At 69.8% G+C, this 115,343-nt stretch carries 98 protein-coding genes, 2 tRNA genes, 3 pseudogenes and 1 riboswitch (1 of these 104 running past the window's edge); of the genes and pseudogenes, 59 read left to right on the forward strand and 44 right to left on the reverse strand.

Annotated elements, in window-relative coordinates; translation table 11 throughout:
• Positions 1-475, forward strand: a pseudogene (locus ATK30_RS04500) (hypothetical protein); the annotation flags it as partial.
• A gap of 124 nt (positions 476-599) precedes the next feature.
• Here ATK30_RS04500 and ATK30_RS04505 read toward each other — a convergent pair.
• The gene (locus tag ATK30_RS04505; RefSeq protein WP_101434466.1) at positions 600-2,225 is read right to left on the reverse strand and encodes an acyl-CoA synthetase; all 1,626 of its coding nucleotides are present in this window, start codon (positions 2,223-2,225) and stop codon (positions 600-602) included.
• 196 nt (positions 2,226-2,421) lie between these two features.
• On the opposite strand from ATK30_RS04505, the gene ATK30_RS04510 reads away from it, so the two are divergent.
• Both ATK30_RS04510 and ATK30_RS04515 read left to right on the forward strand, forming a co-directional pair.
• Positions 2,422-4,116, forward strand: coding sequence for a bifunctional 3'-5' exonuclease/DNA polymerase (locus tag ATK30_RS04510; RefSeq protein ID WP_101434467.1), 1,695 nt, complete (start codon positions 2,422-2,424; stop codon positions 4,114-4,116).
• Positions 4,117-4,268: 152 nt separating this feature from the next.
• Positions 4,269-4,667 (forward strand): hypothetical protein, encoded by a 399-nt coding sequence (locus ATK30_RS04515; protein ID WP_244194513.1) that lies wholly within the window; start codon positions 4,269-4,271, stop codon positions 4,665-4,667.
• A 3-nt stretch (positions 4,668-4,670) separates the two neighbouring features.
• On the opposite strand, the gene hrpA is transcribed toward ATK30_RS04515, so the two are convergent.
• The 3 genes from hrpA to ATK30_RS04530 form a co-directional block, all read right to left on the reverse strand.
• Positions 4,671-8,495 carry an ATP-dependent RNA helicase HrpA gene (gene hrpA, locus ATK30_RS04520; RefSeq protein ID WP_463672415.1) on the reverse strand — a complete coding sequence of 1,275 codons (3,825 nt, stop codon included), beginning with the start codon at positions 8,493-8,495 and terminating at the stop codon, positions 4,671-4,673.
• 126 nt (positions 8,496-8,621) lie between these two features.
• Positions 8,622-9,815 carry a cation:proton antiporter gene (locus ATK30_RS04525; RefSeq protein ID WP_101434469.1) on the reverse strand — a complete coding sequence of 398 codons (1,194 nt, stop codon included), beginning with the start codon at positions 9,813-9,815 and terminating at the stop codon, positions 8,622-8,624.
• Positions 9,816-9,855: 40 nt separating this feature from the next.
• A complete protein-coding gene (locus ATK30_RS04530; protein WP_101434470.1) occupies positions 9,856-10,173 on the reverse strand; it encodes a hypothetical protein in 318 nt (105 codons plus the stop codon).
• Positions 10,174-10,463: 290 nt separating this feature from the next.
• On the opposite strand from ATK30_RS04530, the gene ATK30_RS04535 reads away from it, so the two are divergent.
• Together ATK30_RS04535 and ATK30_RS47385 are read left to right on the forward strand one after the other, a co-directional pair.
• Complete coding sequence (locus ATK30_RS04535) at positions 10,464-11,315, forward strand: chitosanase (protein ID WP_101434471.1); 852 nt, start codon at positions 10,464-10,466, stop codon at positions 11,313-11,315.
• A 220-nt stretch (positions 11,316-11,535) separates the two neighbouring features.
• Positions 11,536-11,862, forward strand: a complete 327-nt coding sequence (locus ATK30_RS47385; RefSeq protein ID WP_244194514.1) for a L,D-transpeptidase family protein — start codon at positions 11,536-11,538, stop codon at positions 11,860-11,862.
• Here ATK30_RS47385 and ATK30_RS04545 read toward each other — a convergent pair.
• From ATK30_RS04545 to ATK30_RS04555, 3 genes are read right to left on the reverse strand one after another with little or no spacing between them, the layout of a single operon-like run.
• Positions 11,828-12,811 (reverse strand): PHP domain-containing protein, encoded by a 984-nt coding sequence (locus tag ATK30_RS04545; protein WP_101434472.1) that lies wholly within the window; start codon positions 12,809-12,811, stop codon positions 11,828-11,830. The genes ATK30_RS47385 and ATK30_RS04545 overlap by 35 nt on opposite strands.
• An 18-nt stretch (positions 12,812-12,829) precedes the next feature.
• Positions 12,830-13,333 (reverse strand): metallophosphoesterase family protein, encoded by a 504-nt coding sequence (locus ATK30_RS04550; protein ID WP_101434473.1) that lies wholly within the window; start codon positions 13,331-13,333, stop codon positions 12,830-12,832.
• Positions 13,334-13,337: 4 nt separating this feature from the next.
• Positions 13,338-13,991 carry a GntR family transcriptional regulator gene (locus ATK30_RS04555; RefSeq protein ID WP_101434474.1) on the reverse strand — a complete coding sequence of 218 codons (654 nt, stop codon included), beginning with the start codon at positions 13,989-13,991 and terminating at the stop codon, positions 13,338-13,340.
• A gap of 119 nt (positions 13,992-14,110) precedes the next feature.
• Between ATK30_RS04555 and araD the strand changes: the two genes are divergently transcribed.
• A complete protein-coding gene (araD, locus tag ATK30_RS04560; protein WP_101434475.1) occupies positions 14,111-15,829 on the forward strand; it encodes an L-arabinonate dehydratase in 1,719 nt (572 codons plus the stop codon).
• A 91-nt stretch (positions 15,830-15,920) separates the two neighbouring features.
• Positions 15,921-17,696 (forward strand): VanW family protein, encoded by a 1,776-nt coding sequence (locus ATK30_RS04565; protein ID WP_101434476.1) that lies wholly within the window; start codon positions 15,921-15,923, stop codon positions 17,694-17,696.
• On the opposite strand, the gene ATK30_RS04570 is transcribed toward ATK30_RS04565, so the two are convergent.
• Positions 17,680-18,357 carry a TetR/AcrR family transcriptional regulator C-terminal domain-containing protein gene (locus ATK30_RS04570; protein ID WP_101434477.1) on the reverse strand — a complete coding sequence of 226 codons (678 nt, stop codon included), beginning with the start codon at positions 18,355-18,357 and terminating at the stop codon, positions 17,680-17,682. The genes ATK30_RS04565 and ATK30_RS04570 overlap by 17 nt on opposite strands.
• Before the next feature lie 79 nt (positions 18,358-18,436).
• Between ATK30_RS04570 and ATK30_RS04575 the strand changes: the two genes are divergently transcribed.
• The 5 genes from ATK30_RS04575 to ATK30_RS04595 all read left to right on the forward strand — a co-directional run bounded on the left by ATK30_RS04575 (position 18,437) and on the right by ATK30_RS04595 (position 23,000).
• Positions 18,437-18,994, forward strand: coding sequence for an ester cyclase (locus ATK30_RS04575; protein ID WP_101434478.1), 558 nt, complete (start codon positions 18,437-18,439; stop codon positions 18,992-18,994).
• 42 nt (positions 18,995-19,036) lie between these two features.
• Entirely contained in the window at positions 19,037-19,807 is a 771-nt protein-coding gene (locus ATK30_RS04580) for an ABC transporter ATP-binding protein (RefSeq protein ID WP_101434479.1), read from the forward strand.
• Positions 19,783-21,369, forward strand: coding sequence for a hypothetical protein (locus ATK30_RS04585; RefSeq protein WP_101434480.1), 1,587 nt, complete (start codon positions 19,783-19,785; stop codon positions 21,367-21,369). The genes ATK30_RS04580 and ATK30_RS04585 overlap by 25 nt, the downstream gene beginning before the upstream one ends.
• Before the next feature lie 81 nt (positions 21,370-21,450).
• Positions 21,451-21,810 carry a YciI family protein gene (locus ATK30_RS04590; RefSeq protein WP_101434481.1) on the forward strand — a complete coding sequence of 120 codons (360 nt, stop codon included), beginning with the start codon at positions 21,451-21,453 and terminating at the stop codon, positions 21,808-21,810.
• Positions 21,807-23,000: an RNA polymerase sigma factor gene (locus ATK30_RS04595; RefSeq protein WP_101434482.1), complete on the forward strand. Its 1,194-nt coding sequence runs from the start codon at positions 21,807-21,809 to the stop codon at positions 22,998-23,000. The genes ATK30_RS04590 and ATK30_RS04595 overlap by 4 nt, the downstream gene beginning before the upstream one ends.
• 605 nt (positions 23,001-23,605) lie before the next feature.
• Here the strand turns inward: ATK30_RS04595 and ATK30_RS04600 are convergent.
• A complete protein-coding gene (locus tag ATK30_RS04600; protein ID WP_101434483.1) occupies positions 23,606-24,958 on the reverse strand; it encodes a TrpB-like pyridoxal phosphate-dependent enzyme in 1,353 nt (450 codons plus the stop codon).
• Between the two features lie 205 nt (positions 24,959-25,163).
• Between ATK30_RS04600 and ATK30_RS04605 the strand changes: the two genes are divergently transcribed.
• Entirely contained in the window at positions 25,164-25,943 is a 780-nt protein-coding gene (locus ATK30_RS04605; protein ID WP_101434484.1) for a PIG-L family deacetylase, read from the forward strand.
• A 904-nt stretch (positions 25,944-26,847) separates the two neighbouring features.
• Here ATK30_RS04605 and ATK30_RS04610 read toward each other — a convergent pair.
• The 3 genes from ATK30_RS04610 to pucD are packed head-to-tail and all read right to left on the reverse strand — an operon-like array spanning position 26,848 to position 30,586.
• Positions 26,848-27,336: a (2Fe-2S)-binding protein gene (locus ATK30_RS04610; RefSeq protein WP_101434485.1), complete on the reverse strand. Its 489-nt coding sequence runs from the start codon at positions 27,334-27,336 to the stop codon at positions 26,848-26,850.
• A complete protein-coding gene (locus ATK30_RS04615; RefSeq protein ID WP_101434486.1) occupies positions 27,327-28,205 on the reverse strand; it encodes an FAD binding domain-containing protein in 879 nt (292 codons plus the stop codon). Before ATK30_RS04615 ends, ATK30_RS04610 begins: the two co-directional genes overlap by 10 nt.
• Positions 28,206-28,258: 53 nt before the next feature.
• On the reverse strand, positions 28,259-30,586 hold the full coding sequence (gene pucD, locus ATK30_RS04620; RefSeq protein ID WP_167441832.1) for a xanthine dehydrogenase subunit D: 2,328 nt from the start codon (positions 30,584-30,586) through the stop codon (positions 28,259-28,261).
• Between the two features lie 82 nt (positions 30,587-30,668).
• On the opposite strand from pucD, the gene ATK30_RS04625 reads away from it, so the two are divergent.
• Complete coding sequence (locus ATK30_RS04625) at positions 30,669-31,664, forward strand: LacI family DNA-binding transcriptional regulator (protein WP_101434488.1); 996 nt, start codon at positions 30,669-30,671, stop codon at positions 31,662-31,664.
• 24 nt (positions 31,665-31,688) lie between these two features.
• Here the strand turns inward: ATK30_RS04625 and ATK30_RS04630 are convergent, their stop codons facing one another.
• Entirely contained in the window at positions 31,689-32,672 is a 984-nt protein-coding gene (locus ATK30_RS04630; protein ID WP_101434489.1) for an amidohydrolase family protein, read from the reverse strand.
• Between the two features lie 340 nt (positions 32,673-33,012).
• Between ATK30_RS04630 and ATK30_RS04635 the strand changes: the two genes are divergently transcribed.
• The 6 genes from ATK30_RS04635 to ATK30_RS04660 all read left to right on the forward strand — a co-directional run bounded on the left by ATK30_RS04635 (position 33,013) and on the right by ATK30_RS04660 (position 40,350).
• Positions 33,013-34,413: an amidohydrolase gene (locus ATK30_RS04635; protein WP_101434490.1), complete on the forward strand. Its 1,401-nt coding sequence runs from the start codon at positions 33,013-33,015 to the stop codon at positions 34,411-34,413.
• Positions 34,414-34,448: 35 nt separating this feature from the next.
• Positions 34,449-35,810 (forward strand): nucleobase:cation symporter-2 family protein, encoded by a 1,362-nt coding sequence (locus tag ATK30_RS04640; RefSeq protein ID WP_208637277.1) that lies wholly within the window; start codon positions 34,449-34,451, stop codon positions 35,808-35,810.
• Positions 35,811-36,021: 211 nt separating this feature from the next.
• A complete protein-coding gene (locus ATK30_RS04645; RefSeq protein ID WP_158242451.1) occupies positions 36,022-37,383 on the forward strand; it encodes a nucleobase:cation symporter-2 family protein in 1,362 nt (453 codons plus the stop codon).
• 9 nt (positions 37,384-37,392) lie between these two features.
• Positions 37,393-37,998, forward strand: coding sequence for a UbiX family flavin prenyltransferase (locus tag ATK30_RS04650; protein WP_101434493.1), 606 nt, complete (start codon positions 37,393-37,395; stop codon positions 37,996-37,998).
• On the forward strand, positions 37,995-39,356 hold the full coding sequence (locus ATK30_RS04655; protein ID WP_167441833.1) for a UbiD family decarboxylase: 1,362 nt from the start codon (positions 37,995-37,997) through the stop codon (positions 39,354-39,356). The genes ATK30_RS04650 and ATK30_RS04655 overlap by 4 nt, the downstream gene beginning before the upstream one ends.
• A 13-nt stretch (positions 39,357-39,369) precedes the next feature.
• Entirely contained in the window at positions 39,370-40,350 is a 981-nt protein-coding gene (locus tag ATK30_RS04660) for a CobW family GTP-binding protein (protein ID WP_101434495.1), read from the forward strand.
• A gap of 1 nt (position 40,351) precedes the next feature.
• Here ATK30_RS04660 and ATK30_RS04665 read toward each other — a convergent pair whose 3' ends face one another.
• Positions 40,352-40,750: a RidA family protein gene (locus ATK30_RS04665; protein ID WP_101434496.1), complete on the reverse strand. Its 399-nt coding sequence runs from the start codon at positions 40,748-40,750 to the stop codon at positions 40,352-40,354.
• A 61-nt stretch (positions 40,751-40,811) separates the two neighbouring features.
• Here ATK30_RS04665 and mtnA point away from each other — a divergent pair, with 61 nt between their 5' ends.
• Positions 40,812-41,774 (forward strand): S-methyl-5-thioribose-1-phosphate isomerase, encoded by a 963-nt coding sequence (gene mtnA, locus ATK30_RS04670; protein ID WP_101434497.1) that lies wholly within the window; start codon positions 40,812-40,814, stop codon positions 41,772-41,774.
• A gap of 115 nt (positions 41,775-41,889) precedes the next feature.
• Here the strand turns inward: mtnA and ATK30_RS04675 are convergent, their stop codons facing one another.
• Both ATK30_RS04675 and ATK30_RS04680 read right to left on the reverse strand, forming a co-directional pair.
• Complete coding sequence (locus tag ATK30_RS04675) at positions 41,890-42,105, reverse strand: ferredoxin (RefSeq protein WP_183125053.1); 216 nt, start codon at positions 42,103-42,105, stop codon at positions 41,890-41,892.
• 2 nt (positions 42,106-42,107) lie between these two features.
• Positions 42,108-43,298 carry a cytochrome P450 gene (locus ATK30_RS04680; protein ID WP_101434499.1) on the reverse strand — a complete coding sequence of 397 codons (1,191 nt, stop codon included), beginning with the start codon at positions 43,296-43,298 and terminating at the stop codon, positions 42,108-42,110.
• Between the two features lie 93 nt (positions 43,299-43,391).
• Between ATK30_RS04680 and ATK30_RS04685 the strand changes: the two genes are divergently transcribed.
• Positions 43,392-43,745 carry a hypothetical protein gene (locus ATK30_RS04685; protein ID WP_244194515.1) on the forward strand — a complete coding sequence of 118 codons (354 nt, stop codon included), beginning with the start codon at positions 43,392-43,394 and terminating at the stop codon, positions 43,743-43,745.
• Here the strand turns inward: ATK30_RS04685 and ATK30_RS04690 are convergent.
• Positions 43,742-44,140, reverse strand: a complete 399-nt coding sequence (locus ATK30_RS04690) for a hypothetical protein (RefSeq protein WP_101434500.1) — start codon at positions 44,138-44,140, stop codon at positions 43,742-43,744. The two genes, ATK30_RS04685 and ATK30_RS04690, sit on opposite strands and share 4 nt — an antisense overlap.
• On the reverse strand, positions 44,137-44,649 hold the full coding sequence (locus ATK30_RS04695) for a MarR family winged helix-turn-helix transcriptional regulator (RefSeq protein WP_208637278.1): 513 nt from the start codon (positions 44,647-44,649) through the stop codon (positions 44,137-44,139). Before ATK30_RS04695 ends, ATK30_RS04690 begins: the two co-directional genes overlap by 4 nt.
• A 90-nt stretch (positions 44,650-44,739) precedes the next feature.
• Between ATK30_RS04695 and ATK30_RS04700 the strand changes: the two genes are divergently transcribed.
• The 7 genes and pseudogenes from ATK30_RS04700 to ATK30_RS04720 all read left to right on the forward strand — a co-directional run bounded on the left by ATK30_RS04700 (position 44,740) and on the right by ATK30_RS04720 (position 49,929).
• Positions 44,740-46,179 (forward strand): FAD-dependent monooxygenase, encoded by a 1,440-nt coding sequence (locus ATK30_RS04700; protein WP_101434502.1) that lies wholly within the window; start codon positions 44,740-44,742, stop codon positions 46,177-46,179.
• The gene (locus ATK30_RS04705) at positions 46,180-47,598 is read left to right on the forward strand and encodes an MFS transporter (RefSeq protein WP_101434503.1); all 1,419 of its coding nucleotides are present in this window, start codon (positions 46,180-46,182) and stop codon (positions 47,596-47,598) included.
• A 329-nt stretch (positions 47,599-47,927) separates the two neighbouring features.
• Complete coding sequence (locus tag ATK30_RS46000) at positions 47,928-48,551, forward strand: cytochrome P450 family protein (RefSeq protein WP_244194516.1); 624 nt, start codon at positions 47,928-47,930, stop codon at positions 48,549-48,551.
• A gap of 8 nt (positions 48,552-48,559) precedes the next feature.
• Positions 48,560-48,670: pseudogene (locus ATK30_RS46005) on the forward strand (hypothetical protein); the annotation flags it as partial.
• A gap of 27 nt (positions 48,671-48,697) precedes the next feature.
• Entirely contained in the window at positions 48,698-48,832 is a 135-nt protein-coding gene (locus ATK30_RS46820) for a hypothetical protein (protein WP_279630057.1), read from the forward strand.
• 69 nt (positions 48,833-48,901) lie between these two features.
• Entirely contained in the window at positions 48,902-49,468 is a 567-nt protein-coding gene (locus tag ATK30_RS04715; protein WP_101434504.1) for a TetR family transcriptional regulator, read from the forward strand.
• A gap of 206 nt (positions 49,469-49,674) precedes the next feature.
• Entirely contained in the window at positions 49,675-49,929 is a 255-nt protein-coding gene (locus ATK30_RS04720; RefSeq protein WP_101434505.1) for a hypothetical protein, read from the forward strand.
• A 25-nt stretch (positions 49,930-49,954) separates the two neighbouring features.
• On the opposite strand, the gene ATK30_RS04725 is transcribed toward ATK30_RS04720, so the two are convergent.
• Complete coding sequence (locus ATK30_RS04725) at positions 49,955-50,581, reverse strand: YigZ family protein (protein WP_101434506.1); 627 nt, start codon at positions 50,579-50,581, stop codon at positions 49,955-49,957.
• 555 nt (positions 50,582-51,136) lie between these two features.
• On the opposite strand from ATK30_RS04725, the gene gltB reads away from it, so the two are divergent.
• The 3 genes from gltB (at position 51,137) to ATK30_RS04740 (ending at position 58,599) form a co-directional block, all read left to right on the forward strand.
• Positions 51,137-55,669: a glutamate synthase large subunit gene (gltB, locus tag ATK30_RS04730; RefSeq protein ID WP_101434507.1), complete on the forward strand. Its 4,533-nt coding sequence runs from the start codon at positions 51,137-51,139 to the stop codon at positions 55,667-55,669.
• Positions 55,670-55,734: 65 nt separating this feature from the next.
• A complete protein-coding gene (locus tag ATK30_RS04735; RefSeq protein WP_101434508.1) occupies positions 55,735-57,186 on the forward strand; it encodes a glutamate synthase subunit beta in 1,452 nt (483 codons plus the stop codon).
• Between the two features lie 315 nt (positions 57,187-57,501).
• A complete protein-coding gene (locus ATK30_RS04740; protein ID WP_244194517.1) occupies positions 57,502-58,599 on the forward strand; it encodes a hypothetical protein in 1,098 nt (365 codons plus the stop codon).
• On the opposite strand, the gene ATK30_RS04745 is transcribed toward ATK30_RS04740, so the two are convergent.
• Positions 58,583-59,047 (reverse strand): phage tail protein, encoded by a 465-nt coding sequence (locus ATK30_RS04745; protein ID WP_101434509.1) that lies wholly within the window; start codon positions 59,045-59,047, stop codon positions 58,583-58,585. The genes ATK30_RS04740 and ATK30_RS04745 overlap by 17 nt on opposite strands.
• Before the next feature lie 315 nt (positions 59,048-59,362).
• On the opposite strand from ATK30_RS04745, the gene ATK30_RS04750 reads away from it, so the two are divergent.
• From ATK30_RS04750 to ATK30_RS04760, 3 genes are all read left to right on the forward strand, one after another.
• A complete protein-coding gene (locus ATK30_RS04750; RefSeq protein ID WP_101434510.1) occupies positions 59,363-60,457 on the forward strand; it encodes a sensor histidine kinase in 1,095 nt (364 codons plus the stop codon).
• Between the two features lie 2 nt (positions 60,458-60,459).
• Positions 60,460-61,092, forward strand: a complete 633-nt coding sequence (locus ATK30_RS04755; RefSeq protein ID WP_460431640.1) for a response regulator — start codon at positions 60,460-60,462, stop codon at positions 61,090-61,092.
• Positions 61,093-61,165: 73 nt separating this feature from the next.
• Positions 61,166-61,735 carry a DUF4190 domain-containing protein gene (locus tag ATK30_RS04760; protein ID WP_101434512.1) on the forward strand — a complete coding sequence of 190 codons (570 nt, stop codon included), beginning with the start codon at positions 61,166-61,168 and terminating at the stop codon, positions 61,733-61,735.
• 4 nt (positions 61,736-61,739) lie between these two features.
• Here ATK30_RS04760 and ATK30_RS04765 read toward each other — a convergent pair whose 3' ends face one another.
• A complete protein-coding gene (locus ATK30_RS04765) occupies positions 61,740-63,218 on the reverse strand; it encodes a cobyric acid synthase (protein ID WP_101434513.1) in 1,479 nt (492 codons plus the stop codon).
• 142 nt (positions 63,219-63,360) lie between these two features.
• A complete protein-coding gene (locus ATK30_RS04770; RefSeq protein WP_101434514.1) occupies positions 63,361-64,299 on the reverse strand; it encodes a cobalamin biosynthesis protein in 939 nt (312 codons plus the stop codon).
• Positions 64,300-64,335: 36 nt separating this feature from the next.
• Here ATK30_RS04770 and ATK30_RS04775 point away from each other — a divergent pair, with 36 nt between their 5' ends.
• The 4 genes from ATK30_RS04775 to ATK30_RS04790 all read left to right on the forward strand — a co-directional run bounded on the left by ATK30_RS04775 (position 64,336) and on the right by ATK30_RS04790 (position 68,389).
• On the forward strand, positions 64,336-64,941 hold the full coding sequence (locus ATK30_RS04775; protein ID WP_101434515.1) for a bifunctional adenosylcobinamide kinase/adenosylcobinamide-phosphate guanylyltransferase: 606 nt from the start codon (positions 64,336-64,338) through the stop codon (positions 64,939-64,941).
• 10 nt (positions 64,942-64,951) lie between these two features.
• Positions 64,952-65,965, forward strand: coding sequence for a nicotinate-nucleotide--dimethylbenzimidazole phosphoribosyltransferase (gene cobT, locus ATK30_RS04780; protein ID WP_167441834.1), 1,014 nt, complete (start codon positions 64,952-64,954; stop codon positions 65,963-65,965).
• A gap of 358 nt (positions 65,966-66,323) precedes the next feature.
• The gene (locus ATK30_RS04785; protein ID WP_312878580.1) at positions 66,324-67,079 is read left to right on the forward strand and encodes an adenosylcobinamide-GDP ribazoletransferase; all 756 of its coding nucleotides are present in this window, start codon (positions 66,324-66,326) and stop codon (positions 67,077-67,079) included.
• 164 nt (positions 67,080-67,243) lie between these two features.
• Positions 67,244-68,389, forward strand: a complete 1,146-nt coding sequence (locus ATK30_RS04790) for a hypothetical protein (RefSeq protein ID WP_244194518.1) — start codon at positions 67,244-67,246, stop codon at positions 68,387-68,389.
• On the opposite strand, the gene cobC is transcribed toward ATK30_RS04790, so the two are convergent.
• The 4 genes from cobC to ATK30_RS04810 are packed head-to-tail and all read right to left on the reverse strand — an operon-like array spanning position 68,386 to position 73,331.
• On the reverse strand, positions 68,386-69,393 hold the full coding sequence (cobC, locus tag ATK30_RS04795; protein ID WP_101434517.1) for an Rv2231c family pyridoxal phosphate-dependent protein CobC: 1,008 nt from the start codon (positions 69,391-69,393) through the stop codon (positions 68,386-68,388). The genes ATK30_RS04790 and cobC overlap by 4 nt on opposite strands.
• Positions 69,386-70,738 carry a cobyrinate a,c-diamide synthase gene (locus ATK30_RS04800; RefSeq protein WP_101434518.1) on the reverse strand — a complete coding sequence of 451 codons (1,353 nt, stop codon included), beginning with the start codon at positions 70,736-70,738 and terminating at the stop codon, positions 69,386-69,388. The genes cobC and ATK30_RS04800 overlap by 8 nt, the downstream gene beginning before the upstream one ends.
• Positions 70,732-71,346, reverse strand: a complete 615-nt coding sequence (gene cobO / locus ATK30_RS04805; RefSeq protein ID WP_101434519.1) for a cob(I)yrinic acid a,c-diamide adenosyltransferase — start codon at positions 71,344-71,346, stop codon at positions 70,732-70,734. The genes ATK30_RS04800 and cobO overlap by 7 nt, the downstream gene beginning before the upstream one ends.
• A complete protein-coding gene (locus tag ATK30_RS04810) occupies positions 71,346-73,331 on the reverse strand; it encodes a putative cobaltochelatase (RefSeq protein WP_101440636.1) in 1,986 nt (661 codons plus the stop codon). Before ATK30_RS04810 ends, cobO begins: the two co-directional genes overlap by 1 nt.
• Positions 73,332-73,401: 70 nt before the next feature.
• On the opposite strand from ATK30_RS04810, the gene cbiE reads away from it, so the two are divergent.
• From cbiE to ATK30_RS04840, 6 genes are read left to right on the forward strand one after another with little or no spacing between them, the layout of a single operon-like run.
• Positions 73,402-74,550 carry a precorrin-6y C5,15-methyltransferase (decarboxylating) subunit CbiE gene (gene cbiE / locus ATK30_RS04815; protein ID WP_101434520.1) on the forward strand — a complete coding sequence of 383 codons (1,149 nt, stop codon included), beginning with the start codon at positions 73,402-73,404 and terminating at the stop codon, positions 74,548-74,550.
• A complete protein-coding gene (gene cobM, locus ATK30_RS04820; RefSeq protein WP_101434521.1) occupies positions 74,547-75,308 on the forward strand; it encodes a precorrin-4 C(11)-methyltransferase in 762 nt (253 codons plus the stop codon). Before cbiE ends, cobM begins: the two co-directional genes overlap by 4 nt.
• Entirely contained in the window at positions 75,305-76,315 is a 1,011-nt protein-coding gene (locus tag ATK30_RS04825; RefSeq protein WP_101434522.1) for a Gfo/Idh/MocA family protein, read from the forward strand. The genes cobM and ATK30_RS04825 overlap by 4 nt, the downstream gene beginning before the upstream one ends.
• The gene (locus tag ATK30_RS04830) at positions 76,312-77,040 is read left to right on the forward strand and encodes a cobalt-precorrin-6A reductase (protein WP_101434523.1); all 729 of its coding nucleotides are present in this window, start codon (positions 76,312-76,314) and stop codon (positions 77,038-77,040) included. Before ATK30_RS04825 ends, ATK30_RS04830 begins: the two co-directional genes overlap by 4 nt.
• On the forward strand, positions 77,037-77,696 hold the full coding sequence (gene bluB, locus ATK30_RS04835) for a 5,6-dimethylbenzimidazole synthase (RefSeq protein WP_101434524.1): 660 nt from the start codon (positions 77,037-77,039) through the stop codon (positions 77,694-77,696). Before ATK30_RS04830 ends, bluB begins: the two co-directional genes overlap by 4 nt.
• A gap of 18 nt (positions 77,697-77,714) precedes the next feature.
• Complete coding sequence (locus ATK30_RS04840) at positions 77,715-80,810, forward strand: arabinosyltransferase domain-containing protein (RefSeq protein WP_101434525.1); 3,096 nt, start codon at positions 77,715-77,717, stop codon at positions 80,808-80,810.
• 44 nt (positions 80,811-80,854) lie between these two features.
• Here the strand turns inward: ATK30_RS04840 and ATK30_RS04845 are convergent, their stop codons facing one another.
• Complete coding sequence (locus ATK30_RS04845) at positions 80,855-82,009, reverse strand: MFS transporter (protein WP_341867339.1); 1,155 nt, start codon at positions 82,007-82,009, stop codon at positions 80,855-80,857.
• A 54-nt stretch (positions 82,010-82,063) separates the two neighbouring features.
• Here ATK30_RS04845 and ATK30_RS04850 point away from each other — a divergent pair, with 54 nt between their 5' ends.
• Complete coding sequence (locus ATK30_RS04850) at positions 82,064-82,852, forward strand: AraC family transcriptional regulator (RefSeq protein ID WP_208637279.1); 789 nt, start codon at positions 82,064-82,066, stop codon at positions 82,850-82,852.
• On the opposite strand, the gene ATK30_RS04855 is transcribed toward ATK30_RS04850, so the two are convergent.
• Positions 82,752-83,252: a hypothetical protein gene (locus ATK30_RS04855; protein WP_101434527.1), complete on the reverse strand. Its 501-nt coding sequence runs from the start codon at positions 83,250-83,252 to the stop codon at positions 82,752-82,754. The genes ATK30_RS04850 and ATK30_RS04855 overlap by 101 nt on opposite strands.
• A 47-nt stretch (positions 83,253-83,299) precedes the next feature.
• On the opposite strand from ATK30_RS04855, the gene ATK30_RS04860 reads away from it, so the two are divergent.
• On the forward strand, positions 83,300-83,728 hold the full coding sequence (locus ATK30_RS04860; protein WP_101434528.1) for a MarR family winged helix-turn-helix transcriptional regulator: 429 nt from the start codon (positions 83,300-83,302) through the stop codon (positions 83,726-83,728).
• Here the strand turns inward: ATK30_RS04860 and ATK30_RS04865 are convergent.
• From ATK30_RS04865 to ATK30_RS04875, 3 genes are read right to left on the reverse strand one after another with little or no spacing between them, the layout of a single operon-like run.
• Entirely contained in the window at positions 83,719-85,230 is a 1,512-nt protein-coding gene (locus ATK30_RS04865) for a precorrin-2 C(20)-methyltransferase (protein WP_101434529.1), read from the reverse strand. The two genes, ATK30_RS04860 and ATK30_RS04865, sit on opposite strands and share 10 nt — an antisense overlap.
• Positions 85,227-85,850: a precorrin-8X methylmutase gene (locus ATK30_RS04870; RefSeq protein ID WP_009081643.1), complete on the reverse strand. Its 624-nt coding sequence runs from the start codon at positions 85,848-85,850 to the stop codon at positions 85,227-85,229. Before ATK30_RS04870 ends, ATK30_RS04865 begins: the two co-directional genes overlap by 4 nt.
• Positions 85,847-86,965 carry a precorrin-3B synthase gene (locus tag ATK30_RS04875; RefSeq protein ID WP_101434530.1) on the reverse strand — a complete coding sequence of 373 codons (1,119 nt, stop codon included), beginning with the start codon at positions 86,963-86,965 and terminating at the stop codon, positions 85,847-85,849. Before ATK30_RS04875 ends, ATK30_RS04870 begins: the two co-directional genes overlap by 4 nt.
• Before the next feature lie 96 nt (positions 86,966-87,061).
• Here ATK30_RS04875 and ATK30_RS04880 point away from each other — a divergent pair, with 96 nt between their 5' ends.
• From ATK30_RS04880 to ATK30_RS04900, 5 genes are all read left to right on the forward strand, one after another.
• On the forward strand, positions 87,062-87,967 hold the full coding sequence (locus ATK30_RS04880) for an ABC transporter ATP-binding protein (protein ID WP_101434531.1): 906 nt from the start codon (positions 87,062-87,064) through the stop codon (positions 87,965-87,967).
• Positions 87,964-88,818 (forward strand): ABC transporter permease, encoded by an 855-nt coding sequence (locus ATK30_RS04885; protein WP_101434532.1) that lies wholly within the window; start codon positions 87,964-87,966, stop codon positions 88,816-88,818. The genes ATK30_RS04880 and ATK30_RS04885 overlap by 4 nt, the downstream gene beginning before the upstream one ends.
• A 6-nt stretch (positions 88,819-88,824) precedes the next feature.
• Entirely contained in the window at positions 88,825-89,064 is a 240-nt protein-coding gene (locus ATK30_RS04890; protein ID WP_037354504.1) for a helix-turn-helix transcriptional regulator, read from the forward strand.
• A gap of 67 nt (positions 89,065-89,131) precedes the next feature.
• Positions 89,132-89,207, forward strand: a riboswitch (cobalamin riboswitch).
• A 52-nt stretch (positions 89,208-89,259) separates the two neighbouring features.
• On the forward strand, positions 89,260-92,865 hold the full coding sequence (gene cobN / locus ATK30_RS04895; RefSeq protein ID WP_101434533.1) for a cobaltochelatase subunit CobN: 3,606 nt from the start codon (positions 89,260-89,262) through the stop codon (positions 92,863-92,865).
• A gap of 1,125 nt (positions 92,866-93,990) precedes the next feature.
• Positions 93,991-95,211 carry a chitinase gene (locus tag ATK30_RS04900; protein ID WP_101434534.1) on the forward strand — a complete coding sequence of 407 codons (1,221 nt, stop codon included), beginning with the start codon at positions 93,991-93,993 and terminating at the stop codon, positions 95,209-95,211.
• A 77-nt stretch (positions 95,212-95,288) separates the two neighbouring features.
• Here the strand turns inward: ATK30_RS04900 and ATK30_RS04905 are convergent, their stop codons facing one another.
• The 4 genes from ATK30_RS04905 to ATK30_RS04920 form a co-directional block, all read right to left on the reverse strand.
• Entirely contained in the window at positions 95,289-96,395 is a 1,107-nt protein-coding gene (locus ATK30_RS04905; protein ID WP_167442118.1) for a dihydrofolate reductase family protein, read from the reverse strand.
• 32 nt (positions 96,396-96,427) lie between these two features.
• On the reverse strand, positions 96,428-97,660 hold the full coding sequence (locus ATK30_RS04910; protein ID WP_101434536.1) for an aldehyde dehydrogenase family protein: 1,233 nt from the start codon (positions 97,658-97,660) through the stop codon (positions 96,428-96,430).
• A gap of 614 nt (positions 97,661-98,274) precedes the next feature.
• Positions 98,275-98,991, reverse strand: coding sequence for a M50 family metallopeptidase (locus ATK30_RS04915; protein ID WP_101434537.1), 717 nt, complete (start codon positions 98,989-98,991; stop codon positions 98,275-98,277).
• A gap of 210 nt (positions 98,992-99,201) precedes the next feature.
• On the reverse strand, positions 99,202-100,128 hold the full coding sequence (locus tag ATK30_RS04920) for a DNA-3-methyladenine glycosylase family protein (RefSeq protein WP_101434538.1): 927 nt from the start codon (positions 100,126-100,128) through the stop codon (positions 99,202-99,204).
• Between the two features lie 166 nt (positions 100,129-100,294).
• Here ATK30_RS04920 and ATK30_RS04925 point away from each other — a divergent pair, with 166 nt between their 5' ends.
• From ATK30_RS04925 to ATK30_RS04940, 3 genes are all read left to right on the forward strand, one after another.
• Positions 100,295-101,056, forward strand: coding sequence for a class I SAM-dependent methyltransferase (locus ATK30_RS04925; protein WP_244194519.1), 762 nt, complete (start codon positions 100,295-100,297; stop codon positions 101,054-101,056).
• A 37-nt stretch (positions 101,057-101,093) separates the two neighbouring features.
• On the forward strand, positions 101,094-102,416 hold the full coding sequence (locus ATK30_RS04930) for a M20 family metallopeptidase (protein ID WP_101434539.1): 1,323 nt from the start codon (positions 101,094-101,096) through the stop codon (positions 102,414-102,416).
• Between the two features lie 926 nt (positions 102,417-103,342).
• Positions 103,343-104,317, forward strand: a complete 975-nt coding sequence (locus ATK30_RS04940; protein WP_244194520.1) for a S1C family serine protease — start codon at positions 103,343-103,345, stop codon at positions 104,315-104,317.
• Positions 104,318-104,435: 118 nt separating this feature from the next.
• Here ATK30_RS04940 and ATK30_RS04945 read toward each other — a convergent pair whose 3' ends face one another.
• A complete protein-coding gene (locus ATK30_RS04945; protein WP_101434541.1) occupies positions 104,436-104,822 on the reverse strand; it encodes a DUF3224 domain-containing protein in 387 nt (128 codons plus the stop codon).
• Positions 104,823-104,895: 73 nt separating this feature from the next.
• Positions 104,896-106,434: a helicase HerA-like domain-containing protein gene (locus ATK30_RS04950; protein WP_101434542.1), complete on the reverse strand. Its 1,539-nt coding sequence runs from the start codon at positions 106,432-106,434 to the stop codon at positions 104,896-104,898.
• 118 nt (positions 106,435-106,552) lie between these two features.
• Here ATK30_RS04950 and orn point away from each other — a divergent pair, with 118 nt between their 5' ends.
• The 3 genes from orn to ATK30_RS04965 all read left to right on the forward strand — a co-directional run bounded on the left by orn (position 106,553) and on the right by ATK30_RS04965 (position 107,665).
• Entirely contained in the window at positions 106,553-107,161 is a 609-nt protein-coding gene (orn, locus tag ATK30_RS04955) for an oligoribonuclease (RefSeq protein WP_101440639.1), read from the forward strand.
• A 75-nt stretch (positions 107,162-107,236) separates the two neighbouring features.
• Positions 107,237-107,309, forward strand: a tRNA-His gene (locus ATK30_RS04960).
• A 283-nt stretch (positions 107,310-107,592) separates the two neighbouring features.
• A tRNA-Lys gene (locus ATK30_RS04965) sits at positions 107,593-107,665 on the forward strand.
• Positions 107,666-107,910: 245 nt separating this feature from the next.
• Here the strand turns inward: ATK30_RS04965 and ATK30_RS47235 are convergent.
• The 7 genes and pseudogenes from ATK30_RS47235 to ATK30_RS05000 form a co-directional block, all read right to left on the reverse strand.
• Positions 107,911-109,215: pseudogene (locus ATK30_RS47235) on the reverse strand (site-specific integrase); the annotation flags it as partial.
• Positions 109,216-109,341: 126 nt separating this feature from the next.
• A complete protein-coding gene (locus ATK30_RS04975; RefSeq protein ID WP_043839057.1) occupies positions 109,342-109,563 on the reverse strand; it encodes a helix-turn-helix domain-containing protein in 222 nt (73 codons plus the stop codon).
• Positions 109,560-110,372: a DNA-methyltransferase gene (locus ATK30_RS04980; protein ID WP_051173139.1), complete on the reverse strand. Its 813-nt coding sequence runs from the start codon at positions 110,370-110,372 to the stop codon at positions 109,560-109,562. The genes ATK30_RS04975 and ATK30_RS04980 overlap by 4 nt, the downstream gene beginning before the upstream one ends.
• A complete protein-coding gene (locus ATK30_RS04985; protein ID WP_043839060.1) occupies positions 110,369-111,406 on the reverse strand; it encodes a DNA-methyltransferase in 1,038 nt (345 codons plus the stop codon). The genes ATK30_RS04980 and ATK30_RS04985 overlap by 4 nt, the downstream gene beginning before the upstream one ends.
• The gene (locus tag ATK30_RS04990) at positions 111,403-112,638 is read right to left on the reverse strand and encodes a DNA-methyltransferase (RefSeq protein WP_051173141.1); all 1,236 of its coding nucleotides are present in this window, start codon (positions 112,636-112,638) and stop codon (positions 111,403-111,405) included. The genes ATK30_RS04985 and ATK30_RS04990 overlap by 4 nt, the downstream gene beginning before the upstream one ends.
• Before the next feature lie 113 nt (positions 112,639-112,751).
• Positions 112,752-113,666, reverse strand: a complete 915-nt coding sequence (locus tag ATK30_RS04995) for a DNA methyltransferase (protein WP_043839062.1) — start codon at positions 113,664-113,666, stop codon at positions 112,752-112,754.
• Entirely contained in the window at positions 113,659-114,474 is an 816-nt protein-coding gene (locus ATK30_RS05000) for a hypothetical protein (protein WP_051173143.1), read from the reverse strand. The genes ATK30_RS04995 and ATK30_RS05000 overlap by 8 nt, the downstream gene beginning before the upstream one ends.
• A 701-nt stretch (positions 114,475-115,175) precedes the next feature.
• Here ATK30_RS05000 and ATK30_RS05005 point away from each other — a divergent pair.
• Positions 115,176-115,343, forward strand: the 5' portion of a protein-coding gene (locus tag ATK30_RS05005; RefSeq protein WP_051173144.1) for a hypothetical protein. 855 nt of this gene lie beyond the right edge of the window; 168 of the gene's 1,023 nt are visible here — the first part of the coding sequence; it begins with the start codon at positions 115,176-115,178; its stop codon lies off the right edge, out of view.

Raw genomic sequence — 115,343 nt, forward strand, 5'->3', positions numbered from 1 at the left:
CGCGGTCACCTCGCGCGCGGTGTTCCAGTCCGGTGCGGACGGTCAGGACCGCTGGCTGCTGGTGTACGCACAGGGCGACGCGACCGCGGTGCCCGATCTGCAGCCGGTGCGCAACTGCCGCGTCGGCCGCGCCGAAGTCGACGACGACCACGGAATCCTGGTGGCCGAACTGCTCTTCGACCGCGCACTGGAACGCGGCGAGACGCACCTCATCGAGTACACCCTGCGCAACTCCGGGCCGCCGTACCCGCGATGCCGGTCGACGCACTACCGGGAATTCCGCCGCCCGGTCCGCGAATACCTGCTGGAGGTCCGCTTCGACCCGACCGCGGTGCCCGCGCGGTGCTGGCAGTACGCGAACGCCACCGACGAACCGCCCGCCCGCCGCCGGCTGCGGCTGGACAGCGGCAACGGCGTGCACGCGGTCGCGCTGGACTTCGGGCCGGGGATTTTCGGCATCGGCTGGGATTCGTGAGCCTGGCTGCTCGATCGCGGCCGGAGCGCGCCGAAGACGCCGGGAAGGCAGCGGCGGCACCGGTCCATCAGCCGAAATCCGTGCTCGCGCGGCTCCTTGCCTGCCGGGCTTTTCCTCACCCCGCTCAGCTCAGCTTGTTCCGCAACACTTTCCCGGTCGCGTTGCGCGGCAACTCGTCCAGGAACTCCACATCCCGCGGCACCTTGTAGCGCGCCAGGTTCGCCTTCACGTACTCGCGCACGCCGTCCTCGTCGAGCGTCGAGCCCTCGGTCCGCACCACGAACGCCTTGAGCCGCTCGCCGAAGTCCGCGTCCTCGACCCCGATCACCGCCGCCTCGAGGACGTCTTCGCGTTCCACCAAGAGGTTCTCCACCTCGATCGGGAACACGTTCTCGCCGCCGGAGACGATCATTTCGTCGTCGCGGCCGTCGATGAACAGCAGGCCGTCCTCGTCGAAGTGGCCGACGTCGCCGCTCGAGAGCAGGCCGTCGATGATCTCCTTGTTGCGGCCGTCGGTGTAGCCGCCGAAGCTGAGCCCGCTGCCGACGAACACCCGTCCGGTCACGTGCGGCTCGGTGATCTTATTGCCGTGTTCGTCGTACAGCGCGACGCGGCAGCCGACCGGCGCGCGGCCGACCGTGCCCGGCGCGCGCTTCCAGTCCTCCGGCGTGGCGACCGTCGCCACCGCTACTTCCGTGGAGCCGTACAGGTTGTGCACAACGTCGCCGAACTCCTCGTTCGCCCGGTTGCCGAGATCCGGCGACAGCGCGGACCCGGCGACGAAGATGATCCGCAGGCATGAGGTGTCGTAACGGTCGCGGACTTCCTTCGGCAGGTCGACGATCCGCTGCAGCATCGTCGGCACCAGCACGAGCGCGGTGCACCGGTGCGTCGCGACGCCCTTCAGCGTGGCCTCCGGGTCGAACTTCCGGCGCATCACCACCGTGCAGCCGAGCGCGAAGCTGAGGATGAACTGCGACAGCCCGGTGCCGTGGAACAGCGGCGCGCCCATGAAGGTCGCTTCGCCGGAGCGCAGCGGGATGCGGTCGAGGAACTGCGCCGAGGCCAGCGCGGACGTATGCGGTCGCGGCGCGCCCTTGGGGGTGCCGGTGGTGCCGCTGGTGAGCAGCACGAACCCGCCGGGCTTGGCGGGCGCGGGCAGCGGCCGGTCGTCGGTGCTGGCGATGATCTCGGCGAGCACGGGGATCTCGTGCCCGCCCGGCTCGTCCACCCACGCGAGGTAGCGGTCGACGTTCTCGTCGATCGCGTCGAGCAGGCCGGTGAACTCCTGGTCGTAGACGAGCGCGGTGACGCCCTCGCGCTTGGCGACGTCGGCGAACTGCGGTTTGGCGAAACCGGTGTTCATCAGCAGCAGCCGCGCGCCGAGCTTGCCCGAGGCGGCCATCGTGAGCACGAGACCGCGGTGGTCGCGGCACAGCGCGGCGATCACCGAACCGGGGCCGAGGCCGCGCTGCGACCAGGCGCGGGCGAGCGCGTTGGACTGGTCGTCGAGCTGCTTGAACGTGAGCGGGCCGAGGTCGTCGACGATCCCGACGGCCGCCGAATCGCGCCGGGCCGCGATGTGGTTCGCGCCGGCGAACGGGCCGTACTTGCGGATCGCGACGAGGGATCGCAAGCCCTCGTCGAGGCGGGGAAACGGCACCAGCCCGGCGCGGCGCATCACCTCGACGCTGCGCACGGTCTCGGTCAGCTTCCCGGACACCTGGCCGGCCAGCTCGGCCACACTCATCCGGGCACCTCCATTGCTGCGGCGGGAGCGCCCACGCCGACGGTCTCCGTACCGCCGGTATGGGAGTTACTCGACAGTAAAGCAAGGCCCGGCCGCGCACCAGTGCCCGGCCGGGGAGGAATCTCCCGCACCGGTCGCTGAGCCTCCGCGAGCCGGGCGGGCGAAAATTGTCGGTGGTGGTCCGCACAATGTGACAGTGCAGGTGATCACCGGCCGGGAGGAGGACTCCGGCTACACGATCGAGGGCCCCTCGAGGACTCTCCGCGGGCTTTCGCGCGCCGACTGGGTCGACGAGGTGCGCCGGCTGGAGGCGGCCGAGAGCCCGCGCTGGGTGCTGCCCTCGGCCGAGGAGATCTATCCCACGCTGATCAAGGCCGGGGTGCGGCTGGGCCGGTGCCACGACCTGTCGCTCGCCGAAGGGCTGCTGCTCGCCTACGAGGGCCGGGAGGGCGAATCGCGCAGTTTGCGCGCCGCGTGGGCCCGGGCGAACGGGGACGAACCGCCCGACGACGGCCCGGCCTTCGGCGAGGACGCGCAGCCCACGCTGTTCTCCCCGCGCGGCCCCGGCCTGCCGCCGGGAGTCACGGTCGCCGCGGCGGCCCGGCGAGTACTGGCCGAACAGGAGAAACGCGTCGCCGCCACCGAGGCTCCCGCCCGGATGCGGCTGCTGCTCGCGGCCGAATCGGCCAGCGCGCTGGCCGCCGCGGAAATCTCCGCCGCCGGGCTGCCCTGGCGCGCCGACCGGCACCTGCGGTTGCTGGAAGAACGGCTGGGGCCGCGCGTACCCGCTGGTCAGCGCCCGAAAGCACTCGTCGACCTCGCCGCGAAGATCTCGGACGCCCTGGGCGGACGGCCGGTCAACCCCGACTCCTCGGCCAGCGTCGTCCGCGCACTGGCCAGGGAGGGCATCGAAATCCCGGCGGCGCGGAAGTACCTGCTGCAGGAGATCGACCACCCCGCGGTCGCGCCGCTGCTGGAGTACAAGGAACTGTCGCGGCTGCACTCGGCCAACGGCTGGGCGTGGCTGGACGAATGGGTCACCGACGGACGCTTCCGCCCGCACTACGTGGTCGGCGGGGTGGTGTCCGGCCGCTGGGCCACCCGAGGCGGCGGGGCGCTGCAGATCCCGCGCGCGCTGCGCTCGTGCGCGTCCGCGGACCCCGGCTGGAAACTGGTCGTGGCCGACGGCGCGCAGCTGGAACCGCGCGTCCTCACCGCCCTGTCCGGCGACCGTCGCCTGGCCGAAGTCGCCGCGGCCACCGATTTGTACGCACGCTTGGCGGAAGCCCTGTTCTCCGGTACCCGCTACGTGCCGCTCCGCCCCGGAGACACGCGAGACGACCGCTCCCGCGCGAAGATCGCCATGCTGTCCGCGATGTACGGCGGCACCTCCGGCGAGGCCGGGCCGCTGCTTGCGTTGCTGCGCCAGCGTTTCCCGGATGCGGTGTCCTATGTGGAGCGTGCCGCCGCGGCGGGCGAGCGAGGCGAACGAGTCCGGTCCCGGCTGGGCCGCACCTCCCCGGCCCCGTCCGCCGCCTGGCGAGCGTTGACCGGCGGACTCACCGAGGACGAGGCAACGGAAACCCGCGCGCGACGAGCGTCCCGCAGCTGGGGCCGGTTCACGCGGAACTTCGTGGTGCAAGCCAGCGCGGCCGACCTGACGGCGGTCCTGCTGGCCACCCTGCGCGGCCGGCTGCCCGCACCGGCGCATCTGGTGTTCTTCCTGCACGACGAGGTGATCGTGCACTCGCCCGCGGAACTGGCGGACGAGGTCGCGGCGATCGTGGAGGCGTCGATCCAGGAAGCCGCCCGCCTGGTCTTCGGCGAGGCCTGCCCGGTGCGGTTCCCGATGCACGCGAAACCGGTGGACACGTATGCGGAGGCGAAGTGATCAGCTGACTCAGGGTTCCCAGCTACCACATGGCGGCATTCGGGAAATCCATTGGGGGGAACGCGCAGTTGCCGTCGGTCGCGCTTGCCGCGAGACGTTCCACCGCAAAGGCGCTATCCAGAAGCCGAGAATGATCAGTACCGTCGTCCGCCATGGTGGGGAGAAAAACAAAACGCGAGTTCGGCACCTTCTGGAGCTTTCTTGCCTTTGTCGCTGTCGTGGCCCTGTGGACAATCCCGGCGTTAGGGCCGGGCGTCATCGCCGTTCTATCCGCGTTCGTGGTGCTGTATTGCCTCTTCCAAGCACCGACCTGGTGTTGTGCCAGCACCCGGAAGAACGAGTTCTGCCGGAACAACGCGAATGGCATCCTGCTCGGTTGTCATATCCGGCAGCACAAGTGGCAAAAGTTGAAGATGGCGTTCAGAGAGCAGCGCGCGGCGGAGGCATTGCGCAAGATGCTCAGCAACATCAGCGGTGTGGCCGCCTCGCTTTCCGCGGTCGCGGGCACGATTTCAGCGAGCGCCGCCACGGTCACGCTCCTGGTGAAGTGATCCTCAGGCCAGTGCGTCGTCCAGCGCCTTGGTGATCCGCTTCAACGACACCGGATGCGCCGTCCCCAGCGTCTGTGCGAAGAAGCTCACCCGAAGCTCCTCGATCATCCACCGCACTTCCGCCAGCGCCGGCGAGGACGTGCCCGGCGGCAACGCGGCCACCGCGTCCTCGTACTCCTTCGTGATCCACGCGACGTCAGCCATGCGCTGCAGGTCCCGGGTCTGCTCCAGCGGCAGCTTCTCCAGCCGCCGCTCGATGCCGCGCAGATACCGGACCACGTTCGGCAGGCGGTCGGCACCGGTCTCGGTCACGAAGCCCGCGTGCACCAAACCGTCCAGCTGACGCCGGATGTCCGCCAGCGATTCGGCCGGGCCGCGAGTGTCCGCAAGGCGCGTTTCGACGTCGATGGCCGCGCGCAGGATCCGCTCGACCTCCGTCAGCACCTCCAGCACCTTCGGGTTCAACCCCGCCCGCACCTTCTCCAGCAGCGCGGCGAAACCCGCCTCGTCCCAGGCCGGGCCGCCCGCGGAGGCCATCAGCGCGTCCACGGCACAGTCGACGCAATCCTCCAGCAGGCTCGCGACGCTGCCGTGCGGGTTGCGGTTCAGCACGAGCTTCGAGGAGTTCGACAGCGACCGCGTAATGAACTTCATCGGCGAGTTCAGGTTCAGCCGCAGCATCCGCCGGGTCCCGGCCCACATCGCGTGTTGCTGTTCGGCGGGCGTGTCGAGCAGCCGCACGGCCACCGACTTGCCCTCGTCCACCAGCGCCGGGTACGCCTTCACGTCGTGGCCGCGCCGGGTCGAAGCGAACACCTTCGGCAGCTCGCCGAACGACGGCTGCACCAGGCCAGCCTTCTCAATGCTGTTGGCCGCCTTGGAAATCGTCTCCCGCACACGCGGCGCGAGCCGACGCTTCAGCTCGTCCAGATCCTTGCCCTCGGCCACTCGCTTACCGCGCTCGTCCACCACGCGGAAAGTGATCCGGAGGTGGTCCGGCACCGCCGAGAGGTCCCACGCCGAATGCGGAATGTCGATGCCGCGCATCGCGTGCAGCTCGTCGCCCAGGATGTCGAGCAGCGGACCGTCCGAAGGGGACATGCGCGTCAACGCGTCCGCGGCCGTGTCGGGAGCCGGGACGAAGTTGCGGCGCAACGCTTTCGGCAGCGACTTGATCAGCTGCGTCACCAGTTCGCCGCGCAGGCCGGGCACCTGCCAGTCGAAGCCGTCCGGCGTCACCTGGTTCAGCACCGGCAGCGGGATGTGCACGGTCACGCCGTCGGCGTCCGCGCCGGGCTCGAACTGGTAGGTCAGCTTGAAGACGTGCGTGCCCTGCGTCCACGAGTCCGGGTAGTCCGATTCGCGGACCGCGCCCGCGACCTCGTTGATCAGCATGGACTTCTCGAACGACAGCAGGTCCGGCTCGGTCCGCCGCGCCTTCTTCCACCAGCTGTCGAAATGCCGCACGGACACGACGTCCTCGGGCACGCGCGCGTCGTAGAACTCGTACAGCGTCTGGTCGTCCACCAGGATGTCGCGCCGCCGAGCGCGGTTCTCCAGGTCCTCGACCTCGTCCAGCAGCGCGCGGTTCTCGGCGAAGAACCGGTGGTTCGTCTGCCAGTCGCCCTCGACCAGCGCGTGCCGGATGAACATCGCGCGCGAGATCTCCGGGTCGATCCGCCCGTAGTTCACCCGCCGGTCGGCGACCAGCGGCACGCCGTACAGCGTCACCTTCTCGGTCGCTATCACCGCACCCTGCTTGCGCTCCCAGTGCGGCTCCGAATACGAGCGCTTCACCACGTGCTGCGCGAGCGGTTCGACCCAGTCCGGCTCGATCCGCGCGTTCACCCGGCCCCACAGCCGCGACGTCTCCACCAGTTCGGCCGACATCACCCAGCGCGGCTGCTTCTTGAACAGCGCCGAACCTGGGAACACCGAGAACCGGGCCCCGCGTGCGCCGAGGTAGTCGCCCTTCGCCGGGTCCTTGAGCCCGATGTGCGACAGCAGCCCGGAAATCAGCGCCGTGTGCACGTGCTGCGGTTCGGCGGGCGTGGTGTTCAGCGTGATGCCGAGCGGTTTGGCGAGCTGGCGCAGCTGGCCGAAGATGTCCTGCCACTCGCGGATCCGCAGGTAGTTCAGGTACTCGGTGCGGCACATCCGGCGGAACTGGTTGCCGGACAACGTCTTCTGCTGTTCGCTGACGTACTCCCACAGCTTGAGGTAGGAGAGGAAGTCCGACGTCGGATCGGCGAACCGGGCGTGCTGCGCGTCGGCGGCCTGCTGCTTTTCCGCCGGCCGTTCGCGCGGGTCCTGAATGGACAGCGCGGCGGCGATGATCATCACCTCGCGCACGCAGCCGTTCCGCGCGGCCTCCAGCACCATCCGGCCCATCCGCGGGTCCACCGGCAGCAGCGCGAGCTTGCGGCCGACCTCGGTGAGCTTCGAGGAATCGCCCGCCTCGAACGCGCCGAGTTCCTGCAGCAGCTGCACGCCGTCGGTGACCTGGCGGCGGTCCGGGGGCTCCACGAACGGGAACGCGTTCATGTCGCCCAGCCCGAGCGAGGTCATCTGCAGGATGACCGACGCCAGGTTCGTCCGGAGGATCTCCGGATCGGTGAACTCCGGCCGCGACTCGAAGTCTTCCTCGGAGTACAGCCGGATGCAGATGCCGTCCGAGGTTCGCCCGCACCGGCCCTTGCGCTGGTTCGCCGAGGCCTGCGAAATCGCCTCGATCGGCAGCCGCTGGACCTTGGTGCGGTGGCTGTAGCGCGAGATGCGCGCGGTGCCCGGGTCGATCACGTACTTGATCCCGGGCACGGTCAGCGACGTCTCGGCGACGTTCGTGGCCAGCACGATCCGCCGCCCGGTGTGCCGCTGGAACACGCGGTGCTGGTCGGCCGCGGACAGCCGCGCGTACAGCGGCAGCACCTCGGTGTTCCGCAGCTCCAGCCGGTTCAGCACGTCCGCGGTGTCGCGGATCTCGCGTTCGCCGGAGAGGAACACGAGGATGTCGCCGGGGCCCTCGCCGGACAGCTCCTGGACCGCCTCCGCGATCGCCTGCGTCTGGTCGCGGTCCGGGTCGCCCTCGGGGTCGTCCGGGTCCACGAGCGGGCGGTAGCGCACCTCGACCGGGTAGGTCCGGCCGGAGACCTCGACGATCGGCGCGTCGTCGAAATGCCGCGAGAACCGCTCCGGGTCGATCGTCGCCGAGGTGATGATCACCTTCAGGTCGGGGCGGCGCGGCAGCAGCTGCTTGAGGTAGCCGAGGATGAAGTCGATGTTGAGGCTGCGCTCGTGCGCCTCGTCGATGATCAGAGTGTCGTACTGGCGCAGCATCCGGTCGGTCTGGATCTCGGCCAGCAGGATGCCGTCGGTCATCAGCTTGACCAGGGTGTCCTGGCCGGACTGGTCGGTGAACCGGACCTTGTAGCCGACGGTGTCGCCCAGTTCGGTCTTCAGTTCGCTGGCGATCCGGTCGGCGACCGTGCGGGCGGCCAGCCGGCGCGGCTGGGTGTGCCCGATCTGCCCGCGTACGCCGCGGCCCAGCTCGAGGCAGATCTTCGGCAGCTGCGTGGTCTTGCCCGACCCGGTCTCCCCGGCGACGATCACGACCTGGTGGTCGCGGATCGCGTCGCCGATCTCGTCCTTCAGCCTGCTGACCGGCAGCTCGGCGGGGTACTCGATCTTCGGCACGCTTTCGCGGCGCTGCTGCACGCGCAGCAGCGCCGTTTCGACGTCGGCGGCGATGCGCTCAGCCGTCTGCTGCTTGTCGCGAGACCGGCGCGCGCCGTCGAGACGACGGCGGAGCCGGTGCTCGTCGCGCAGCATCAATTCGGGCAGCTGGGCGCGCAGCTCTGCGAGGGGAGATGGAGTGGACATACTTGGGCCAAGGATAGCCGTGCGTGACCGTCGTGGCTTCCGAATATGCCGCGAGTGACAGCCCGGCCGCCCGGCTCACGCCACCGGGGCCGGGCGCGGCCGCACGAGCTTCGCCGGGAGCAGCCAGGTCAGCCGGTCCGAGCGGAGCACGGCGAGCGGTCCGATCACGGCCAGGAGCAGCACATATCCGGCGACGAACGGGGCCACCCGCGCGTCCAGGCCGGCCGCGGTCGCCATCGTCGCCAGGACCAGCGAGAACTCGCCTCGGGTGAGCACGGTCAGGCCGATGTTCACTCCCTCCTGCCGGTCGAAGCCGTGCAACCGGGCGGCGAAGGCACCGGCGGCGAGGTTCAGCACCAGCGTGAGCACGACCGCGGCGAGCACCGGGAGGACAACCGTGCCGACCGCGCCCGGGTCGATCGACAGCCCGAAGATGAAGAAGAACAGCGCGCCGAACGCGTCCCGCAACGGCAGCACCAGTTTGTGCACCCGCGGCGCGACCTGGGAATTGCCGAGCATCATGCCGACCATGAACGCGCCGATCGCGTCGGACACGCCCACCTCCTCGGCCACCGCGGCGCCGAGCACGGCCACGCCGACGAAGCAGACAGTGAGCAGTTCGTCGTCCGCGGAACCGAACAGCCGCGACACCAGCCGTCCGCCCCAGCGGGCCAGCGCGGCGAGCACGAGCAGGAAGCCGAACGCCTTGCCGAAGTCGGCGAGCGCCGCGCCGAAGCCGTCGGCACCGCTCAGCACCGGCTGCAGCAGCGCGAGATACAGCGCGAGGAAAAGGTCTTCCAGCACGATGATGCCCATGATGAGCCGGGATTCCCGGTTGTTCATCCGCCGGGTTTCCAGCAGCAGTTTGGTGACGATGGCCGAGGACGAGATGCCGATCGCGCCGGCGATCACCAGCGCCTCGCGCGCGCCCCAGCCGAGCGCGAAGCCGAACGCGAGCCCGCCGCCGACATTCAGCACGAGGTAGGCCAGCCCCGCGCCGGCGAGTCTGGCGCCGCCGCGGGCGAGGTCGTCGAGCGAGAACTCCAGTCCGAGATAGAAGAGCAGGAACACGAGACCGAGCCCGGCCAGCACGCCGAACTCGGCTGGATCGTCCACAAGGGACAGTCCGGGGGTGTGCGGGCCGAAGACGAAACCGGCCAGCATGAACAGGGGAATCGTGGGCAGCCCGATCCGGGCGCCGACGCGGGCGAGGGCGCCGGCGGCGAGAAACGCGCCGCCGACGGCCAGCAAAGCATGACCGTTGCTCATGAAATCCTCCGAAAGCCAGGCACAGGCGGGGAACGAGTACTCAGCGATCAGGAGGGGCGCGCGCCGCGGCGGACGCGGGTGCGCGGTCCAGTTCGACCGGCGGTGCGGCGGCGAACGGAACGGTGCGCCGATCAGGCCGGGCGAGGCGGATCTCGCCCGGGGTGTCGGCGAGCGGCAACGGGTTCGCGGCGACGAGATGCGGGCCCTGTTCCTGGACCAGGGCCGGTTCGGGGTCGTGCGGTTTCGGGCCCGCCGATCCCGGACCGGGGACGGCCACGCCGAGCAGGAGCAGCGCGGCGAGCAGCAGGACGAAGATGGACCGGTGCCGCGGCGCGGGAGCGGCGGCAGCAGTCGTCATCTCGCGTCGAGTTTACCATGTCTTTAATGTGCGTCGAGCACTCTGCACGAGTCCACAATGGACACTGTATCGCCGGAACCTCCCGCCTCCGGCCGTTCTCCGGAAATCCACAGTGTCCACAATGGACCTACGATGTTCACATCCGTGAAATCTCAGCACATCCCTTGCCCCGCCGGTTCACGCTCGGTTATCGTGACGCTACGCCGCAGCATTACCCGGAACCGGTCCCTCGCGAGAGGATTCGCCGGTCCGGCCGCCTTGCCCACGTACCGCGGAAAGGGATTCCCTTCATGCGCAAGACGATGCGGCCCGCTCTGGTCGCCGGTCTCACGGCTGCCTCAGCCCTCGCCCTCGTGCTCGGCACTCCCGCTGTCTCGGCCGCCGCCGTGCCCGCCCCGCTCGCCGCTTCGGCGTCGTCCGTGCTCGGCTCGGGCGGTGACCTCGCGTCTCCGGAAAAGAAGGAGATCGCGATGGAGCTGGTGTCGAGCGCGGAGAACTCGTCGCTCGACTGGAAGAAGCAGTACTCCTACATCGAGGACATCGGCGACGGCCGCGGCTACACCGCGGGCATCATCGGGTTCTGCTCCGGAACCGGCGACATGCTCGAATTGGTGCAGGCCTACACCAAGTCGGTGCCGGACAACCCGCTGGCGAAGTTCCTGCCCGCGCTGGAAAAGGTCAACGGCTCCGCTTCGCACGAAGGTCTCGGCTCGGCCTTCGAAAGCGCGTGGAAAGAGGCCTCGGCCACGAAGGAATTCCAGGCCGCGCAGGACAGCGAACGCGACCGCGTTTACTTCGATCCGGCAGTGAACCAAGGAAAATCCGACGGTCTCGGCGCGCTCGGCCAGTTCATTTACTACGACGCCATCGTGATGCACGGCCCCGGCACGAGCACCGACAGCTTCGGCGGCATCCGCGACGCCGCGCTGGCGAAGGCCAAGCCGCCGGCCCAGGGCGGCGACGAAACCGCCTATCTCAAGGCGTTCCTCGACGCGCGCAAGGTGGTCATGAAGAAGGAAGAAGCACATGCGGACACGTCCCGCGTCGACACCGAACAGCTGGTGTTCCTCAACGACGGCAACCTCGATCTGCACACGCCGCTGAAGTGGAAGGTCTACGGCGACCCGTACGAGATCAGCTGAACCCGCAGCAGGTTCTCGCGGTCAGCGCACGCAGCGCGTCCGCGTGGGACCACGACGGCGACCGCTGGGTACGGGCACTCGGTCCGTACCCAGCGGAGGTCGGCGCGCAAGGAATCGGCGTCGCACGCGAAGGGCTTTCCGTTACCTCGGCCGGAATCTGGTCGCTCACCGAGGCCTTCGGCATCGCCCCGAACCCGGCACCCGGCTCCCCTACCGCCAAGTGACCACTTCGGACTGGTGGGTGTCCGATGTGCACTCTCCGCTGTACAACACGCATTACCGAGGCGAGTCAGGTCCGTTCGATGAAACCGCCGGAGAGAATCTCGGCGCCGCGGGACCGGCGTACGCGCATGCGGTGGTGATCGACTACAACCGCTCGCCAGTCGTGCCCGGTGCCGGTTCGGCGTTCTTCCTGCACGTGGCGACCGGCGGGCCGACCGCTGGCTGCGTCGCCCTGGCACCCGGCGAGCTGCTCGCCGTCCTGCGCTGGCTCGATCCCGCGCGGAATCCCGTCATCGCAATAACTGATCGGCCGTCCGCGTGTTGACGATCCGGTCCGGCCCGATGCCCGCCTTTTCCGCGCGCTCGCAGCCGTAGACCTGCCAGTCGAGCTGGCCGGGCGCGTGCGCGTCGCTGTCGATCGCGAACTCGCACCCCAGTTCGACCGCCTGGCGCAGCAGCCGCATCGGCGGATCGAGCCGGTCCGGCCGCGAGTTGATCTCCACCGCCACGCCGTTCTCGCGGCACGCGGTGAACACCTTCTCCGAGTTGAACTGCGACTCCGGCCTGCCGCGTCCGCCGACCAGTCGTCCGGTGCAGTGCCCCAGCACGCGGACGTGCGGGTTTTCGACCGCCGCCAGCATCCGCGGCGTCATCTCCCGCGCCGGCATCCGCAGCTTCGAGTGCACGCTCGCCACCACGAAGTCCAGCCTGTCCAGCAGCTTCTCCGTCTGGTCGAGCGCACCGTCGTCGAGGATGTCGACCTCGATGCCGTGCAGGAGGCGAAACGGCGCCAGCTGCTCGTTCACTCGCGCGACTTCGTCCATCTGCGCCCGCAGCCGCTCCGCCGACAGGCCGCGCGCGACAGTCAGCCGCGGCGAATGGTCGGTGAGCACGATCCACTCGTGCCCCAGCTCGCGCGCTGTCTCGGCCATCTCGGCGATCGGGCTGCCGCCGTCGGACCAGTCGGAGTGCGTGTGACAGTCGCCGCGAAGCGCCGTACGCAGCGCACCGCCGTCGGGCAACGTGCTCGCTGGCAGCTTCGTCGCGTACGCGGGCGTACGGTCGTGCCAGGCGTCCTCGATGACCCCGGCAGTGGCTTTGCCAATCCCTTTCAACGCCTGAAGCGACTTCGCACTGACGCGCGACGCTAACTCGTCTTCAGACAGCCGGTCGACCACTGCGGCAGCCTGGCGGAAAGCACGCACGCGGTACGTCGGTTCACCGGCGCGTTCGAGCTGGAAGGCGATGTCGCGCAGCGCGCGGGCCGGGTCCATGACTCCTGTTTTACCCGCTCAGCCACGCCGAGGCAGCTCGTGCAGCTCGACCTCGCCGAGACGGCCGTCGCGGATCTCCGCGGTTTGGTACGTGCAGAACGGCTGTCGCCGCCGGTCCGTGGGCGAACCGGGGTTGAGCAGCCGCAGCCCGCCGGGCGTCACGGTGTCCCACGGGATGTGGCTGTGGCCGAAGACCAGCACGTCGACGTCCGGGTACAACGCGTCGCATCGGGCTGCGCGCCCCTTCGCGTCGCCGGTTTCGTGGACTACCGCGAGCCGGACGCCGTCCAGCGTCTCGCGAGCCACCTCGGGCAGGCGTTTCCGCAGTTCGGGACCGTCGTTGTTGCCGTAAACGCCGATCAGGCGGGCGCTGCGGGCTTCAAGCGAGTCGAGAGTCTCCACGTCGACCCAATCGCCCGCGTGCACCACGACGTCGGCCCGCGCGACCTCGTCCCAGACCTGCGCGGGAAGTTCCTTCGCGCGCTTCGGCAGGTGGGTGTCCGCGACGAGCAGCAACCGCACGCCGTCACTCCTCCCCAATCGCCTCGAGCACGTGGTCGAGGAACGCCGCGATGTGCGCGCGCAGCAGCTCGGCCGCGCCGTCCTCGTCGCCCTTCCGCGCGGCGGCGAGCACCGCCTTGTGCTCGTTCCATTCCTTGCGCCAGCTGGGCTTCGCGTCCCAGCCGACCACGGTGATCAGCGCGGCGCGATCGCGCAGGTCGTCCAGCATCGACACCATCAGCGGGTTGCCGCAGCCCGCGTACAGCGCGCGGTGGAACCGCCGGTTCAGCAGGCTCAACGTGGTCTGGTCGGGGTCGCCGCCAGACGCTTCCTTGAGGATCTGCGCGGCCTCGTCGAACGACGCGTGGTCCGACGCCCGCACGGCGCGGCGCAGCGCTTCCGGCTCCAGCACCATCCGCACGTCGTAGACCGACCGCGCCAGCTCCGCGTCGACCACGCACACCGACGCGCCCTTGTACGGGCTGAACGTGACCAGCCCGGTGTTGGACAGCACCTTGAGCGCCTCGCGCACCGGCGTCTTGGACACCCCGAGCCGCGCGGCCAGCTCCGCCTCCACCAGCTGCTGACCGGGCAGCAGCTCGCGGGCGAGAATGCCGCGCCGGATCTCCTCCAGCACCACCTCGGTGCGGGAGGCGGGGAGGCTGAACGTGGACGGCATGCCGACCCTCCTGGCTTTCGCGCTCGTCCCCGCACATTCAACCAGGCGGGCGTCTCCGAACGTCGACACGTACGATCATATATCAGATGCCATCCGTCGACCGAGAGGACAGCGCCGCGATGAAGGCACCCGAGGACCTGCGCAGCCACCGGTGGTTCGGCGGCGACGACCTGCGGAACTTCAGCCACCGCACCCGCGCCCGGCAGCTCGGCTACGAGCCGGAGGAACACCTCGGCAAGCCGGTGATCGGCATCCTCAACACCTGGAGCGACATCAACCCGTGCCACCAGCACCTGCGCGAACGCGCGGAGCAGGTCAAGCGCGGCGTGTGGCAGGCGGGCGGATTCCCGCTGGAGTTCCCGGTGGCGACGCTGTCGGAGACCTACCAGAAGCCGACGCCGATGCTGTACCGGAACCTGCTGGCGATGGAGACCGAGGAACTGCTGCGGTCGTATCCGGTCGACGGCGCGGTGCTGATGGGCGGCTGCGACAAGACCACGCCGGCGCTGCTGATGGGCGCGGCGAGCGCCGGTCTGCCGTCGATTTTCGTGCCCGCCGGTCCGATGCTGCGCGGAAACTGGCGCGGCGAAGTGCTCGGCAGCGGCACCGACATGTGGAAGTACTGGGACGAACGGCGCGCGGGCACGATCGGCGACCGCGAACTGGCCGAACTGGAACGCGGTCTCGCCCGCTCCCCCGGCCACTGCATGACGATGGGGACCGCGTCGACGATGACGTCCGCCGCCGAGGTCCTGGGGCTGACGCTGCCCGGCGCGGCCTCGATCCCGGCGGTCGATTCCGCGCACCACCGGATGGCCGCGGCGAGCGGCGCGCGCATCGTGGGCATGGTGTGGGAAGACCTCACGATCGCGAAGATCCTCGACGAGCGCGCGTACGCCGACGCGATCACCACCGTGCTGGCGCTCGGCGGGTCGACCAACGCGGTGATCCACCTGATCGCGATGGCCGGGCGCAGCGGGATTTCCTTGTCGCTGCAGGATTTCGACGCGATCGCGCGCCGCGTCCCGGTGCTGGCGAACATCCGGCCGGGCGGCGATTGGCTGATGGAGGACTTCTACTACGCGGGCGGCCTGCCCGGGCTGCTGTCCCGCTTGACCGACCTGCTGCACCTCGACCGGATCACCGTCACCGGGCGTCCGCTCGCCGACTCTCTCGCCGACGCCCGCGTGCACAACGACGACGTGATCCGCCCGCGCGACAACCCGGTCGCCAGCGAAGGCGGCGTCGCCGTGCTGCGCGGCAACCTCGCTCCCGGCGGCGCGGTGATCAAGCACATCGCCGCGGATCCCGCGCTGCTCACGCACACCGGTCCGGCGGTGGTTTTCGACAACTACGCGGACCTGAAGAAGCGCATCGACGACCCGGCGCTGGGCATCACCGCGGATTCCGTCTTGGTGTTGCGCGGATCCGGTCCGCTCGGCGGTCCCGGGATGCCCGAGTACGGCATGCTGCCGATCCCGGCGCACCTGCTGGAACAAGGCGTGCGGGACATGGTGCGGATCTCCGACGCCCGGATGAGCGGCACCAGTTACGGTGCCTGCGTCCTGCACGTGGCACCGGAATCGCATGTCGGCGGGCCGCTCGCGCTCGTCCGCGACGGCGACCTGATCACCTTGGACGTGCCCGCGCGGACGTTGCAGTTGCAGGTGGACGACGCCGACCTGGAGCGTCGTCGCGCTGCGTGGTCCGCCCCCGCGCCGCGGTTCGAGCGGGGTTACGGTGCGCTGTACGCGGAGCACATCACGCAGGCCGACGAGGGCTGCGACTTCGACTTCCTCGCCCGCGCAGGCGCCAATCCGGAACCGGACGCGGGGTGACCGGTTTGTTCCGCTGGGGGCAGTAGTCCGGCATGTCCGGCTCGGCCCGTACGCTGTGCCCCTGACCGCAGCGAATCGAAGGGGTCGTGAGGTGCAGTACGAACCGCGCTGGCCGGAAACCGACAGCGACCAGACCGACGTCTTGCCGGTCGTGCCGCCGGAGGAACCTCCGTCCCCGCCCCGGCGGCGCGGCCTGCGCAAGGCGGGCTGGATCAGCGGCGGCGTGCTCGCCGTGCTGGTCGTCGCCTACCTCATCGACCTGCTGACCAGCCAGGGCCGGGTGCCGCGCGGCGTCGTCGTGGCCGGCGTGGACGTCGGCGGGCTGGAGCGGCCGGTCGCCGAGCGCGAACTGCGCGGGAAGATCGAGCCCCGGCTCACCCAGCCGCTCACCGTCACCGCGGGCGACGCGCACACCAAGCTCTCGCCGACCGAGGCCGGGCTGGGGCTCGACTGGAGCGGCACCCTCGACCAGGCGGGCGACCAGCCGGTTAACCCCTTCGCCCGGCTCGCGTCGTTCTTCAGCACCCGGGAGCTGGGCGTCGTTTCGCACGTCGAGGCCGCCAAACTCGACCCGGCGCTCGAGGACCTGCGCGGCCGCGTCGACCGGGAGCCGGTCGAGGGCACTGTCCGGTTCGACGGCACCACGCCGGTCGCGATCCCGCCGCAGGCCGGGCAGAAGCTGGACGTCGCGGCGGCGCGGGCGAAGGTGCTGAGCGGCTGGGCTTCGGGCAGCGAGCTGACGCTTCCGGTCACGCCGACGCCAGTGCGCACCACTGCGGAAGGCGTCCAGCGCGCGCTGACCGAGTTCGCCAAGCCCGCGGTCTCCGCGCCGATCGTCGTCAAGGGCGAAGGCGCGGACGCGACGCTGACGCAGGAGCAGATCGCCGGAGCGCTCACGTTCGTGCCCGGCGACGGCGGCGGCCTCGCCCCGCAGATCGACCCGAAGAAGGTCACCGACGCGCTCGCGCCGCAGCTGAAGTCCACCGAGCAGGAGGGCAAGGACGCGACCATCGCGTTCTCCGGCGGAAAACCGGTCGTCGAGCCGTCCGCGGACGGCAACACGGTCGACTGGGAGCAGAGCCTCAAACCCCTGCAGAACACACTGAAGCAGACCGACGGCCGCGAGCTGAAGGCGATCTACAAGAAGGCGCCCGCGAAGGTCACCACCGAGCAGGCGGACAAGCTGGGCGTCAAGGAAGTCATCGGCGAGTTCACCACCGGCGGGTTCGCCGCCGACTCCGGCACGAACATCCGCGTGGTCGCCGAGAAGGTGAACGGCGCGATCGTGAAGCCAGGAGAAACGTTCAGCCTCAACGGGTTCACCGGCCCGCGCGGGCGTCCGCAGGGCTACGTCGAGGCGGGCGTGATCGAGAACGGCGCGCCTGCCCGCGAGGTCGGCGGCGGCATTTCGCAGTTCGCCACCACGCTGTACAACGCGGCGTACTTCTCCGGGATGAAGGACGCCGGGCACAAGGAACACAGCTACTACATCAGCCGGTACCCGGCCGCGCGCGAGGCGACGGTGTTCCAGAACCCGAACGGCGCCAGCGTGATCGACCTGAAGTTCACCAACGACTCGGACACCGGCGTCGCGATCCAGACCGTCTGGACGCCGTCGTCGATCACCGTGAAACTGTGGGGCACCAAGCGGTACACGGTCGAATCGATCCCCGGCGAGCGGACGAATCCGACGCCGCCGCCGACGAAACCGGGTCCGGCGGAGAACTGCCACGCGTCCAACGGCGCGCCCGGCTTCACCGCGACCGACACCCGGGTCCTGCGCGATGCCTCGTCGGGCCGGGAAGTTTCGCGGCACACCCGATCGGTCCGCTACAACCCGCAGCCGCAGATCACCTGCGGGGAGTAGCGAGCCGCTGCATCGTGGCGGCCACCGCCAGTTCGACGGCGAAGGAGAACTCCGCTTCGTGATCGCACCGCGCCAGATACGGCGCGGATTCGACGACGGCGGGAAGTCCGGTCCGCTCCAATTCCGCGCGGCGGTGGGCGATTCCGGCTTCGTCCGTGACACCGAACGCCGGTCCCGCGCCGGCTTCGCGCAGGAGCGAACCGACCACGACGGCCAGGAGCGACCTCAGCAAGTGTACTGCCTCTTCGGGGGACGCGCCTGCCTTGCGCAGCACCGAAAGCACCGCCTCGACCGGGGCGAGTGCGGCGATCGACGGTAACTGTCTGGTGAGGACCAGAGCCGCGGCCTGCGGGTGCGCGCGCGTTGCTTTCCGGAAGGACTGGGCGATCGCGCGGAGGTCGTCTTCGGGCTGTCCGGTCAACTCAGGGAGGTCGATCCCGCCGAGGACGTGTCCGGCGACAGCGTCGAGCAAGGCTTCTTTGCCGTCGATGTGGTGATAGAGGCTCTTCGCGTCCACGCCGAGGCGCTGCGCGACGGTCCGCATGCTCACCGCTGCCGCTCCGTCGGCGTCGACCACTTCCAGCGCGGCCGTCAGGATCGCCTCCCGCGACAGCCTGGCGTCTCCCTTGCGCGGGCGTCCCCGGCGGGTCGTGGTGTTCACGGCTCCATCATGGCGCACTTGCGTTAAACCCACAGCGTGGATTAAATTGCGGCTCCGCTGTCCTGGCTTGGAGGAACCCGTGGACCCGTTGGCCATCCCCGCGCCCGAAGTGCTGCGTGCCCGGCAAAAGCTCGTCCTCGACCACTTCCGCGACGAGGTGCGCCAGGAGTGGGACGACGTGCTGGCGACGTTCCCGCATCCGCACTACGAGATCGTCCCGACGATGACCGTGCACGACGGCGATTCCGCGGTACGCGGCTACTACGACGAAACGCGACGCGCTTTTCCCGATCAGGACCACGAAATCATCGCTCTCCGGCACAGCGCGGACGCGGTAATCGTCGAGTTCTGGCTTCTCGGCACCCATCGCGGACCGCTCGGGAAGATTCCGCCGACCGGACAGCGGTTCCGGGTCCGGATGACCGCGTACTTCATCTTCGACGCCGAGGAACAGCTGGTGTGCGAACGCATTTACTTCGACACGCTCACCATGCTCCGCCAGCTGCTTCGCGGTTACGACGTCAGGAAGCCCACCTCTTGGCCGAAGCTCGTTCGCGCGGTGCGCGGGCTGCTGGCGATGTCCAGTACCCCGGATCCGCGGCTTTCCGACACCACTCCGCCCGCTTTTTGTCGGTGACCCCGCGTACAGTCGTGCGCACACCACGGGAAGGGGGAACCGGTGTCCGACGACGCGGCCATGGGGCTTTACGGACTCACCAAACGGTTCGGGACCACGCTGGCAGTAGACGATGTGCGGCTGGAAGTGCCGAAGGGGTCGTTCTTCGGCCTCGTCGGCCCTAACGGAGCCGGGAAAACGACGTCGCTGTCGATGGCGGTCGGGCTGCTCCGGCCCGACGCCGGCGAGGCGCGCGTGTTCGGAGTGGACGTCTGGCGGGAACCGGAACGGGCGAAAAGCCTGATCGGCGTTCTTCCGGACGGATTGTCCATTCCGGAGCGGCTCACCGGGCGGGAACTGCTCACGTACATGGGCCTGCTGCGCGGGCTCGCGCCGGACACGGTCGCCGAGCGCGCCCAGGAACTGCTCGGCGTGCTGGAGCTGACGGACGCCGAGCGCACCCTCGTCATCGACTATTCCGCGGGGATGCGCAAGAAGATCGGCCTCGCGATGGCATTGCTGCACGGCCCTCGGCTGCTGGTGCTGGACGAGCCGTTCGAGGCGGTGGACCCGGTTTCGGCGTCCACGATCCGCACGATCCTGCAGCGGTTCGTCGCGTCCGGCGGGGCAGTCGTGCTGTCGAGCCACGTGATGGCATTGGTCGAGCAGTTGTGCAGCCACGTCGCGGTGATCACGCGCGGACGCGTCGTCGCCGCGGGCGCGGTGGCTGATGTGCGCGGCGAAGGCACGCTGGAAGACGCGTTCGTGCACATCGTCGGCGGGCGGACCGGTGGAGCGGAGGGGCTGGCGTGGTTGGCGTCCTCGTCCGACTGAAGCTGCGGGTCCTGCGCAATTCGCTGCGCGGGCGGCAGATCGCCGCAATGATCGTCGGCGGCCTCTTCGGTCTCCTGGCCGCCTTGTTCACGATCGGCGTCGCGGTCGTCCCGGTGCCGGAAGCCCGGATCACGGTCGACCTGCTCACCTCGATCTACGCGGTGTGGATGCTTGGCTGGGTGCTTGCGCCGATCGCGACCGGCGGCGGAGACGACACCCTGCGGCCGGAACACTTCGCGCTGCTGCCGATCGGCCGGCGCAAGCTGGCGGTCGGTCTGCTCGCGGCGAGCTTCGCCGGCGTCACCGCGCTGGTGAGCCTGCTGGCGTTCCTCGGGCTGGTGTTCTACGGGCTGCGGTTCGGCGTCGGCGCGGCGTTCGTCGGGCTCGTGTTCACCGTGCTGCAGCTGGCCTTCGTGGTGCTGTTGTACCGCGTGGTGATGGCCGCGCTCGGCGCGCTGCTGACGTCGCGCAAGGGCAAGGAGCTCGGCATCATCCTGGTGGCGCTCACCGGGTTGTCCGGCGTAGCGGTGAACTACGCGATGAACAGCCTCGGCCCGGCGATCGTCAGCGGCCGGATGCCCGGCTTCGTCAGTGTCGTGCACGCGCTGCCGTCCGGCTGGGGCACGCTCGCGGTACACGCCGCCGGAGTCGGCGAATGGGGCACCGTCGGCGGACTCTTCGCCGCGTTGCTCGGTGTCGTGGTGGTTCTGGTCGTGCTCTGGGGCGCGCTACTGGCCCGCCAGGTCACCACGCCGTCTTTCCGCGGCGCCTCCCGCACCCGCGCGAAGAGCACCCGCACGCGGCGCAGCCTGCTGCCCGCCACTCCGGTCGGCGCCGTGGCCCGCAAGGAGCTGTACACCTGGTGGCGAGACGCGCGCCGACGCGTCGCCCTGCTGTCGACGCTGCTCGTCGGCTTCGTCATCACGGTCGTGCCAGCCCTGTCCGGCGGCGGTGGCCGGTCAGCCATGCTGCCGTATTTCGGTGTCGCCGTGGTGATTTTCGCGTCCATGCAGTCCGGGAACCTGTACGGAATGGACGGCAGCGCCCTGTGGCACACGCTGGTCGTTCCCGGTGCCGAACGCGCCGACATCCGTGGCCGCCAGCTGGCGTGGGCATTGATCGTCGCCCCGGTGGCCTTGGTGCTGGCGCTCGTCCTGCCCGGCGTCACCGGCGTACCGGGCGCGTACCCCTGGGTCCTCGGCCTAGTCCCGGCAACGCTGGGCGCCGGCGCCGGGATCCTGATGCTGCAGTCCGTCTTCCTGGCCTTCCCGCTGCCAGATCAACGCCGCAGCGGCAGTCCCTGGTCGTCCGGCGGACGTCCCGGGTGCGCCCGCGCGGCGATGATGCTGGCGACCACGCTGCTCATCGTGCTCGGCGCGTTGCCGGTCGTGGCGCTGGGCGTGGCCGGGAAGCTGGCGGACCTGCCGGTGCTGCAGTGGCTGGGCATTCCGGCCGGGATCGCGACCGGCATCGCACTGGCGTGGTGGTGGGGTTCGCTCGCCCAGCAACGGCTGGCGACGCGGGGCCCGGAACTGCTGGCGACCGTCTCCAAAGAACGGTGACGGATTTTTCTTGCCGAGGTGTCGAATGGCGTCGCGCGCGTTCGTAGCCAGGGTAAGAGACCCTGGTGTGAGGAGTTCGCCATGAAGCAGTACCTGCTGGCCGTCCAGGCAGACGAGACCAAGCTGGAGACCGGCGAGGAGCTGGCCGCCCAGATGGCCCGCACCGGCAAGGTCACCGACGACATGAAGGCCGCCGGTGCCTGGGTGTTCGTCGGCGGATTGCGTCGCTCGCACGCCACCACGGTGGTCCGCCCCGCGAACGGCACCGTCACCATGACCGACGGCCCGTTCGCCGAAACGAAGGAGCAGCTAGCCGGCTTCTGGGTGATCCAATGCGCGGACCTGGACGAAGCCTTGTCCTGGGCCGACAAATGCGCGCAGGCCTGTGGCCGCCCTATCGAGGTGCGCCCGTTCGCGAGCGACCCAGAGGACGCCGCGTGACGCTCGACGCGGTCTACCAAGCCGAGTACGGCCGCTGCGTCGCGACCTTGACCCGCCTCCTCGGTGACATCGGTTTAGCCGAGGAGGCGGTACAGGACGCCTTCGCCACTGCCGTCACCGCCTGGGCTGAGTCGTGGCCAGCCAACCCAGGAGCCTGGATCGTGACCACCGCCCGAAACCGCGCGATCGACCGCCTCCGCAGGGAGTCGACGCGGGAGTCCCGCCATGCGCAAGCCCTGCTCCTCCACCAGCCCGACGAACCCGCGGAGGTGGGCCCCGTGCGCGACGACCAGTTGCGGATGATCTTCACCTGCTGCCACCCCGCGCTCTCTCCCCTCGCGCAAACGGCCCTGACCCTGCGCCTTCTGGGCGGCTTGGAAACCGCCGAGATCGCGCGCGCGTACCTGGTCCCGGAACCCACGATCGCGCAGCGCATCGTCCGCGCCAAAAAGAAAATCCGCGACGCGGGCATCCCGTACCGAATCCCCGACGAGGCCGCGCTGCCGGACCGCCTGGCTTCCGTTCTCACCGTCCTGTACCTGGTTTTCAACGAGGGCTACACCTCCACCTCGGGCCCTCTGGTGCGGACGGACCTTTGTCTGGAAGCCGTCCGCCTGACCCGTGCCCTGGCCGAGCTGATGCCCGACGAACCGGAAGTCCAAGGCCTGCTAGCCCTGCTCCTGTTGACCGAAGCCCGCCGCCCAGCCCGTGTCAGTTCCTCCGGCGAGCTGGTAGTGCTGCCTGAGCAAGACCGCTCCCTCTGGAACCAGGACCTGATCGCCGAAGGCCACGCCCTGGTACGGCAATGCCTGCGCCGCGGACAACCCGGTCCGTATCAATTGCAGGCCGCGATCAACGCCGTCCACACGGATGGCCCCGCGACCGATTGGCCGCAGGTTCTCGCCCTCTACGACCAGCTCCTCGCCCACACCCCGACCGCCGTCGTAGCCCTGAACCGCGCCGTCGCCGTCGCCGAAGTGCACGGCCCGGAGCTGGCGCTGGCCCTGGTGGACGAGCTAGACCTGCCCGGCTACCACCTGCTGCCCGCGACCCGGGCGGATCTCCTGTCCCGCCTGGGCCGCAGCGCCGAAGCTCACGCCGCCTATGGCGAGGCGATCGCGTTGGCTACCAACGAGACTGAGCGAACCTTTCTGGAAAAGCGCCAGTCCCGCCTCGCCGAGGATGCCTGAGTCCGCTCCTGCCGGATCCCAACGCCGACCTGCCGAAGCATGTGCCGCAGTTCGAATCGTCAGGTTTCCGCCTCCCCGCCACCAGGCCCGGCCGACCCCGCCCACTCACCCACCTCGAACAGGCCAACCCTCGGGCGCACGCCGCGGGTCACCTCGCCGGAGCTTCCTCCACTGCGGCCCTCACCGAAGCCCGAGTCCATCCCGCTCGGCCGGCAGCATCCCGCTCAGACCGCCCGAAGGGACCCGCCGCCGTCCTGGTCATGGTCGGCCATCAGCGCAAAGCCACTCCATCAACGGCACCCTCCCAGCCAACCACCCCCACCAGGCACGCCAGCTCATCCATCCGCTTTCCACGGCCGCTCCGCTGTTCCTCCCTCCCACCATGACGTCCCCACTGCACCAGCCCACCCGCAAGGGCGGCCCGCCGAACCAGCCCAACCACCACGGCTGCCCCGCCGAACCAGCCCAACCACCACGGCTGCCCGGCCGAACCAGCCCGTCCGGTTCGAACCGCCAACCCCTCGCTTCTGGCCAGCCCGATCGCGCGGCATCGCCCCCTCGCTAGCTCCCTCAGTCACTCCTCTCCATCTCGCCAGCCGCGTCCCTCAGGGAAGCGCCGCCAGCGATTTCTCCAACGCCGCGTCCGGAAGTTCGTTGTCCACCATGTCCCCCGCCAAATACGCGCCGTATGCGGGAAGATCGAGGTGCGCGTGTCCGCAGAGCGCCGTCAGGATTACCTTCTCCTCGCCAGTCTCCTTGCAGCGCAATGCTTCTTGGATGCACGCTGCCAAGGCATGCGTCGGCTCGGGCGCGGGGATGATGCCTTCCGTGCGGGCGAACTGCACCCCCGCCGCGAAGCATTCCTGCTGACCGATCGCGAGTGCCTCGATGAGACCCAATTCGTAGATGTGCGAGATCAGCGGCGACATCCCGTGGTAGCGCAGGCCGCCGGCGTGAATCGGGTCCGGGATGAAATCGTGGCCGAGCGTGTGCATTTTCAGCAGGGGCGTGAGACCGGCGGTGTCGCCGAAGTCGTAGGCGTAGCGGCCGCGGGTGAGCGTCGGACAGGCCGCCGGTTCGACCGCGCGGATCACCGGGTTCATCCGGCCGGCCAGTTTTTCCCGCAGGAACGGGAAAGCGAGCCCACCGAAGTTGGAGCCGCCGCCGGTGCAGCCGACGAGCACGTCCGGGGTGTCGCCGGCCAGTTCGAACTGACGGAGGGCTTCCTCGCCGATCACCGTCTGGTGCAGCAGCACGTGATTGAGCACGCTGCCCAGCGCGTACCGCGCGCCCGGATCCGCCGCGGCCTGCTCGACGGCCTCGCTGATCGCGATGCCGAGACTCCCCGTCGACTGCGGGTTCTCCGCCAGGATCGCCCGGCCTGAGGCAGTGCGGTCTGATGGACTCGGGTACACCTGCGCGCCGAAGGTTTCCATCATCAGCTTGCGGTACGGCTTCTGGTCGTACGACGCCCGCACCTGCCAGACCTCGCACGACAGTCCGAACGTGGCGCACGCGAACGCCAGTGCGCTCCCCCATTGCCCGGCGCCGGTCTCGGTGGTGAGCCGCGTGACGCCCTCCGCCGCGTTGTAGAACGCCTGCGGCACAGCGGTGTTCGGCTTGTGCGAGCCGACCGGGCTGACGCCCTCGTACTTGTAGTAGATCCGGGCCGGGGTCCCGAGCGCCTTCTCCAGCCGGTGGGCGCGGTACAGCGGGGACGGACGCCAGAGCCGGTAGACGTCCCGGACTTCCTCGGGAATGTCGATGTAGCGCTCGGCGGTGACTTCCTGCTCGATGAGCGCCTGCGGGAACAGCGGAGCCAGGTCCGCGGGCCCGACGGGCTCGCGGGTTCCCGGGTGCAGCGGCGGAGGCGGCGGCTCGGGCAGGTCCGGCACCACGTTGTACCACTGCGCCGGGAGATCGGCCTCGTCCAGGATGTATTTCGTCCGTTCTGCCATGACGCCTCCTCGGTCGGCGGACCCCAACGTAAGCCGGGCGGCGGGAGAAGCCAAGCTGCGGAGCGCGCGAGGGACCCCTCGTGCGGATAAACCGGCGTCCACCCATGTGGGCGACCTGTCCACAATGGAGGGTGTGGCGGATTCTCCGGAAGCCGGATCCGGCGGACGCCGGTTTTTGTCGGTGGGCGCGGGTAGGTTCGGTGGCATGGCGACATTGGTGACGTTCCACGCTCATCCGGACGACGAGGCGATCATGACCGGCGGCGTGATGCGCAAGGCGGCCGACGAGGGACACCGGGTGGTGCTCGTCGTGGCCACGCGCGGGGAGAAAGGCGAGATCCCCGAGGGCCTGCTCGACGACGGCGAGCAGCTCGCGGACCGGCGGGTGCGGGAGACGCACGCGGCGGCCGAGGTGCTGGGCGTCTCGCGGGTGGAGTTCTTGGGATACCAGGACTCCGGGATGATGGGCGACCCGTCGAACGACGGCCCGGGCACCTTCTGGAGCGCGCCGGTCGAGGAAGCGGCGAAGCGGCTGGCGGCGATCCTGCGCGAGGAGTCGGCCGACGTACTGACGGTGTACGACGACTTCGGCGTCTACGGCCACCCGGACCACATCCAGGTCCACCGCGTCGGCATGCGCGCAGCCGAACTCGCAGGCACGCCGCGCGTCTACCAAGGCTCGGCGAACCGCGACCAGATCCGCCGAGCCGCCGAAGCCGCGAGGGCAGCGGGCGAAGAAGGCGGCCCGGACGAGGAGATGATCGTCGGCAAGCCGGAAGCCGAACTGACCGCCGAAGTGGACGTCACGGCATACCTGGAGGTGAAACGGGCGGCGATGCGCGCGCACCGGAGCCAGATCAGCGAGGAGTCGTTCTTCCTTGCCCTGCCGGACGACAGCTTCGGCCAAGCATTCGGGACGGAATGGTTCATCCGGGAAGGACAAGGACCGGGGGTGACGGAGACGGACCTGATGAAAGGCCTCTGACCGGCCCCGGACGAGCAGTGGGCGCGGGGCTCCGGCGGGGGTTGCGGGTGCGAGGCGGGCTCGGTGAACCGGCGGACGCGGGTTGCCGCCGCGAGCCACACACGCGGCGCGGGCCTGACCGCGCCGCGGGCGCGAGGGTTCCAGAGTTGGCCGAGGTCTGAGGCGACCTCGGACTGAGTCCTCAGACCCGGGCCGCCACCGCTGGCCACAGACCCAGGACGAGCCCGACCGAGCTGTTGCACGAGGGGCCAAGACGGGACGAGGTCTGAGGCGAGCTCGGACGTGGGTCGCCGCCGCGAGCCGCGGACAGGCTCGACCGGGCCGTGGGTGCGAAGGCCAGGGTGAGTCGCGAACCGAAGCCGGGGCTCGGCCGAATCGGCAGACGCGGGTTGCTGCAGCGCCAGGGAAGGCTCGGCCGAGCCGTGAGCGCAAGGGGCCAGGACGGGTCCGAGCCTCAAGCCGCTCGTGCGGGCCGTCGGAAGCTGGTCGCCGCCGCGAACCGTAGACTCGGGACCAGCCCGACCGAGACGCGGGCGCGAGCGGCCATGGCGGATCGCGAGTCTGTGGCGAGATCAGCCGAACAGCTGAGCGCGGGCGGCCTTCCGCGGACCACAGACTGCGGAAGGCTCGATCCAGCTAGGGCGCGGGACTCCGGCACGGATCGCAGACCCGGACTCGTTTGGGCAAGCCTGGCGGTGACCGGCGCGAGGTTTCGGCAGGCCCCTGGGCGAGGGGGTCTGCGGGGTCGCACCGGCGGGGTCGCGGATGGCTGGGCACAGTCGGGCACGGTTCTCTGGTTCCCCACGCAGGCAGGTCCCGTTCAGGAGGCTGACCAGGCCCGCACCGGCGGCCGTCCACAGGCGGGGTTGGAGGGCGGCTCGGCAAGCCAGCGGTCACGAGCGCATCATCCGGGCTTCGCGGGCGCTTCCTCCCCGACTCGGGACGAGGCCAGGCGGACTGCGTCCAAGATCTTCTCGTACCCCGTGCACCGGCAGAGATTCCCCGCCAGGGCTTCACGGATCTCCGGATCCGAAGGGGCGTTCACTCGGTGCACAAGCTCGTGCGCGGCGACGATCAACCCCGGTGTGCAGAAGCCGCACTGTACGGCGCCGGCGTCGATGAAGGCTTGCTGTACTGCGTCGAGCTGATCGCCGTCGGCCAAACCCTCTACAGTGCGGATGTTTCTGCCCTCGGCTTGGCCCGCCGCGACCAGGCACGAACATACTGGGGTACCGTCCAAATACACTGTGCACGAACCGCATTCGCCTTGTTCGCAGGCGTTCTTCGAGCCCGGCAGACCCAGTTGATCACGCAGCACGAAGAGCAGGCTCTGCCCCTCCCACGCCTCGTCGACGGTGCGCGGCTCGTCATTGACCACAAGATTCAGGCGCATTTCGGCTGCCCGCCTTTCCGATAGTCTTCCCAGGCCCAGCTCAACGTCCGGCGGGCCAGTACGGCGATCGCGTGGATGCGGTAGTCGGCGCTGCCCCGGACGTCGTCGATCGGGGACGCGGCGCTCGCGGCCAGTTCGCCGAAGCGGCGGACGATCGGGTCCGGCAGTGGGGACCGGGAGGTCCACCGATCGGAAAGGGCGTCGCGGAGGAAGTCTTCGGCGGCGGTCGCTCGGCGCGGGGTCGGGGCGGCCGAACCGACAGCCGCGCCTACCCAGCCGGTTTCTGGGGCCAGGTCGAGGGCGAACGAGCACACTGCGATGACCATCGCGTTGCGGGTGCCGACCTTCGCGAACTGTTGCGGACCGGTCGCGACAGGGAGGTGGATGGCGGCGATCAGCTCGTCCGGTGCGAGCGCGTTGCGTTTGACGCCTTGGTAGAACTCGGTCGCCGGGATCATCCTGGTGCCGCGCACCGACGCGACCTCGATGGTCGCGTCGCAGGCCAGGAGCGTCGGGTGCGTGTCGCCGGCGGGGGAAGCCGCGCCGAGGTTTCCGCCGACGGTGCCGCGGTTGCGGATTTGCGGAGAGCCGACGGTGCGGCTGGCCATCGCCAGCCCAGGCAGACGAGCGCCGAGTTCGGTGATGATCCGCGTGTAGGACACGCCTGCGCCCAGGCGGATCCGGCCGTCTTTCTCGGTCCACTCGGTCAGGTCGCCGATCCGGGTGAGGTCGAGCAGCGCGGGCGGCCGACGGTGGTCGAAGTTGAGTTCGACCAGGACGTCAGTGCCGCCCGCCAAGGGGACGGCGTCCGGGCGGTCGGACTTGACGGCCAGGGCTTCGGCCCAGGTCGTCGGGGTCAGGAAATCCATGGGTCACCTCCGGGAGGCGGTCCTCGGGCGGGAATGGGCAGGTCGGCGCGGCACTAGCGGCAGCGGGAAGCGGCCCGCGAACCCGCGAGGGCGATGTCGTCCGGGCGGATGGGAGCGTTCGGCAAAGGCAGGCCGGTCGCGGCGCGCAGGGCGTTCAGGATCGCCGGAGTCGAGGACAGCGTGGGCGGTTCCCCGACGCCGTTCAAGCCGTACGGCGAGTCCGGATGCGGGAATTCGAACAGGCTGATCGGCATCGGCGGGACGTCCAGCACCGTCGGGATCAGGTAGTCCGTGAAGGACGGGTTCCGCACCCGGCCTTCACGATCGACCAGGATTTCCTCCATCAAAGCCAAACCCAGGCCCTGGACGCTGCCGCCTTCGATTTGGCCCTCGACGGCCAGCGGGTTCATCGCCTTGCCGACATCCTGCGCGGTCGCCAGCTCGACCACCTTCACCAAACCCAGTTCGACATCCACGTCCACCACAGCCCGGTGGGCGGCGAATGCGAAAGCGATGTGCGCGTTGCCCTGGCCGGTTTCCGGATCGATGCCTTGCGTCGGCCGGTGGTGGTATTCGAAGGTGTGCGAGATGGTGTCCGAACCCACCAGCTCGGCGATAGAGCACACCGGGCGGCCGGCGCTGTCCAGGACCTGGTCGTCGCCCAACGAGAGCGCGGGGAGTCCGCTCGCCACGGACGCGCGGCGCAGCAGTTCACGCGCAATGTGGCGGCAGGCTCCTTGCACCGCGCCGGTGGACATCCATGTCATTCGAGAAGCCGATGCGGAACCGGCGTCGCCGATTTGGGTATCGGCGGGGAGGACGACGACCCGCGAGACGCCCAGTTCTGTGCTCGCCACCTGTGATTGCACCGTCGTGACGCCTTGTCCGCATTCCGCCGCGGCGGTGTGCACCGAGGCAACCGGGGCACCATTCACGACGGCCAGTGCGACGCGGGCGGTCGAGATGTCGTCGACGCCTCCTGAATAGCCGATCGCTTTCACCCCGACCGCGTAGCCGACTCCGCGACGCACCCCCTCGCCGTGCGTCGTGTTGGCGGCTCCGCCGGGCAGGGAAAGCAAGTCCGTCCCGCCGGCGGGAGGCAAGGGACGGTCGCGGAGCGCTTGCAACAGTTCCGCGACAGGGGCTGGACCGTCGACGGCTTGGCCGGTGGGCAGGACGGTGCCCGTGGTCATGGCGTTGCGGAGGCGCAATTCCATCGGATCCATGCCTAGTTCGTGCGCCAGCTTGTCCATATTGGACTCGCAGCCGTAGGCCGATTGGACGGCGCCGAAGCCGCGCATCGCACCGCACGGCGGGTTATTCGTGAAGACTGCCAAGCCGTCGATTTCGGCATTCGGTACATCGTAGGCACCGGTGACGAAATAGCAGGCGTTGGCGATGACTACCGGCGAAGTCGAAGTGTAAGCACCACCGTCCAAAACCAGGCGGGCTTTGACGTACACCAGGCGGCCGTCCTTGGTGGCTCCATGCTCGTAACGCATCTTCGCCGGGTGCCGGTGAACGTGACCGAAGAAGGATTCGTAGCGGTTGTAAGACATCTTCACCGGGCGGCCGAGGCGCAGAGCGAGCATACAAGCATGCACGTGGACGGAGAGATCTTCCCGGCCGCCGAAGGCGCCGCCGACGCCTGCCAAGGTCAGCCGCACTTTTTCCGGCGGCAATCCCAAGCAAGGAGCCAGCTGTTCCAGGTCTTTGTGCAGCCATTGCGAGGAAACGTAAAGCTCGACGCCACCGTCCTCGGAAGGAATCGCCAAGCCGGATTCCGGCCCCAGGAAAGCCTGGTCCTGCATGCCGACTTCGTACTCGCCGGTGACCACCACCTCCGCCTCGGCACGGGCGCGTGCCAGGTCGCCGTGCCGGATTTTCACGTGCCGTACCAGGTTTCCGCCCGGAGGAACAGGACGGACGCCCTCGTCCAGGACCGTCATCGGGTCCGTGACCGGAGTCAGCGGTTCGTAGTCCACCATGATCAGTTTGGCTGCCTGACGGGCGGTTTCCGGATCGTCGGCGGCGACCAGCGCCACCGGTTCGCCGTGGTAGCGGACCTCGTCCACCGCGAGAACCGGCTGGTCCGCGGATTTCATTCCGTACATTTTCGCGCCGGGCACGTCCTCGTGGGTGAGCACGGCGTGCACGCCTGGCTGGGCGAGCGCCTTGCTCGTGTCGATGGACCGGATCCGCGCGGCCGCGTACGGGCTGCGCAGCGTGGTAGCCCAGACCATGCCCTCGATCCACAAATCCGACGAATAGGCGAACCGGCCGGTCACCTTGGCGGCGCCGTCCGGCCGGAGGGCGCTTTCGCCCACCCCGGCGGCCTTGCCGGTTTCCGCGGCACGTACCAGCGAGTCCACACTGACCACCAGCTTTCCTGCTTTGCCGACTGCACGGATTCAACACGTGTAGACCGGGACTGTCAACGGCTCTTCGGGTATCGTCTGGCACATGCAGCGGGCCACCCGGGACGATGTCGCACGACTGGCGGGGACCTCGCCGGCCGTGGTCAGTTACGTGCTCAACAACGGCCCGCGTCCGGTCGCGCCCGCCACGCGAGCACGGGTCGAGCAAGCCATCGCCGAACTCGGCTACCGGCCCAACCTCGTCGCACGTGCGTTGCGGTCCACGCGCAGCAACGTGCTCGGGCTGGTCGTGCCGGACAGCAGCGAGGGCTACTTTACGCAGCTCACCCACGCGGTCGAGCGCGCCGCGTTCGCCCGCGGATCCCTGGTGCTGCTGGGAAATTCGGCGTTCTCCCGGGAACAGGAGCTGCGGTACGCCGAATCCCTGGCGAACATGCGCGTGGACGGTCTGCTGCTGGTCCGCGCCGAGATCGCCGGGGCGGCGGCGACGCACTCCACTTTGGACGTTCCGGTCGTCTACCTGCACCACCGCGCCCCGTCCGGCAGCGCCGCGCCGTCCGTGGTGCTGGACAACAAGGCGGGCGGACGGTTGACCACCGAACATCTGCTCGGGCACGGCTACCGAGAGATCGGCTGCCTTACCGGGACCGCACGGTCCGGCCCGGTCGCCGATCGGGCTCGCGGCTGGACAGAGGCAATGCGGGCGGCGAAGAGGAGTACCGGCAACGTCGTCCGCACCGGTCTGGATCGGCACGCGGCGCGGGCGGACATCCGGCGCTGGTTGCAGTCGCCGGAACGGCCGCGCGCGATCATGGCGACAGCGGACGGGCTGGCGCTCGACACGCTCACCGTCGCGGCGGAACTCGGCTTGAGTGTCCCGAAAGACCTTGCGGTGATTGGCTTCGGCGGCACCGACGCCGCCGCGCACAGCTGGCCCGCACTCTCCACTGCCGGACATTCCTTCGACGACTTCGCCGACGCCGCAGTGTCCACTCTGGACGAACTCCGGGAAAACACTCAGCCCGAAGACCGCGTCCTCGACGTCCACCTGACCGCGCGCGCCAGCTGCGGGTGCGAGTGATCCCGCAGCCGGCACGCCACCGGATCAGGAGTTAGCCGCCTCCGCCCACGCCGAAGGCGTGTAGCCGAGATAATGCGACGCGTGCGTATTCGCCGCGGAGGCCTGCGGAATATCCCCGCGCAAATACGCCTCGGCTTCCGCCTTGTCCTTCGGCGGCGGCGTCGGCGCGAGACCGAGCAGCTTGGCCATGTTGTTGCCGAGGTAGCCCTCCAGGTCGTCCTCGGACAGGTTCAGGCCCTGCGGCGGCTGGTGGCACAGCACTTCCAGCTCCCGTGCCCACATCCCGGGCTCGTTCGGCGGCGAATCGGTGCCGAAGACCAGGTCGCTCTTCTTCATCTCCTTGGCGAATTCGACGATCCGCGACTGCAGCAGCCATCCCGATTCGCCGATCACGTTCGGCGAGTCCTGGATCATCCAGAACGCCTCGAAACAGTAGACGCCGCCGGTCTGGATGCCGAAATGGCCGAGGATGAACGTGACGTTCGGGAACTCGCGGATGATCGGGTAGAACTGCGTCGGGATCGAGTACGGCCCGTCCCCGGTGTGGATCAGCACGATCACGCCGAGCTCGTCGCACACCCGCATCACCGGCCGCAGCCAGTCCAGCGCCCGGTCCGGCCGGTAGGAATGCATGTTGGCGTGCAGCTTCAGCATTTTGTAGCCGTATTCCTTCACGTGGAAGGCCAGCTCCGCGGCGCCGTTTTCCGGGCCGAACCGCGGGTTGTACATGAAGTTGCCGACGAACCGGTCCGGGTATTGCTGCACCAGCGAGGTCACGTACGCCTGGTATTCGCGGATGCCTTCGCGGCCGGTTTTGTTGCCCTCGCGCCAGGTCGTGTTCCCCGGCGGCGGCATGATGCAGCTGACGTCCACGCGCCGCGGTTTGCCGTTGATCCAGAATGGACCGTCCATCATATCCAGCGTGCGCTCGCCGGTGAACGGGGTTCCGGTGTGCCGCCAGGCTTCGTCGACGAGATTCGTCGGATGGACATGGGTATCGATAATCACCGGATGTCTCCTTACGCAAGACTTGAGTAAAGGACTCCCCGGCCGCGCTTCACCGCACCTACGGGACCCGGAAGCGCGATCAGCGCTCCGGCGCAACCGAGTGCAGCACCTTCGCCGCCCGCTGTCAACACATGATCGCCGAATGCCTTGCGCGGCAATACTTTTCCCGTCGGGGCTCTTGACACCGGCCCCGTGAGGGCTTTGCATTGAACGACCCGGCGGCGCTGCCGGGCGCCGGTGACCTCCCGTTTCGGGCCAACCGTTCGGCCAGCTGCCTCCAGCCGCGCGCTGGAGACGACCGCCGGGCCGGGTCCGTCCCCGCCCGGGGAAGGGCGGCCCGATGTCGGCTGCGGAACCCTGCGACCTCCTCCTCACCGGCGGCACCGTGGTGACCGTCGACGACCGGCGCACTGTCCATCAGAACGGCCACGTCGCGATCATCGGCGACCGGATCGCCGGTGTCGGCGAAGGGCCCGGGACTGAGCGCTGGCAAGCCGGCGAGGTCATCGACTGCCGCGGCAAAGCCGTGCTGCCCGGCCTGGTCGACGGGCACAATCACCTTTACCAAGCACTCGCTCGCGGGCTCGGCGAAGGCATGTCGATCGTGCCGTGGCTGTGCGAGTTCATGTGGCCGTATTCGATCGCGATCACCGGCCCCGAAGCAGTGGCCGGGGCGCGGCTCGGCGCGGTCGAAGCGTTGCGGGCCGGCATCACGACGGTGATCGACAACCATTACGCGCCAAGCGATCTCGAAACGACGCTCGCCGTCGCCGACGTCATCGAGGAGGCCGGGCTTCGCGGCGCGGTCGCCCGCGGCATGCTGGGCGAACGCACGGAAATCGCCGACCGCCGCGGCCAGCCGATCGAACTGTTCCGTTACTCGAGCGAAGACGAATTCGCGATCACCCGCGAGGCGATGGAACACCGGCCGCCGGGCTCGAAGGTCGCGGTGTGGCCGGCCGCGCTCAATCTCTGTTACGTGGAGCAGGAACTCGTCCGCCGGACAGTCGAACTCGCCCGGGAATTCGGCACTCGCTGGCACACCCATTGCTGCGAGAGCACCACCGATCCGGTCAGCTACCTCGAAACCCACGGGGTCCGGCCGGTGGAATGGCTCGCCAAGGAAGGCCTGCTCGACGAACGGGCCACTCTCGCTCACGCGATTTGGCTCGACGAAGCCGAAATCGAACAGGTCGCGGCCGCTGGCGCCGGGGTTTCGCACAACCCGGCGTCGAACGGCTACCTCGCCTCCGGCACGGCCCGGGTCGCGAGCATGCGCAAGCAGAACGTCCCGGTCGCGCTGGGCACCGACGGTCCCAGCTGCGGTCATCGGCAAGATCTTTTCGAGGCAATGAAACTCAGCGTCTTCGGCCAGCGAACGGCCACTTTGGACCCTACGGCACTGCGTGCCGAGGACGCGCTGGAAATGGCCACCCGCGAGGGGGCCCGTTACGCCGGAATCGACGCGGGTGTGGTGAGCGTGGGCAAACTCGCCGACGTCATCGTGACCGCGCTCGACCGTCCGCACCTCCGCCCGGTGCACCGGGCTGTCGCCGCCCTCGTCTACTCCGCCCGCGGGTCCGATGTGGAGCTGACGATCGTGGGCGGCGAGATCGTCTACCGCGACGGACAGTGCGTCCGCGTCGACGAGGCGGCCGCCGCCGACGAGGCGGAACGGCACGCGGCCCGGCTGCTGGAGCGCAGCGGCATGGGCGGACTGCTCACTCCCTGGGCGCGGTGATCCGCGCTCCCCCTTTCCCCGCTGTGGAGGAAACCATGCGATTCCGTCCGCGCACTACCCGAGCCGAAGCCACGACCCGCGACGCGGTCGACACCGTCCCGCGGTTCCGGCACATGCTCCCGCTCGGTGTCCAGCACCTGCTGGTCGCCTACTCCGGAATGGTCACCGTGCCGCTGCTGATCGGGCTCGGCGTCGGCCTCTCCACCGCGCAGATCGCGACGCTCGTCACGGCGAACGTGCTGGTCAGCGGGGTCGCGACGCTGCTGCAGACGCTCGGGATCGGCAATGTCGGCGCCCGGCTGCCGATCGTGATGGGCTCGACCTTCACCGGCATCACCCCGGCGATCATCGCCGGCAAGGAGGCGGGGCTGCCGGCGGTCTTCGGCGCGACCATCGTCGCCGGGCTGCTGACCTGGCTGGTCGCGCCGTGGTTCAGCAAGCTGATCCGGTTCTTCCCGCCGATCGTGACCGGGACGATCATCGCGATCATCGGGTTCTCGCTGCTGCCCTCCACCGCGACGCTGATCGCCGGGTCCAATCCGGGCGCCGCCGACCACGGCTCGGCCGGACGGCTGATCCTCGGGCTCGGCACCATTGTGCTGACTGTCTGCTTGGAACGCTTCGCTCCGCCGGCCGTGCGCCGCTTCGCGATCCTGATCGCACTGGCCGTCGGCACGCTCGTCGCGGTTCCGCTCGGCATGGCGGACTTCAGCTCGGTCGGGCAGGCGGACTGGGTCGGCGTCGTGAAGCCGTTCGAATTCGGCATGCCGACCTTCGCCTTGTCCGCATTGCTGCCGATGATCATCGTGCAGCTGGTGAACATGGTGGAATCGACCGGCGACACGCTCGCCATCGGGCAGATCGTCGGCCGCGACGTCGGGCCGCGCGAGATTTCCCGGGCGCTGCGCGCGGACGGGATCGGCACGGCGTTCGCGGGCGTGTTCGGCTCGTTCACCGTCGTCACTTTCGGCGAGAACGTCGGGCTGGTCAGCATCACCCGCGTGATGAGCCGGTTCGTGGTCGCCACCGCGGGCGCGGTGCTGGTGCTCATGAGCCTGGTGCCGAAACTCGGCGCGGCCGTCGCTTCGCTGCCCGGGCCGGTCCTCGGCGGTGTCGGCGTCGTCATGTTCGGCACCGTCGGAGCGGTCGGCCTGCGCATCATGAGCCAGGCGGACCTGAGCAACGGCCGCAATATCCTGATCGTCGCCATCTCGTTCGGCTTCGGGCTTTTGCCGGTCGGCGCGCCGGAGTTCTACCAGCATCTCCCCGTGGTGGTGCAGACGGTGCTGACGAGCGGCATCGCGGCCGGAGGCATCGCGGCGTTCCTGCTGAATCTGGTGCTCAACCGCCGCGAGCGGGCGCCGCGCACCGGACCGGAAGCCGCGCCCGGGTATTGACCGCGGGCGGCTTCCGATGCACCATAATCCAAACCCCTTGCAGGGAAGGAAAAATCTTCGAAGATCCCGTAACCCCGTAGGTGCGGCGGCACGATCCGCGCGCGGCCGGGGGTCCTCGCCGCCGGAAGCCCGTCCGGCTCCGGCGACGCCCCGCGATCCGCCCGGCCCGGCCGTTTCCCCGGCCCCGCCGGCCCAACGAGGTGAGGGAATCATGGCCAGTCACCCGTCTCCGGTGTCCCCCGTGGACGAACGTCCCCGATTCGGCCCGCTGGTGCTGCTCGGTTTGCAGCACGTGCTCGTGATGTACGCCGGTGTCGTCGTAGTGCCGATCGTGGTCGGCGCCGGGCTCGGGCTGCCGCAGTCGCAGATCGCCGATCTCGTCAGCGTCGACCTGGTGCTCGCCGGGATCGGCACCATGCTGCAGGCGTTCGGCGTCTGGAAGTTCGGCATCCGGATGCCGCTCGTGGTCGGGGCCGCGTCCAACGGAATCGTCCCGATGGTGCTGATCGGCAGCACGCAGGGGCTCTCCACCGTCTATGGCTCGCTGCTCGTCGTCGGCGTGGTCTGGGTGCTGATCGCGCCGTTGTTCAGCAAACTGCTCAAGCTGTTCCCGGAGGTCGTCACCGGCACGGTCATCACGTTGATCGGGCTGACGCTGATCCCGGTCGGGCTGAAACTCATCGCCGGTTCCGCTCCGTCCGCGCACAATTACGGTGCGCCAGCGAATCTCGCGCTCGCCGGATTCACTCTCGCGCTGATCGCGGTGTTCTACCGGGTGTTCCGCGGATTGCTCGGCCAGCTCGCGATGCTGATCGCGCTGACCGTCGGGGCGATCGTCGGCTGGCTGACCGGACTGGGCAGCCTCTCCGGAGTGGGCCACGGTCCGGTTTTCGGCCTGCTGCGACCACTGCATTACGGAGCGTTGCATTTCGACATTCCATCGATTCTGCTGTTCCTGGTGATCGTTTTCGTGCTGATGGTCGAGGCGTCCGGACAGGGGCTCGCCGTCGGACAGGTGGTCGGCAAGAAGGTCGGCCCGCGCGACATCGCCAATCTGCTCCGGGTGGACGGACTGCTCACCGCGCTCAGCGGCGTGTTCAACGGTTTCGCCTACACCACCTTCGGCCAGAACATCGGGCTCGTCGCGCTGACCAAGGTGCGCAGCCGGTATCCGGTCGCGGTCGGCGGCATGATCCTGATCGTTTTCGGGGTGGTGCAACCGGTCGGCCGGGTGATCGCGGCGATCCCGCAACCAGTGATCGGCGCGGCCGCCGTCGCCACGTTCGCGGCGCTGACCGTGTCCGGCATTCAGCTGCTGTCCCGAGTGGACTTCAACCAGACCGGCAATCTGGTGATCGTCATGCTGTCGCTCGGCGTCGGGTTGATCCCGGCCGGCGCACCGGATTTCTACCAGCAGTTTCCGTTCGCCGCACAGGTTTTCCTCAAGAGCGGCGTGGCGACCGGCACGGTCCTGGCGGTGCTGCTGAACCTGCTCTTCTTCGCCGCTCGGAAACGACGGCCGGAAGAGCCGCTCGCCCGACGGGAACCCGCCGCTGAGCTTTCCCAGTCCTGAAAGGACGTCATGGGCACCGAACCGCAGCGGCCCCGGCTGATCGTCGGCATCACCGGGGCCAGCGGCCCGCACCTCGCTGTCCACCTGCTGACCGCGCTGCGCAAGCTCGGCACGGTGGAAACGCATCTGGTCATGTCGCGAGCCGCGCACCGCACCATCGAACTGGAAACCGGAATGCCGCCCGCCGAGGTCGCCGAACTGGCCGACGTCCGCCATGCGCGCGGGGACATCGCCGCGTCGATCGCGTCCGGTTCCTTTCGCACCATGGGCATGGTCGTCGTGCCGTGCTCGATGAAAACCGTCGCCGGGATCGCGCACGGCTACAGCGACGACCTGCTCGTCCGGGCCGCCGACGTCACCCTGAAAGAACGCCGTCCGCTGGTGCTCGTCGCCCGGGAAACCCCGTTGAGCCTCGTGCACCTGCGCAATCTGGTGGCGGTGACCGAGGCGGGTGCGACGGTACTGCCGCCGGTGCCCGCCTTCTACCACCAACCCGAGTCCATTGAGGACATCCTCGCCCACCTGACCGGCAAGGTGCTCGACCAGTTCGGCATCGAACACGAACTGTTCGCGCGCTGGCAGGGGCCGCCCGCCTCGCAAGGAGTTTCGCGGTGAACCACCGGCAAGATCCCCACGCGTTCGTCGACCAGTACCGGCACGAGTTTCCCGGCGACGTGCTCGTCCTCGACGATCCCGTCCCGGCCGACGAGGGCGTCACCGGGGTGATTTACGAACTGGCCGCGGCCGGACGGCACGAGATGGTGCTGTTCCGGAAGGTGACCGGGCTTGACGTGCCGGTGGTCAGCAACATGTTCGCTTCCCGGCAGCGCATCGCCCGCATGCTCGAGACCGGACCGTCCGGTTTGCACAGTGCCTACCAACGGCGTGCACTCCGCGCGGTACCGCCGCGGGTCGTCGACAGCGGACCGGTACTGGACCGCGTCACAACCGATGTCGACTTGACGACCATCCCGATGCTGCGGCATTTCGCCAGCGACCGCTCCCCGTATGTCACCAGCGGAATCATCGTCGCGGAGGATCCGGATACCGGCGTCGGCAATCTCAGCTACCACCGGGCGATGCCGCATTCCCGCACTGAATTGGCGACCAGTCTGCATTCCCGCGGCGATCTGTGGCGAATGCTGCGGAAGTACGCCGAACGCGGCGTACCGATGCCGGTCGCGATGGTGCTCGGCGGGCATCCGCTGTTCATGCTTGCCGCCTCCGCGCGGGTCGGCTATGACGTGGACGAGCGGGCGGTGGCCGGCGGACTCTTCGGCGAGCCGCTGGAAGTCGTGCACACTCCACGGCATGGCATCGGGGTCCCGGCTTGGTCGGACTTCGTGCTGGAGGGCACGATCGACGCCTCCGAGCACGCGGACGAGGGCCCGTTCGGCGAATTCTCCGGCTATTCCTCGAATCGCTCGACCAACAACGTGCTCCGTGTGCAGACCGTCATGCGCCGTTCCGACGCGATGCTCATCGACGTCGTCGGCGGCAACACTGACGAGCACCTCAATCTCGCCCGCGTCCCACGGGAATCGGAAATGGCGGAGAAGCTCAAAGCGCGCTTCCCGGACGTCACCGCGGTGCACTATCCGACGTCCGGCACGCACTTCCACTGTTACGTCGCCCTTCGCCAGCGACGGCCCGGTCAAGCCCGGCAGGTGATGCTCGGACTGCTCGGCTGGGACCCGTACGTCAAGACGGTGATCGCGGTGGACGAGGACGTCGACATCACCCAGGACAGCGAGGTGCTTTGGGCCCTCGCCACGCATTTCCAGCCGCACCAGGACTTGTTCACCGTGGACGGTCTGCCGGGTTCGCCGCTCGACCCGTCCTCGGGCTCCGACGGCACGACGTCCCGGATGGGCTTGGACGCCACCCGGGGTCCGCAGTTCGACGGCAATCGCATTGTCGTTTCCGAAGAAGCACGACAGCACGCTCGCCGGATTCTCGGCGGGAACGTTTAAGGAGGGAATCGTCATGGCCAAAATCCCGGTGACCGTACTGACCGGCTTTCTCGGCTCGGGCAAAACCACGCTCGTCAACCACATCCTCACCGCGAACCACGGGCACCGGATCGCGGTGATCGAGAACGAGTTCGGCGAGATCCCGATCGACAACGCGCTCGTGCTCGGCGGCGACGAGAAGATCATCGAAATGAGCAACGGATGCTGCCTGTGCTGCACCGCGCGCACTGACCTGATCGAAATCCTGCAGTCGCTGCTGCGCCGCCGCGAGCGGTTCGACCGGATTCTCATCGAGACCAGCGGCATGGCCGACCCGAACCCGGTCGCGCAGACGTTTTTCGTGGACGACGAGGTGTCTTCGGCCTTCGCTCTGGACGCGATCGTGACGCTGGTCGACGCGCGGCACGTCGAGAGCCATCTCAAGGAGGGCGAGCACGACGGCGTCGGCGGCCAGGTGAGCAACCAGATCGCGTTCGCGGACCGGATCGTGCTCAACAAGATCGACCTGGTCACCGAGCCGGAAATCGAGGATCTGCGCAGGCAGCTCCGCTCGGTCAACGCGACCGCGGACATCCTCACGTCCAGCTACGGCAGCGTCGATCTGGACGACATCCTCGGCATCAACGCCTTCGACCTGAACCGCACCGTCGCCGCCGACCCGGACTGGCTCGAAGACGACGCGCACCACCACGACCCGACGCTGGAATCGGTCTCGATCGAACTCGGCTATCCCCTGGACCGCGCCGCGTTCGAACAGTGGCTCACCGCCCTGCTGGCCGAACGCGGCGACGATCTGTACCGCTTCAAGGGAATTCTCGCCTTCGACCGCAAGACGGTGCTGCAGGGCGTGCATCGAATCTACGAGTTGACCGACGCCGGCGAGTGGGGTGCGCAGCCGCCGGTCAGCAAACTGGTCCTCATCGGGCGGAATCTCGACCGCACGGAATTGACCGACACGGTGTCCCGGTGCAGCCTGGCCGCGGCCGGGCGGTGACTCAGGCGAGTGCGGCGGTCACGTCCAGTTCGACGAGCTGACCCGAAAAGCCCAGGCACGTCACGCCGACGAGCGTGCTCGCGGTGGTGAACGCCGCCGCGAGCGAGGACTCCGTGAACCGCTGCCACACCGCCGAGAGGGTCGGTTGGCCGGAGGTGGCCACGTAGATCACCGTGCGCACGACGTCCTCGGGGGTCGCACCGGCGTGGGCGAGCGCGACCTGGGTGTTGGCGACGACCTGGTCCACCTGCGCGAGGACGTCGCCGGGCACGACCTCTCCGTCGAGGCCCAGCGGGCACTGGCCGGCGAGGTGCACGCTGCGGCGCGCGTCGACGAAGGTCACGTGGTGGTAGCCGGGAGTCGGATGCAGGCCGGGCGGGTTCTGCCGTTCAATGGTCACGAGGCGGATCGTCGCTCACGCCAGCGGCGGTCCGCCACGGGATTTCCGGACGGGAGGGCATATGCGCAGGACAGTCGACTGGGCCGACGGGGCGATCGTGATCGTGGACCAGGTCGCGCTTCCGGGCGAGTACCGCACGCTCGTGCTGCGCACGGTGACCGAACTGGTCGACGCGATCCAACGGCTGGCAGTCCGGGGAGCACCGGCGTTGGGAGCGGCGGGTGCGCTGGGAGTCGCGCTGGCGGCTTACCAGGGCGGGGATGTGCGGGCCGAAGCGGACCGGATCGCACATGCCCGGCCGACGGCGGTCAATCTCGCGTGGGGTGTCCAGCGCGCCCTGGCCCAGTTGCCCCACGGGGCCGACGCGGTGCTGGCCGAGGCACGGGCGATGCTCGACGAGGACGAGCAACGCAACCGCACGGCGTCGGCGCACGCGGCGGAACTCGTGCTGGACGCGTGCCAGCGAAGGCCGTTGCGGTTGCTCAGCCACTGCAATACCGGGCATCTGGCGACCGTCGCGTGGGGCACGGCGCTCGGGGTCGTCTGGCACTTGCACGCACGAGGGCTGGTGGAGTCGGTGCTGGTGGACGAGACGCGGCCGTTGTTGCAGGGATCCCGGCTGACCGCTTGGGAACTTGAGCAGGCCGGGGTGCCGTACCGCGTGCAGCCGGACGGCGCGGCGGCCGCGGCGATGGCGCGCGGGCTCGTGGATTGCGTCCTCGTCGGCGCGGACCGGATCGCGGCGAACGGCGACGTGGCCAACAAAATCGGAACCTACGGGCTGGCCATCGCCGCCGCGCACCACGGGGTTCCGTTCGTGGTGGTCGCCCCAACGTCCACTGTGGACAAGACCATTGCCACCGGCTCAGACATCGCCATCGAAGAACGCGCAGCAGCCGAACTGACAGAATTCGGCGGGACCCAAATCGCACCGGACGGCGCGGCGGCCTTCAACCCAGCCTTCGACGTCACCCCCGCCAAGCTGATCACCGCAGTAGTCACCGAAAACGGCGTGTACCGCTAACCACCCGCAGGAGCATCACCGCCCAACCCCATCGAAGCACCCAGCCCTCCCCCGCACCCCGATACGAAGCCCCCACGTAGTCACCCTCCGGTTTCGGGGTGCCTCACCGCAACTTTTAGGGCCGAGGCCCCACCACCTCCGCCCCGTCCCGCACCGTGATCGCCATGGCAGGGCAGGAATCCGCCGCGTCCAGCACCGTTTCATCCGGCTCGACGGTCTCGTGCACCGCACGCGCGGTCGCACCGTCCAGCGCGAACGTCTCCGGCAGCAACGACGCGCACATCCCGCTGCCGATGCACGTTCCCCCGTCGACCTCGATTTTCCAGGGCATGGTCACCATCCGATCGGCATCGAACGCGGTCCGCGGACCAGCATCTGCGTCTTCCACTCGATGTCGCCGGCCAGTCGGAGGCCGGGCAACTCCCTCGTCAACGCGCGCAACGCCTCCTGAAGTTCCAGCCGTGCGAGCGGAGCCCCGAGGCAGTGGTGCACGCCGTGGCCGAAGCCGAGGTGGTGGTTGTCGTCGCGGTCCAGGACGAGCTGGTCGGCGGCGCCGAACTGCAGCCGGTCGCGGTTCGCCGCGCCGATCGCCACCAACACCGGCTCTCCCTTGCGCACCAAGACATCCCCGACTTCGACGTCTTCCGTCGCATAGCGGGCGAAACCGGCTCCGGCGCCGAGCGGCACGAAACGGAGGAGCTCCTCCACCGCGGTCGGAATCAAAGCCGGGTCCGCGCACAGCCGTTCCCAGTGTTCGTGCTGGTCCAGCAGCGCGTACACGAAGTTCGGGATCTGGCTGGCAGTCGTTTCGTGGCCGGCGATGAGAATCCCGACGCACAGATCCACCAACTCCAGCTCCGTGAGCCGGTCCCGGACGTCGCGGGCCTCGATGAGCGCGGTCATCAGGTCGTCCTGCGGCTGGGCGCGGTGCTCGGCGATCAGGCCGGCCATGTACGCGCGCAGCTCCTCGCGGCTGCGTTCCGACTCCTCCGGCGTGAGCCGCGTGGTCGACAACGCCGCGTCGCTCCATTCGCGGAACTGCGGCCGGTCGCCCACCGGCACGCCGAGCAGCTCGCAGATCACCGCGACCGGGATCGGCAGCGCGTACAGGTCGACCAGGTCGGCCGGTTGCCCGTGCTCGCGCATCTGGTCGATCAACTCGCTCGCCAGCCGCGCGACCCGCGGGCGCAGTTCCTCGACCCGCCGCGCGGTGAACGCCTTCGCGACGAGCGTGCGCAGCCGGGTGTGGTCCGGCGGGTCCATCGAGAGAATGCCGCCCGGACGGCGGTACTCCGACATCCGCGGTTCGTCGCTTTCCTGCGCCAGCGCGCGGGAAAACCGCCGGTCCCCGAGCACGAGACGGGCGTCGGCGTAGCGGGTGGCGAGCCAGGCGGGCTCGCCGTGCGGCATCTGGACGCGAATCATCCCGGCGTTCTCGCGAGCGGCGGTGTAGGCCTCGTTGAGCGCGAGGCCCGCCTCCTCGTTGAACGGGTAGGCGAGCGGTTCGGTGTGCGTGGTGGTCATGCCAACGACTCCCCGGATCCCTTTGTAAGCAGGTGCTTACAGCCTTGCACCCGGGGCCGGTAGGCGTCAATCCGCCACGAATACTTCAGCCGGATGCTCGCGGAAAGCGGGGTGCGGGCGGCCAGGCTGCCCGATCGGCCGCCAGATCGCGCATCTCGCGGCAGCCGACGCGAACGTCCTCCTCGCCATCCGGACCGGCTCAAGCACATCGCCGCACTGGGCGTGGCCGGTCGCGGACTGTCGTTCTACGCCGCCCAGCTGCCGCTGCCGACCGAGCCGATCCGGGTCGAACTGACGGGCCCCGACGACGCAGCTCAACGGATTCGGCGCAGCGCAAGGGATTTCTGCCTTCGCATCACCCAGCGCCGCGCCTTGGACGAAACCAGCCTGGCCGCGATCGGCGAGGACGCGCGAACGTGGCTGGAGAACGCCCGGGTTTTCCTCTAACGACGCCGGGGCCGCAGCAACGCGACGCCGGCCGTCAACATGCTCGTCGACGCCACGTGGATCGCCAGCGCTTTCCGGTTTGGTGCCCACACCCCGGTCGTCGGACCACCGGACCACATCGCCGCCGCGAAACCGCCCGCGGCACAAGCCATCGCCCGCCACAGCGCCGGCGAGCGATCCCGTCCGGCCGCCAGACCGGTGCCCACCGCACCGAAAGCGCCCGCCGTGATCAGGGCTTCGCGCGCCATGTGGTACTGCACGTGACCTTCGCCGTGGCGGACCTCCGGTGCGCGGTAGCTCGGATCGGTGATGTGGGTGACGGTCTGCCACACCGACGGCGCGGCGGCAGCCATGCCCGCGACGATGGCCGCCGTGCCAAGGGCTTCCCGCTTCATTGCTCGTCCTTTCCCTTGAGGTGGTGCGAAACCCGCCGCAGCGCGTCGTTCACCACGTCGATGGTTTCCGGGTCGAGAGCCTTCGCGATTTCGCGTTCGATCTCCGTCTTGAGCGCGAACGACGCGAGCGCCTGCCGTTTGCCCTCCGCGGTGAGGGACACGAACACCGAACGCCGGTCGCCCGGGTCCTTGTCGCGGCGGACCCAGCCGCGGGCCTCCAGCCGGGTGATCCGGTGGGTGACCGAACCCGAGGTCAGCTCGACCGCGGCCATCACCTGCCCGGGCGTCAGCCGGTGCTCGGGCGCGCGCTTGAGCGCGGCGAGCATTTCCAGCTCCCACAGCTCGATCCCGTGCGCGGACAGTTCGCGGCGCATCGCCAGTTCCAGCTGGTGCGCGACCCGCCGCAGCCGGTAGGACAGCGACTTCGCGCCCAGCACACGCTCGTCGCCGCCCCCGCGCCGGACGGCGTCCACCAGGTCGTCGACCGCGTCCCGGGGCGGAGTGTTCACCGGCACAGCCCTTTCTCTCGACATCAAGACAGTGAGAGAATACCTTGACGTCAAGACAGTGCGCGAGGCGAACATCCAGAAGGGGGAACCATGGGCATCGAGGTCGCGGTGATCGGAGCCGGACCGGTGGGGATGGCGGCGGCCGCGTTCCTGCACCAGGCCGGCGTCGCGGTCCGGGTGTTCGAGGCGAATCCGGAGCGCGCCTGGCAATCGAGGGCGACGACGATCCACCCGCGCACCCTCGAACTCTTCGATTCGCTCCCGGACGAGCACGGTTCGCTGGCCGCCCGCCTGGTCGCGGCCGGAAATCCGGTTCCCGCCACGCATTTCGCGGCCCTGCCGAACCGGTTGAGCTACGCCGGACTCGACACCTCGTTCCCGTTCGTGCTCCTGCTGCCGCAGCCGGAAACCGAGCGGCTGCTTGCCGAGCACCTCGCTGAGCAGGGCGTTGTGGTCGAGCCCGGATGGAAACTCGCCGACCTGACGCAGGACGAGCAAGGCGTCACCATCGTCTCGGAAACCGGCGACACCCGGCGCGCCGGCTACGTCGTGGGCGCGGACGGCGCGCACAGCGCGACCCGGCACGCGCTCGGCCTCGCCTTCCCCGGAACTCCGGCGTCCACCATGGGGTTCCTCGCCGACGTCCGGCTGGAACGCCCGCCGGCCCAGCCGCACAACTGGGACTACGAACGCGGCTCGTACAGCGCGCTTCCGCTGCCCGGCGGCATCTACCGCATCTTCGGCCACGAACCCGGCGACACCGGCCTCACTCCGGAGGAAGCCGCGCGCCGCCAGGCCCAGATCCCCGACGAGGCCGAACTGCGCGCGACACTCAAACGGCTCGCGGACGACGATTTCGGCATCACCGAGGTGCTGTGGGCGTCGCGGGCCGGCGACACCACGCGACACGTCGAGCAGTACCGCACCGGCCGCGTGTTCCTCGCCGGAGACGCCGCGCACGTCCACCTTCCGGCGGGCGGCCAGGGGCTCAACGTCGGCGTGCAGGACGCGGCGAACCTCGCGTGGAAGCTCGCCGCGGAGGTGCGCGGCCGCGCGCCGCGGCGGATCATCGACGGCCCGCAGTCCTACGACGCCGAACGCCGCCCCATCGCGGCCCGGCTCGCGGCGAACACCCTCGCCCAGGCCGCACTCATGGTCACCTTCACTCCGGGCGGGAAAGCGTTGCGGGACTTGATGTCCGACCTCATCGGGCGCGACGGCGACACGGCGGACGAACTTCGCGGCTGGCTGTCGGGGCTCGACATTTCCTACGCCGAGGACGGCAGCCTCGTCGGCCGCCGCGTGCCCAACCTTCCGCTTGCCGACGGCGGAACGCTCCACCGCGCCCTGCGGCCAGACCGGTTCACTCTCGTGGCCTTCGGCACCGCCACCGTCCCGGAGTTCGACGAGGTCGTGCGGTCGACCCGAGACTGGCATGGCCTTGCCGCTGTCCTCGTCCGGCCGGACGGGTACGCCGCCGAAGTCTGGACAACGGACGAAAACCTCACCACCGACTGGACGGAGCACTGAATGGGAGCCGACACCGCACGCGGCCGTTTCGGGATTCTCGCGATCCTGTGCTCCAGCATCCTCGTCGTCGCGATGGACAACACCATCGTCAACGTCGCGCTCCCGGTCGTCCGCACCGATCTCGGCGCGTCGATCAACGGTCTGCAATGGACAATCGACTCGTACACGCTCGTGATCGCCTGCTTCCTCATGCTCGCCGGGGCGACCGGAGACCGCTTGGGGCGCAAGAGGACCTTCATGGCCGGGTTGGTCCTTTTCGGACTCGGTTCGCTGCTGTGCAGCCTGGCCCCGTCGATCGGCTGGCTGGTCGCCGCGCGGATCGTGCAGGCGCTCGGCGGCGCGATGCTGAACCCGGTCGCGATGTCGATCATCACGAACGTCTTCGCCGACCCGGGCGAGCGCGCGCGGGCGATCGGGGTGTGGGGGTCGATCGTCGGGATCTCGCTGGGCGTCGGCCCGGTGCTCGGCGGCGTGCTCACCGAGAGCGTCGGCTGGCGGGCGATCTTCTGGGTCAACGTCCCGGTGGTCGTCGCCGCACTCGTGCTCACCGCGCGCTACGTGCCGGAATCGCGCGCCCCGCACCCGCGCCGGCCGGATCCAGCGGGACAGCTGCTGGTCGTGGTGCTGCTCGGTTCGGTGGTGACCGCGGCGATCGAGGGCCAGCGGCTCGGCTGGGGTTCACCGGTGATCATCAGCCTCGCCGGGCTCGGCGCACTCGCTTTGCTCGCCCTTATCCGATGGGAGATCCGCCGCCGCGAACCACTGGTCGAGCTGCGCTTCTTCCGGAGCGCGCCGTTCTCGTCGGCCACCGTCAGCGCGGTGTGCGGGCTCGCCGCGTTCGGCACTTTCCTGTTCTTGTCGCCGCTGTACCTCCAGGACGTGCGCGGGCTGTCGGCACTGCAGTCCGGTCTGATGCTGCTGCCGACCGCTGTGGCCGTGACGATCGCCGCGCCGCTGTCCGGTCGTCTCGTCGCTACTCGCGGCGCACGGATTCCGCTGCTGACCGCTGGGATCTCCATGACGGTCGTCGCCGTATTGCTCACCACCGCGTCCGCGACCACGCCACTGTGGGTGCTCGCCCTCGCATACGGCGTCTTCGGCCTGGGATTCGGCCTCCTGAACCCGCCCATCACCAACGCCGCCGTCAGCGGCATGCCCCGTTCCCAAGCCGGAGTCGCCGCGGCGGTCGCGTCCACCTCCCGGCAAGTCGGGCAAACCCTCGGCGTCGCGGTCGCGGGCACCATCCTCGCCGCCGCGACCACCCCGCTGACCGGGTACGCCGCGGCGTGGTGGGCCGTCGCGGGCGGCACCACGCTGATCATCGCGCTCGCCGTTCTCGCCACCACCGCCTGGGCGCGCGCGGGGGCGGAACGGGTCGCCCGCCGTTTCGCCGACGAGCCGATCACCGAACCGGTCTAACCGGGGGGCGAATCGGGCAGAGCTGTGGTCCTTCCGTCGCTGATCCCGGTCGATCGCCCCGCGACCACGCGGACGTCTCCAGAGTGGAAGATGCCCGCACCGCCGGAGGAAAGGCGCCATCCGCGTGCCCACCCAGTCCGAGACCCCGGCCCTTCCGACCGCTCGTCCTGCCCGTTGGACCCGCCCGCCGAGTACGCGGCGCTGCGGGAGACCGCGCCAGTGGCGCGGGTCCGCTGCCCGGCCGGGTTCGACACCTGGCTGGTCACCCGCTACGACGACGTCCGCGCGGTGCTCGCCGACCCGGCGCTCAGCTCGCGCGGAGCCTCGTCGTGCACGTCAAAGCCGGTCTGGACCCGTACGCCGAGGTCGACCCGGGTTCGATCATCCAGCTCGACGGCGCGGAGCACGCCCGGCTGCGCAAGATGGTCGTCGCGGAGTTCACCGTCCGGCGGGTGGAACGGTTGCGCGAGTACGTCCGCGAGCAGGTCGACCGGCACCTCGACGCCATGCTCGCCAAGCCCGGCCCCGCCGACCTGGTGCGGGATTTCGCGCTGCCGATCCCTTCGCTGGTGATCTGCGAACTGCTGGGCGTCCCCTCCGCCGACCGCGAGCTGTTCCAGCGCCAGAGCAGCCTGCTGGTCAGCACCGACCAGAGCCCGGACGCCACGCGGAAGGCGTATCACGAACTGGGCGGTTACCTGGGCACACTGTTCGCGGGCAAGCAGCGGGACCCGCGGGACGACCTGTTCAGCAGGCTCATCGTCCGGGCCGAGTACTCCGGCGAACCGCTCGACCTGGACGAGCTGATCATGCTCGGCCTCAGCCTCCTCGTGGCCGGGCACGAGACCACTGCCAACATGATCGCGCTCAGTACTCTCCTGACTCTCCTGCTGCTGGAACACCCGGAGCAACGCGCGCACGCCCTCGCCGATCCGCCGCGGGTGACTGGCTGATCGCCGCGCTGAACTCGGCCAATCGCGACGACGACCGCTATCCGCACGCCGACCAGCTGGACTTCACCCGCGAATCGCCGCGTACGCACGTCGCGTTCGGATTCGGCGCGCACCAATGCATCGGGCAGCAGCTCGCGCGGGTCGAAATGCAGGAGGCGCTGACCGCGTTGTTCCGGCGCATTCCGGATCTGCGGCTGGCGGTGCCGAAGGAATCCTTGACGGATAAGCACAACGCGCTCGTCTACGGCCCCAAGGAGCTGCCGGGCGCCTGGTCCGCGTAGTTCGTCCGGCCGATCCGCGACCCGTCGGGTTAACCTCGTCGCGCACACAGCGCACCCCAGGGGGAACCGATGGACGCGGACCAGCCTTCGCGCAAACGCGACGCGACGGCGACCAAAGCCGCGTTGCTGGACGCCGCGGCCGAACTGTTCGCCGACCGCGGCTTCGACCGCACCACGGTGCGGGACATCGCGAACCGCGCGGGCGTCAACCAGGCCTTGCTGTTCCGGTACTTCGGCAGCAAGGACGCGTTGTTCGAGCACGTCATGGCGCGCGGCGGCCTGGCCCAGGTCGAGACGACCCCGCCCGAACGGCTGTTCTCCGCGGCGCTGCGGAGCCTCCTCGAACGCGACGATTCGGCGTCCCGCTCGATCGAGACCTACCTGCGGTCGTCGGGCACCGATCGCGCCGACGAGGCGCTGCGCGCGCAACTCGACGCCGAGTACACCCGCGCGCTGTCCGGCCTCACCGACAAGCCGGACGCCGAACTGCGGGCCGACCTCGCGATGGCCTGGCTGCTCGGCATCGGGCTCGTCCGCTCGATCACCCGCAAGGAACCGCTCGCCACCGCGCCCGCCGACCAGATCGAGCGGCTCATCGGCCCGGCGGTGCGCACCCTGCTCGAACGCAGCAAGTAATTCGCTGACCGCGCGGACCGGCGCCGGAATGCGCGTTCGCCGCGGTTTCGAACGACGGCCCGGCAATTCCGCCCGGGGCGCCCCGGAACCACCCGCGACATACCCCCCGTGGAACGGAGTGAAATACCCGACAATGTGACCGGCGCGACGGACACTGGGACCGTTCCCGGGTATGCCAGGGGCCGGGACCAGAAGGAGGGACCGCCGTGAGTGCCGAGTTGAACCATCGGGAGCGGGCCACCCTGCGTGCCGTCGCCGAAGGGCACGCGGAGATCAGCTGCAGCTGCGAACCGGACTTGTTCGTCGACGGGCTGAGCTGCTGCGACCAGGGCACCGTCCGCGACCTCGTCCGCAAAGGACTGATCGAGGCCGCCGAAGACGGCGCGTGCGGCGAGCGGGTGCCCGCGGTGCTCACCGAGGCCGGCGTGCGGGCACTGGGCGGAAAGCCGGTCGCGGCTTGATCTTCCGGCCCTGAGGCCACTGCGCCTATCCGCGCACCCACTCCTGTCCCAGTTCGACCGCGACCGCCTCGCCACCGGTGAGGTCGGCCAGCCAGCCGCTGAATCGGTCTTCCTCGCCAGGCGAGAGCCCGACCTCGAAGTGGGCCGCCTCCTCGAAGCGCGTCTCGTGCAGCACGTACGGCGACGCGCGGAGATCGTTCTCGAACCGGCCGGCCCGCGTGTAGTCCATTGTCACGTCGAACAGCCGCAATCGCCGGTACTCCACGAGACCTACCGCGTCGAGCGCGTCCGACACCGCTTGCCCGTACGCGCGGATCAGCCCGCCCGCCCCGAGCAGCACGCCGCCGAAATGCCGCGACACCACCGCGACCGTGTCCGTGACCTCGCGGCGGCGCAGCACCTCCAGCATCGGAACCCCGGCCGTCCCGGCGGGCTCGCCGTCGTCGCTCGAACGCTGGGTGCGGCCGTCCGGGCCGAGAACGAACGCGTGACAGTGGTGCCGCGCGGCGGGTTCGGCGCGGCGGCGGGCCGAAATGATCTCCCGCGCGGCCGCTTCGCCGGTCACCGGGGCGACCGCGCACAGGAACCGTGAACGCCGTATTTCAATCTCGTGCAGCCCGGCGACCGCCACGGACAGATAACGATCAGTCATCGGCGCTCCCCCTCACGACCCCCAGTCAACCAGCCGCCAGGGTGCGCTTGACACCGGGCAGGCAGACAGGTTTACGCAGGTCAGCGGCTTCGCTGACCGCGTGGCGGGAGAGACGGCCCGGCATATGGGAGTACCCCGGAGGGCGTCAACGTATGCGTGGTCTTTCCCACGAGAGCGCCACGACGTATGTCGATCACAGCGAATTCACACTATCGTCATAAGACCCGGCGAACCCGGGAGTCACCACCACGCGCCCCGGCTGGCCCCCACCACACAGGCTGACCGACCCCGGCGCGTGCGCCTGTACAGCGACGTGCAGAACAATTTCCGCCGCCCATCGCCGTGCGGTGACAAACCCTCCGGCGCCCGGCACGGTCTCCGACCGGCCGCGGCCAGCCACGCATCGCGACGCAATGCCGCGCCGCGCGACGGCACCGGAAGGTTTCCCTTCTCGACTGACCATCGCGGTTTCGGACCACTTCGTTAACCGGTTCAGAGATGAACCCCCCTTCGGAGTGAAAGAAACCGCGCCAACGCCTTGGGAGGCGGCCAGCCGTGACCCACCGTTCGAGCACCCCGGCCAGTGACGGCCTCTATGACCCCGCCTACGAGCACGATGCCTGCGGGGTGGCGTTCGTCGCGGACCTGACCGGTCGCCGAGACCATCAGATCGTGGCGAAAGCCCTTGTCGCGTTGAAGAACCTGGAACATCGCGGGGCACGCGGGGCCGAACCGGACACCGGGGACGGCGCGGGGCTGCTGATCCAGGTTCCCGACGCCTTCTACCGCGAGGTCGCCGGGTTCGAGCTGCCTCCGGAAGGCAGTTACGCCGTCGGCACCGCGTTCCTGCCGAAGGACGAGAAGCGCCGCGGCCGCGCCATGACCACCATCGAGCGGATCGCCGCCGAAGAGGACATGCGCGTGGTGGGCTGGCGCGAGCTGCCGGTCGACACCGCGCACTGCGGCCCGACCGCGGCGCAGAGCATGCCGCATTTCACCCAGCTGTTCCTGGCCGGGCGCAAGAACAATCTCGACGGTCTGGCCCTCGAGCGCGCCGCCTTCTGCGTGCGCAAGCGCGCCGAGCACGAACTGGTCGAGGACGACGTGTACTTCCCGTCGCTGTCCTCGCGCACGATCGTCTACAAGGGAATGCTGACCGAGCCGCAGGTCGAGAAGTTCTTCCTCGACCTGACCGACGAGCGCGTGACGAGCGCCATCGGCCTCGTGCACTCCCGCTTCTCCACCAACACTTTCCCGTCGTGGCCGCTGGCGCACCCGTACCGCTACGTGGCGCACAACGGCGAGATCAACACGCTCAAGGGCAACCGCAACTGGATGGACGCGCGCGAGGCGCTGCTCGAGACCGACCTGATCCCGGGCGACCTCAAGCGGATCTACCCGGTCATCACGCGCGGCGCGAGCGACTCGGCGTCCTTCGACGAGGTCCTGGAGCTGCTGCACCTCGGCGGCCGGTCGCTGCCGCATTCGGTGCTGATGATGATCCCGGAGGCGTGGGAGAACCACCAGGAGATGGACCCCGCGCGGCGGGCGTTCTACGAGTTCCACTCCACGCTCATGGAGCCGTGGGACGGACCGGCGCTGGTGGCGTTCACCGACGGCGCGCAGATCGGCGCGGTGCTGGACCGCAACGGCCTGCGCCCGGGCCGCTACTGGGTCACCGACGACGGGCTCGTGGTGCTCGCCAGCGAGGTCGGCGTGCTGGAGCTGGACCAGGCGAAGATCGTCCGCAAGGGACGGCTGGAGCCGGGCCGGATGTTCCTCGTGGACACCGTCGCCGGCCGGATCGTCGAGGACGAGGAGATCAAGGGCCAGCTCGCTTCCGAGCACCCGTACGACGAATGGGTCGACGCCGGGCTGCTCCGCCTGGAGGAACTGCCCGAGCGCGACCGCGAGGTCCCGCTGCACGCCGCGCTCGTGCGCCGGCAGCAGGCGTTCGGCTACACCGAGGAAGAGCTGGAGACCATCCTCGAGCCGATGGCCCGCACCGGCGCGGAGCCGATCGGGTCGATGGGCAACGATTCGCCGCTCGCGTCCCTTTCGTCGGGTTCGCGTCCGTTGTTCGACTACTTCATCCAGCTGTTCGCCCAGGTGACCAACCCGCCGCTGGACGCGATCCGCGAGGAGCTGGTGACCGCGCTGGGCACGCAGATCGGCGCGGAGCCGAACCTGCTGGCCGCCGACGCGTCGTCGTGCCGCCGGATCGTGCTGCCGTTCCCGGTGCTGGACAACGACCAGCTCGCGAAACTGGTGCACGTCAACGACGACGGCGATCTGCCGGAGTTCCAGGCGGTCACCGTGATGGGCCGGTACAAGGTGGCCGGCGGCGGCGAGGCGCTGGTGCAGCGGCTCGACGAGATCCGCGCCGAGGTGTCCGAGGCGATCGAGGACGGCGCGCGGCTGATCGTGCTGTCCGACCGCGGGGTCGACGCCGACCACGCGCCGATCCCGTCGCTGCTGCTCACCGGCGCGGTGCACCACCACCTGGTGCGGGAGAAGACACGCACGCAGGTCGGCCTCATCGTGGAAGCCGGCGACGCGCGCGAGGTCCACCACATCGCGCTGCTGGTCGGTTACGGCGTGGCCGCGGTGAACCCGTATCTGGCGATGGCGACGGTCGAGGAGATGGCGCACCGGGGCCTCATCCCGGGCGTGACTCCCAAGCAGGCCACTACGAACCTGATCAAGGCGCTCGGCAAGGGTGTCCGCAAGACCATGTCCAAGATGGGCGTGTCCACTGTGGCCTCCTACACCGGCGCGCAGATCTTCGAGGCGGTCGGCCTCGGCGCCGAAGTGATCGACACCTGTTTCACCGGAACCACTTCGCGGCTCGGCGGCGTCGGCTTCGACACGCTCGCCGAGGAGGTCGCGCAGCGGCACGTCCGGGCCTTCCCGGCCGACGGCGTCCGGCCGAGCCACCGCGAGCTGGAAACCGGCGCGGACTACCAGTGGCGGCGCGAAGGCGAGCCGCACCTGTTCAACCCGCAGACGGTGTTCAAGCTGCAGCACTCCACGCGGTCGGGCAAGTACGAGATCTTCAAGGAGTACACGAAGGCGGTCAACGACCAGGCCGAGAAGCTGCTGACGCTGCGCGGGCTGTTCGACTTCAAGTACGGCGACCGGAAGCCGGTGCCGATCGAGGAGGTCGAGCCGGTTTCGGAGATCGTGAAGCGGTTCGCCACCGGGGCCATTTCGTACGGCTCGATCTCGATGGAAATGCACCAGACGCTGGCGATCGCGATGAACCGCCTCGGCGGCAAGTCGAACACCGGCGAGGGCGGCGAGGACCCGGAGCGGCTGTACGACCCGGAGCGGCGCAGCGCGGTCAAGCAGGTCGCCAGCGGCCGGTTCGGCGTCACCAGCGAGTACCTGGTGAACTCCGACGACATCCAGATCAAGATGGCGCAGGGCGCGAAGCCCGGCGAGGGCGGGCAGCTGCCCGGCGGCAAGGTGTACCCGTGGATCGCGAAGACGCGGCACTCCACGCCGGGCGTCGGGCTGATTTCCCCGCCGCCGCACCACGACATCTATTCCATCGAGGACCTGGCTCAGCTGATCCACGACCTCAAGAACGCCAACCCGGACGCGCGCATCCACGTGAAGCTCGTGTCCGAGGTCGGCGTCGGCACCGTCGCGGCGGGCGTGTCCAAGGCGCACGCGGACGTCGTGCTGATCTCCGGGCACGACGGCGGCACCGGCGCCTCGCCGTTGTCCTCGATCAAGCACGCGGGCGGACCGTGGGAGCTGGGCCTGGCCGAAACGCAGCAGACGCTGCTGGCCAACCGGCTGCGCGACCGGATCGTGGTGCAGACCGACGGCCAGCTCAAGACCGGCCGCGACGTGATGATCGCGATGCTGCTCGGCGCCGAGGAGTTCGGGTTCGCGACCGCGCCGCTGGTGGTGTCGGGCTGCATCATGATGCGCGTGTGCCACCTCGACACCTGTCCGGTCGGCGTCGCGACGCAGAACCCGAAGCTGCGCGCGAAGTTCAGCGGCAAGGCGGACTACGTGGTGAACTTCTTCGAGTTCATCGCCCAGGAGGTCCGGGAATACCTGGCGGAGCTGGGTTTCCGGTCGGTCGAGGAGGCCGTGGGCCACGCCGAGCTGCTCGACAAGCGCAAGGCGGTGGACCACTGGAAGGCCGCCGGGCTCGACCTGTCGCCGATCTTCCACGTGCCCGAGCTGCCGCCGCGCGCGGCGCGGCACCAGACCGTGAAGCAGGACCACGGGCTGGACAAGGCGCTCGACAACACGCTGATCCAGCTCGCCGAGGGCGCGCTGGCGTCCGGCGACAAGGTGCGGCTGGAACTGCCGGTGCGCAACGTGAACCGCACCGTCGGCACCATGCTCGGCTCGGAGCTGACGAAGAGGTGGGGTGGCGAAGGGCTTCCCGACGACACCATCGACGTCACCTTCACCGGCACCGCGGGCCAGTCGTTCGGCGCGTTCGTGCCCAGGGGCATCACGCTGCGGCTGTACGGCGACGGCAACGACTACGTCGGCAAGGGCCTGTCCGGCGGGCGGATCATCGTGCGGCCGCCGAAGGAATCGCCGATCGTCGCGGAGGACCACATCATCGCGGGCAACGTGATCGCCTACGGGGCCACGAGCGGCGAGATCTTCATCCGCGGCCAGGTCGGCGAGCGGTTCTGCGTGCGCAACTCCGGCGCGCTGGCGGTCGTCGAGGGCGTGGGCGACCACGGCGGCGAGTACATGACCGGCGGCCGGATGGTCGTGCTGGGCAAGATCGGCCGCAACTTCGCGGCCGGCATGTCCGGCGGCGTCGCGTACGTGCTGGACCTCCCCGCGCACCGGGTCAACCCGGAGATGGTCGACATCGACCCGCTGGACACCGCGGACGTGGACTTCCTCCGCGAAACCGTCGAAAAGCACTACAACGAAACCGAATCCGCCGTCGCGCGGGCCTTGCTGGCGGACTGGGACAGTGCGGTCGACCGGTTCGGCAAGGTCATGCCGAAGGACTACAAGCGCGTGCTCGCCGCTCAGGTGGCGGCCGAACGCGACGGGCGGGACGTGAACGAGGCGATCATGGAGGCGGCTCATGGCTGATAATCGCGAAGCCAGTTATGAGTGCCGACTGGGTGCGGGTATTACGCAGAACACGGAGGCCGCACATGGCTGACCCCAAGGGCTTTCTGACCACCACGCGCGAGGAACCGAAGCGGCGTCCGGTGGACCTGCGGCTGATGGACTGGCGCGAGGTCTACGAGGACTTCGCGACGACCAAGCTGGAGAAGCAGGCCGGCCGCTGCATGGACTGCGGGATCCCGTTCTGTCACCAGGGCTGTCCGCTCGGGAACCTGATCCCGGAGTGGAACACGCTGGTGTGGCGGGAGGACTGGCAGCAGGCCGCGGAACGGCTGCACGCCACGAACAACTTCCCGGAGTTCACCGGCACGCTGTGCCCGGCGCCGTGCGAAACCGCGTGCGTGCTCGGCATCAACGACGACCCGGTGTCGATCAAGCGGGTCGAGATCTCGATCATCGACCGGGCTTTCGAGGAAGGCTGGGTCACGCCGCAGGTCCCGGTCGCCAAGACCGGCAAGAAGGTCGCCGTGGTCGGGTCCGGCCCGTCCGGGCTGGCCGCGGCGCAGCAGCTGACGCGCGCGGGCCACTCCGTCGTGGTCTACGAGCGGGCGGACAAGATCGGCGGCCTGCTGCGGTACGGCATTCCCGAGTTCAAGATGGAGAAGTTCCGCCTCGACCGCCGCCTCGACCAGATGCGGGCCGAGGGCACGGAATTCCGGACCTCGGTGAACGTCGGCGTCGACCTCACCGTCGAGCAGCTGAAGGCCGACCACGACGCGGTGGTGCTGGCGGGCGGCGCGACGGCGTGGCGCGACCTGCCGATCGAGGGCCGGTCCGCCGAGGGCATCTACCAGGCGATGGAGTTCCTGCCGCCGGCCAACCGGGTCGCGTCGGGCGAGCTGGCGGAGTCGCCGTACTCGGCCAAGGGCCTCGACGTCGTGGTCATCGGCGGCGGCGACACCGGCGCGGACTGCGTCGGCACGTCGCACCGGCAGGGCGCGAAGTCGGTGACCCAGCTGGAGATCATGCCGAAGCCGCCGGAGACGCGTTCGGAAGCGCACCCGTGGCCGATGTACCCGGTGATCTACCGGGTCAGCTCCGCCCACGAGGAGGGCGGCGAGCGGCTGTACTCGGTCAACACCCAGGAGTTCCTGGCCGACGAGAACGGCCGGGTGCGCGCGCTGAAGCTGGTCGAGGTGCGCAACGAGGACGGCAAGTTCGTCCCGGTCGAGGGCACCGAAACCGAGCTGCCCGCACAGCTGGTGCTGCTGGCGATGGGCTTCCTCGGCCCGCAGCGCGAGGGCCTGCTGACCGACCTGGGCGTGGAACTGGACCAGCGCGGCAACGTCGTGCGGGACAAGAACTTCCAGACCACTGTGGACAACGTGTTCGTGGCGGGCGACATGGGCCGCGGCCAGTCCTTGATCGTGTGGGCGATCGCGGAGGGCCGCTCGTGCGCGGCCGGCGTGGACGCCTTCCTGACCGGCCGGGACGTGCTCCCGGCCCCGATCGCGCCGACCGACCGGCCGATCTCCTGATGACTCGGAGCGGGCGCGTCACCGTCGCCGCGCCCGCTCCGTTCAGTCTCGGGGCCAAGCGCGTCACTGTCGCCGCGCTTCGCCCCGTTCAGTTTCGGGGTCAGCGTGTCACCGTCGCCGCGCTGGTCCCGGCTGTCGGGCGGGTGTGACAACGGCGTCGCACCCGCCCTTTTCGTGTGCTGGGCTCGCGGGTGGTCCGTGAAGGGCTCCTTGAGGGAATCTGATTCCTTCAAGGAGCCCTTCACGGACCTTCGAGAGCGCTCGGGGTCGTGCTCGGCGCGGTCACGATCCTGCCGAGCGCGTTCGGCGTCGTCGTTGTCGATTGTCGCGCTCCTGCTCGGCCTGGTGACCCTCGTGCGCGACATCCGCTTGCTGCGGAAACGGTGGTCCGGCTACGAGTTCACCGCGATCGTCGCGCCGTTCCCGATCGCCGACACCCCGCCGCCGCGCGCCTATCCCGACGCGCGGTATCTGGCGGTTCCCGCGCGTGGCACGGCATTGGTCAGCGACGCCATCGACGCGGCGCTCGCCGAAACCACGTTCAGCATCACCGTCGCCGAGGATCCGTACCGGCTGCCCGCGAAGCTGAAGGCCACCGCGCCGCACGTGCTGCCGTTGCGGGCTCGCGGCCGGTTGCTGTTCAACGGCCCGATCGTCGGCATGCGCGGCGAACCGCTGCCGGTCGCCGGTGCGCGTCCGGCACCGATCGTCCTGCACCGCGCCCGGTTCTTCGACGCGGTCTGCACGAACGAACTGGCGTCGCTGCGCATCACGAACTCCGCCGACGGCCTCGAGTACGACCTGCGCCACGAGGAACTGACCGACTCGTCCGGAGCACTGCGGACCCTCGCCGCCAGCACGCTCGCCGATCTCGTCGGCGTGTCCACGATCGCGTTCACGTCCGACGGCTTGCTCGTCGTCGTCCGCCAGTCGGCCCGGAACTCGGCCAGCGGGCTGCTGCTCGCGCCGTCCGGCAGCGGCAGCCTCGAACCGCAGGATCTCCTTACCCCACAAGGAGGAACCCGCCGGTCCCTGCACACCGCGGTATGTGCCGGAATGGAACGCGAGCTACGCGAGGAAGCCGCCGTCCTGCCCGGTGAAATCTCCTCGACGCGGCTGACCGGCTTCGCGCGCTGGCTCGAACGCGGTGCGAAGCCGGAATTCTTCGGCGTCACCCAGCTGTCCGTCGACAGCACGGAGCTCGCCAGCCGCCGCGCGAAGGGTGCGGAACGGCTCTACAGCGCCGGAGACACCGTCCTGGAGCTGGACTTGGCCGCGCTAGGCCGAGAACTGGCCGACGGAGTACCGCTGATCGAAGCGAACGCACTGCCGCCCCGGCTGCGCGACGACAGTTCCCTCCCGTTGCTGCTGTGCCTGCGCAGCGCCGCGCTGCGGGTCAGTACTCGTTCTTGATCACGAAGTAGGACCCGCGGATCGTCCCGGCGAGCTTCGACTTCTGGCGCGCGAACTTGAACTTGTCGGCGAGTTCCTCCGGGACGTCCATCCCGTCGGACAGCTTGAACCCGACCGCCCGCTTGCCGCCCTCCTCGAGCGTGTACATGACGTTGATCGACAGGCCGCTCTCGTAGAAGACGTAAGCCATCCGGATGCCGTCGACCTCGAATTCGGTCGCCTCCAGCGGCCGCGAGGAGATGACGAGATCGCGTTCTTCCTTGAGGATGCGGTGCACCCAGTCGACGATCTCCGGGACCTCGGAGGCCGGCTCGACGGTGAACACGTGGTCGTACTTGTTCTTGAAGTAGCGCGCCTCGTTCGCCCGCAGCCCGGCGAGCGCGTCCGCGACCGGAGAGGACTCCAAGCCGACAGTCGACACGGTGGTGAAATCGACGGCGTAGGACATGATCCGCACTCCCCGGGCTGGGTCTGGTCGCGACGCTCGGCAGAATACCCCGGCAGAGCCCTTCGGCAACTGGAGTGCGCTGCGCCGGGCACGCTTCTCCTGGTCGACGGTGGTCTCCGGAAGGACATGGACGCCGACCGGTTCTGAACGCGGCCGGGCGCCACCGGCGGCCACCTCGCGTCCTGCTTGCCCGAGACGCCGGTTCCGAGTCCCGTGTGGACGGTCTGCTCGCCTCGATCGCGGCCGCCGAGCCGCGGGCTGCTTCCCTCGCGGACGCCAAGTGGGGGAATTTCGTGCAGGGCTTACGGTGGCTGGGTGCGCAACCACCTGATCGACTTGGCCGTGGCGCTGGCCGTGCTCGGCCTGACGGTGGCCGGGGAGCCGCCGGACGCGGGCCGTCCGTGGTTCTGGCCGATCGCGGTCGCGGTGATGGTCGCGGCCGTGCTGCTGCGCCGCCGGTTCCCGTTGCCCGCGATGCTGGTTTCGGTCGGCGTCGCGCTGGCGACTCCGCCGCTGTGGGCCACCTCCGTCACCCTCTACACGGTCGCGTCGCTGCGCGGGCTCCGCTGGCCGACCGCGGTCGCCGTGCTGGCGGAAATCGGGCTGATGGTGTCGTTTTCCCGGCCGTCGAGCCTTTCGGACTGGAAGACGTTCGGGCTCGCCCTCGGGATGATGGTCGTGGTCCCGGCGCTGGCCGGACTGTGGATGCACCAGCGCGCGGCGTTGCTCGACGCCTTGCGTGACCGCGCCGAGCAGGCCGAACGCGAGCGTGACCTGCTCGGCGAGCGAGCCGTGACGGCCGAGCGGCGGCGGATCGCGCGCGAGATGCACGACGTCGTCGCACACCGGGTCAGCATCGTCGCGCTGCAGGCGGGCGCGCTTACCGTGCGGGCCAAGGACGACGAGACCGCGCAGCTCGCCGAGGTGATCCGCGAATCGAGTTCCGCCGCGCTCAACGAATTGCGCGACATCCTGCGGGTGCTCCGCGACGACGGTCCCGAGCCGCGCTCGCTGCCGGATCCGAGCCTGCACGGGGTCCGCCAGCTCGCCGACGACCTCGCCGCGGCCGGTGCGCAGGTGCGCGCCACCCTGCCGGATCCGATGCCGGACGTGCCCGACCCGGTCGGACGCGCGGCGTACCGGGTCGTGCAGGAAGCGCTCACCAACGCCGCGAAACACGCGCCGGGAACGACAATCGACGTGCGGCTGTCCGCTTCCGACGAGGACCTGGTGGTCGAAGTGGCCAACCCGCTCGCCGATTCGGCCGGGCTGCCCGGCGCGGGCTACGGCGTGATCGGCATGCGCGAACGCGTCACGCTGACCGGCGGGACGCTCCGCGCCGGTCCGGACGGCGCGGGCAGCTACCGGGTGCGGGCCGCGTTCCCGCTGCGAGCGGAGGAATCGTGCTGAAAATCCTGCTGATCGACGACGAGGTGCTCGTGCGCAGCGGCATCCGGATGATCCTCGAATCCGATCCGGGGATCGAGGTGGTCGCGGAGGCCGGCGACGGTCGCGGAGTGCTCTCGCTCGTCCGCGAGCACCGGCCGGACATCGTGCTCACCGACGTGCAGATGCCCGAGGTCGACGGCCTGGAAGTGACCCGCCTGGTGACGGCCGGACCGGACGCGCCCGCGGTGGTCGTGCTGACGACGTTCGACCTCGACGAGTACGTGCACGAAGCGCTTCGCCACGGTGCCACGGGTTTCCTGCTCAAGGACACGCCGCCGCGCGAACTGGTCAAAGCGATGCACGTGGTGGGCAGCGGCGAGGCGATGCTGTCGCCGTCGATCACGCGGCGGCTGCTGACGCACTTCGCCACCGCCGCCACCCCGACGCCCGCCCGCGCGCGGCTCGAACCGCTGACGCCCCGCGAACGCGAGGTCGCGGTGGCCGTCGGACAGGGTTCGAGCAACGCGGAGATCGCCCGCGCGCTCGGGCTCAGCGAGGCGACCGTGAAGGTCCACTTGGGACGGATCATGGCCAAGACCGAGGCCGCGAACCGCACCCAGGTCGCGATTCTGGTGCACGACGCCGGGCTCGCCTGAATCGTTACCCCGCAAGGGGTTGCCACGTTCTATGCTCGACGCCGGGTCGGGGGGCCATTTCCGAGGGGACCCCATGCTGCCGCCGAAACCGTCCGGTCCAAGCTATGAAGACGCGCCGCCGGCGGAACCGCGCGGCACCAACGGCTTCGCGATCGCCTCGCTGGTCCTCGCCGTCCCGGCGTTCAGCCTGCCGCTGAGCATCGCGTTCGGAATCATCGCGCTCCGCCAGATCCGCGTGTTCGGCAACCCGGGCCGCGGGCTCGCGATCGCCGGGCTGTCGATCAGCGGCGCGTGGCTGGCGGTGCTCCTGATCGGGCTCGTGGTGGCCGGTCCTTCAGCCGGTTCGGACCCGCTCTTCCAAGCCCGTCCCGGCGACTGCTTCCGCTCGGGCAGCGAGGCCAGCCCGGTCTCCTGCGAGGACGCGCACGACATCGAGGTGTTCCACGTGCTCCCGCTGTCCGGCGGTTCGCTCCATGACGCCTGCGCGACCGAAGCCGAGCAGTACTTCGCCAGCAGCACACCGCCGGAGTACGTTCGTCTTGGCGCGCGGCAACCGGCCGAATCGGACTCGCACCCGCCGGAGCAGCACGCGGTGTGCACTTTGGAAACCGACTTCCCCACCACCGGCCGGGTCGTGCACTGACCGGTCAGGGCGCTCCCGGCGGCACGAACGGCAGGCCGCCCGGAGCCCCCGCCTCCGCCAGCGCCATCAGCATTCCGGTGTCCACTTCGGACTGGATCGCGTCGGCCAGCCGCTCCAGCATGTCCTCCCGCAGGTCCGCGAACCCCGGCGCGTCCTCGGCGGCCTGCCATTCGACGCCCGCCTGCGCCGCCGCTTCGGCAAGCCAAGCGCGACGGAACCCGTCGTTCTCCAGCGCCCCGTGCCACGTCGTGCCCCAGACCGAACCGACGCGGCAACCGTCCAAAAACGACTCCGCGTCCGCCGGGCCGGCGCTGCCGTGGTGGATCTCGTACGCGTCGACCCGATGCCCGCGCCATTCGCCGGTCGGGCGGCCGAGCACCTTCTCCCTCGCGAACGTCACGCGCGTCGGCAGCAGTCCGAGCCCCGCCACCAGCCCCGCTCCGGACTCGACATCGTCCTCAATGGACTCCGCGAGCATCTGGTACCCACCGCAAATCCCCAGCACCGGACGTCCCGCCGCGGCCCGTGCCGTCACCGCGTCCGCCAAACCCCTGTCACGCAACCACTTCAGATCGTCCACAGTGGCTCGTGAGCCCGGCAGCACCACCAGATCCGCCGCGGCGACGGTATCCGGGTCGGCAGTCAGGCTCACCGTCACGCCGGGCTCCGCCGCGAGCGCGTCCACGTCGGTGGCGTTGGAAGCCCGGGGAAACCGGACTACCGCGACCCGCAATCCGCGCTGCGCGGCTTCGTGCCGCCATCCGGCCGCGGCGAGGGCGTCTTCGGAGTCGATCCACACCCGGTCCAGCCACGGCAGCACGCCGAGCACCGGCCGTCCGGTGACCTTCTCCAGGCTGTTCAGGCCAGGCTGCAGCAACCCGACGTCGCCGCGGAATTTGTTCACCAGCCACCCCGCCACCAGCGCCTGGTCCTCGGCCGACAGCAGCGCGAGCGTGCCGAACATCGCCGCCAGCACGCCGCCGCGGTCGATGTCGCCGACGACCAGCACCGGCAGGGAAAAGCGCCGCGCCAAGCCCATGTTGACGTAGTCGCCGGAGCGCAGGTTGATCTCCGCCGGACTGCCCGCGCCCTCGCAAACGACGAGGTCGAACCGTTGCCGCAGCTCGGCAAACGTGTCGAAGGCGATCTCGGCGAGCCCAGCCCGCCCGGTGGCGTACTCCCCGGCTTCGAGGGTGCCGTACGGCTTTCCGAGCGCGATGACGTGACTGCGCCGGTCGCTGCCCGGCTTGAGCAGCACGGGGTTCATCGCCGCTTCCGGCTCCACCCGCGCGGCCCGCGCCTGCAGCCACTGCGCGCGGCCGATCTCCGCGCCGTCCGCGCAGACCATCGAGTTGTTCGACATGTTCTGCGCCTTGAACGGGGCGACCCGCACGCCGCGTCGCGCGAACCAGCGGCAGATTCCGGCGGTGACCAGGCTTTTCCCCGCGTCCGACGTGGTTCCGGCGATCAGCAGCCCGCTCATCGCGCCACCGTAACCGCCACCGCGGCCGCCCCGGCCAGCCGCCCCGTCTCGCGCAGATCATTCAGGCCGGACCGACGGCGATCACCCGACGGCTTGCGCACCACGCGACCACCACCTCCCATCGCCGCAGCCCGCGAGCCGCTCACCGAACCACCGCGATTCCCGCCGCGACCGCCAGCGCCGCCGCCCCGACCAACCGCGACAACCGCACCGCCCGGCGCACATCGCTCGCGACCGGCGGCCGTCCGTTCCCCAGCGTGCTCCGGCGCTCGACCTCGCCGTGATACGTGTTCGTGCCGCCGAGCCGGATGTCCAGCGCACCGGCGAAAGCAGCCTCGACCTGTCCCGCGTTCGGGCTCGGATGCGCGCTGCCGTCACGTCGCCAAGCCCGCCAAGCCGACCGCGCGTGTCCGCCCGCCAAAGGTGCGGCTACCGCAGTCAGCACCGCGCCGACGCGTGCCGGCACCAGGTTGGCCCAGTCATCGGTGCGCGCGGCGAACCAGCCGAAGTTCCGGTGCCGCGGCGAGCGGTAGCCGACCATCGCGTCGAGCGTGTTCACCGCGCGGTACCCGAGCAGGCCTGGCACGCCCGCGACCGCGCCCCACAGCAGCGGCGCCACGACCGCGTCGGACGTGTTCTCGGCGATCGATTCGGTGGCCGCGCGGGTCAGCTCGGCCGCGTCGAGGCCGGTGGCGTCGCGCGCGCAGAGGTGGCTGAGCCGCTGCCGGGCGGCGGGCAATTCACCCGATTCGAGTAATCGCGCCATTTCGCGGCCCTCGGCGGCGAGTCCGCGGCCGCCCAGGACGGCCCACGTCGCCGCGGCGGTCAGGACAAATCGGGCGCCCGGCCGGTTCCGGGCGACTCTTTCCGCGAGCAGTCCGAGCCCGGCCGCCGACCCCGCGCAGACCGCCGCGTAGGCCGCCCCGCGCGGCTTGGAATCGGCCCACCACCAGCGTTCCAGCTGGCCAGCGGCGGTGCCGAACGCCGCGACCGGATGCCCCCGGCGCGGGTCGCCGAACCAGGCGTCGGCGGCGTATCCGGCGATCATCCCGGCCGCGGTGACGGCTTGTCGGAGTGGCACGTGGCGAACCGTAGCGCGCGGGAGAGAATGCCGGGTATGACCAAGCTGACGCACCGGCTCGCCGGGTCTCTCGAAACCCTGGCGCGGGCCCTCCGCCGGTACGGACGCGACGACGGCAAGGTGCTCGTTCTCGGCGGGGTCCGCTCGGGCAAGTCGAGGCACGCGGAGCGGCTCGTCGCGCACCACCCCCACCTCGTGTACGTCGCTCCCGGGCTGCCCCCGTCGGCCGAGGACCCGGAATGGGCCGCGCGCGTCGAGGCGCACCGGGCCCGCCGCCCGCGCCACTGGACGACGGTCGAGACCACCGACCTGGCGACCGTGCTGCGCAACGCGACGAGCCCGTTGCTGATCGACTGCCTCGGCACCTGGCTGTCGCGGGTGCTCGACGAGGTCGGCGCGTGGTCGGGCAAATCGGGCTGGGAGCGCAGACTGGACGACCGGCTCGAGGATTTCCTCGCCGCGTGGAGCCAGGCGCGGGTGCCGATCGTCGCGGTCAGCAACGAGGTCGGGAGCGGTGTGGTGCCCGCAACGGTGTCCGGACGGCTGTTCCGTGATGTGCTGGGCGCACTCAACAACCGGGTGTCCGCCGACAGCGACCGGGTTTCGCTCATCGTCGCCGGGCGGGCACTCGACCTTCCGTGAGGAGCCAGCCGTGCCGAGTTTCGCCATTCCCGTCCCGGACGCCGCCGCCCGCGCCGCCGCCTTGGAGCGCCTCGACGGCCTGGTCAAACCGGTCGGCTCGCTCGGCAGGCTGGAAGAACTCGCCGCCTGGCTGAGCGCCGCGCACGGGGTGGTCCCGCCGCGCCCGCTGGACGACGTCCGCGTGGTCGTCTTCGCCGGCGACCACGGGGTGTCGGCGCAGTCGGCGTACCCGCGCGAGGTCACGGCGGCGATGGTGCGCGTGTTCCTGGCCGGACGCAGCGGGGTGACGGTGCTCGCGGCGCAGGTCGGGGCACAGGTGCGGGTGGCCGACATCGCGGTCGACTGGGATGCCGCGGACGTTCCCGAGGAAGTCACCGCCCACAAGATCCGCCGCGGTTCGGGCGCCATCGACGTCGAGGACGCTTTGGCCCCCGGCGAGGCTCTTGCGGCGTTTGAGGCGGGACGCGCCATCGCTGCCTCGGAGTCCACAGCGGACATTCTCATCCCGGGCGACATGGGCATCGGCAACACGACGGTGTGCGCTGCGGTCGTGGCTTCGGCTCTGGGCCTTCCCGCGAACGAGGTGGTGGGCACCGGTACCGGCGTGTCCGGGGAGGCTTTGGAACGCAAGACCGCGGTGGTCGCCGCCGCCCTGTCGCGCCGTCCCGTGACCGACCCGTTCGACCGCCTGACGGCCCTCGGCAGCGCCTGCCTCGCCGCGACAGCCGGGTTCCTGGTGGAAGCGGCCAGCCGCGGGATCCCGGTGGTGCTGGACGGAATCTTCTCGGCGACGGCAGCCTTGGTGGCCCGGGACATCGCGCCGGGTGCGGAGCAGTGGTGGCTGGCGGGGCATCGGTCGACGGAGCCCGCGCAAGCGTTTGCGTTGAAGGCGCTGGGGTTGACGCCGATCTTGGACCTGGGCTTCCGGCTCGGCGAGGGCAGCGGAGCGGTGCAAGCGGTGCCGACCCTGCGGGCGGCGCGCGCGGTGATCGCGGAGATGGGTTTGCTGGCGGACCTCGGGTGACCGGTTTGGGTGCGGGGCGGGCTTTGCGCTGGGATTCGTGCGGGCCTTGGTTCAAGCGTCGGGCTGCGGTTCTGGGCGAGATTGGGTCGGTGGACCAGCTCGGGGCGCGGGCTGCGGTTCCGGGCTGGATCGGGTCGGTGGACCAGCTCGCGGTGCGGGCCGAGGGTCTGGCCGGGGTTCAGTCACGGGATCGGCGCGGTATTCGTTCCGCCGCGGATCGCCCCAATGTCACTTTGGGTGCGTGGGACGCCACAGCAACGGCACTCGGCGCGCCCAGCGCAGCATCCACGCCCCCACTTGCATCCAATGTGCCCTTCGGTGCGTGGTGCGCACCCAATGTCCCATCAGGATGCAACCCGTGACGCCTGTAACCGACGGGATCCGCCTCGCCGTGGGCACCTTGACCACCGTCCCGATCCCTGCTCCGCGCAAGATCGATCGGCGGGTCGCTGGGGTGGCGATGGCCCTCGGCCCGCTCGCCGCGCTCCCCCTCGCCGCGGTGGCCGGGCTTATCGTTGCGGGTGGGGTCGCGCTCGGGCTTCCTGCTCTGGCCGTCGCCGCGCTGGCGCTGGGGGCGGTCGCACTGGGCAGCCGCGGGTTGCACCTCGACGGACTCGCCGACACCGCCGACGGGCTCGGTGCCTCCTACGACCGCGCGAAAGCCCTCGACGTCATGCGCCGCGGCGACTCCGGGCCCACCGGTGTCGCGACGCTGCTCTTCGTCCTGCTTGTCCAGACCGGCGCGCTGACCGGCGCGATCTCGCACGGCCACGGGATCGCCGCAGCGGTCTTGTCCGTCCTGTGTGGACGGTGTGTGCTCTCGCTGTGCTGCGCCCGAGGAGTCCCTTCGGCCCGCCCGGAGGGGCTGGGCGCGACGGTCGCCGGATCGGTGCCGATCCTGGTCGCCGCGGCGGTGTTCGTACTCGCGGCGGGATGCGCCGCGTTGACGCCGGGATTGCCGTGGTGGCGAGGAGTTCTCGCGGTGGGGCTCGGTTACGCGGCCGCAGCGGTGTTGCTGGCCCGATGTGTCCAGCGCATCGGCGGCGTGACCGGCGACGTCCTCGGCGGTTGCGTCGAGGTCGCGGTGGCCGCGGCGTTGCTGGCGACCGCCTGAACGAGCTCCCTCGGCAGCGGGTGTGCGTCGGCAGACCCGCCCCGGGCTGCGGCGGAAGCCAGACCCGTGTTACGAAGGGGAGGTTCGCGACTCATGACCGAGGGGACCTCGTGGCATTCAACTCGCCCGCCTCTGCGCGCCTCACCCGGCGTCGGCTGTTTCAGTTGTCCGCCGGTTTTTCGGTTCTCGCCACGGCTGCCTGCAGTTCGACGCAGGAGAGCCCCGCCGCGAACACGGCGTTGCCCAAGCCGGACGGCGCGCTCGGGGCGAACTTCAACGCCGATCCGGACACCATGGGCTGGGACGAGCTTCAGCGATCCGGCGCGAAGTGGGTGCGCGGGTTCACCGCGATGCCCGACCTGGACAAACAGGACGCCGCCGAGAACCCGACGATCAAGACGCTGCTGCAAGCGGCCGATCGCCGGTACGGCACCGTGCTGTCGCTCAAGTTTCCGTATTTTCCCGAGTCCCACAAGCCGATTCCGCGGCCCGGGACCCCGGCGATGCAGGCCGATCTCGCGCGGGTCGACAAGGTGCTGCCCGCGGTCATGGACAAGGTCGACATCCTGGTGATCGGCAACGAACCGTTCATCGAATGCCCGCAGTCCGACTGGAACAACGGCGCGCTCAACGAATTCTACGAGACCGTCGCCGCCCATGTGATCAAGCAGCGCAAGGGAAAGACCGCCTTGTACATGGGTGCGCTCAACAATCTCGAGGATCCGAAGTGGACTGGCGCGGGCACGGAACGCTGGATGAAATACGTCCGCGACACGCCGGAGATCGAGGGCACCGACATCCATCCGCACGTCGCCGCTCCGGACGAGGTTCAGGCGTTTCTCGACTACGTCCTGCCCAAGCTGGGCGGCAAGAAGTTCCTCGTCACCGAGTTCTCGCTCGTCCAGCTGTGGAAAAAGCACCTCTCGGACCGGATCTCCGCAGAGTACGCCGGCAAATACCACGTGCCGGAGGACACCAAGGTCTGGCAGGTCATCCGCAACGCGCTGCACCAGCCGTTCCCCAAGCCTCGGTGGGACGATTTCCTCCGCACCAGCCCGTGGTTCGAGAGCAACAAGCACTTCCTGACCGACCAGATGACGAAGTTCCGCGCGATCGGCAAACTCGCCGTCGCCACCTACGGCATCGACCAGGGCATCTCGGCGGCCAAGGGAGCGGACTTCGGGCCGGACACCCCGCCGTGGCTCCTCAACAGCGTGTTCGCCCGGGCGACCGTCCAGAAGAATCCCGACGGCACCGTTGCGCCGAACTACGCCTGGCTTGAGCAATTCACCGCCCTCCAGAACCGTTAGCCCAACGCGGCGAGGAACGCGTCCGACGTAGCGCGGTCGCGGACGGCGATGCGCAGGTGGTCTGGGCCCAGTCCGGGGAAAGTGTCGCCGCGGCGGACGGCGTAGCCTGCTTCGCGCAGCCGCAGGCGGAGGTCCGCTCCACCCGGGACGCGGATCAGCACGAACGGGCCGCGCGGGGTGCCGAGCACGGGAATTCCCCGGGCGGCCAGGCCCGATTCGAGGTAGTCGCGGTCGGCTTCCGCGGCGGCGGCCAGTTTTTCGGCTTCTTCCAAAGCAGCCGGGCGACAGCAGGCAACCGTCGCCACAGCGGCCAAAGTGGACACTGACCACGGCGGCTGCACGGCGCGCAACCGGGCGATCAGCGCTGGTTCGCCGAGGACGTATCCAGCTCGCAAGCCGGCCAAGCCCCAGGTCTTGGTGAGGCTCCGCAGCACCACGACGCCCGGGATTCGTTCTCCGGCAAGGCTTTCGACCTCGCCAGGAACGGCATCGAGGAAGGCTTCGTCCACCACGAGCACCCGGCCCGGGCGCGCCAATGCCCGAAGCGAGGCGGCTGGGTGCAGGACGGAGGTCGGATTGGTCGGGTTGCCGACGAAGACCAGGTCGGCCGAATCGGGGACCAATGCGGGGTCCAGCCGGTAACCGTCCGCTTCAGACAGGATGACCCGGTCGACAGAACGTCCGGCCGCGCGCAGAGCGGCTTCCGGTTCGGTGAATTGCGGGTGGACCACCACCGCGTGCTCGGTGGGAAGAGACGCCAGCAGCGTGAACGCTTCCGCAGCACCGGCGGTCACCAGGACGTCGTCGAAATCCCGGCCATGTCGTGCGGCAACGGCTTCCGCGGCACGAGTCGGATCCGGGTAGGCGGCCAGGTCGTCCAGGGCGGCGGCGAGTTCCGCGCGCAGCCACGCTGGCGGAGCCGGAAGCCGGACGTTCACGGCCAGATCGACGAGTCCCTCGCCGACTTCGCGATCGCCGTGGTGCTGGAGGTCGTACTCAGCCATGGACCGCCGCCAGGGAATGTGCGCGCACCCGTGCGGCGAAACGGTCCGCCAGTTCGGGATGTCCGGCCCAATGAACGTGCAAATAGGACGCGTGCAGCGAAGCTGAGGCGAACCCGTCCAGGCCGCGGTCCCAGCCCCACGCGGCGGTTTCACCGTGCGCGGGAGCGATTTCGGTGCGATGGAATTCGTGTCCGGTGACCCGCTGGCCGGCCGCTGCGAGCACGTTGTCCGCGACCGCGACTGCCCGGCGGTAGCCGAGCTTCCCCCGTGCAGTCATGGTCGCGTCCGCGGCGACGGCACCGACCATCGGCAATCCGTCCAGAGACCGGCACAGGTACAGCAAGCCCGCGCATTCCGCGCTCACCGGCATGCCCGCGTCGATCGCCGCGCCGACGGCCGTGCGGAGCTCGACATTGGACGACAGTTCGGCGCCATGCACCTCCGGGAAGCCGCCGCCGAAGTACAGCCCGGCACACCCCGCAGGCAAGGTCTTGTCCTGCAAGGGATTAAGGTCCACGACGTCGATGCCGCGAGCGGCCAGCAGTTCGATGTTCTCGGCGTAGCGGAAGGTGAACGCCGGACCGCCGGCAGCGGCGAGCGTCGCCCGTGGTCCATCCCACTCCGGCCCGGCATTCCACAACGGACCGGTCAGCGCAGGAGCACTTCGAGCGACCCGAACAATGGCTTCGAGATCGACCCCGGCAGCGACCCAGCCCGCCAGTTCCGGCAGCAACCGCTGAGACTCCGCGGCCCGTTCGGCCGCGGGAACCAGCCCGAGGTGCCGGCTCGGCGCGTGCACGTTTTCGTTGCGCCGCAACGCACCCAGCAGCGGAACACCGGTCGCCTCCAGCGCCGTGACGATCTCGTCCTCGTGCCGTTGCGAGCCCAGTTTGTTCAGGATCACCCCAGCGAGCCGGACGCGCGTGTCGTACTGCGCGAACCCCAGCACGGTCGCCGCGACGCTGCGCGAGGCCGCCGAGGCATCGACCACCAGCACGACCGGGGCGTCGAGCAGCCGCGCGACATGGGCGGTCGACGCGTATCCTTCGGTGCCCAAAGCGCCGTCGAAAAGGCCCATCACGCCTTCGATGACGGCGATGTCCGCGCCCGCGGAACCGTGGCGCAGCAACGGAACCAGCGTGTCCTCGCCTTGCAGGAACGGGTCCAGGTTCCGCGCCGGGCGGCCGGTGGCCAGCGAATGGTAGCTGGGGTCGATGAAGTCCGGGCCGACCTTGTGCCCGGACACGGTGTGCCCGGCGGTGCGCAACGCGGCCATCAGCCCGGCCGCGATGGTGGTTTTGCCGTGCCCGGAACCGGGCGCGGCGATGACGACCCGTGCTACCACTCGATCCCCCGCTGGCCCTTCTGCCCGGCGTCCATCGGGTGCTTCACCTTCGTCATTTCAGTGACCAGATCCGCGGCTTCGATCAATTCCGGCGGCGCGTAGCGACCGGTGATCACGACGTGCTGATGCCCGGGCCGGGAGGTCAAGGCGGACACCACGTCGTCCACCTCGAGCCAGCCCCATTTGAGCAGGTAGCTGAATTCGTCCAGGACATAGAAATCGTGCGTCTCGGCGGCGAGCCGGCGTTTGATCTCCGCCCAGCCTTCGCGCGCGTTGGCGGCATGGTCCTCTTCCGACCCTTGTTTGCGCGACCAGCTCCAGCCCTCGCCCATTTTGTGCCATTCGACCGGGCCGCCCTGCCCGGTGTCGTCGTGCAGCTTCCCGAGCGCCTTGAACGCCGCTTCCTCGCCGACGCGCCATTTCGCCGACTTCACGAACTGGAACACGCCGATCGACCAGCCCTGGTTCCACGCGCGCAACGCCATTCCGAACGCCGCGGTGGATTTCCCTTTCATCTCGCCGGTGTGCACGGCGAGCAGCGGACGGTTGCGGCGCTGCCGCGTGGTGAGCCCGTCCTTCGGCACGACAGCCGGTTTTCCCTGCGGCATCAGGCAGCCCTCCCCGTCCGTTCGCGCACGGCCGTGGCCAGCGACTCGGCGGCCACCTCGGACAGCGGCACGTGTTCGGCGCCCAAATGCCCGGCCAATTCCGCGGCCAGGCCCAGGCGCATCCGTCCAGTCTCGCAGTCCATCACGATCGTCGTCACGCCGGTGAGCAACCCCGCCGCGGCCTTGGCTCGGGCCACCGCGTCGGAGCCGCTCGTGGCGCGTCCGTCGGTGACGAGCACCAGCAGCGGCCGACGTCGTGGATCCCGGATCGCCTCGACCCGCAACACGCGCGCGGCTTCCAGCAAGCCCTCGGCGAGCGGCGTGCGGCCGCCGGTCGGCAAGCCGTCCAGCCGGGCCGCCGCGGCTTCGACGCTGATCGTCGGCGGGAGCGCCAGCTCGGCCTCCGCGCCACGGAACGTGACCAGACCGACCTTGTCCCGCCGTTGGTAAGCGTCCAACAGCAGCGAAAGCACGGCCGTCTTCACTTCCCGCATCCGTGCCCGCGCGCCCATCGAGCCCGACGCGTCCACACAGAACAGCACGAGGTTGCCTTCGCGGCCCTCGCGCAGCGCGAACCGCAGATCCGCCGAGCGCACTTCGAGACCCGCCCCGGACCGGCCCCGCGCCTGCTGATGCGGTGCGGCCGCACGGATCGTCGCGACCAGGTGCGGACGTCCGTCCCGGACGCTGGGCGGCTGCACGCCGATCGTCCGGCCAGTATCGGTGATCGCGCGCGACCGGCGGCCACGCTCACCCTCGCCGGTGCCTTTCACTCGGAACACCCGTGCCCGGAACGTATCCCCGGCACCAACCGTCTTCTGTGGCGAAGACCCGTTCCCCGGAGGAGTTTCGCCGTTGTCGCCGGGAGGCGGAGCGCCATCGGAACCAGACGGACCGCCGTCGGGCATCGGCCCGCCGTCGTCCGGGCCGGGGCTGCCGCCGGAAGGGCCGTCGTCGTCCGGTCCCTCCGGAGGCGGCTGCGCGTCCTCCAACGCCTGTTCCAGCTGTTCCTCGGAAATCCCCGGCGCGTCAAACGGATTCCGCCGACGCCGGTGCGGCAGCGCGAGCCGCGCCGCGACCCGGATGTCCTCGGTGGTGACCTCGCTCCGACCGGCCCACGCGGCATGCGCGACCGCCGTCCGCGCCGTCACGATGTCCGCGCGCATGCCGTCGACCTCGAACGACGCGCACACCTCGGCGATCTGCCGCAGCGCTTCGTCCGGCAGCTTCACCGACGGCAAAAGCCGTTGCGCCGCTTCGATCTCCGCCGCCAGCGCCGCATCAGCCGAGGCGTAACCCTCCGCGAAACCGTCCGGATCCGCCTCGTAAGCAAGCCTCCGCCGGACGACCTCGACGCGCTGCTCCGGATCCCGGCTCGACGAGACCTCGACGGTCAGGCCGAACCGGTCGAGCAGCTGCGGGCGCAGCTCGCCCTCCTCCGGGTTCATCGTCCCGATCAGCACGAAGCGAGCCGCGTGCGAGACGGAAACGCCCTCGCGCTCGACCGTCGCCCGGCCCATCGCCGCCGCGTCGAGCAGCGTGTCCACCAGGTGGTCGTGCAGCAGGTTGACCTCGTCGACGTACAGCAGCCCCCGGTGCGCGGCGGCCAGCAGGCCGGGCTGGTAGTCGGTGACGCCCTCGGACAGCGCCTTCTCCAGGTTCAGCGAGCCGACGACCCGGTCCTCGGCCGCGCCGACCGGCAGCTCCACCAGCCGAGCCGGCCGCCGGTGCGCGGGAACGCCCTCCGCGTGCGGCCCGTCCGGGCACGCCGGGTCCGGGCTGGCCGGGTCGCAGGAGAACCGGCAGCCGTCCACCACGTCGACGCCCGGCAGCAACCCGGCGAGCGCGCGCACCATGGTCGACTTCGCGGTGCCCTTCTCGCCCCGCACCAGCACCCCGCCGACCGCGGGCGAGATCGAGGACAGGACGAGCGCCAGACGCAGGTCCGGCATCCCGACGACAGCGGTGAACGGATAGGGCTTCAAGAGCACTCCCTCGTGGGTCGGCGTCCGGCCGATCATCGCACAGCGAAGCTCTCGCTTAGGGTGGGAAATCGTGCGCGAAGAATCACGCCTGACGGTGGTCGGGATCGGGGCCGACGGGTGGGCCGGGCTCACCCCCGCGGCCCGCGACGCCGTGCGGCGGGCGGACGTCGTGCTCGGCGCGCGGCGGCAGCTCGAGTCCTTGCCGGAAGACCTCCGCACCCGGCCCTGGCCGAGCCCGCTGCTGCCCGCGCTCGACGAGATCCTCGCCGAGCAGACGGGCCGCGTGTGCGTGCTGGCCAGCGGCGACCCGTACCTGTCCGGCATCGCCACCACCCTCCGTGACCGCGGCTACGCGCTCGACGTCCGCCCAGCGGTCTCGTCGGCGACGCTGGCCCGCGCGCGGCTCGGCTGGTCGTTCGAGGAAACCGAGGTCGTGACGGTCGTCGGCCGCGCCGTCCACCGGGTCGCGCGGGCGTTGGCACCCCGCCGGAAAGTGCTGGTCCTGGGCGGCTCCGCGGCGGAACTGCGCGAGCTGCTCAAAGCCCGCGGGTACGGCGATTCCGCCCTTACCGCCTTGGAAAACCTCGGCGCGGACGACGAGCGGATCACCGACGGCTGGACCCACGACCCCGGTCCGCTCACCGTCTTCGCCGTGCTCTGCCAAGGCCCCGGCCTCCCGCTCGTCGGCCTCCCCGACGACGCCTTCGAGCACGACGGCCAGCTCACCAAACGCGACCTCCGCGCGTCCGCCCTCGCCCGCCTCGCGCCGGCTCCGGGCGAACTCCTGTGGGACGTCGGCGCGGGCGCGGGCAGCATCGGCATCGAATGGTCGCGCGCGCATCCGCTCAACCGCGCCATCGCGATCGAACGCGACCCCGCGCGCGCCGAACGCGTCCAGCGCAACGCCAATACCCTTGGCGTGCCGGAACTACAGGTGGTCACTGGCCCGGCGCCCGAGGCATTGGCCGGACTCCCCCGGCCGGACGCGATCTTCCTCGGCGGCGGCCTGACCGTGCCCGGCGTCCTCGACCGATGTGTCGAAACCGACGCCCGGATCGTCGCGCACGGTGTCACCCTCGAAGCCGAGCAGATCCTGGCCGCCGCGTACGCCCGGCACGGCGGGGAACTGCAACGGATCTCCGTGGAGCACGCGAAACCGCTCGGCGGGTTCACCGGATGGACGCCGTCCCGAGCAGTCACGCAGTGGAGCTGGAAATGACCGTTTACTTCATCGGCGCCGGACCGGGCGCGGCCGACCTGATCACCGTGCGCGGCCGCGACCTGCTCGCGCGCTGCCAGGTGTGCCTGTACCCGGGCAGCATGACGCCGACGGACCTGCTCGCCTATTGCGCGCCGGACGCCGAACGCGTCGACACCGCGAACCTCAGTCTCGACCAGATCACCGCGAAACTGATCGAAGTGCATCGAGCCGGGCACGACGTCGCTCGGCTGTGTTCGGGGGATCCGTCGCTGTACAGCGCGGTCGCCGAGCAGGTCCGGCGACTGGAACCGGAAGGCGTGCCGTACGAGATGGTGCCGGGCGTTCCGGCGTTCGCCGCGTCGGCCGCCGTGCTCGGCCGCGAACTGACCGTCCCGGGAATCGGGCAGAGCCTCGTGATCACGCGCGCGCAGGCGAGGTCCACCGCGATGCCGGACGCGGAAACGCTGGAGAATTTCGCCCGCACCGGCACGACTCTCGCGCTGCACCTGGCGATCAACCACATCGAGCGCGTCACCGGGGAACTCGCCGGGCACTACGGCGAGGACTGTCCCGCCGCCGTCGTCGCGCTGGCCAGCCAGCCGGGCGAAACGGTTGTCCGCGGCACCCTCGCCGACATCGCCGGCCAGGCGCGCGCCGCCGGAATGACCCGCGCGGCCACGATTTTCGTCGGCCGGGTCCTCGCCGCGGGCGGATTCCCGGACAGTTTCCTGTACTCGAGCACCCGCGACCGAGCGAGCCAACCGGAGTCGTTGTGACCGATCTGCGCTGGGGCCTGCTGGCCACCGGGACCATCGCCGCCGAATTCGCCGCGGGCGTCGAGCAAAGCCGCCATGGCGTGCTCGCCGCGGTGGCGTCGCGCACGGCCGAGCGGGCCCGGGATTTCGCGACCAGGTACGAAATCCCGAAGGCGTACAACAGCTACGAGGCCCTCCTCGCCGACCCGGAGGTCGACGCCGTCTACGTCGCCACTCCGCACGCGCTGCACGAGGAATGGGCGATCCGCGCCGCCGAAGCGGGCAAGCACGTGCTGTGCGAGAAACCGCTCACGATCACCGCTGCCGACGCCGAGAAAGTCATCGATGCCGCGCGGCGCAACGACGTTTTCCTCATGGAAGCGTTCATGTACCGGCTGCATCCGCAGACGCGACGGCTGGTCGAGCTGATCGAATGCGGCGCGATCGGCGAGGTCCGCGCCGTGGACGTCACGTTCAGTTTCGACTCCGACGAGAACGACGCGGCACGGCTGGGCGACCCCGCGCTCGGCGGCGGCGGAATCCTCGACGTCGGCTGCTACTGCACCTCGCTCGCGCGGCTGGTTTCCCAGGCCGCGACCGGAATTCCGGCGGTGGAGCCGACGCGGGTCACCGGCATGGCGCGGCTCACCGAAAGCGGCGTCGACGAGTTCGCGATGGGCCTGCTGCGACTGCCCGGCGACATCATCGCCCAGCTGTCCTGCGGCTATCTGCTCACCCAGGACGACCACATCCGGATCTACGGCACCACCGGCCAGCTGTACGTGCCGAAGCCCGCGTGGATCCACGAACTGCGCGCGCCGGGAGTTTCGACGATCGTGCTGACTCCCTCCGGCGGCGAGCCGGACGTCATCGAAATCGAAGCCACCCAAGGGGTTTACGCCCGGGAAGCGGACTACGTCGCCGCGCACGTCGCGGACCGGCAAGGCCCGGAGCTGACCTGGGCCGAAACGCTCGCCAACCTGCGCACCCTCGACCGGTGGCGCACGGCGGTCGGATACGGGCGATGACCGTCCTGATCCTCGGCGGCACCGCGGAAGCCCGCGACCTCGCCGCGCAGCTGCACGAACGCGCTGTCCCAGTGATCTCGTCGCTGGCCGGACGCGTCACGCGACCGCGGCTTCCGGTCGGAGAGGTGCGGATCGGCGGGTTCGGCGGCGTCGAAGGGCTTACCGCCTGGCTGCGTGAAAACGGCGTCCGTGCGGTGGTCGACGCCACGCATCCGTTCGCGGAACGCATCGGGGCCAACGCTTTCCACGCCACCCAAGCTGCCGGCATTCCCCTCCTGCGGCTCGCTCGCCCCGGCTGGCGGCCGGACGGCGACGACCGCTGGCATTGGGCCGACGACCTCGAAGAAGCCGCCGCGCTCCTGCCCGGCCTCGGCACCCGCGTGTTCCTCACCAGCGGCCGCCAGGGCCTGGCCGCGTTCGCCGACCTCGACCCGCTGTGGTTCCTGATCCGCTGCGTCGACCCGCCCGGCCAGCCGCTTCCGCGCCGGCACGAGCTGGTGCTCGACCGGGGCCCGTTCCGTCTCGACGGCGAACGCGCGCTGATGACCGAGCACGACATCGACGTCCTGGTCACCAAGGACAGCGGCGGCGCGATGACCGCCGCGAAGCTGACCGCCGCGCGCGAACTCGGCCTGCCGGTGGTCGTCGTGCGCCGACCTTCCCGACCGTCCACTACCGAAACCGCGGACGTAACCGCCGCTGTCGAATGGGTGCTCAACCAATGACCGAGTCGTTCTACGAAGTCCTGCACCGCCGCCGTGACGTCCGCGCCGAGTTCACCGGCGAGCCGATCGACGACGCCGTCCTCACCCGGGTGCTCGAGGCCGCGCACGCCGCGCCGAGCGTCGGGATGAGCCAGCCGTGGGACTTCGTGCTCGTCCGCGACCCCGCCACGCGCGAGGAATTCGCCCGCCACGTGCACGAGGAACGCGACGTGTTCGCCGCGTCCCTCGACGGCGAGCGCGCGGAGACGTTCGCCAAGATCAAGGTCGAAGGCATCCGCGAATCGAGCCTCGGCATCGTCGTCACCTACGACGAGCAGCGCGGCGCCCCGGCCGTGCTCGGGCGGCACGCGATCGCCGACGCCGGGCTGTACTCGGTGTGCCTGGCGATCCAGAACCTGTGGCTGGCCGCGACCGCGGAGGGGCTCGGCGTCGGGTGGGTGAGTTTCTACCGCGAACCCGCGCTCGCGAAACTGCTCGGCATCCCCGCCGGGATCCGCCCGGTCGCCTGGCTGTGCGTGGGCCCGGTCACCGCGCTGGCCGAGGTTCCCGACCTGGAGCGGCACGGCTGGCGCAGCCGCGCGCCGCTGGCCAGCGCGGTCCACTACGAGCGGTTCACGCCCCGGGACGAGGGGTCCGCGCAACCGCGTCAACCATGACCCAATAGATTCCTTCTAATGCGTCCGATTGCCGTAGTGCTGGGGTTGCTTTCGGCGCTGTGCGCCCTGGCCTATCCCTTCCTGCCGGTCGTGCAGGACACCGCGGAAGTCGTCTGGCCCGTCGCCTCCGACACGCGTGCCGTCAACGCGCCCTTGACCGGGTATTGGGCACAGGACCTGAAAGTCGAACTGCCCTGCGAGACGATCCGCTCGCTCGACGCGCGCACGAACGGCCCCGCGCTGCTGTTCTCGACCGTCCCGGACGGACGCACCGGCAAGCACGCGGCCAATGGCGTCGGCCTGCAGCTGCGCGTCGACAACGGCGTGCTGCTCGCGTCCAGCCAGGGCCAGCAGATCTCGCAGCAGCCGCTTCCGCAGACCGGCTGCTCGGTCACGCTGGATTCGGACGCGACCCAGATGACGCTCTCGGTCGGCAAGACCCCGATCTTCCACACCACCGGCGACGTCCGGCCGCGGGTGCTCGGCATCTACTCCTCGATCACCTCCGCGCGCGACCCGATCGCCGGACTGCACGTGTCGATCGTCCCGGACACGCGCTACCAGACCTCGCCGACCACGCTCAAGCTCGTCGTCGGCATCCTCGCCGCGCTGTCGTTCCTCGGCTGCCTGATCGCGGTGTGGCGGATGGACTCCGGGTTCGCCCGCCGCGCGCCGCGCTGGGCCCCGGTCGGCTGGTGGCGCCTGACCGGCCGCGACGCGACGGTGTTCGGCGTGCTCGGCGCGTGGGTCTTCATCGGGCCGGTGACCTCGGACGACGGCTACATCCTCACCATGGCCCGGGTCACCGAGGCCACCGGCTACCTCACGAACTACCACCGCTGGTTCGGCGTCGCGGAGGCCCCGTTCGGCTGGTTCTACCACCTGTACGAGCTGATGACGCACGTCAGCACGGTGCCGCCGTGGATCCGGCTGCCCTCGTACCTGCTGGGGGTGATCAGCTGGCTGCTGATCAGCCGCGAGGTGATGCCGCGGCTGGGCACCCAGGTCCGCCGCAGCCGCGCCGCCGGCTGGGCCGCCGCGGCGGTGTTCCTGGTCTGGTGGATGCCCTACAACAACGGCGTCCGGCCGGAACCGGTCGCCGCGCTCGGGTCGCTGCTGGCCATCTGCGCGGTCGAACGCGCGCTGGTCACCCGCCGGCTGCTGCCGCTGTGCCTCGGCCTGACCGCGGCCGCGTTCACCCTCGCCGCGACGCCGACCGGGCTGATCGCCGTGGCCCCGTTCCTGGTCGCCGGGAAGCCGCTGTTCAAGCTGGTCCGGCAGCGGTCGGCGAGCGGCTGGCTGCCGATGCTCGCCCCGATCCTCGCGTCCGGCTTCCTCGTGCTCGTGGTGATGTTCGCCGACCAGACGTTCGCGACCGTGCAGGAGGCCACCCGCATCCGCACCGCGGTCGGGCCGAACCTGTCGTGGTTCCAGGAACTCGCGCGGTACCAATTGCTGTTCGAGAACCTGCCGGACGGCTCCGCGCCGCGCCGGTTCCCGGTGCTGCTCGTGCTGCTCTGCACGGTCACCTGCCTCGTGGTGCTGCTGCGCCGCGGCCGGATCCCCGGCGCGGCGCTCGGGCCGAGCCGACGGCTGATCGGCACCACCGCGTTGTTCTTCCTGCTGCTCGCGCTCACCCCGACGAAATGGACGCACCACTTCGGCGCGTTCGCCGCGGTCGGCGCGTCGATGGCGGCGCTCACCGCGTTGGCGACCAGTTCGACCGTGCTGCGCTCCAACCGCAACCGCGCGGCCTTCCTCGCGGTGCTGCTGGTGGTCGGCGCGCTCGCCGCGACCGGGCCGAACACGTACTGGTTCGTCTCGCGGATCGGGGTACCGTGGACGAACGTCGCGCCGTCGATCGCCGGCATCCCGCTGTCGACGATCCTGCTCGGCGCGGCCGCGGTCGCCGGGATCTACGCGTTCGTGGAAAACGTCCGGGCGCACCGGCCGGGCCCGGTGCTGACCCTGCAGGAAGGCCGGAGCCGGTCGCTGCGGCTCGGTTCGCTGTCGCTGGTCGTGGTCTGCGGCCTCGTCGCAGCGGGCGAGATCTACACGATGGGCGCGGCGATCTACTTCCAGCGCGACAGCTACAGCCTCGGCGCGGCCAACATCGGGCACCTGTTCGGCAAGAGCTGCAACCTGTCCGACCACGTGATGGTCGAGCGCGACGCGGCGAAGAGCATCCTGCACCCGCAGGCCGAACAGCGGACCGTGCCGGAGAAGCCGGTGACGCAGAACCCGCCGAACCCGCTGCCGAATCCGGACCAGGACAACGGCCGCGTCCAGACCGGCTTCCACACCACCCCGGTCGACGACAAGGACCCGCTGGCCGAACCGCCGCACGGGTTCAAGCAGGACCAGGTGCCGATGTGGAGCAGCTACCTCGACACCCAGACCCGTGCCGGACGGCTGCGCAGCGACTGGTACGCGCTCACCGACCGCACCGAAAACGGCCAGATCGTGGTCGCCACCGCGAGCCAGCCCCGGCGGCCCACGTCGGTGAGCCTGGAGTACGGCGTGAACACTCCCGAGGGCGTGCGCGTGCTGCGCGGCCAGTTCGCGCTCCCGCCCGGCGCGGGCACCGGCGGCTGGAACGACACCCGGATCAACCTGCGCGACCTGCCGCCGGAAACCACGTCGGTGCGGGTCGTGATGGTGGACAACGACCTCACCGAGGACGGCTGGGTCGCCGCGTCCGCGCCGCGCGTGCCGACCTTCACCACGCTCACCGACAAGCTCGCCGGCAAATCGGTGTACATCGACTGGCCCGCGTCGTTCGTGTACCCGTGCGCGAACCCGGTCACCTCGCACGACGGCATCTCCGCGATGCCGGACTACCGGATCACCCCCGGCCAGCTCGCCGACGAGGCGAAATGGGCGTCCAGCACCAACGGCGGACCGAACGGCTGGCTCGAGGAGATCGCGGACGAGCCCGAGGTGCCGAGCTATCTGAACGGGCAGCCGTACCAGTCGTGGGGCCAGCTGCTGCAGATCGAGCCTTACACGACCGGGGTGGCGCCGACGGTGCGGCACGGCGAGAAGACGGTGTGGGGCTGGTGGTCGCCCGGACCCGGGCCTTCGCAGCCGAACGGCAAGGACCCGACGCGCTGAGGGCCGTCGTGAGTGGCAATCGCGGTTCTCACCGGGATTGCCACTCACGACGGCTCCCGCAATCTCCGCGCCGCGGCCACTGACACCGCCGGCAGCACCGCCAGCGCCAGCAACGCCCACCGCAACCCGACCGCGTTCGCGAGCGCCCCCACTGCGGGCGCGACCACCCCGCCGACGCTCACCACCAGCCCCAGCGTCACGCCGCTGGCGGTGCCCAGCCGGTTCGGCAAGTAGTCCTGCCCCAGCGTCACGTGCAGCGAGAACGGCGCGTACAAGGCCAACGCCGCGAGCGCGACCAGCGGAAACACGCCGTACCCCGGCACGAGCGCGATCCCGGCGACCGCGGGCACCGCCACCGTGTACGAGACGCGGACCGTCCGGGTCCGCCCCCATCGTCCGGCCAGCACCCCGCCGAGCAAGGTGCCCAGCGCGCCGACCCCGAACAGCACCACCAGTGCCGCTTCCCCGGCGAACACGCTGCCGGTTCGCTGCGTGACCCAGAGGGCGAGGAAGGTGTTGAGCGAGAAGGCCGCGATGGAGCGCCCGACGACCACGATGGTCAGCCAGCCGAACTGACGCCAATCGTCGCGCCCGGCCTGCGCCCGGTGCCGCACTGCGGACTGCAGGTGGTGCATCCGGCGGAACAACGCGGCGATGACCACGCCGGCGACGAGCGCGGGCAGCACCAGGTACGGCGTCGCGCCAAGGCCGCCTGCCTGCAGCACCGGCGCGACGAGAATCGGCCCGAGCGCGAAACCGACATTGCCGCCCAAGGAAAACCAGCTCATCCCGACGTGCCCGTTCCCGGCGAGCCGACGGGCGATCCGCGCCGATTCCGGGTGGTACGCGGCGACGCCGAGGCCGGACAGCGCGATCGCGAGCCAGGTCAGCGCATAGGAATCGGCGAGCCCGGAGAGTCCGATCCCGGCACCGGCGACGGTCATCCCGACCGGCACCAGCCACGGCATCGGCCGCCGGTCGGTCAGCACGCCGAACAGCGGCTGGACCACCGAGGACAACAGCGTCGCGGCCACCGTGATCCCGGCCGCGGCGAGGTAACCGTAATGCCGTTCGGCGACGAGAAACGGGACGAGCGCGGGGACTGCGCCCTGGTAAAGGTCGTCGACGGCGTGGCCGAGCACCATCAGCGGCATCGGCCAGCATGCGGGATGGACGGGAGCGGGGAGTGTGGTCGTCACCCGATCATCGTCAGACCCGGGACGCCCTTCGCGATTCCGTTATTATGCCGAGTTGTGTCGATTTCCAGCCACCTCCCGACCGCGCCGACGGACATCCGGGACCTGGCCGCGACCTCGAGCATCGCTGAGCACTGGCACGACGAGCACCAGGTCGTCTATGCCAGCAGCGGCGTTCTGGCAGTGCACACGGACCGGTCGCGGTGGATCGCGCCCGCGCACCGGGCGCTGTGGATTCCGGCGGGCACCGTGCATTCCCACCGCGCTTACGGCGTCACGCGGGTGCATCTGTTCGGCTTTCCGCAGGAGCTGAGCCCGTTGCCGGTCACCGAGCCGACCGCGCTCGCCGTCACCCCGTTGTTACGGGAACTGCTGATCGCGTACACCGAACTCGGCGAGGACCGCTCAACCCCTGCCGGGCAACGGATGCGGGCGGTGTTGTTCGATCAGCTCACCCTCGCGCCGGAACGTCCGGTACAGGTGCCCGCCGCGCGGGATCCGAGGCTGATCGCCGTGTGCCAGTTGCTGGAGGAAGATCCGTCCGACTCGCGCAGTCTCGAAGCGCTGGGCCGCGTTGTCGGCGTCAGCGGCCGGACGCTGACCCGGCTGTTCCGCACGGACACCGGCATGACGTTTCCGCAGTGGCGCACGCAACTCCGGCTCTATCACGCATTGCGGCTGCTCGTGGAGGGCCGCTCCGTGACGTCGGTGGCGCAGTTGTGCGGATTCGCGACCACCAGCGCGTTCATCGACGTGTTCCGGCGCTCCCTTGGTCATACGCCAGGGTTTTATCTCCACCATGGGCAATCCGATGCCGCACTACGAGACTCGCCGCGAGCCGGTTGACGCCGAACGAGACGAGGATCAGCCCAGTCGCGTCGAGCAGTTGCGCGCCGAGGACACTGGCCAGCGCGAACGAGCCGATGCGGATCGCCAGAAAGACCGCCCACAGCACGATTCCCGCGCCGGTGAGCCGGTATTGCAGCCCTCCGGCCCGCCGGAACCGCGTCACGCAACCCATCGCGGTGCCGGTCCCCGCGACCAGGACGAGTTCGCCAACAAGCAGCCAGTCGGCTCGCTGGAGCCCGCGGACTTCGAACCCGAGGTAAACCAGCCCCACCGCGATCAGCAGCAACGGCAACAGCAGCATCCGCCGCGGTTCGGCGGAGCGCCACTGGAACTGCCGCACGATCAGGATCCCGACCGCGACCACGATCAGCACGTCGTCGACCATCGTCAACTCCATCACTAGTGATACTTCTCCGAATGTATCACCAGTGATTGAATAGAGCCATGCGCGCCGCCGACCTGCACCGCCTCGCCCGCACCCTGCGCGAGATCGCCCTGACCAGCACCGGAAACACCGGAGCGGATCAGGTCAACGCGGGCGAACTGGCGGTGATCGAGGATGTTTCGCGCAATCCGGGCGCGACGATCAGCGACGTGACGCGCCGGACCGGGCTCGCGCAAAGCCTCGTTTCCCGGATCACGCATCGCATGGCGGACGCGGGAATCATGCAGGTCCGGCCCGACGAGAAGGACCGGCGCAAATCACGGCTGGAGATCGAACCGTCCGCGCGCGCGATGTTCCGCACTCGCGCGGACGGTTCGATCGCCTCAGCCCTCGCCGCGCACGCACCGAAACTCAGTGCCGCACAACGGAAAGAACTCACCCGCCACCTCGCCGAGGCGGAGCGGCTGCTGCGCGAGGGTCAGGAATAGCTCCGCGGCGTCCACACGGTCGACTGCCCGTCCGGGCCTTCCTCCACCACGGTGCGCGAGGAGCCCACGATGAGCAGGCACCGCATGTCCACTGTGGACGGATCAAGCTCGCCCAGCGTGGTGACCCGGATGTCTTCCTCCGGCCCGCCGACGTCCCGGGCAACCACCACCGGTGTCCCCGGCTCCCGGTGCCGCAGCAGGACTTCCCGCGCGTTCGCCAGCTGAGTCACGCGCGTCCGCGAAGCCGGGTTGTACAGCGCCAGCACCAAATCGGCCGCACCAGCGGCGTCCAGCCGCCGTTCGATGATCTCCCACGGCTTCAACCGGTCCGAAAGGGACAACACGCAATAGTCGTGCCCGAGCGGCGCACCGACCCGCGACGCAGCAGCCTGCGCCGCCGTCACTCCGGGCACGATCCGCACCCGCGCGCCGGCACCGTTCCCGGCGGAAACCTGTTCCAGCACCGCCGAAGCCATCGCGAACACACCCGGATCGCCGGACGACACCACGGCCACCCGCGCGCCGGTCGCGGCCAGCTGCAACGCCTCGACCGCCCGGTCCGCCTCGACCCGGTTCCCCGACGCGTGCCGCTGCTGTCCCGCCCGCTGCGGAACCCGCGCGACATACGGCCCGTAGCCGACGATGTGGTCCGCCGCCGCCAGTTCCGCCGATGCTTCCGGCGTCAGCCACTCCGGTCCGGCCGGGCCGAGCCCGACAACAACGACCTCGCCGCCTTCCGCCGGTGCCGCAGGAGCAATCGCGGGCTCACCCTCCACCCGCGATTTGTAGGCCGGACTGGGCAGCAGTGCCAAGGAGAAATACGGCACCGATTCCGGATCGACGTCCGCGAACGGCTCCACCCGCTGCTGTCCCCAGGTCGCGCGCTCGACGTACCAGGCGTCGTCGAGTTTGCCCGACTCCGCGAGCGCATCCCGCACCGAACCGAAGGTACGGCCGAGTTTCAGCACTGCCGCCGCTTCGGTGTCCGCCAGCCGGCGCGCCAATTCGGGCGCTGGCAACGTCCCCGGCAACACGGTGAGCACTTCGTCGCGCTGCACCAGCGGACGGCCGAGCACCGACGCCGCCGCGCTCACCGACGTCACGCCGGGCACCACCTCGGCCTCGAACCGTCCGGCGAGCCGCTCGTGCATGTACATGTAGGAGCCGTAGAAGAACGGATCGCCCTCGCACAACAGCACCACGTCACGCCCGGCGTCGAGATGCTCGGCGAGCTTCTTCGCGCTCAGCTCGTAGAAATCGGCGATCGCGCCTTCGTAGCCGCCGGGATGATCAGTGGTCTCGGTGGTGACCGGGTAGACCAGCCGCTCTTCCAGCTGGCCCTCACGCAGATACGGCTCGGCCACCGACCGCGCGATGCTGCGCCCGTGCCGCGCGCTGTGGTAGGCGATGACATCCGCCTCGCCGATCAGCCGCGCCGCTTTGACCGTCATCAATTCCGGATCGCCGGGGCCCAGCCCGACGCCGTAGAGCCGCCCCGTCATTCGACCGCGCTCGCAATCGCGTTCACGGCGCCGACGGCCATCGCACTGCCGCCGCGCCGGCCGTGCACGACCAGGTACGGCGCGGGCGCGCGCTTCGCCAATTCCACTTTGGACTCAGCCGCGCCGACAAATCCGACTGGCACGCCGATGATCGCGGCCGGTGCGCCGATGCCCTCGTCCAGGAGCTCCAGCAACCGGAACAGCGCGGTCGGCGCGTTGCCGATCGCCACCACCGAACCGGGAAGCCGGTCGCGCCACAGCTCCAGCGCGGCGGCCGACCGCGTGGTGCCGAGCCGTTCGGCCAGTCCGGGCACGCTCGGGTCGTCCAAAGTGCACACGACGTCGTTCGCCGCGGGCAGCCGTTTGCGCGTGATGCCGCTGGCGATCATCTTCGCGTCGCACAGGATCGGCGCGCCCGCCTCCAGCGCGGCGCGGCCCGCCTCGACCACGTCGAGCGAGTAGCGCAGGTCGTCGACGAGGTCGACCATGCCGCAGGAGTGAATCATCCGGACCGCGACGCCCGCGACGTCGTCGGGCAGGATCGCCAGGTCCGCCTCTTCGCGGATCGTGGCGAACGAGTGCCGGTAGATCTCGGCCCCGTCCCGCAGGTAGTCGATCACGAAGGTCCCTTTCTCGCCAACGCATCCGCCAACTCGGACGCCGGGGTCCAGCGTCCGTCGACACGGTAGCCGCCGGGTTCGGCGACGACGTCGCGGTGGGCGCCGGACGGTCGTCCGCACCGCCGTGCACAGCCCGAGACGTGCACCCGCTCCCCGTCCGCGACCAGTGTCGCCGCGTCGGAGCGGACGTCGGCGAGAGACTTCGCACACCCCGGCGCGCCGATGCACGCGCTAAGCTCCGCCGTCGCCGGATCCGTCGAAAGCCCGGCCGCGTGCAGGCGTTCGACGTCCGCACCACCGGGCAGCAGGACCGAACGCCACGGCGTGACCACGGCGTCGCCGAAATCGGCAAGGGTGCGCAACTGGGCGGCGGTCAACTGCCCGAACCTCGGCGCGACCCCCACCGCCTCGCCGCCGTCGTCGCGCTGGATGCGGCCGACGGTCGGGTCGATCCGCGTCGGACGTTCCCGCGGAGCTTCGCGCGGGCCGTCCGGCAGCAGCGCCGAAGGATCGTCCAGTTCCCCGATCCGCCACGCCGAACCGCGCGTGCGCGCAAACGTTTCCGCCACCGTGAGCAGCGCAGACACCGCGTCGTCCCGCGATACCAGCCAGCCGGAATCAGCTCCCGCCAACAGCACCACACCCGTCATCGGGCCGACCGCGCGCCAGCAGACATCCGTGCCCACGACGTCGCCGCGTCCGTCGTCGAAACCGAACAGGAACCGTCCCGGCAACTCAGCAAGTGATGGCCGCGCGCACAGCTCCCGGTCGAGCGTCGTGGAGAGCCCCCGGACGTCCGCGAGCCCGCCGCGCACCCCGCTCAACGGCGAGGCCAGCACGTTCCGCACACGTTCGTGGCTAGGCGACGGCAACAGCCCGGCTTCTGTCAGCCGCGCCGCCAAGCCCGGACGACGGACTCCGCGCAGCTGGACATTCGCCCGCGAGGTCAGGTGGACGTCGCCGTCGCCGAGGTCTTCCGCACAGGTGGCCAACGCCCGCAACCGATCCGCGGTCACGACACCGCCGGGCAGCCGGACGCGCGCGAGCGGCCCGTCCGCCGCGTCGTGCGTCGCGAAGACTCCGGGACAGGCGTCGGCGCGCACGCGGCTGGACATGGCGCTCACTGTAACCCGGAGCGGATTCAACAGACTTGCTCTCATATGTAGTACATCTGCTACATTCGGTCGCACAGGCAGGATGGGGGTCATCCAATGAGAGATCAAGCGGACACCGTGCTCCGCGTCGAAGGCCTACGCATGCGCTACGGCTCGAACGACGTGCTGCACGGCACGTCGTTCACCGCGCACCGCGGCGAGGTGCTGTGCCTGCTCGGCCCGAACGGGGCGGGCAAGACCACGACGATCGAAATCCTCGAGGGGTTCCGCATGCGGTCCGCGGGCGAGGTGTCCGTGCTGGGCACCGACCCGGCGCGGGGCGGCGAGGACTGGCGGGCGCGGCTGGGGGTCGTCCTGCAGTCCTGGCGCGACCACGGCAAATGGCGCGTCCGCGAGCTGCTCGACCTGCTCGGGTCGTTCTACTCGCCGTACTCCACCGCCCGGATCCGCCGCCCGTGGGACACCGACGAGCTGATCGAGGCGGTCGGGCTGACCGAGCACGCGGGCAAGAAGATCCGGATGCTGTCCGGCGGGCAGCGGCGCCGGCTGGACGTGGCGATCGGCATCGTCGGCCGCCCCGAGCTGCTGTTCCTCGACGAGCCGACGGCCGGGTTCGATCCGCAGGCGAGGCGCGATTTCCACGAGCTCGTGCACCGGCTCGCCGACGACGACACGACGATCCTGCTCACCACGCACGATCTCGACGAGGCCGAGAAGCTCGCCGACCGGATCCTGATCCTGAGCGGCGGCCACATCGTCGCCGACGGGTCGCCGGACCAGCTGAGCAGGCAGATCGCCGGAGAGGCCGAGGTGCGCTGGACGGTCGACGGGCAGCGGTTCGTGCACTCGACCACGGAGGCGACGAAGTACGTGTACGAGTTGTTCAAACAGCACGGCGAAGCGGTCGCCGACCTGGAGGTCCGGCGCGCGTCGCTGGAGGAGACCTACCTGACGCTCGTGCGGCGCGCGGAATCCGGGGCGACCTTGGCGGGCGTGCGATGACGGCGTCGGCGCAGCGGACCGCGGCGCGGGCGGGGCTCCGCCGCGGGTTCATCGAATTCCGCCAGCAGTGGACGAACCGGGACGACCTGATCGGCCAGCTCGTGTGGCTGGCGATGATCTTCGGCACCCTGTTCTTCATGCGCGGCGCGCATCTGCCGGGCACCTCGTTCTCGCTGGGCACCGCGACGGTGCCGAGCGTGATCGGAGCGGGTCTCGTCTTCAACGGCCTGTCCGCCGTCGCGGGCTCGCTGGTCGTCGACCGCGAGGACGGCACGCTGCTGCGGGCGAAGGCGACGCCGAACGGGATGTTCGGCTACCTCGTCGGCAAGGTCACGACGTTCTCGATGATCCAGGTCGCGAGCATCGTCGTGATGCTGGTGCCGTCGCTGTTCCTGTTCGACGGACTGGCCCCGGACGGGCTCTTCTCGCTGCTGAACCTGCTGTGGGTGCTCGCCGCGGGCCTGGTCGCGACCATGCCGATCGGCGCGGCGGTCGGTTCGCTGATCCAGGATTCGCGGATGCTGGCCCTGGTCATGCTGCCAATGCTCGGGCTCGGCGCGATCTCCGGGATCTTCTACCCGATCACCGCGCTGCCGGTCTGGCTGCAGGACGTCGCGCAGGTCTTCCCGATGTACTGGCTCGGCCTCGGCATGCGCTCGGCGCTGCTGCCGGACCAGGCGGTCGTCGTCGAGATCGGGCAGTCCTGGCGGCCGTGGGCGACCCTGGGGGTGCTGCTCGCGTGGGCCGTGATCGGATTGGTGCTGGCCCCGATCCTGCTGAAGCGGATGGCCCGGCGCGAATCGGGGTCGTCGGTGGCGGCGCGAAGGGAAAGGGCACTTCAGCGTGTGTGAGGCGCGGTGAGCGAGAACGTCTACAACCGCATCGCGGTGCTGCGCGCCGAACGCGGCATCTCGCGCCGGCAGCTCGCGGACGCGCTCGGCGTGCACTACCAGACGATCGGGTACCTGGAGCGCGGCGAGTACAGCCCGAGCCTCTACCTGGCGTTGCGGATCGCGGAGTTCTTCGAGGTCGCGGTGGAAGTGCTCTTCTCCACCGCGCCCTTCCCGCGGATCGGGGACGAGAGCAAGCCGGCGTGAGGGTCTGCTCACCTTGACGGCGCGGGTGCGCCCGGCGAGAGTAAGGGCGCACACGCGTCGGCACGCGGAGGAACCCGGTGGAAATCCGGGGCGGTCCCGCCACTGTGACCGGCGGCCGCGCGGCCGCCGGCAGCCAGGAACTCCCGCCGGCGTGCCCGACGACCCGGGGCGCGGACACCCCGAGTGAGGAACGCCGTGATCCTGCTGCTGTCCACTTCGGACACCGACCTGCTCAGCGCCCGGGCCAGCGGCGCGGACTACCGGCTCGGCAACCCGTCCCGGCTGCCGCTCGGGGACCTCCCGGGGCTGCTGGAGGACGCGTCGATCGTCGTCGTCCGGATCCTCGGCACGCCGCGGACCTGGCAGGACGGCCTGGACGTGCTGCGCGCGTCCGGTGCGCACGTGGTCGTGCTCGGCGGCGAGCAGACGCCGGACGCGGAGCTGATGAAGCTCTCCACCACCCCGGCCGGGATCGCCGCGCAAGCGCATCTGTACCTCGCGCAGGGGGGTCCGGAAAACCTCACGCAGCTGCACCGGTTCCTGTCCGACACGCTGCTGCTCACCGGCGAAGGCTTCGAACCGCCCGCCGAACTGCCGTCGTGGGGCGTGCTTTCGCGGCCGCCTTCCTCGAACGACGGCCCGGTCATCGGGATCCTCTACTACCGCGCGCACCACCTGTCCGGGAACACCGGTTTCGTGCACGCGCTGGCCGACGCGGTCGAATCCGCGGGCGGCCGGGCGCTGCCGGTCCACACCGCGTCCCTGCGCACGCGCGCGCCGGAGATGATGGCCGAACTCGGCAAGGTCGACGCCCTGCTGGTCACCGTGCTGGCCGCGGGCGGCACCCGTCCGTCGGAAGCCGGAGCGGGCGGGGACGACGAATCGTGGGACGTCGCGGAAATGGCCGCGCTGGACATCCCGGTGCTGCAGGCGCTGTGCCTGACCAGCGACCGCGAAACCTGGTCCGCCAGCGACGACGGGCTGTCCCCTCTCGACGCGGGCAACCAGATGGCGGTACCGGAATTCGACGGCCGGATCATCACGGTTCCGTTCTCCTTCAAGGAATTCGACGACGACGGCCTCCCCCGGTACATCGCCGACGCCGAACGCGCCTCCCGAGTCGCCCGCATCGCTCTCGCGCACGCGCGACTCCGCCACACGCCGCCTGCTTCTCGCCGGATCGCCCTGATGCTGTCCGCGTACCCGACGAAGCACTCGCGCGTCGGCAACGCGGTCGGCCTCGACACCCCCGCGTCGGCGATCAAACTCCTGCGCCTCATGCGCGAACGCGGCTACGACCTCGGCCCCGACGCCTTCCCCGGCGTCGACCCGACCGGGACCGACCAGCCGGACGGCGACGCCTTGATCCACGCCCTGATCGCCGCGGGCGGCCAGGACCCCGAATGGCTCACCGAAGAACAGCTGTCCGGCAACCCGATCCGCGTCCCGGCGGCGCGCTACCGCTCGTGGTTCGCTTCCTTGCCGGTCGAGTTGCGAGAAGCGATGGAAGAACACTGGGGTCCCGCGCCGGGCTCGCTGTATGTCGACACGTCGGCAAACCCCGAGGGCGACATCGTCCTGGCGTCGCTGCAGTCGGGCAATGTCGTGCTGATGATCCAGCCGCCGCGCGGGTTCGGCGAAAACCCGGTGGCGATCTACCACAACCCGGACCTGCCGCCGAGCCACCACTACTTCGCCGCCTACCGCTGGCTGGAAGAGGAATTCGGCGCGCACGCCGTCGTCCACCTCGGCAAGCACGGTTCGCTCGAATGGCTGCCCGGCAAGACCGCCGGTCTCTCCGCCGCCTGCGCGCCCGACGCCGTCCTGGGCAACCTGCCGCTGGTGTACCCGTTCCTGATCAACGACCCGGGCGAAGGCGCACAAGCGAAACGCCGCGCGCACGCGACCATCGTGGACCACCTGGTCCCGCCGATGGCCCGCGCCGAGTCTTATGGCGACCTGGCCCGTCTCGAGCAGTTGCTGGACGAACACGCCAACATCGCCGCGATGGACCCGGCGAAGCTCCCGGCGATCCGCGCCCAGATCTGGACCCTCATCCAGGCCGCGAAACTCGACCACGACCTCGGCATCGAGGAACGCCCGCACGACGCCGAATTCGACGACTTCCTGCTGCACATCGACGGCTGGCTGTGCGAGGTCAAGGACGCCCAGATCCGCGACGGCCTGCACATCCTGGGCGAAGCCCCGGTCGGCGAGGCACGCGTCAACCTGGTCCTGGCGATGCTCCGAGCCCAGCAAATGTGGGGCGGCAAGCAAGGCGCCGTCCCCGGCCTGCGCTCCGCCCTCGGCCTGAAGGAAAATTCGGACGCCCCGCTGTCCGAAGTGGACGCCATCGAAACCACCGCCCACTCGCTGGTCTCCCTCATGGAGACCCACTCGTGGTCCCCTTCTTCAGTTTCCTCGGTGGTCACCGAAGTCCTGGGCACTTTCGACGCCGAAGTCGCCCGCGTCCTGACCTTCGCCGCGACCGAAATCGTCCCCCGCCTGGCGGGCACTTCGTCCGAAGTAGACGCCGTACTGCACGCTCTCGACGGCGGCTACATCCCCGCGGGCCCCAGCGGCTCCCCCTTGCGCGGTTTGATCAACGTCCTGCCGACCGGCCGGAACTTCTACACGGTCGACCCGAAGGCCATCCCCAGCCGCCTGGCGTGGGAAACCGGCCAAGCCCTGGCGGACTCCCTGCTCCGCCGCTACCGCGAAGACACCGGCGACTGGCCGCGGTCCGTCGGCCTCTCGGTGTGGGGCACCTCCGCCATGCGCACCTCCGGCGACGATGCCGCCGAAGTCCTCGCGCTGCTGGGCATTCAGCCAGTCTGGGACGAAGCCTCCCGTCGCGTGACCGGCATCGAACCGATTCCGCTGTCCGAACTGGGCCGCCCGAGGATCGACGTGACAGTCCGCATCAGCGGCTTCTTCCGCGATGCCTTCCCGCACGTCATCACCCTGCTGGACGACGCCGTCCGCCTGGCCGCTTCCCTGGACGAACCGGAATCCGCCAACTACGTCCGCGCCCACGTCAACGCGGATCTGGCCGCCCACGGCGACAATCGCCGAGCCACCACGCGCATCTTCGGCTCGAAACCCGGTGCCTACGGAGCCGGTCTGCTCCCCCTGATGGACTCCGGAAACTGGCGCGACGACAAAGATCTAGCCGAGGTCTACGCGGTCTGGGGCGGCTACGCCTACGGCAGGGACCTGGACGGCCGCCCCGCACGCCAGGACATGGAATCGTCGTACAAGCGCATCGTCGTAGCCGCGAAGAATACGGATACCCGCGAACACGACATCGCCGACTCGGACGACTATTTCCAATACCACGGCGGAATGATCGCCACAGTCCGCGCCCTGACCGGCTCCGCTCCAGCTTCCTACGTCGGCGACTCCACCACGCCCGACGCCGTCCGCACCCGCACCCTGGGCGAAGAAACGGCCCGCGTCTTCCGCGCCCGGGTAGTCAACCCGCGGTGGCTGTCCGCCATGCGCCGCCACGGTTACAAGGGTGCCTTCGAACTAGCGGCCACCGTGGACTACCTCTTCGGCTTCGACGCCACGGCCGGTGTTGTGGGCGACTGGATGTACGAGAAATTGTCGCAGTCGTATGTTCTGGACGAGGAAAACCAGCAGTTCCTGCGCGACGCGAACCCATGGGCCCTGCGGGGAATCATCGAACGCCTGACGGAAGCCGCCGACCGGGGATTGTGGGAAGAGCCGGATCCGGAGTTGATGGCGCAGATGCGCGAGGTTTACCTGAGTTTGGAAGGCGATCTGGAGAACGACTGAGCTGGCTCGCCCTTGGCAGGCTTGCCCTCGGCTGACTCGCCCTCGGCTGACTCGCCCTCGGCTGACTCGCCCTGAGCTGGCTCGCCCTGAGCTGGCCAAGGGCAATGCTTGATCCCAGTTCGGCCATTCGCTCGCTGTCTTCTTTTACCGTGCCCTCCCAGGCACGTCGCCTCCACGCGCACCGGCTGTCCGCTCGGTCGCCTGCACCGCGCTCCTTGCCATGCGCAGATGAGCGCGCTCCACGGCAACACCGCTCGCCCGCCTGACGAACCCGTTAGCCCAGTTAGACCACGCGTGCTGCCTCCTTCGGACACCGGTCAGCAATCCGTGTCCCGCAGCCCCCTCACCACTCCTCTGCGGAGAATTCGCCCAGCCGCTTGAACAAGCACGACCCACCCGCGCGCCCTACCGCCAAGCCCTCCCCGCCCAACCGCGCCACCAGCACTGCTCCCGCCACCACTCACCAAACCGCCCACCCTTCTCCCGCCGACCACTGACCGCAGTCCCCACCCGACGGCCCCTGCCCGCACCCGCCCACTCCAGCCGCACCGTCACCGTCTCCCCCTCACTCCGCCTCCCGACCAACCACTGCAGGCCCAACCCCCTCCCATGTCCTTGCCCGCAGCCAGCCCGACCGTGCCGTCACCGTCACCTCACTCCACCCGCACCGACCAACCACCGCAGGCCCCATCCCGCGCTAAGGCCGCACCCGCTCACTCCAACCGCACCGCCACCGCCTCCCCCTCACTCCTCCCGCACCGACCAAGCACCGCACGCCCCACCCACGCCCCGGCGGCATCCGCCCACTCCAACCGCACCATCACCGTCCCCCTTTCTCTCCGCCTCCCGAACAACCACCGCGGGTCTCATCCGACGCTCTGGCCGCACCCACCCCAGCCCAGCCGCGCCGGGGGCCCCCGCTCCCGAGCGGACCACTCGGCTCCGCGGTCCGCGTCCCTTTGCGAACAACCGTTGCGCCGCAAGGGTGAACCCGCCGCACCGAATTCCGGCATATCTCCCGAACCAGCCTCCGGCCGGACAAGAGCAGCCGACCGCACCTTGACTTCATAATGGTCTAGTCCAATGCTTACCGCATTCATTTTCCGAATGCTCGCCGGAGGACAGATGCAGCGAAGCAGACTGGCCGCCACACTCGTCGCCGCCGTTACCGTGGCCGGGGCCGCGGCCGCCGTGGCCGCGACCGCCCATGCGCAGACCGGGACCTCGACCGGCCTCGACAACAACTGGTACGCCTCCGCGCCGTACCTCATGCCGCAGAGCAACAACCCGCCCGACCCGGTGACCGTCATGAACGCGACCGGGCAGAAGGCGTTCCAGCTGGCCTTCATCCTCGCGCCCAACGGCGGCGGATGCAGCCCCACCTGGGACGGCACCTCGCCGGTTTCCTCGGACACGACCGTCGGCGACGCGATCAACCGCATCCGCGGCAACGGCGGCGACGTGTCGGTTTCGGTCGGCGGCTACGGCGGAACGAAACTGGGCCAGACCTGCGGCACCGTCGACGCGACCGCCGCCGCCTACCAGCAGGTCGTGACGAAATACAACCTGAAAGCCCTCGACTTCGACCTCGAAGAACCCGAGTACGAAAACACCGCCGCCATCGCGAACGAACTCGGCGCCGCGAAGAAACTGCAGGCGGACAACCCCGGGCTGTTCGTCTCGGTGACCATGCCGGGCACGTCGGCGGGCACCGGCTGGTTCGGCACCCAGCTGCTGGACCAGGCGAAGTCGATCGGCTTCTCCCCCAACGACTTTTCGATCATGCCGTTCGACGGTGGCTTCACCGGCGGCGGCGCGTCGCAGGTGTCAGCGTTGGAAGCGTTCCACGGGTTGCTCGAAAGCCACCTCGGCTGGGACAGCGCCACCGCGTATTCGCACGAGGGTTTCTCGGGCATGAACGGGAAATCCGACTCGTCGGAATACTTCAACGTTTCCGATTTCCAGACCGTCTACGACTACGCGACGAGCCACCACCTCGGCCGGTTCACCTTCTGGTCAGTGAACCGCGACCGGCAATGCACGACGACGACCGACAACAGCGTGTGCTCGAACGTCCAGCAAAACGACTGGGATTTCACGAAGTTCACCACCCGGTTCGCCGGGGCGACCCCGCCGCAAACCACTCCGCCGACGAGCTCGACCAGTCCGACCGGAAATCCCCCGGGAACCTGTTCGGCACCGGAATGGCAGAAAACGCAGGTCTACACCGGCGGCGCCGTGGTCGCGCACAACAGCCACAAATGGACCGCCAAATGGTGGACCCAGGGTGAGGAACCCGGCACGACCGGCCAATGGGGCGTCTGGGCCGACAACGGAGCATGCTGACCGGCTGATTTTCCCGATCGGGCGCTGCGCCGCGGATTCCGTGCCGCAGCGCCCGAACCGTCAGCTGTATTGAGGAATCAGGGACGAACGCCAGGCAGGTGCGTATTCGCCCGGCGGACTTCCGAAGCCAACGCCGGCACTTCGATCACCCGGCGTCCGGCCGCGACAAGCCGCTCGACCCCTTCGGCCTCGACGAACAATGACGGTTCCCGCCAGGCCATCACCACTCGTGGAATGGCCGTTTCGAGGATCAGCTGCGTGCAGCTTTTGGGATGGGACGCGCGATCGCTGCACGGTTCGAGCGAGCTGTACATGGTCGCGTCGGCGAGTCGCGGATCGTGCGGATCGAGCTTCGACAGCGCGGCTTCTTCCGCGTGATTGCGCGGATCACCCTCGCCCGAATGCCCGGTGGCGAGCACCGTCCCGTCCGGCAACCCGACGACCGCGCCGACGCGAAACGTCGAACTCGGCGGACACTCGTCGGCGAGGTCGATGGCCTGCCGCAACCGCAGCAGGTCGAGCGACGACGGTTCAGCCGCGACGCGATACCGCAGCACCGCGACGTCCCCGAGCCGCCGCACTTCCGTCAGTTCCAGAGGTCGAGGGAACGCACCCGGCCCGAGAAACCGCGGCGCTCGCGGGTCGCCGACCATGATCGGCGCGATCGCGAGCCGGAGTTCGTCGGCGAGCCCGGCGTCGAGGAACTGCGTGTGCACTGCCCCGCCGCCCTCGACGAGCAGCGTCCGGATCCCTCGCGCGCCGAGGTCGTCCAGCACGCGGTCGAGCCGTGGAGGACTGCCGACGTCCACCACGGTCGCGACCGCGCTCAGGCTGTCCGCGCTCCCCCGCGGTGCGTAGACGAGCTTCTCGGTGTCGCCGACGGTGAAGAACCGCGACGCCGGGTCCAGCTTGCCGCTGCTCGTGACCGTCACCTTGACCGGTTGCTCCGGCCGCCCCGCCGCGACCCGCTCACGGCGCAGTTCGGCGGAGCGCACAAGAAGCCGCGGGTTGTCGGCCCGCACCGTGCCCGCACCGACGAGGATCGCATCGGCCTCGGCGCGGAGCCGGTCGACCTCCGCGAAGTCGTCCTCGTTGGACAGGAGCAGACGGGTGCTGCCGGCGTCGTCGAGGTAGCCGTCCAGCGATTGCGCCGCGGACAGCAGGACGTGCGGCCGCCCGGTCATCGTGCCCATCCGCTCATCGTGCTCCGGCCAGGTCAGGCAGGCACCACGGCGTACTGCCGGACGTACAGGTCGGTGTAGGTCACCGGCCCGCGCGGCCCCGGCACCCGGTCGAGGTTGATGCCGGTCTCGGGCACCGCGAGCAGCTTGAAGCCGTCCAGCAGCCGGGTCGGCGCGTTCCAGAACACGCCCGTCCCGGTGTACCCGTCGAAGAACTGCTCCGCGGCCGCCGGGTTCTCGGTCGCGATCCCCGCGGCGAGCCCGGACGTGCGCTCGTTCGCGATCTCGACCGCGTCGACGAGCCCGCCGACCTTCTCCACGGTGACGGTCGCCTCCCGCTCGGAGTCCAGCGCCCACTCGTAGCCGATCGGGTGCTCGTGCGGCGCGAGCGAGGGGGTGACGCCGCGCTCGGCCAGAGCCGACTCGATCTGCGGCCACACCGTGTCGTGCACGTCCTCGTGGATCAGCAGCAGGTTCAGCCGGTTGCAGACGCCGAGCCGGTCAAGGCTCGAGAACACCAGGTCACGGACCTTGTCCGCATCCGCCGCGACATCGACGTACAGCACCCCGCCGCCATCGGCGTGCGCCAACGTGCGCACCCCGTGCACCGCAGCCTCAGTCGCCAGCGCGCGCGTGCTGTCGCCGCTGCCGCGCAAGATGACGAGCGGAACGAGCCCAGGCAGCCGAACCAGCGCCGACGCCGCCTCGCGCTCCACGCGCGGCACCAGCTGCACGACGTCCGGGCTGATCCCGGCGGCCTCGAGCGCAGGCGCGATCACGACATCCCGCAACCGCTGCGCCGATCCCAGCGCCGCCGACCCGGTCCGCAGCACGCCGCCGTTGCGCGACTTCACCAGCTGCGACGCCACATCGACCGTCACGTTCGGCCGCGCCTCGTAGTTCGCGCCGATGACGCCCACGGGACGCCGCCGCTCGACCAGCCGCAGCCCACCGTCCAACGTGGACACGTCGACGGACCGCTCCTGGTGCGGCGCGCCAGCCAGCAACCGCAGCTGCGAGGCCATCCCGTCGAGCCGCTCGGGGGTGATGGTGAGCCGGTCGAGCAGACCGGCGCTCATCCCGTCGGCCGTAGCCTTGGCCACGTCGGCCCGGTTGGCCTCGAGCACCTCATCCCGGTGCGCGACGAGCCGCTCCGCCATCCCGACGAGCGCCGCGTCGACCGCGTCGTCCCCGGCGGCAGCCAACGACGGCGCAGCCGCCTTCGCCGCCCGCGCACACTCCTCGACGGCCTTCGCGACCTCGTCCATCGCCTGTCTCCCTCCGGCGGCTCAGCAGACGTCCAGTCTGCCGTACCGCCCACATCGGGAGACGACGGGCTCAGCCCTCGGGACACTCGCGGCCGCAGTCTCCTGGTAGGCCACATGGTCGACAACGCCACCACTCCCGACGACGGCGTCTCTCCCGCGGCCTACCGCCGCTGGCACTGACTGGCACGCCGACCACCGGCTCCGCCGGAGCACCGGCCGCACTGCCCAACCGCCAGCCGCGCCGCCGAACCACCAGCCGTCGCGCCCAACCGCCAGCCGCGCCGCCGAACCACCGGCCGCCGCGCCCAACCACCGGCCGCCGCGCCCAACCGCCAGCCACTCCGCCCAACCACCGGCCGGTGCACCCCACGGGCCGCTGTACCGAACTACTGGCTGCTCCGCTCAGCCACTGGCCGCTGCGACGAACCACCAGCCGCTCCGCCCAGCTGTCGGCCACTCCGCCGCAGCCCGACGTCCGCGGACGCCACCGCCGAACCACCACTGGCTCCGCCGCAACGCAGCGATCCCGCGCCGTCACACGACGCCACCGAGCAGTCGACCCGCGTCACCTCAAGGCAGCAAGCCAACCGCAAGCCAGAACCGCAACGGCCGCCTCATAACGCCAGTGGCTGCAGCAGCCACAGCCCGCCCGCGATGACACAGCTCACCGTGAGCACGCCGAACACCAGCACCCACAACACCGCGGGCACGGCGGTCAACCGGCTCAGCTGGTCGGCGTCGGAGTCCCGCGCATGGCCACGTCGCCGTTTCAGCTGAAGCTCCATCACCGGCCGAACCCCGCCGAACAGCAGGAACCAGGTCAGCAGATACACAAACGGCGCCTGCACCACCTTCGGCGCGACCAGAGCCACAAGCCCGAGCACGGCAGCGCTCGCCACCACCGTGAACACGCCGTAGGCGTTGCGCACCATGATCAGCACACCCAGCAGCAGCAACGCGACCAGCACGAGCACCGTGGTGATCAGGTCCGCTCCGACGAGGCTCGCGAACACCAGTCCCAGGACCGACGGCGCGATGTACCCGGCCAAGGCCGTGAACGCCATGCCCGGTCCCTCAGGCTTGCCTCGCGACACGGTGACTCCGGAGGTGTCCGAATGCAGCCGGATCGACCGCAGCCGCCGTCCGACCGTCACCGCGGCCAGCGCGTGGCCCGCTTCGTGCACGATCGTGATGACGTTGCGGGCGAACCGCCACGGCGTCCCGCCGGCCAGCACCACCAGCAACGCGATACCGCCCGTGACCAACGTGATGACGCTCGGCGTGTTCGCCTGTTCCAGCGCCGCGCCGACTGTCCCAGTGCCCGCTGCCATGGCCGCACCGGAGATTTCCCCGGTGCCCGGTCGAGCACTGAGCACAGTCGAGACGGCGAGTGCAGGCGTAGTCACGCGGACACCTCACCACAGGCACTATTTGGCTGCTGTGAGTGCCCAGGCGACAACCGTCGACCGCGATTCGGTATGGGACGCGGCCCTCACTCCATGACGTCTCCCTCCTGTCGATCCGCTACTTTCGAGCACCGCTCAGTCCGCCACCTCCCCAGATGCCGCCGCCCGCCGCCGATCGAGCCGGAACAGATGGGCGACCCACGACCGATACGGACGCCAGTCCTCGGCCAGCGGTTCAAGCTCGTCCGGCGGCGTGTCGGGAGGCAACGCGTACTCCGCGCACAGAATCTGGTGGAGCTGCGTGTCCAGCCGGGGAAAGAGATCAGGATGTCCCGCGCCGTGCAGCAGGATCTGCTCTGCGGAGAACGCTCCGATGCCCGGGATCGCACACAGCCGGGTCATCGCGTCGGAGATCGGCAGGGCCAGCAGCTCTTCGGTGTCCAGGCGGCCGTCCGCCGCTGCCCGCGCGACAGCTCGAAGGCGGGCAAGCCGGAACGGCCCCACCGACGGCTCGTCACCCAGTTCGGCCAGAATCTGCGGCGGGGGAAAGGAAAACGGCCCGTCGTCGCCCACCTGACGGCCATGTCGCACAGCGAGCTGCTCGCGCAACCGCATCGCCTGCGGAACCCGCATTCCTTGCGTGAGCACGGCCCAGCAGGCCGCTTCATACGGCGACGAATACAGCACCGGGCGTGCTCCGCTATGGCGGGAGTGCAGCCGCCGGACCACCGAGTCACGACTCGCGACCTCAGCGAACCCGGATTCGTCGACATCGAGCGAAAGCATCCGGCTCACCTGTGCGACCACTCGCGCGGCGATCTCCACCGGAGCCGCCACGCCGACTTCGACCGTGCTCGGAGATCTCTGCCGGATCGCGGCCCCGGCATGGGTCCAGGTCCCCTCCACCGGGAACGCCACTCGCAGCACGCCTGGTTCGGCGGAGAAGGATCCGGCCGGGCCTGTCCCGGCCAGCCACTGCGAAGCAGCACTCAGGTCGAACGCCCCGTGCACGGCGATTTCGCCGGTGGGCAGGTCGATCGGGCGCAGGATCGGTGCGGTCATCAGTCAGTCCTCCTCGCTGGTCTCCGCGGGTCGGAGACCGTGCGGACGACGTTAGGAACCGGCACCGACAATGCCGGGTGTCGAACGCATGATCGGACAGATCTTCACTCGAACGAGCGAGTCGTTGATGCCGCATACTGCCGGTATCCCCATCGAGAGGACCGCCGTGCCGCAGCAAAGCACCCAGCAACGGCTCACCGACCTGCTCAGCGAGCCGGCCACCGCAGTCGAAGGCTTCCTCGACACGCTCGGCGACGCGGCCCAGGCCGGCCCGTCGACCGGGCTCACTCAGCGGCTCATGCGCACCACGCTGCTGCCCCAGGTCTACGAACGTTACTGGCGTCCCGTGCTCGGCCGCGTCCTCAAAGGCCCCGGGGGCCCGAGCATGACCGACGAGATCGCACTCGCTTCCGAACGGCTCGCGCTGCGGCCAGGTCACGTCGTGCTCGATGTCGCGTGCGGGACGGGCCGGTTCACGCGCGCGTTCGGGGACGCGGTCGGTCCGGATGGACTCGCGATCGGCCTGGACGGCGCACGGAGCATGCTTTCGCGCGCGGTCGCAGAAACTGACTCGCCGACCGTGGCTTACCTTCGCGCCGACGCGGTCGAGCCGCCGCTGCTTTCGTCCACTGTGGACGCTATCTGTTGTTTCGCCGCCCTGCACATGTTCACCGAGCCGGAACGCGCGCTCGATTCGTTCGCCCGGATACTGCGTCCCGGCGGACGGATCGTCCTGCTCACGAGTGCTCGCCGCGACTGCCAGCTCGCCCGGATCGCCGACACCGCAGGAGGAATTGTCAGCGGACAACGCATGTTCGACCGCGGGGAGATCGCGGCCGGCTTGCGTGCGCGTGGCTTCGACGAGGTGCACGAGCAGTACTTCGGCGTCGCGCAGCTCGTCTCCGGTCGGCTGTCTGACGTGCAGTGATCCATTTCTGTCGGGGTTCGGGGATAGCATTCCCCGCATGACCCACGCCGCACCCGTCCCACCCGACGACAGCCACCTCCGTTCCCTCATCGAAGCCACCGCCGATGCCGTGGCCGCCGCCGAACCGCTCAGCTCCGATTACGCGGGAGCTGACGCGGAAACCCGTGCTGCGGTTGAAGACGAGGTGCGTGCCCGAGCCGACGAGCTCGTCGCGCTCAGCCAAGATCTGCATGCGCATCCCGAAGAAGGGTTCGCGGAACACCGGTCCGTCGGCGCGCTCGCCGAATTGCTGCGAGCTCACGGACACGAGGTCACCGTCGGGCTCGGCGGGCTGGACACCGCGTTGCGCACCGGAACCCCTGACAACAAGGGGCCGCACATCGCGGTCCTGTCCGAATACGACGCGCTGCCTGGGCTGGGACATGGCTGCGGGCACAACGTTATTTGCACCGCCGGAGCCGGCGGGTTCCTCGGTGCGGCGGCAGTGGCCGAACGGCTCGGCGGACGGGTGTCGCTGGTGGGCACTCCCGCGGAGGAAGGCGGTGGCGGCAAGGAAACGCTCGCGCGAGCCGGGATTTTCGACGATGTCGATGCGGTGATCATGCTGCACCCGTTCAGCCATGACATCGCATTGCATCCGTTCCTCGGCAGGCGGCAGCTCGAGATGGTGTTCCATGGAGTCGGCGCACATGCTTCGGCGCAGCCGTTCATGGGACGCAACGCGCTCGACGCGGCGGTGGCGGCCTACCAAGGAGTGTCCGCGCTGCGGCAACAGTTGCCGTCGAGCGACCGAGTGCACGGCATCTTCACCGATGGCGGCGCACGGCCGAATGTGATCCCCGAGCGGGCGGCTCTGTTGTTCTACCTCCGGTCAGCGAATCCCGAGACGCTGCGCGACCTGGCCGGCCGAATGACCGCGATCGCCCACGGCGCAGCCGAAATGACCGGCTGCGGGGTGGAATTGCACTGGGACGCACAGCCCGCGTACCTGCCGATCCGGTTCAATACGACGCTGGCCGGCCGGTGGTCGGTCAATCAACAGGGCACCGGGCGGAAACCGCTGCCGCCGGGAATCGTGCCGGAGTTTCTGACCGGGAGCACCGACCTCGGGAATTTGTCCTACCGCATGCCCGCACTGCACCCGATGATCGCGGTGTCCGGGCCGACGGTCGCGTTGCACACCAAGGAATTCGCCGAGGCTGCCGGGTCGCCGGCGGGTGATCAGGCGGTTGTCGACGGCGCGCTGGGGCTGGCTCTGACCGCCGCCGACTATCTCGCCGACGCGGAGCTGCGCAAAGCCGTGCACGACGAGTTCGAGGGATCGGGAGGAGCGCTGGATGTGCCGAGTTTCTTCGACTGACCGGCGTTGGAAGAGAAAGCGTGGATGACCATGGGCCTAGAGGCTGGGAAAGGAGGTGCACTGCGGCCGGTTTGATGAGTTGGGCTGACGCTGCGGACGAGCTGGGCTGATGCTGCGCCGGGGGGCGGCAGCGGGTCTAGCGGGCTGGTTGCACGGCACGGCACGGCACGGCACGGCACGGCACGGCACGGCACGGCACGGCACGGCACGGCACGGCACGGCACGGCACGGCACGGCACGGCACGGCACGGCACGGCACGGCACGGCACGGCACGGCACGGCACGGCACGGACGAGGATGCACTGCCGAAGAATCAACTGAGGATTCTCAGCTGATTCTTCTCAGGAAAGCCTGAGGGTTTTCCACAGGCTGTTCATAAGCGCGGGCGCGAGTCTTGGTTCATGACCGAGAACGAGAGCCGGCCCGGCCCCGCTACACCCGGTGGGCACCAGCCGCACCAGAGCAGCGCGCATTACGGCCAGTACCAGGCCGCCGGGTCGAGTCCGTTCGCCGCTGGACCGGGACATCCGCGTGATGCGACAGCCGGTCCTGCTGGCCAAGCCGGAGCGCTCGGCGGGCCGCAGACGGCCGCGACTGCTCGGCAGGCAGGGCCGAATGACGCGCCGCCGCCCAGCGGGGCCCCAGTCGCTGGGCCGGGCGCTGCCGAGGTGCCCCAGCCGGGTGTCGCCGTGCAGTCCGGGCCGAACACCGCGCCCCTGCCGAACCTGAGCGCCGCACACCCGCAGTCCGGTGCCCCGCACCCCCAACCCGGCATTGCGCACCCCCAGTCCGGGACGCCGCACCCCAAACCCGGCACGGCGCGCATCCAACCCGGGACGACGCTGCACGCCCAATCCGGGACGCCGCACCACCAGCCCAGCGCTCAACACCACCAGCCCGGCACTGCGCATCCCCAGCCTGACACGGTGCCCGACCAGCCTGCGACGGCGCACGACCAACCCGGCACGCCCCAACACGAACTTAGGCCTCAGCATCAGCAGCCCGGGACCCCGTACTACGGACCGATGCCACAACCCGCGCAACCACCCGCAGCCCTGGCCGGTCCGCGGAAGCGCCCCGGCCGCCTGGCCGCCCTCGTCGGAGCCACCGCGTTGGCCGCAGCCCTCCTTGGCGGCGGGGCTGGCGCGGCGATCGTCGGGCTGACGGGCGGTTCCAGCGCGTCCTCGACCACCGCGTCGTCCACCGCAACGGGGCAGACCATCAGCAACACCACGGCCTCCGGGGACGTCAGCGCCGTCGCCGCGAAGGTGGTGCCCAGTGTTGTTCAGGTGAACGTCGCAACCGGAAAGGGCACGGCGATCGGATCGGGCGTCATCCTCACCTCCGATGGCCGCATCCTCACCAACGCGCACGTCGTGCAGGGTGCGCAGACCGTCACGGTCACCACATCGGACGGGAAGAAGTACCAGGCGAAGGTCGTCGGCTCGGACACCAAGGGCGACATCGCCGTGCTGCAGGCGCAGGGCGCGAGCGGGCTCACTGCCGCGACGCTCGGCGATTCGAGCAAGCTCGCTGTCGGGCAGCAGGTCATCGCGATCGGATCGCCGGGCGGGCTGCAGAACACGGTCACCACCGGCATCGTCAGCGCGCTCAACCGGCCGCTTTCCGACGTCGGAGGCGGCGACGGCGAGCAGCAGAACTCACCTTTCAGCAGGCAGACCTCGAACCTCACGTCCGGGCCCAGCTACACCGCGATCCAGACCGACGCCTCGATCAACCAGGGCAACTCGGGCGGCGCGCTCGTCGACAGCCAGGGCCGGGTGATCGGCATCAACTCGGCGCTCTACAGCCCGAACTCTTCGGCAGGCAGCGTCGGGATCGGGTTCGCCATCCCGATCAACGACGCCAAGAAGATCGTCGACCAGATCGGGAACGGCTGACCGGATCCCCGGAGGCGGACCGCGGTCGGGGCGGCCCGCCTCCGCTCCTCACTCTCGGGACGGTGAGGAAACCTGGCCGCTCTCTCCGGGAATTCGGGGCCTGGAGAGAGCGGCTTCTTCACGCGCCCGGCAGCTCGTAGACCAGCGTGAACGTGTGCTTGCCGGCTTCGTCCACCGTGATGTCGGCCGATCCGGAGATGCCCGCCAGCTCGTCCGTGCCCGAACCGGGCAGCAAGACCAGCGACAGCCCCTCGTCCCCAGCCGTGTGCCGGAGAACGAAGCTCCCCTTCCGCCCGTCGACGGAGCCGGTGAAACGCTCGAAGGCGACGTACGCGCGCGACGTCTCGTTCGACGCCGTCAGCATCTCGACCCGGCTGGCCCCCTCGACCGCCCCGGTGAACGTCTTCTCGATCAGCACCCGCGCGAACTCCGTGCCACCGGCCTCGTCCTGCGCCTGCGGATCCCATTTGTCCAGCTCGAACGCGGCGACGGCGGTCCTGGTCATGCTGTTGCTCCTTTGCCGAAAACTCTGTCCCGCACAGTCAACCGCCGATACCTGCCATCTTCTGTCAGGTATCTCAACGCCGCCGGTTGCCGAAGAGCCCGCGCGAGAACTCCCGGCCGAGCGAACTCGCCGCCGAGCGCATGAACGACTTCACCGCCGGGTTGCTCAGCACCTGCGAGAGCATCCCCGGCTCCTCCTTGTCCGGCTTGGGCGCGGACGGAGCCTCGGGTTCCCCGACCGGTGCGGAACCCGCGTCGGGCACAGCTTTCGCCGTCAACTTCTCGTACGCCGACTCGCGGTCGATCGTCTCCGCGTACTTCGCGTTCAGCTCCGACGACGCGACCGCCGCACGGATCGCGTCCGCTCCGATCGAGCCCATCTTCGACCGCGGCGCACGCAGCCGCGTCCACGCGACCGGCGTCGGTGCACCGCGTTCGGACAGCACGGTGACGATCGCCTCGCCGATCCCCAGCGAGGTCAACGCCGTCTCGAGGTCGTAATGAGGCGACTTCGGATATGTCTTTACCGTGCGCGCCAACGCTTTCTGATCGTCCGGCGTGAACGCGCGCAACGCGTGCTGCACCCGTGCGCCAAGCTGAGACAGCACGTTGTTCGGGATGTCCGTCGGCAGCTGGGTGCAGAAGAACACGCCGACGCCCTTTGACCGAATGAGCTTCACAGTCTGCTCGATCCGCTCGAGGAACGCCTTCGAAGCGTCGGAGAACAGGAGGTGCGCCTCGTCGAAGAAGAACACCAGCTTCGGCTGGTCGAGGTCGCCCTCCTCGGGCAACTCCTCGAACAGCTCGGCCAGCAGCCACATCAGGAACGTCGAGAACAGCGCCGGTTTGGACTGCAGATTGTCCAGTTCCAGCAGGGTGATGACGCCCTTGCCGTCCTGCTGGCGCATCAGGTCGTGGACGTCCAGCTCGGGCTCGCCGAAGAACTCTTCGCCGCCCTGGGCCTCGAGATTGGACAACGCGCGCAGGATCACGCCCGCCGTCGCCGCGGACACCCCGCCGATGCCCTTGAGGTCTTCCTTGCCTTCGTCGCTGGTCAGATGCGTGATGACCGACCGCAGGTCCTTGGTGTCCAGCAAGGCGAGTCCGCGCTGGTCAGCCCAGTGGAAGATGAGGCCGAGCGTCGATTCCTGCGTCTCGTTGAGCCCCAGCACCTTCGACAGCAGCACCGGCCCGAAACTGGTGATCGTCGCGCGCACCGGGATCCCGGTGCCGCTGGTGCCGAGCGACAGGAACTGCACGGGACCCGCCGCCGGTGCCCAGTCGTCGCCCAGTTCCGTGGACCGTTTCGTGGTGCAGTCGTTCGCCTCGCCGGGCGCCGACAGGCCGGACAGGTCGCCCTTGACGTCGGCCAGCACCACCGGAACCCCGGCCGCGGACAGCTGTTCGGAGATGAGCTGGAGCGTCTTGGTCTTGCCGGTGCCGGTCGCGCCCGCGACCAGGCCGTGCCGGTTCAACGTCGCCAGCGGCAGCCGGACCGCGGCCGACGCTTCCGTCTTTCCGTCGATCACGACCGCGCCCAGTTCGACGGCCGGCCCGTCGCTCACGTACCCCTGCGCGATCTCCGCCGCTGGTCCCGACGCTTGCTCGGCCACTGGCCGCACCCCGTTCCGAGTCCGAAATCACACCTCGTTGCACTGGCTGACCGAGCGTAACGCGCCGGAAGCGCAGGTGACGCCGCTGATGTCCCCGTGTCGGGTTAGGGTGGTGCGGGTGAACGACCATCTTGTCTGGATCGACTGCGAGATGACGGGGCTGGACCTCGGCAAGGACGCGTTGATCGAAATAGCCGCGCTGGTGACCGACGCCGACCTGAACGTGCTGGGCGAGGGCGTCGACATCGTCATCCACGCCGACGACGCCAAGCTCGACGGCATGCCGCAGGTCGTCCATGACATGCACGCCAAGTCCGGCCTCACCGAAGAAGTCCGCGCCTCGACGACCACGCTCGCCGAGGCCGAGCAGCGCGTGCTGGAGTACATCCGCGAATGGGTCCCGGACCCGGCCAGCGCGCCGCTCGCCGGCAACTCGATCGCCACCGACCGCGCCTTCATCGCCCGCGACATGCCGGAGCTGGACAACCACCTGCACTACCGGATGGTCGACGTGTCGTCGATCAAGGAGCTCGTGCGCCGCTGGTACCCGCGGATCTACTACGCCAAGCCGGAGAAAGGCCTGGCCCACCGCGCGCTCGCGGACATCAAGGAGTCCGTCGGCGAACTCGAGTACTACCGCGCGATCGCCTTCGTCCCCCAGCCCGGCCCGACGAGCGAAGAGGCCAAGGCCGCGGCCGCCGAAGTGCTGGAACGCCACCGAGGGTGACCCCCTGAAAATCGCTCGCGGGCACCCGCTAGGATTGCTTCCAGCAAGGTGATCGCGAGATCTTTTTGCCAGATGGTGGCTATAGCTCAGCTGGTAGAGCACCTGGTTGTGGTCCAGGAGGTCGCGGGTTCGAGCCCCGTTAGCCACCCGTACACCCCGGCTTCACCGAGATCTTTTTCGGCAAAGCCGGGGTTTTGTCATTTCCGGGGTACTGTTGTCGGTGCTGGTGTCGCGCGAGTCACTGCGGTCTCCAGCCTGCCCTAGCCACGGCTGTCTCCGCCGAGGCTGGCCGGGTTCACGGCGGGTCACCACCGCTGACCTGGGCTGTTGTCCAGGCGGAGCGGAAAGGGGACCCCCCTGAAACGGGGCCTGAACGCCCTGCTAATCTTTTCCACGTCGCCGAGGGAAACCACAGCGGCGGGCAGCACCAAGCGCCATTAGCTCAATTGGCAGAGCAGCTGGCTCTTAACCAGCGGGTTCGGGGTTCGAGTCCCTGATGGCGCACCCTTAATCCCCAGGTTCGAGAAGTTTTCGACCTGGGGATTTTGGTTTTCTGGAAGCTTTTCTTCCGGTTCCGGACTGTCCACAATGGTCGGTGGCGAGCCCGAGTCGCGCCCGAGCTGTCGCGGTGCTGACCGCGGGATGATCTTGGCGGTGGCCTCGGCCGCCGCGAGCGCGACTTCGGGCAGCACGGTGGTGTAGGTGTCCATGGTGACGGTGATCGAGGAATGCCGGAGCATGTGCTGCACCACCTTCATGTCCGCCCCGGCCGCGAGAGCGAGAGTGGCCGCTCCGTGGCGCAGGTCGTGCAGCCGGATCGGCGGCAACCCGGCCTGGCGTGCCAGCTCCTGAAAACGCGCGGTGACATCGGCCGGGTGCAACGCGCTGCCATCGGGCTGGGTGAACAACAGTCCGCTGCCGACCCAGCCGGCACCAAGCCGCGCGATCGCCTCATCCTGGTCTGCCAGGTGCTGACGCAGCACGAGCACCGTGCCGCCGTCCAACGCGACCAGGCTCTCCGACGACGTCGTCTTGGGCGCGGACTGCCCGGTCTCCCAGCCGTACTGCACGATCTGATTCGTCACATCCAGCGCAGCGGAATCCAGATAGGTGTCGACGCGCCGCTGACCGCATGCTTCCCCGCGCCGAAGCCCGACATGAGCGATCAGATGGAACAACGCGTACAGCGGATCGTGGACCGCGTGGTCGAGGAACCGGCCGGTCTGCTGCGGGGTCCACACCATCACCGGCGACGGAACCTCTCCCGTCTCCCGCCACCGCGCGACCCGCTCGTCGGTCCACACCTTCGCGGTCGGGCGTTTGGCCGGGGGCAACTCCACCAACGACGCGACATTGACCGTGAGCAGGCCTTCCTTCACCGCCGGGCTCAGCGCCGCCCGCAGCGTTTCCCGGATCCGCCGGATCGAGGTCGGTCCGACCGGCCGCTGCCACTTCACGGCCGCGACCTTGCGGGGATCCTTGCTGGCCCGGTACTCGGCGATCACGTCGTTGTGCTCCACGATCGCGTCGAACATGCCCTCCAGATGCGCCACACGCAGTTTGTCCCGGCGAATATGTCCCAGATGCGGCCGCAGATACAGCCGCACATGCGACTCGTAGGAACGGTAGGTGTTGCGGGAGCGGGTTTTCTTTTTCGTCGCGAGAAACGCGGTGAACACCTCGTCCATCAAAGGGTGCTCCAGCACCTCTGCCCCGGCCCGCACCAGCCGGCGCATGTCTTCCAGTTCCGGGAGTTTCTGGCGTGCGGTGATCGCGGCGGCGATCACGTCCGCGATCTTGCCCAGGGTGTCCTCGTCGTCCCCGGCGAGCGCGAGCAGGTCGCCGACGTGACTGAGTTCCTTCTGCGCCTTCGTCGCGGTCTCGAACCCGCTGCGACGCCGCGGCCGACGATTCCCGCCGCGGTCCGCGGGCAGCTCGATGCGGTAGCACCACTGCCCGTGCCGGCTCTGTTCCAGTCTCGGGCACGCCGCACCCAGACTGCGACCGTTGCTGTCCTTGCAGGAACAGCGTTTGTACACCGATCCCTCGGCCATCGCCTGCCGCCTTCCCCTCGGTTGCGTTGAATCAGCGGGTTGCCGTCATGCTCGCGCTGCAGAACCCGCTCGGGGAAGCCCGAGCCCGAGCGACACCACCCGATCCGGCGAATCCCCGAGCAGCGCTCAGCCAGCAGGCTCGTCCAGGCCAAGGACCCGTCGCAACCCGGCGGTCGGGACGCGGTATTCCCCGCCGACGCGCAGCACCGGACACGGGAAACCACCGTCGCGCGCCAGCGCGTACGCCGTCGTCCGGCCGATCCGCAACGCCCGCGCCGCGGTCATCAGATCCACCACCGCCGGCAACGCGGCCACCTCCCCCAACGTCAGCACGGCCGCTGCGTTCACGAGACCACCGCACCCGTCAGGCGGCGGCAGGCCAGGTCGTGACAATCCGGATCCAGATCGACGCCGACGAACGAGCACCCGTGTTCCAGCGCGGCGATCCCGGTGGTCCCGCTGCCGCAAAAGGGATCCAGCACCACACCACCGGGCGGGCACCCCAGACGGACACAACGCCGCGCGATCTCCAGCGTCCCCGCTGCCGGATGCCCCGTACCCGAACGCCCCGCCGGGACCCGCCAAAGATCCGTCATCCCCTCCGCCGCGAACCAGTGCACCGGCGACCGGGTCAGCAGGAACACCGACTCGTACCGCTGGGCAAGCCGGTCCCGCACACTCTCCGGCCGCGCGTTCGGCTTCTCCCACACCACCGCATTCCGCACCAGCCACCCACGATCCTGCAACGACAACGCCACCCGCCACGGCACACCCACCAGATCCTTGCGCCGAAACAACGACTGCGGCGGCCGATGCACCCCGTACCCCGTCGCCGCCCGCACCGCAGCAGTGCGCGCGACCGAGCCCGGCGCCACGTAATTCCCCCACGACCCGCCGAAACAATCACCCAGATTCAGCCACACCGTCCCGCCCAGCGCCAGCACCCGCGACAGCTCCCCGAAGACCCCGGCCAGTCGCGCGACATATCCATCCACGGTGGACTCGACACCGTATTGCCCGACGACGCGGTAGTCCCGCAAACCCCAATACGGCGGCGACGTCACGACGCAATCCACCGACCCAGCTGCCATCCCTGCCACCACCTCACGCGCATCGCCGACGCACAACCGCACCGCCGCCCCAGTTCCGGCCGTCATCGGTCTCCCCCATGCCTGCCTGCGTCCAGTCGCCGCTGTGCGAGGTCGTGGTAGGCGGGGTTGGTGTCGATGCCGGTGAAACGCCGGCCGAGCGCGCGAGCGGCCACGCCGGTGGTGCCGCTGCCGCTGAACGGGTCCAGGACGTGACCGCCCGGCGGGCATCCGGCCGCGATGCACCGGCGCGGGATCTCCACCGGCGACGGTGCCGGATGGCCGCCGCGGGTGCGGTCGGGTGGAACGGTCCACACGTTGCCGGGGTTGCGACCGCGCTGCCCGTCGGCGGGTGCGCGAAGCCAGGTTCCGCGTGCTGTATTCGGCTTCGTGCCGCCGCGGTAGGCGCGACGGGACAGGGCACGGTCGCCGGTATACGGCTGCCGGATCGCGTCGAGGTCGAAGTAGTAATCCGGTTGCGTGACGAACAGGAAGAGCATCTCGTGGCGGGTCGCGAGCCGATCGGAGACCGGGGTGGGCGTGGCGTGGGGCTTGTGCCACACGATCGCCGACCGCAAGATCCACCCGTCGCTTTGCAGTGCGAAGGCCAGCCGCCACGGCATGCCGAGCAGATTCTTGTGCGGCACGTCCGCTCGTGACCGGTAGTGCGGCTGACCGGCCTGGCCGGGGGTCGCGCACCAGTAGCCGTCGGAGTTGGTGGAGTAGCTGTCACCCAGGTTGACCCACACCGTGGCCCGCGGAGCCAGCACGCGCCGGGCCGCGGCGAACACCGCGCGAAGGGCTGCGAGGTAGTCATCCGCGGTCGCTTCCAGCCCGGTCTGCGGATGCTCGCGCCGGTCCCCGCAGTCTTGGCACCGCCACCGCCTGGCACCCGCGTCGCGGAGACTGGCCGGGCGGTGACGGCAGCCGGGTCGGCCGCCGGTCCAGGCGTCCGGGGCGTAGTCGCGCAGCCGCCAGTAAGGCGGGCTGGTGACCAGACAGTCCACCGAATCCTCTGGCAGATTGCGGAGCGCGGCTTCCGCGTCGGCGGTCACCAGCGTGATGGCGGCGTCCGCACGGGCGTGTGCTGCGCAAGTAGTCATGCGGCCCTCCCGGTGTCCTGTGCGGGGAGGCCGAGACGGCGCAAGCCGATGTCGTGGAACGCCGGGTTGAGGTCGATGCCGAGATAGGACCGGCCGAGCCGACGCGCGGCCAGTCCCGTCGTGGCCGCACCGCTGAACGGGTCGAGCACCACACCGCCGTCCGGGCATCCCGCGGCGATACAGCGCAGCGGGATGTCGACCGGGAACGCGGCGAAGTGCGCTTCCCGCAACGGGCGGGTGGTGATCGACCAAACGTCACCAGGATTCTTACCCCGAGCGTGCGCGGCGGTGTGCCGAGCCCCGGTCGGGCGCATCGCGTCCCCCGGGGCTTTCCCTGCGAACGGTTCAGTGTCGCGGTATTTGCCGTACACGCTGTGCCCGCGGCGACGCGCGGTCGCACCGATCCCGCCGTGGCGGCCCTTGTTCGCACCGCCGAAGACGATGCCCTCCCCGACCGCCTCGGGACAGGCAAATGGCTCGCGGATCGGATCGAGGTCGAAGAAGTACTTCTGCTGTTTGGTCAGCAGGAACAGCATCTCGTAGCGATTGGAGAGCCGGTCGCGCACGGACTCGGGCATCGCGTTGGGTTTGTGCCACACGATCGCGTTGCGCAGAATCCAGCCGTCGGCCTGCAACGCGAACGCGACCCGCCACGGCATCCCGACCAGGTTCTTCCGCGGCAACGACCGCGTGCGCGCCACCCCGGCCTGGCGCACCGATTCCCGCAGTGGCGCTGCTGCGCTACGGCCGGACAAGGTGCTCGCCCGCATCGCGTCCCCGGTGCGGCCGGGCGGTTCGGCAGAGTACGAGTCGCCCAAGTTCAGCCACACCGTGCCGGTGTCGGCCAAGACACGATGCAGCTGCGCGAAGACCTCCCGCAGCCGGTCCACGTAGTCCTGCGGGGTCGGTTCCAGGCCGTGCTGGTCGTCCTCGCGCTGGGCGCCGCACCGGCGGCAGCGCTGCGGCACGCCACCGCGATGCGCCGCGGACGCGGGATAGGCAAGCCCAGGGTGTTTGGACTGGGGAACGTTGCCGCCACGTCCGGCCGCGGCCAGGTGCGCGCACCCGGGATCGCCGCCGACCCAAGTTCCGGTCCCGTAGTCGCGCAGCCCCCAGTACGGCGGGCTGGTGACCACGCAGTCCACCGAATTGGCTGCCAGGCCGGTCAACGTGGTCGCGGCGTCGCCAGTGTAGAGCGTGACCGCGTCGTCGCGGTAGTAGACCGTGTCCATAAGGTTTGCTCCTTCGGCACGTTGAGCAGAGGTTGCGAGCCGCAGTAGGTCGGATCGCGTCGCCGCGCCGCAGACGGGCACCGACGCGCATCTTGCGTGAAGCGGTCCACACTTCAGGCGACGACCAAATCGGGCCTTGTTCCGTGCCAGGCGCGGTGCGACGGCGCGGGCAGCGCGGGGAGGGGTTGGTTCAGAGCCGGATAGGCCGCGTCGGGATCGGCCCGGAGCACCAGCGCGGTGTGATGTGCGGGCAGCGCGACCGGATGCCCGAGAGCGCGTTCGGCACGGGCGGCGGCGCGGCGCTGAGCCAGCGACGCGCGGGTGTAGGTGCGGCCTCGCCGCACGGTGGCGGTCAGCGCCACACACCGCGCGACTGGTGCCAGCCCGGCAGCGGTGGCGACCGCCGTGATCCGGCTGGGAACGTCGAGCAGGTCGTGCCGCACTGGGTGGCGCCGCGGGGCACTGGTGATGACCGCGTGCCCGCCGGGACGCAGCAGCGGCCGGTACTGCGTCAGCAGTCTGTGCAATCGCTCCAGCGCACCATCCATGTCGCCAGCCGGACTGGGCCGCAGGGTCGTCAGGAGGAGGTCGATCCGCCCGGTCAGTCCGGCGGTGGCCGCGGCGACCGCGGTGCCGGGGCGTCGGTCGAGGATGAGGACCATGCCGTCGGCGAACACCCCGCGCGCCTTTGTGGCAGTCACGTTGGTGCGCGCCAGACGCCACCAGCGCCGCTGCCCGGTCAACCCGATCGCGTGCCGCCCGCCCCGTAGCGCTTCGACGATCGTAGTGCCCGCCCCGCAGTCGGGATCGAGCACGACATCGCCGGGCCGAGTCAGCGCCGCGATGGCGTGGCGGGCGATCGCCGGGGCCATCAGAGCGTGGTCGGCACCGGTGGCGTCGTGGTAGCCGCCCTCGTTCAGCTGGGCCGTCAGACTGTCGGTCCCGGTCGGCCACACCGACGCCACAACCGGGCCTTCGGACCGCTCCCCCGCCGGGCGGGGGTGCTGCCTCCCAGTGCGCTTAGACATCCGAGGTCTCCTTCCCGTCGAAAGCACCCTCGTCCGTCGCGTCCGGCGACAATCGACCGAGCAGAACGAGGTCGTGATGCACCGAGCGCAGCGGCGGCGCTGCGGCGTCGACCGCGCGCGGCGAGAAGTCCAGCGTCGAGGCCGCGATGCCTGCGCGGCCAGCGGCTACGGGGCGGTTCGGCAAGGTCGACACGGGCGTAGCGAGCACGGCGATGTGATCGAGACATCGCAACCCGCGACTACCCAGCGTGCTCAGCGCAGTCGCGTGCGGGTCGCGTAGTCGCCCATCACGGACATCGCTGTGTGTGACTACGGCGATAAGGCCGCCCGGAGTGAGCAGGGCGTCCCAGTCGGTGTGCGCGAGCCAGTCGGTGGCGTGCGGATCGAGCGCGGTGATGATCAGGTCGAACCCGCCATGCGGTCGGTCCCCGTCGCGACGCCGAGGGCGTGCGGAGTCGGGGTGCGGTTCGGCCACCGGGTGCAGCCCGAACCGACCGAGTCGGAGTCGCGACCCCGACTCGGATCCGGCGCAGGGGGCCGAGTCGGGGTGCTCGGCCGGGTAGCCGGGTGCGGGTGCCGCAGTCGCGGCGTCGGCACCGCGGCCGAGCCGGGAAACGGTCCAGACCGCCTCGGCGAGACCTGCGTACGGGGTGGCGCTGCGGGTGCCGTCAACCGCGCGCCGAAGAGCGCGCGGGGACGGCGGTGGAGTAAGCAGAAGGACGCGGTCGCCGGGGCGGGTGTAGGTCGTCACGAGGGTGACGACCGTGCGTCCGAGCCAGCCGGGAAGCAGTGCAGTACCGGGCAGCATTTCCGCCTCGGCGAACGGCCAGAAGGTCGCCGGACGTGGCCTGCGGGCAACTGCGGTTGCAAGCTTGGTCTGTGGCGCGCGATGCCGACTGCGGCGGAGGCCGGCAGTGTCGCGATGCGGCAAGCGGTGGTGACGGCGTCCGGGCTCGGGGTGCGGTGGTGAAGTCATCGGTGGCCTTCCTCGCGGTGTGATCGGCGTGGTCTGCCAAGTCGCCCCAAGAGGCGGGTTTTGGGGCCGTTTTTCGACACCGCTCGCCCAAGTTTTTTCATAACCTCCGAAGTCCTGCACCGTACGCAGAGAGAAACGAGTCCGAATAGGTCGACACTTTCCCAGCTTCCCGGAAGGATTCAAGCCAGGACGGCCGGGGTTGACCCGCTTTCGAATCACCCGGGTTCGGGTCAAGAAGAATTTCCGACCAGAACAAAGCAAGCCCCCGGAGCTGCCGCGGACCCGCCTGAGCCGGCCGCCGACTGCCCACTAAGGATCACTTAAACGACCAGCTCACAAGCTACTAAGACGATCACGGACACCGCCAGGACAGGTTGCCCTGCGTGAGGTTTCCGAATCCTTCGAAGCTTCGCTTTTAGTAGCCAATTTCACCTACTAAGAAGATCATCTTTGTTCTTTTCTTGTCTTTTTCTTGTCGCCGCCCTGGCGTCCTGACGGAGCCGATTCCACGAACTCCAGTCAGGAGCACGCCAATGACGAACGACGAGACCGTGTCCGCGCCTATCCGCCCCGATCACGAAGGGCACGACTGGCTGCCGCTAGACACCGCGCGCGACGCTTTCGGGTGGCTGGTCACCGGGCCGAAGCCGATGGCTGTGCACGGGGCCCGGTTCGCCGGATTGCCACGGCGTCCGGTGCCG

It is taken from the genome of Amycolatopsis echigonensis (assembly GCF_002846615.1).
In the GTDB taxonomy this organism is placed as follows: domain Bacteria; phylum Actinomycetota; class Actinomycetes; order Mycobacteriales; family Pseudonocardiaceae; genus Amycolatopsis; species Amycolatopsis echigonensis.

Excerpts from the sequence above, each read along its gene's own strand:
- ATK30_RS04875 (WP_101434530.1), bottom strand. The coding sequence starts at position 86,965 with ATGTCCAGCCGCGTGCGCGCCGACGCCTGTCCCGGAGTCTTCGCGACG.
- ATK30_RS04945 (WP_101434541.1), bottom strand. The coding sequence starts at position 104,822 with ATGACCAGGACCGCCGTCGCCGCGTTCGAGCTGGACAAATGGGATCCG.
- ATK30_RS04860 (WP_101434528.1), top strand. The coding sequence starts at position 83,300 with ATGCGCGCCGCCGACCTGCACCGCCTCGCCCGCACCCTGCGCGAGATC.
- cobM (WP_101434521.1), top strand. The coding sequence starts at position 74,547 with ATGACCGTTTACTTCATCGGCGCCGGACCGGGCGCGGCCGACCTGATC.
- ATK30_RS04830 (WP_101434523.1), top strand. The coding sequence starts at position 76,312 with ATGACCGTCCTGATCCTCGGCGGCACCGCGGAAGCCCGCGACCTCGCC.
- ATK30_RS04590 (WP_101434481.1), top strand. The coding sequence starts at position 21,451 with ATGAAGCAGTACCTGCTGGCCGTCCAGGCAGACGAGACCAAGCTGGAG.
- ATK30_RS04525 (WP_101434469.1), bottom strand. The coding sequence starts at position 9,815 with ATGAGCAACGGTCATGCTTTGCTGGCCGTCGGCGGCGCGTTTCTCGCC.
- cobO (WP_101434519.1), bottom strand. The coding sequence starts at position 71,346 with ATGCCGCAGGGAAAACCGGCTGTCGTGCCGAAGGACGGGCTCACCACG.
- cobC (WP_101434517.1), bottom strand. The coding sequence starts at position 69,393 with ATGGCTGAGTACGACCTCCAGCACCACGGCGATCGCGAAGTCGGCGAG.
- ATK30_RS04610 (WP_101434485.1), bottom strand. The coding sequence starts at position 27,336 with ATGCGCCTGAATCTTGTGGTCAATGACGAGCCGCGCACCGTCGACGAG.
- hrpA (WP_463672415.1), bottom strand. The coding sequence starts at position 8,495 with ATGCTGCGCGACGAGCACCGGCTCCGCCGTCGTCTCGACGGCGCGCGC.
- ATK30_RS04735 (WP_101434508.1), top strand. The coding sequence starts at position 55,735 with ATGGCTGACCCCAAGGGCTTTCTGACCACCACGCGCGAGGAACCGAAG.
- ATK30_RS04910 (WP_101434536.1), bottom strand. The coding sequence starts at position 97,660 with ATGGACGAGGTCGCGAAGGCCGTCGAGGAGTGTGCGCGGGCGGCGAAG.
- ATK30_RS04505 (WP_101434466.1), bottom strand. The coding sequence starts at position 2,225 with ATGAGTGTGGCCGAGCTGGCCGGCCAGGTGTCCGGGAAGCTGACCGAG.
- ATK30_RS04675 (WP_183125053.1), bottom strand. The coding sequence starts at position 42,105 with ATGCCCTGGAAAATCGAGGTCGACGGGGGAACGTGCATCGGCAGCGGG.
- ATK30_RS04715 (WP_101434504.1), top strand. The coding sequence starts at position 48,902 with ATGGACGCGGACCAGCCTTCGCGCAAACGCGACGCGACGGCGACCAAA.
- bluB (WP_101434524.1), top strand. The coding sequence starts at position 77,037 with ATGACCGAGTCGTTCTACGAAGTCCTGCACCGCCGCCGTGACGTCCGC.
- ATK30_RS04855 (WP_101434527.1), bottom strand. The coding sequence starts at position 83,252 with ATGGAGTTGACGATGGTCGACGACGTGCTGATCGTGGTCGCGGTCGGG.
- ATK30_RS04725 (WP_101434506.1), bottom strand. The coding sequence starts at position 50,581 with ATGACTGATCGTTATCTGTCCGTGGCGGTCGCCGGGCTGCACGAGATT.
- ATK30_RS04985 (WP_043839060.1), bottom strand. The coding sequence starts at position 111,406 with ATGACTACTTGCGCAGCACACGCCCGTGCGGACGCCGCCATCACGCTG.
- ATK30_RS46820 (WP_279630057.1), top strand. The coding sequence starts at position 48,698 with ATGCAGGAGGCGCTGACCGCGTTGTTCCGGCGCATTCCGGATCTGCGG.
- ATK30_RS04700 (WP_101434502.1), top strand. The coding sequence starts at position 44,740 with ATGGGCATCGAGGTCGCGGTGATCGGAGCCGGACCGGTGGGGATGGCG.
- ATK30_RS04640 (WP_208637277.1), top strand. The coding sequence starts at position 34,449 with ATGCGATTCCGTCCGCGCACTACCCGAGCCGAAGCCACGACCCGCGAC.
- ATK30_RS04625 (WP_101434488.1), top strand. The coding sequence starts at position 30,669 with ATGCAGCGGGCCACCCGGGACGATGTCGCACGACTGGCGGGGACCTCG.
- ATK30_RS04840 (WP_101434525.1), top strand. The coding sequence starts at position 77,715 with ATGCGTCCGATTGCCGTAGTGCTGGGGTTGCTTTCGGCGCTGTGCGCC.
- ATK30_RS04680 (WP_101434499.1), bottom strand. The coding sequence starts at position 43,298 with ATGACCACCACGCACACCGAACCGCTCGCCTACCCGTTCAACGAGGAG.
- ATK30_RS04685 (WP_244194515.1), top strand. The coding sequence starts at position 43,392 with ATGCTCGCGGAAAGCGGGGTGCGGGCGGCCAGGCTGCCCGATCGGCCG.
- mtnA (WP_101434497.1), top strand. The coding sequence starts at position 40,812 with ATGCGCAGGACAGTCGACTGGGCCGACGGGGCGATCGTGATCGTGGAC.
- ATK30_RS04545 (WP_101434472.1), bottom strand. The coding sequence starts at position 12,811 with ATGGACCCGGCCCGCGCGCTGCGCGACATCGCCTTCCAGCTCGAACGC.
- ATK30_RS04600 (WP_101434483.1), bottom strand. The coding sequence starts at position 24,958 with ATGGCAGAACGGACGAAATACATCCTGGACGAGGCCGATCTCCCGGCG.
- araD (WP_101434475.1), top strand. The coding sequence starts at position 14,111 with ATGAAGGCACCCGAGGACCTGCGCAGCCACCGGTGGTTCGGCGGCGAC.
- ATK30_RS04530 (WP_101434470.1), bottom strand. The coding sequence starts at position 10,173 with ATGACGACTGCTGCCGCCGCTCCCGCGCCGCGGCACCGGTCCATCTTC.
- ATK30_RS04650 (WP_101434493.1), top strand. The coding sequence starts at position 37,393 with ATGGGCACCGAACCGCAGCGGCCCCGGCTGATCGTCGGCATCACCGGG.
- ATK30_RS05000 (WP_051173143.1), bottom strand. The coding sequence starts at position 114,474 with ATGCTGCCCGGTACTGCACTGCTTCCCGGCTGGCTCGGACGCACGGTC.
- ATK30_RS04915 (WP_101434537.1), bottom strand. The coding sequence starts at position 98,991 with ATGGCAGCGGGCACTGGGACAGTCGGCGCGGCGCTGGAACAGGCGAAC.
- ATK30_RS04995 (WP_043839062.1), bottom strand. The coding sequence starts at position 113,666 with ATGTCTAAGCGCACTGGGAGGCAGCACCCCCGCCCGGCGGGGGAGCGG.
- ATK30_RS04690 (WP_101434500.1), bottom strand. The coding sequence starts at position 44,140 with ATGAAGCGGGAAGCCCTTGGCACGGCGGCCATCGTCGCGGGCATGGCT.
- ATK30_RS04920 (WP_101434538.1), bottom strand. The coding sequence starts at position 100,128 with ATGACCGCACCGATCCTGCGCCCGATCGACCTGCCCACCGGCGAAATC.
- ATK30_RS04760 (WP_101434512.1), top strand. The coding sequence starts at position 61,166 with ATGCTGCCGCCGAAACCGTCCGGTCCAAGCTATGAAGACGCGCCGCCG.
- ATK30_RS04980 (WP_051173139.1), bottom strand. The coding sequence starts at position 110,372 with ATGACGGCCGGAACTGGGGCGGCGGTGCGGTTGTGCGTCGGCGATGCG.
- ATK30_RS04635 (WP_101434490.1), top strand. The coding sequence starts at position 33,013 with ATGTCGGCTGCGGAACCCTGCGACCTCCTCCTCACCGGCGGCACCGTG.
- ATK30_RS04615 (WP_101434486.1), bottom strand. The coding sequence starts at position 28,205 with ATGGATTTCCTGACCCCGACGACCTGGGCCGAAGCCCTGGCCGTCAAG.
- ATK30_RS04745 (WP_101434509.1), bottom strand. The coding sequence starts at position 59,047 with ATGTCCTACGCCGTCGATTTCACCACCGTGTCGACTGTCGGCTTGGAG.
- ATK30_RS04880 (WP_101434531.1), top strand. The coding sequence starts at position 87,062 with ATGAGAGATCAAGCGGACACCGTGCTCCGCGTCGAAGGCCTACGCATG.
- ATK30_RS04705 (WP_101434503.1), top strand. The coding sequence starts at position 46,180 with ATGGGAGCCGACACCGCACGCGGCCGTTTCGGGATTCTCGCGATCCTG.
- ATK30_RS04905 (WP_167442118.1), bottom strand. The coding sequence starts at position 96,395 with ATGACCGGGCGGCCGCACGTCCTGCTGTCCGCGGCGCAATCGCTGGAC.
- ATK30_RS04765 (WP_101434513.1), bottom strand. The coding sequence starts at position 63,218 with ATGAGCGGGCTGCTGATCGCCGGAACCACGTCGGACGCGGGGAAAAGC.
- ATK30_RS04775 (WP_101434515.1), top strand. The coding sequence starts at position 64,336 with ATGACCAAGCTGACGCACCGGCTCGCCGGGTCTCTCGAAACCCTGGCG.
- ATK30_RS04535 (WP_101434471.1), top strand. The coding sequence starts at position 10,464 with ATGCGCAAGACGATGCGGCCCGCTCTGGTCGCCGGTCTCACGGCTGCC.
- ATK30_RS04660 (WP_101434495.1), top strand. The coding sequence starts at position 39,370 with ATGGCCAAAATCCCGGTGACCGTACTGACCGGCTTTCTCGGCTCGGGC.
- ATK30_RS04865 (WP_101434529.1), bottom strand. The coding sequence starts at position 85,230 with ATGACGGGGCGGCTCTACGGCGTCGGGCTGGGCCCCGGCGATCCGGAA.
- ATK30_RS04900 (WP_101434534.1), top strand. The coding sequence starts at position 93,991 with ATGCAGCGAAGCAGACTGGCCGCCACACTCGTCGCCGCCGTTACCGTG.
- ATK30_RS04990 (WP_051173141.1), bottom strand. The coding sequence starts at position 112,638 with ATGGACACGGTCTACTACCGCGACGACGCGGTCACGCTCTACACTGGC.
- ATK30_RS04885 (WP_101434532.1), top strand. The coding sequence starts at position 87,964 with ATGACGGCGTCGGCGCAGCGGACCGCGGCGCGGGCGGGGCTCCGCCGC.
- ATK30_RS04515 (WP_244194513.1), top strand. The coding sequence starts at position 4,269 with ATGGTGGGGAGAAAAACAAAACGCGAGTTCGGCACCTTCTGGAGCTTT.
- ATK30_RS04555 (WP_101434474.1), bottom strand. The coding sequence starts at position 13,991 with ATGCCGTCCACGTTCAGCCTCCCCGCCTCCCGCACCGAGGTGGTGCTG.
- ATK30_RS04930 (WP_101434539.1), top strand. The coding sequence starts at position 101,094 with ATGACCCACGCCGCACCCGTCCCACCCGACGACAGCCACCTCCGTTCC.
- ATK30_RS04605 (WP_101434484.1), top strand. The coding sequence starts at position 25,164 with ATGGCGACATTGGTGACGTTCCACGCTCATCCGGACGACGAGGCGATC.
- ATK30_RS04645 (WP_158242451.1), top strand. The coding sequence starts at position 36,022 with ATGGCCAGTCACCCGTCTCCGGTGTCCCCCGTGGACGAACGTCCCCGA.